Source organism: Streptomyces albipurpureus, from assembly GCF_023701525.1.
GTDB classification, from domain to species: Bacteria; Actinomycetota; Actinomycetes; order Streptomycetales; family Streptomycetaceae; genus Streptomyces; species Streptomyces albipurpureus.
The window spans coordinates 1-112,730 of record NZ_JAMQAW010000029.1 but is presented as its reverse complement, the minus strand read 5'-3'; the positions used below and the strand labels follow the sequence as shown (position 1 = coordinate 112,730).

Here is a 112,730-nt window from a genome sequence, read left to right as displayed (position 1 = left end):
CGTACGGTGCGGCCGTCGGCGTACGAGACCGCTGTCGTCGTATGCCGGCCGTCTGGTCAGCGTGAACGCTTGGCGAGCCGCTCCACGTCCAGCAGGATCACGGCGCGAGCCTCAAGCCGCAGCCAGCCGCGCTGTGCGAAGTCCGCCAGCGCCTTGTTCACGGTCTCGCGGGAAGCACCGACCAACTGGGCCAGCTCTTCCTGGGTGAGGTCATGGACCACATGGATGCCTTCCTCCGACTGCACACCGAAACGGCGCGACAGATCGAGGAGTGCGCGGGCGACCCGGCCCGGGACATCGGAGAAGACCAGGTCGGACATCTGGTCATTGGTTTTGCGCAGCCGGCGGGCGACGGCGCGCAGCAGCGCGGTGGCCACCTCCGGGCGTACGTTCAGCCAGGGCTGGAGGTCGCCGTGGCCGAGGCCGAGGAGCTTGACCTCGGTCAGCGCGGTGGCGGTCGCCGTGCGCGGTCCCGGGTCGAACAGCGACAGTTCGCCGATCAGCTCGCCGGGGCCGAGGACGGCGAGCATGTTCTCGCGGCCGTCGGGGGATGTGCGATGGAGCTTGACCTTGCCCTCAGTGACCACGTAGAGGCGGTCACCGGGGTCGCCTTCGTGGAAGAGCGCGTCACCACGGGCAAGGGTCACCTCACTCATCGAGCCGCGGAGCTCCGCGGCCTGCTCGTCATCGAGCGCCGCGAAGAGCGGGGCGCGCCGCAGAACGTCGTCCACGAGTTCTCTCCTTGTCGACCTGCTCAGGGACCGTGGCCCCCATGATGCCGGACCGCGCGGTGCCCGTCCGGGGGACACCGCGTGGGACAGCGTGGCTGCGGCAGACCCCTGGCAAGTAAATATTCGTGCGATCAATCACAACAAGTCTGACGCACTGGAGCGTCTGTTCGTGCGGCAGGGGCCCGATTGGGTCCTGATTACCCGTGGCCGGGGCGGATGTCAGCGGTGGACCGTAGGGTGGCCGAGTGTCCAATTCGCCGGTGAGAGCGCAGGCCAAGGGGGCTGGAAGAGTGGCCGAAAAGCAAGATTCCGCTGTGGGCGAACAATCGGCACCTGGTGCTCCGAAAGCCGCAAAAAGTACTAAAACGCCAGGTTCGCGAAAGGTCGAGTCCCGGCTGGCGATGGTCCGTCGAGCGCGCCGGATCAATCGCGAGCTCGCCGACGTCTATCCGTACGCCCATCCGGAGCTTGACTTCCGTAACTCCTTCGAGCTGCTCGTCGCCACGGTGCTCTCCGCTCAGACGACGGACCTCAGGGTGAACCAGACCACCCCCGCGCTGTTCGCCAAGTACCCCACGCCGCACGATATGGCCGCGGCGGCCCCCGAAGATCTGGAGGCGATCATTCGCCCCACCGGCTTCTTCCGGGCCAAGGCGAAATCCCTCCTCGGTCTCTCCGCGTCACTGCGGGACGACTTCGGTGGTGAGGTCCCCGGTCGGCTGGAGGACCTGGTAACCCTGCCCGGAGTCGGCCGGAAGACGGCGTTCGTGGTCCTCGGTAATGCGTTTGGCGTTCCGGGGATCACGGTTGACACCCATTTCGGCCGTTTGGTGCGCCGATGGAAGTGGACCGATCAGGAGGACCCGGTGAAGGTCGAGGCGGCCGTTGCCGCGATCTTCCCGAAGTCCGAGTGGACGATGCTCTCGCATCGGGTGATCTTCCATGGCCGCCGGGTCTGTCATGCCCGCAAGCCGGCCTGCGGCGCCTGTCCGATCACCCACCTGTGCCCCTCGTACGGGGAGGGGGAGACGGACCCGGAGAAGGCCAGGAAGTTGCTCAAGTACGAGTTGGGCGGGCAGCCGGGGCAGCGGTTGAACCCCCCGGCCGACTACCCGGGCAAGCCTGCCCCCGCTCTGCGGGAGGCCGGATGACGGAACGATCCCTGCGCCTTGGGGCGTTGTGAACGAGGGGGTGCCCATGCGCACAGGAGAAGACACGCACAGGGCGTCGTACGGCCGTACGGCGCCATCAGGCCCGCAGGCCGGGTACGGCGGCGAGGTACTTGTCACGGCTGACGGTCTGCCGGGCTGGCTCCATCCGGTCGTCCGTGCCGTGGACACCGTCGCGCCCGAGCAGCTGAGCCGTTTTCTGCCGCCTGAGAACGGCAGAGGACGCCAGTCCGCCGTTCTCGTTCTCTTCGGTGAGGGGGAGACCGGCCCTGAGCTGCTGCTGATGGAGCGGTCGGGCAGTCTGCGCGCCCATGCGGGACAGCCTGCGTTCCCCGGTGGGGCGCTCGACCTCGAAGACGGTGACCCGGCCACCACCGGGCCGCTCAGAGCAGCCCTTCGAGAGGCGGAGGAAGAGACCGGGCTCGATCCCGCGGGGGTTCAGCTCTTCGGCGTGCTGCCCAAGCTCTACATTCCGGTGAGCGGTTTCGTCGTCACACCCGTACTGGGATGGTGGCGTGCCCCGAGCCCGATCCAAGCGGTCGACCCTGCCGAGACGGCCCGTGTCTTCACCGTGCCCGTGGCGGATCTCACGGACCCCGCCAACCGGGCCACGACTGTTCACCCCAGTGGTCACCTCGGTCCGGCGTTCACCGTCGAAGGAGCCCTGGTCTGGGGCTTTACGGCCGGGGTGATTGACCGACTGCTGCACTTCGCCGGCTGGGAGCGCCCCTGGGACCGCGGTCGGCAGGTCCCGCTGGACTGGCACGCATGACAGGCTGACTTCCCAACCCCGCCGGCTCGAATGGCCGGCGACGACCGGACCCAGGGTCCGGCGCTGAACCGATGGATCTGCGAGGCAAATGACGGTGAACGTGCTGGACATCCTGTTGCTGGTCGCCGCCGTGTGGTTTGCGATCGTCGGCTATCGGCAGGGCTTCGTCGTCGGCATCCTCTCGGTGATCGGCTTCCTCGGCGGTGGCCTGGTCGCGGTCTATCTGCTGCCCGTGCTCTGGGCCGAAGTGACGAACGACGACTCCGAGGTGTCCACCACCGCCGCGGTCGTCGCCGTTGTCGTCGTGATCGTCTGTGCCTCGATCGGCCAGGCATTCACCACGCACCTCGGCAACAAGCTCCGTCGCTACATCACCTGGACTCCCGCCCGCGCCCTGGACGCCACCGGTGGGGCCCTCGTCAACGTCGTCGCCATGCTGCTCGTCGCCTGGCTGATCGGCTCGGCACTCGCCGGAACCGCACTGCCGACGGTCGGCAAGGAGGTCCGCAGCTCAAAGGTGCTGCTGGGAGTCTCCCGGGTGATGCCCGACCAGGCCTCCAGCTGGTTCACCGACTTCACCTCCGTCCTTGCGCAGAACGGTCTGCCGCAGGTCTTCAGCCCCTTCTCCAACGAGCCCATCACCGAGGTGGAACCCCCGGACCCGGCGCTGGTGGGCAGCCCGGTCGTGGCCCGGGCCAAGAAGTCCATCGTCAAGGTGGTGGGGACGGCACAGAGCTGCGGCAAGGTACTGGAGGGCACCGGCTTCGTCTTCGGTGAGCGCAGGGTCATGACCAACGCGCATGTGGTCGGCGGTGTCGACGAGCCGACCGTGCAGATAGGCGGCGAGGGCCGACGGTACGACGCGAAGGTCGTGCTCTACGACTGGCAGCGCGATATCGCCGTACTGGACGTGCCTGACCTCAAGGCCAAGCCGCTTCAGTTCGCGGAACCCGACGCCAAGACCGGTGACAGCGCGATCGTCGCGGGCTTCCCCGAGAACGGCGACTACGATGTGCGCTCGGCGCGGGTCCGCGGCCGCATCAACGCGAACGGCCCCGACATCTACCACCGCAGCACGGTCCGCCGCGATGTCTACTCGCTGTACACGTTGGTTCGACAGGGCAACTCCGGCGGTCCGCTGCTGACACCGGACGGCAAGGTGTCCGGCGTGATCTTTGCCCGCTCGTTGGATGACCCCAAGACCGGCTATGCCCTGACGGTCGATGAGATCGCCGAGGACATCTCCGCGGGGCTGTCGGCAAACCAGCAGGTGGACAGCCAGGGCTGTGCGTTGTAGCGCTTCGCGCGGGCGTACAGGAGCGTAACGGGAGCACATAGGGGTTCTCTCCCACCGTGCCGGTGCGCGGGGCCTGGAGAGCGGGACGTTGCGCCGTGAAGCGGCCAGCACCCACGTGATGCGCTCAGGCCCCACCCGCGCATGTGCATCCGCCATCGGTGCGCGTGCCTTCACAGGCAGTCGACGCACACGAGCCCGGACGGCTGGCGCAGGCGCCGGAACATCCGCCGGACCGCGGGCACCCCGGATCGGGCGACCGCGGGGCGTGTGGCGGCGTGCTGATGCCCTTGCCGGAGGGCAAGGGCATCAGTGAGAAGCGCTCACCGGCTGGTCTGTTGAGGCGGGTCCTTATGCCCGTGGCAACTGCGGCCGCGGATGGCTGGATTCCGCCCTACAGGCTTCAGCCGCGCGTATGCCGAAGGCGGGCAGACACCCAGCGCGCGCGTCGCCTCAGAATCCGTGGGATTCCGATGCCTTGCGCCGGGTGCTCAGGCCTCTGACCTTGAGGACCATCACTGTTGTAGGTGCTCGGACCATTGGTCGAGCGACGGTTGCGTGCGGCGTCACCGTAGTCGTACGTCCAGCCCATACCGGGACCTGTGCCCGTGGCCCAAGGTCGGTAACCGTACTGGGGGCGGCCAATTGGCCTATGCGCCGGGCAATTGGCTGTTCGTAGGACAAGTGTTCTGTGAGGCGGTCGAGACAGGGGGGCGCAGGGGCGCGGTCTGCGCCCCTCGCACTGCGAATCTGTCCGCTATCGCCGCATGTGTCGATCCGTCGCCCTGGAGTGCCGGCCCGGTCAGCGGTCGGGCTCCGGGTCCTTGAGCCAGTTGATCAGCTCCGATGAGAACGCCACCGGGTCTTCCTCATGCGGGAAGTGGCCCAGACCGTCGAACAGCCGCCAGCGATAGGGGGCTTCCACATACTCCCCGGAGCCCGCCGCACTGCGCGTGCGCATCGCAGGGTCCAGCGAACCGTGGAGATGCAGGGTCGGTACGCGTACCGGACGCTTCATCCGGCGGTTGAACTGGATGCCGTCCGGCCGGGCCATCGACCGCACCATCCAGCGGTAGGGCTCGATCGAGCAGTGTGCCGTCGAAGGGATGGACATCGCTCGTCGATAGATGTCCAGTGTCTTCTCATCCGGCGGCTTGGGACCTGACCAGTTCTGCATCAGTTCCCCCACCAGCGCCGCGTCATCCGCGACAAGTTGACGCTCCGGCAGCCAGGGGCGCTGGAAGCCCCAGATGTACGATCCAGCGCGGCTCTGGGAGAAGTCCGAGAGCATCGCCGAACGCCAGCGTCGAGGATGCGGCATGGCGGAGACCACGAGCCTGCGCACCAACTTGGGCCGCATCACGGCAGCCGTCCACGCCAGATAGCCGCCCAGGTCATGCCCGACCAACGCGGCGTCCGGCTCGCCCAGCGAGCGCACCACCCCGGTGATATCGAGCGCCAGGTTCGCCGGGTCATATCCCCTGGGCGTACGGTCGCTACCGCCCACGCCCCGCAAATCCATGGCAACCGCTCGATAACCGGCGTCGGCGAGCGCCGTCAGTTGATGCCGCCAGGTCCACCAGAACTGTGGAAAGCCGTGGAGGAGCAGCACAAGAGGCCCATCGCCCATCTCGGCGATATGGAAGCGGGCGCCATTGGCCGCCACATCGCGATGGGTCCAGGGGCCATCGATGCGTACAGGGCTTCCACTACCGATATCAGGGGCGGTCATGCTGATGAGCGTGCCATACCCGAGCATTTCGTGTTTGCCGTGCCCAGCCACCCGGGGGAAGGGCGGGGGACGCCCAGGGTAATCCCCGGAGAAGGGCAGCGGAAATCCGTGGAAATGGCCTCAAGTCAGGTGGATGGGCCGGGGTAGTAGCCGCGACAGCAGCCGGAGTTGATTCCGTCAGCGTGCTGACGTGCCGACCTCAGCGCGCGATGCCTTGACCAGGACGACTTCCTGCGGGGTACGGGTGTGCGGTTTGACGCTCTGCAAGACGGCAGCCGTCTCCTTCGCCGAAGCAATGGACTTCTCCGGCGGCTTGACCTTCTTGAACTTCCCGATGGCCAGCAGCGCGAGCAACCCCGCCAGCAGCAGAAACGCAACGCCCACAATCAGGAATGACCAGGCGAGACCGAGCCCCAGATTATGAATCCCGTACGCCGCCGCAAAACTGAGCACCGGCAGGGAGAAGAGCACGAAAACACCTGCGACGGCCAGCGCCACTCCGCCGGTGACGCCGCGTTTGACGTCCTGCCGGAGCTCTGCCTTGGCCAGGGCGATCTCATCGTGCACGAGTGCCGACAACTCGGCGGTCGCTGAGGCGACCAGCTGGCCGAGGCTGCGTTCTGCACTGGTGCCGGGGTCGCTCATCGCTGCTCCCTCTTTCCTGGCTCTGCTACTGGGTCCTGGCTCTCCTGGGGTGTCCTGGAGTCCGGGACTCTTCTGAATTGTCCGGGGTCCGATATCAGATCATGCCGGACGTTCACCGTCTCCGCGCGACGCCCCCGTTACTTCGGACGCGCCTCCGGCCGAAACTCCCGCCAATTCGGCCAATCGACGGTGCTCGGCCGCCCTCTTCTCGTAGATCTCCGCCATCCGCAGGTGGTACGCCGGGTTCTCCTGCTCGTAGATGTCGGGGATGCCGTCCTCGTCGTCGTCGCGTTCTTCGTCCGCGATCAGCGCTCGGTACTTGCGTACCCGCAATTTGAGAAGAATACCGGCGAGTACCGCGGCGATGAGGGAGCCCATCAGCACGGCGGCCTTCACCTGATCGGTGAGTGCCGGGTCCCCGGTGAAGGCGAGTTCGCCGATCAGCAGGGAGACGGTGAAGCCGATGCCGGCGAGGGCGGCGACCGCGAAGACATCGGGCCAGGCCAGATCGTCGTTCAGCTCGGCCTTGGTGAAGCGGGCGGCGAGCCAGGTGCCGCCGAAGATACCGATCGCCTTGCCGATCACCAGACCGAGGATGACCCCCAGGGTCTCCGGCTGGGTGAAGACCTTCCCGAGTACGCCGCCGGAGACGCTGACTCCTGCGGAGAAGAGCGCGAAGAGCGGGACGGCCAGCCCCGCTGAGATGGGCCGTACCAGATGCTCGATGTGCTCACCGGGGGAGTGATCCTCGCCGTCGCGCCGGGAGCAGCGCAGCATCAGACCCATGGCAACGCCGGCGATGGTGGCGTGCACACCGCTGTTGTACATCAGCCCCCAGATGCCGAGGGCGAGTGGGACGTAGACGTACCAGCCGTGGACGTCCTTGCGGAGCAGTACCCAGAACAGGACGAGACCGGCGACGGCCCCGCCGAGCGCGGCGAAGTTCAGATCGCTGGTGAAGAAGACCGCGATGATCAGGATGGCGAAGAGATCGTCGACCACGGCGAGGGTGAGGAGGAACGCCCGTAGCGCGGAGGGCAGCGAAGCGCCCAGTACGGCGAGTACGGCGAGTGCGAAGGCGATATCGGTGGCCGTGGGGACGGCCCAGCCGTCGGTGGAGCCGCCTCCGACCATGTTGACCACGAGATAGACCAGTGCCGGCACCGCCATCCCGCAGATCGCGGCGATGACCGGGAGGGCTGCGGCCTTGCGGTCGCGTAGCTCACCTGCGACGAGTTCGCGCTTGAGTTCGATACCGGCGACGAAGAAGAAGATCGCGAGCAGGCCATCGGCCGCCCAGTGCTGTATCGAGAGGTCCAGTCCGAGCGAAGCCGGGCCTATATGGAACGAGCGTACGGCTTCATAGCCATCGGCCAGAGGGGTGTTTGCCCAGATCAGAGCGGCAACGGCGGCTATGAGGAGCAGTACGCCGCCGACGGTCTCGGTGCGCAGTGCGTTCGTGATGAACGTGCGCTCCGGCAGCGACAGTCGGCCGAGGAACTTGCGGGGGCTCGGCGAAGTCATGTCGGGAGGTACCTCCGGTCGGTCGGGCATGGCAAAGCACATGCCGACCAGACTTCCCGGCGCACCTAGGTTTTCTTAGCGCGTTTTTGACGCGTTGACGCGGGCTTACCTTACCCAAGGAAACGCGATGGGGTATCCGGTGATCCTTTGCCGGTTCTTACCTTAGGTGCATAGCGGGCATTTCACCCGCGGCTTGCTAGGTCTCGGCGCATGGCCGGTCGAGGATCTGGCCCTGGAGGCGCCGCCTGCCCCGCACATGCCGCGGGCACCCGCGCGGAAGACGCGGGTGCCCGGTGAGCCTGGGTCCGTGGGGCGACATCTCGGCGGTCGCCCCACGGATTGCTGGGTGTCAGTCCTCGGAAGGCGCGCTCGGCAGCCGTGACTGGATCAGGTCCATCACGGAGGAGTCGGTGAGCGTGGTGACATCGCCCATCTGACGGTTCTCGGCGACATCGCGCAGGAGCCGTCGCATGATCTTTCCGGAGCGGGTCTTGGGTAGCTCCGCGACGGGCAGGACTCGCTTGGGCTTGGCGATCGGGCCGAGGGTCTTGCCGACGTGGTTGCGCAGGTCCGCCACCAGGCTCTCGTCCTCGGACGCGGTGCCGCGCAGGATCACGAACGCGACGATCGCCTGCCCGGTGGTCTCGTCCGCGGCACCGACGACGGCGGCTTCGGCGACCTTGGGGTGCGAGACGAGCGCGGACTCGACCTCGGTGGTGGAGATGTTGTGGCCGGAAACCAGCATCACATCGTCGACTCGGCCGAGCAGCCAGATATCGCCGTCGTCGTCCTTCTTGGCGCCGTCGCCCGCGAAGTACTTACCCTCGAAACGCGACCAGTAGGTGTCGATGAACCGCTGGTCATCGCCCCAGATGGTGCGCAGCATCGACGGCCACGGCTCGGTGAGCACCAGATAGCCGCCGCCCCCGTCGGGGACCTCGTTGGCGTCGTCGTCGACGACGGTCGCGGCGATACCCGGCAGCGCGCGCTGGGCGGAGCCGGGCTTGGTCTCGGTGACGCCCGGCAGCGGCGAGATCATCATGGCGCCGGTCTCGGTCTGCCACCAGGTGTCCACGATGGGGGTACTACCGCCGCCGATGTGCTCGCGGTACCAGATCCAGGCCTCCGGGTTGATCGGCTCACCGACCGAACCGAGGATGCGCAGACTGGAGAGGTCGAACTTCGCGGGGATGTCATCGCCCCACTTCATGAACGTACGGATCGCGGTGGGCGCGGTGTAGAGGATCGTGACCCCGTACTTCTGGATGACCTCCCAGAACCGGCCCTGGTGCGGGGTGTCGGGCGTGCCCTCGTACATGACCTGCGTAGCGCCGTTGGCCAGGGGCCCGTACACGATGTACGAGTGGCCGGTCACCCAGCCGATGTCCGCCGTACACCAGTAGACGTCCGTCTCCGGCTTGAGGTCGAAGACGGCGTGGTGGGTGTACGCGGCCTGGGTCAGATAGCCGCCCGAGGTGTGCAGGATGCCCTTCGGCTTACCCGTGGTGCCCGAGGTGTAGAGGATGAAGAGCGGGTGCTCCGCGTCGAAGGCCTCGGGGGTGTGTTCGGCGGACTGGCGCGCGACGATGTCGTGCCACCAGACGTCACGGCCCTCGGTGACGGCGGTGTCCTGGCCGGTACGGCGGACCACCAGCACCTTCTCCACCTGGGGGCACTTGGCGACGGCGTCGTCGATGGCGGGCTTGAGCGCCATCGGCTTGCCGCGGCGGTAGCCGCCATCGGCGGTGATCACCAGCTTGGCGTCGGCGTCCTGGATGCGGGAGGCGACGGCGTCGGCGGAGAAACCACCGAAGACCACGGAGTGGGCGGCGCCGATCCGGGCGCAGGCCAGCATCGCCACCGCGGCCTCGGGGATCATCGGCAGATAGACGGCGACCCGGTCGCCCTTCCGCACCCCCAGCTCGATCAGGGCGTTCGCGGCGCGCGAGACCTCGTCCTTGAGTTCCGCGTAGGTGACGGCGCGGCTGTCACCGGGCTCGCCCTCGAAGTGGATCGCCACGCGGTCGCCGTTTCCGGCCTCGACATGGCGGTCCACGCAGTTGAACGCGACGTTGAGCTTGCCGTCCGCGAACCACTTCGCGAAGGGCGGGTTGCTCCAGTCGAGCGTCTCGGTCGGCTCGGTGGCCCACGTGAGCCTCCGCGCCTGCTCGGCCCAGAAGCCAAGCCTGTCAGCCTCGGCCTGCTCGTACGCCTCCGCTGTCACGTTGGCGTTCGCGGCCAGCTCGGCCGGCGGCGCGAACCGCCGCTCTTCTTTGAGAAGATTTGCCAGGCTCTCGTTGCTCACGACATCTCCCTTTCCCAGGGCGTCCTCATATGCGTATGTGTCCGAGCCCATAGCTCACCAGGCCGGAGGGTCGGGTGACAAGAGCCTTCCAGAAATTGGTTTAGACCTTTTGAATCTCCCTTGATGCTATGAGGCGGCCCCTCCTTCCCGGGCGGCGGGAAGGAGGGGCCATACGGTTGCACGGATGGGGCTCGAAGTCGGTTCAGACAATACTCCGGTTGGCTGATTCCGCTACGAATGGCCGATCTGTCGGGTGCCCGGCCCTCGGGCCCTTGTCCCCTCCGGGACTTTTGAGCCCTCCTTGCTCCGGGGCTGGCTTCCGGATGGCCCGGCCGGACGCGGTACCGGTGCGCCGGTGCGAAGTAAGCACAGCGCGATCCCGAGCTCAGCAGCCAGGTGACCGTCAGATCTCAGGCCTGTACCTTCACCAGCGCCGATGAGGCGGGAGCAACCCGGGTGAACACCGCGTCAAAGGTGTGTTCATCGCTGCTGGCCAGTAGGTACGCCTGCGCCTCGCCCCCATGGAAGTACATCCCGTGGAGCTCCAGAGTGCCCTCGGCGAGTCGCCGAGCGACCGAGTCATGGGCTCGTAGGTGATCCAGCTGTTGCACCACATTGGTGAGACACAACTGCTCAATGGCATCGGTAGGCAGCCTTCCTGCGATCCGCGCCCAGGAACGGTGCCGGCTCCTCATCCGCTCCAGGCTCGGCCTGCCATGCCTGAGCCAACGCTTCCAGGGCGTCTGAGCCCCTCCGGGAGGGGTGGTCAACAGCGCCTCCATGGCGCTGCAACCGGAATGCCCGCAAATGGTGATCGAGCCCACTTGCAGTACGTCGACCGCGTACTCGATCGCCGCCGCCACCGAGTCGTCCCTGTTCTCGGCGCCCGGCAGGGGAACCAGATTGCCCATATTGCGCACGGTGAAGAGATCACCCGGACCGCTGGCCGTGATCATGCTGGTGACCAGCCGGGAGTCGGAGCAGGTGAGGAAGAGCTGCGACGGCCGCTGCCCCTCCCGCTCCAGCCGGGCCAGTTCATCCCGGACCAGGGGAGCCGTGTCGCGCTGGAACGAACTCAGCCCATCGGCCAGTTGATGGGTGTCGGTGCGTTGGACCCGATCCTCGCAGTGGTGGTTGCGCCAGGGAGTCCAGGGGCGGCAGCAGCCATGGGTCTCCGACGCCGGCTCGCTGATCCGGCCACCGGCCCGGCCGGTGAACTCCACGGTCCCGCCCTGCCTCACATGGGACGACTGCCAGTCGTGCAGCGCCTCATACGCCGCATGGTCCATAAAGGACCCATCCAACTCAACGACGCACTGCGCACCCGCCGGTACATGGTTCAGTGCCCTGCTCAACCGGGGGACGGCCAGAAAGGTGAGCTGACCGCGGACCCGCACCCGATGGATGCCCTCGTGTTCCTCCTCGGTGATCCGGGTCCGGGTCAGCCGATGCAGCGCAACCGCGACGGCCACGGCCACGCCGATGACCACACCCTCCAAAACCCCGGTCAGAACCACGGAGGCCAAGGTCACGGCGTACACGAGCATCTCGCGGTTCCGCCGTACGGTGCGCATGTGGGTGATGCTCACCATCTGGACGCCGACCACCATCACCAGTGCGGCAAGCGCTGCCAGCGGGATCAGATCGAGCACGGGCACCAGCAGAAGGGCCGCGAGGACGATCCACAGCCCGTGCAGCATCGTGGAGTGGCGGCTTACCGCACCCGCCGACACATTGGCCGAACTCCGCACGGCCACACCGGTGATGGGCAGACCGCCCAGCGCCCCGGAGACCACATTGGCCGCGCCCTGGCCGGCCAGCTCCCGATCGAGATCGGCGCGGGGGATGCGAATGTCGGGCTCCTTGCGCCCGGCCAGCAACTTGTCGACGGCGACCGCCGACAGCAGTGACTCGACGCTGCCCACCAGGGTGATGGTGAGGACGGCGGCGATGACCCCGAGCACCGGCCCATCGGGCAGCGCGGGGAGGGCATGGCTGCTCCATGACGGCAGGTCGACGCGCGGGAGATGGAGCGCTGCCACCACGGCCAAGGTGGTCGCGGCCCCGACCGCGGCGAGTGCGGCCGGGATCGTCCGTACGATCCGGCCCGCGGCGCCCGGGATCCTGGGCCAGGCCAGCACCACGGCGACGGTGAGAGCGCTGACGGAGATGGCGGCCGGTTGGAGCTGCGCCAGCTGGGCGGGGAGCGCCCGCACATTGTCGATCGCCGAGCTCTGCGGCGTACCGCCGAGCACGATGTGGAGCTGCGCGAGGGCGATGGTGACGCCGATGCCCGCGAGCATTCCGTGCACGATCGCCGGGCTCACCGCGAGGGCCGAGCGGGCCACGCGCAGTGCTGCCAGTCCGAGTTGTGCGAATCCCGCCAGCACGGTGATGGCGCAGGTGACCCGCCAGCCGTACTGCTGGATCAGATCAGCGGTCACGACCGTCAGCCCTGCCGCGGGCCCGCTGACCTGAAGCGGGGCGCCGCCGAATCGGCCGGCGACGATGCCGCCGACCGCGGCGGCCACCAGCCCGGCCTGGAGGGGCGCGCCGGTGGCGAGGGCGATGCCGAGGGAGAGCGGCAGCGCGATGAGGAAGACGGCGACTGACGCCGACAGGTCGGATCCCGCGATACGGAAACGGGATTGGCCTCCGCCCGATGGGGGACCGTCGCCGCGGGTCTGTCGCGGCTTATGGCCCTTTCGGGTTTTACGAGGCAGTTCATCGGTGCGGGTGGGGACGCAGGCGGACATGGTTCCCGTCTCCTCCGGGGCAGCGCGGTCGCGGAATGTGGGGACGCGGCCGTGGGTCACGGCGTAAAAGCGGCGGGAGCTCAACTTTCAGTAAATTGATCGTAATGCAGAGTAAAGACTCAGGCATGAATTTAGGCGCAAATAGGGCATTCTTTCACCCGTTTCAGTGATTAGTGCGCTTAATGCGGCCCGGCGCGAACCTCCTTACACCCCCTCGGTGCGACTTTGTCGGCCATCGATACCGGTCGGAAAAACACAAAGTCATATGAAATGAGGTGGGTGGATGAAGGCCGCCGTACAGAGGGTCGCCATGGGCGCAGCCATCACGGCGCTGATGGCAACGGTCGCGGGCTGCTCAGGAGGTGGAGAGGACGACCAGCAGGAAGGCGCGCCCGGTGCCAAGAAGGCGGCAGCCCCCAAAGTCGCGCCCCGGCTCATCGGCGACGGCTCCACCGCGTTCACCGGGGCCCAGCCGGATCAGCTCAAGCCGCAGCGTCTGAAGCCGGGTCAGCAGCCGCCGCAGTTCGTCGTGTTCTCCTGGGACGGCGCCGGTGAGGACAGCCAGAAGCTCTTCTCCCATTTCCGCAAGGTCGGCAAGAAGTACGACGCGACCATGACCTACTTCCTCAGTGGTGTGTATCTGCTGCCCGAGGAGAAGGCGAGTCTCTACCTTCCGCCACAACACTCCGCCGGCCGCTCGGACATCGGCTTCAATGACAAGGAGGGCATCCGGGACACCGTGCGCGAGCTGCGCGGCGCCTGGCAGGAGGGCAACGAGGTCGGCACCCACTTCAACGGTCACTTCTGTGGTGCGGACGGCGGTGTGGGCACTTGGTCCGTCGACGAGTGGAAGAACGAGCTCAGCCAGGCCAAGTCCTTTGTGAAGAACTGGAAGACCAACTCCGGTCTCACCCGGGAGCAGCCGCTGCCGTTCGACTACGACAAGGAACTGATCGGAGCCCGCACACCGTGTCTTGAGGGCCGTAGGAACTTTGTACGCGCCGCCAGCGAGCTCGGTCTGCGCTATGACACCAGTGGTGTCAACGACCAGATCTGGCCGGAGAAGGAACTCAACGTCTGGGACCTCTCCCTCCAACTGGTGCCGGTCCCCGGTCGGGACTTCGAGACCCTGTCCATGGACTACAACTTCATGGTCAACCAGTCCGGGACGGTCAAGGGCGACCCGGCCTCCCACACCTACTGGGGCAACCAGATGCGAGACGGTCTGGTGCAGGCGTTCGACCGTGCCTACCAGGGCAACCGGGCGCCGTTGATCATCGGCAACCACTTCGAATCCTGGAACGGCGGCACCTATATGCGTGCCATCGAGGACACGATCGCCACGGTGTGCGTGAAGAAGGACGTCAAGTGCGTCTCGTTCAAGCAGCTCGCCGACTGGCTCGACGCCCAGGACCCGAAGGCCCTGGCGAAGCTGCGCACCCTCAAGGTGGGAGAGGCGCCGAAGAGCGGCTGGGCAACATTCCTCGCCGCCCAGCCCTCGAAACCGGTCGGAAAGCCGGCCAAGCCCGTCGTTCCGGCCGGAAAGCCGGCCGGGGACGCCGCTGCGGATGACTCGCACGCCGGGAAGGCGGCGCAAGCCGTCGCCGAATCGGAAGTCAGGCAGGAAGAGGAGCGCTGACTTCAGCCGCCAGCTCTCCCAGCACAAAGGCGGGGTCGACCTGGGCCGCTAGGTCGACCCCCGTCTTGGCATTGCCCCAACTTTCCGCGTTCTTCAGATGGAAGTGGACCATCTGGCGCGTGTACCGCTCCCAGTCACGCTCCTCGTATGAGTCGTCAGCGGCGTTCTGCAGGGCCTGGAGCGACATGCGGTTGTCCGCCTCCAGGAGTTCGAAGGGCCCTGGCCGGCCCTTCTCCATCGCCCGCACCCAGTCGGAGTGGCCCACCGTGATCAGTAGGTCATCGCCCACCTCCGCACGGAGGAAGTCCACGTCATCGGGGCCCTGGACCTTGTTGCCCACGACCTTGAGGGAGATGCCGAAGTCGTGTGCGTACTCCTTGTACTGGCGGTAGACCGACACGCCCTTGCGGGTCGGTTCGGCGACCAGGAAGGTCATGTCGAAGCGCGTGAACATCCCGGAGGCAAAGGAGTCCGATCCGGCGGTCATATCCACGACCACATACTCATCCGGCCCATCGACCAGGTGGTTCAGACACAGCTCCACCGCACCGACCTTGGAGTGGTAGCAGGCCACGCCGAGGTCCGACTCGGCGAAGGGGCCGGTGGCCATCAGCCGGATATCACCGTCGTCGAGCGTGACCGTACGGGCGCAGGCGTCATAGACCGGGTTGTCCTCGTGGACCCTCAGCAGTCGCGATCCCTCTCCCGGAGGTGTGGTTTTGATCATGGTCTCGGCCGAGGCGATGCGGGGGTTGGAGCCGCGCAGATACTCCTTGATCAGCGGCAGATGGGCGCCCATGGCGGGTAGCTCGGCCGTCTGCGCCTCATCGAGGCCGAGGGCTGCCCCCAGGTGCTGGTTGATATCGGCGTCCACCGCGACGACCGGTGCTTCGTTGGCGGCCAGATGACGGATGAAGAGCGAGGACAGCGTGGTCTTACCGCTGCCGCCCTTCCCTACGAAAGCGATCTTCATGTTCACCTAGGGTAGTGGCATGATCCCGCGGTGTTGTCATGCTGGGTGAAGAAGACCACTCCAAGGTGGGGTACGGCCTGTGGGCGCGTAGCCTCGCTGGCTATGAGCATGAATGCTTCGTCTGCCTCAAACGCCTCATCTGGCGCTTCTGCCTTGCCTGACCGTCTTGCCTCACCCGATGCTTCTGCCTCGATTGGTCAGTCCGGCCCCGCTGGTGCTCCTGGTGGGCCTGGTGGGCCTGGTGCGCCGCCTTTCGTTCCCGTGCCGGGTTCGCTGGCCGGCGCTGTTCCTTCCGGCGCCAGCCAGCTCTCCGGCCGCGGTGATTCCCCTGGAGGCGGGGGCTCCACCGGCCCAGGGAGTCGCCTTGGCGATGGATCGGGGTCTGGAGCGCGAGAGCGGGCAGGAGTGGGGCCGGGGCCCTCGGCGTCGCCGTCGGGTGCTTCTGCTTCGGCGGGTGCATCAGGGGATGATCCGCTGGCTGCCCTTGTATCGCTGCCGGGCGTCGCCGAATCCGTCGACGCCATGCGCAAGGCCGTTGACCGCGCCTACGGGCACCGGGTCATGCGACGGCGGAGCCACGAGGTGACCTCGGAGGCAGCGCTGCGCGGAGCCCGTGGCTCCGCGGCGCTGGCCGGAGCGGATTGGGCACTGGAGGAGGTACGCAGGCGCACGGACTTCAGTGGTGATCCCGAGGCTCGTACGGTCGGGGCGGCCCTGAGGCTGACCGCTGAGGCGGGTCAACTTCTGTCCGTCTGGCGGCAATCACCACTGCGGGTACTGGCGAGGCTCCATTTGGTCGCTGCGGGAAGCGCCGCGGAGGGGGCGTCCGTAGGGCGACCACGGCTGGCCGGCGAGTCAGTGGACGAGCCCTTGATCGAAGCGCCGCTGCCGAGTGCTGACGAGGTCGCCGGGCGGCTGGACGGCTTGAATCGCTTGATCATTGCGGGATCCTCCGCGCCGGCGCTGGTGACCGCCGCCGTGGTGCATGGCGAACTGCTGGCGCTACGCCCCTTCGGCTCGGACAACGGGCTGGTGGCCCGTGCTGCCGAACGGATCGTTCTGATCGGCAGCGGGCTTGATCCCAAGTCCATCTGCCCCGCGGAGGTCGGTCATGCCGAGCAGGGGCGAACCGCCTACCGCGCGGCCTTCGAGGGGTATCTCGCTGGTACGTCGGAGGGCATGGCTTCCTGGATCGCGCACTGCGGGCGTGCGGTGGAGCTGGGTGTCAGGGAGTCGACCGCGGTCTGCGAGGCACTGCAGCGGGGGGCGGCCTAACGGCGGTCCCGTGGCCTGGGTGGGGCAGCGACTGCGTCGGGCGCGGTGCGTCGGTCCCGGTGGAGCGATACCTCAAACCAGTCCTATTCGGGCCATCCATTAACAACGGGGCGAGGGCGCCGAAGTTGTTGTCGTGCGCCCGCCAGGGGAATCCAGCACGATAACTCTGAGTGGGCTGTCGGGTGGGTGGGGTTGACGGCATGCGTTGTCGGCACGCCCCTAAAACGGTTCTTCCGCGGGGATACGGCTCAAGGATCCGCGGGGGATACGGCTCCAGAAGAGGAATGCGGCGGTACCGGAATTGGTACCGCCGCTGGCATGTCCACCGGGTTACCAAGCGTCCTCGAAGATGTGCCCATCAGGTCGGGAACTTCTGCCCGTCACCTGGTGCGGCTGGCCCGTATTCGACGGGTCGACGTCGCGTGGGTACCCGGTTTTCATGCTTCGGTCCGTGGGGCCTTTATGCGTTTCTAGGTGATCCTCTCGGATGTCCTTGGTCTCGCGGGCCGTTGACTCCTTTGTACTCCGAGGGGAGGGTAAGCGGAACCCCTTGCCTCAGTTCTTTACTTTTAGCTTCAAATACGGGCAAGGCGGTGGGCTATTCCCTCCATGGCCCCGGCAGCGGCCTGGGCCGCTGCGCTTCGGCGCCTACTGGCGTACCAGACGAGTCCGGCGGTGGCCGCTGCCGCGCCCACCGCTGCTGCTGCCACCAGGGCGGGGCGGGGCGGCATGGAGAACGCGGGCAGTCGCTGCTTCAGTCGGACTGGCCGGTTGAAGACCAGAATCGGCCAGTCCCGTGCGGACGCTTCACGGCGCAGCCCCCGGTCCGGGTTGACCGCATAGGGGTGGCCGACGGACTCCAGCATCGGTACATCGGTGATGGAGTCGCTGTAGGCGTAGCAGCGGGAGAGGTCATATCCCTCTGAGTCGGCGAGTTCCTTGATGGCCTCGGCTTTGGTCGGCCCGTAGGCGTAGTACTCCACTTCGCCCGTGAAGCACCCGTCCTCGCCGACCACCATCCGGGTGGCCACCACCCGATCGGCGCCGAGGAGCTCGCCGATGGGTTCCACTACCTCGGCGCCCGAGGTGGAGACGATCACCACGTCTCGACCGGCTGTGTGGTGTTCCTCAATGAGCGAGGCGGCCTCGTCGTAAATGATGGGGTCGATGAGATCGTGGAGAGTTTCGGCGACGATCTCCTTCACCTGCTGGACGTTCCAGCCTTTGCACAGGGCGGAGAGGTACTCCCGCATCCCCTCCATCTGATCGTGGTCAGCACCGCCCGCGAGAAAGACGAACTGGGCATAGGCGGTGCGTAGTACGGCCCGCCGGTTGATCAGGCCGCCTTGGTAGAAGGACTTGCTGAAGGTCAGTGTCGAGGACTTCGCAATGACCGTCTTGTCCAGGTCAAAGAACGCAGCTGCGCGAGGCAAGGAGTGGTTTTCCACGAGCAGAGCATAGGTGCCCGCCATTCGGCGTACGCCCGGGCGTGTGGGTTTGCCTGAGAAGGCTCTCGGGTACACCATGGAAGTCACGGATCGTTCGCGACCGTGCTAACCCGGTCCGGCTCCTCCCCCCCCGAGTCGGCCGGAGAGACGACCCCCGCTCTCCCCCCCGGCGGGGGTCGTCGCATGTCCGGGCGGGTTTTCCTCTCGCTGTGAGATCAACTTCGATCGCTTGCCCCTCTCCCGGGTCCGGTCGCGCGCAGCCGCCTACCACTCTGCATAGTCACTTTGTGTAGTGGAAGGGGTGCGGGCTTGGAGTCACTGGTATGGACTACGGGGTTATTCACAAGCGCCTGGTTGTCCACAGCTTTTAAGCAAGATCCACACGAATTTTCTGTGTGCCCCACCGTGATTCCAGCCGCGTAGTTCGGCGGACAACAGGAATCACCGATCCCGTTGGGAAGCGGGATCGAAGTAGGCAGGGGGTGGAGCGTGGCTGGATCTATCACATCGAAGTCGGGCCCAGTCGTCGAAGGGCGATCCGATGGGCCGCTGATCGTGACGGAAGACATGGATCTGCTGGACGATCTGCTGCGATTGTGTGCCGCGGCCGGAGTCGAGCCCGATGTACATCACTCGGTCCCGGAGCGAAGGGGAAGTTGGGAGTCCGCTCCCCTGGTGCTCGTCGGCGACGACGCGGCCGGACGCTGCCGTGGAGCCGTTCGCCGGCGAGGCGTTCTGCTCGTCGGGCGCGACCAGGACGATCCCGACGTCTGGCGACTGGCCGTGGAGATCGGGGCTGACAGCGTGCTGCGCCTACCCGGTGGCGAAGGCTGGCTCGTGGATCGCATCGCTGATGTGACCGAGGGGGGCACGGCGCCCGCGCTGACGGTCGGAGTCATCGGCGGCCGAGGCGGGGCCGGAGCGTCGACGCTCTCTTGCGCCCTCGCGGTCACGGCCGCCCGGATCGGCCAACGCACCATGCTCATCGACGGTGATCCGCTGGGTGGAGGGATCGATGTACTGCTCGGCGGCGAGCGTACAGAGGGATTGCGGTGGCCTGATTTCGCCGGTTCCAAGGGGCGGGTAGCGGGCGGCGCCTTGGAGGAATCGCTGCCCGAACTGCATCAGTTGCGTGTGCTCAGTTGGGACCGAGGCGATTCGGTCGTCGTTCCACCAGAGGCCATGCGCTCGGTGTTGGCCGCTGCGCGCAGGCGCGGCGGCGTGGTCATTGTCGATCTGCCGCGCCGGGTGGACGAAGGAGTTGCCGAGGCGCTCGCCCAGCTCGATCTCGGGCTGTTGGTCGTACCCGGCGAACTGAGGGCGATCGCCGCGGCCAATCGGGTGGCATCGGTGGTCGGCATGGTGCTTCAGGATCTACGGGTGGTTGCCCGGGGCCCGTTCACCGCGGGGTTGGACGAGCAGTGGGTGGCCGCATCGTTGGGGCTGCCTCTCGCCGGCGAACTGCCCTGCGAACCGAGCCTGCTGACCGATCAGGACCAAGGCGCCCCACCCGGAGGGTCACACGGTCCGCTGTCCCGGTTCTGCACGGCCTTCTGGGACCGGGCGCTGACGAAGGACGTCGCCTCATGAGCGCCGGTCTGCTCGACGCCGTACGCCAGCGACTGGCGGAGAGTGGCGCCGAGCCCACCCCCGCACGGGTCGCTGCGGCCCTGCGGGCCCAGGGACGGCTGCTGGGGGACGCTGAAGTGCTCGGCGGTACGGAGTCCCTGCGGTGCGAACTGGTGGGCACCGGACCGTTGGAGCCGCTGCTCGCCGATCCGGCCGTGACGGATGTGCTGGTCTCCGCGCCTGACCGGGTCTGGGTCGATCGAGGCCGCGGACTGGAACTGACCGATGTGACATTCACCGACGCGGCATCAGTGCGCAGACTGGCGCAGCGACTGGCGGCGGTAGCGGAGCGACGGCTGGACGACGCCCGGCCCTGGGTGGATGCCCGGCTGCCGGACGGGACACGGATGCACGCGGTGATCCCTCCGGTGGCGGTCGGTTCCACCTGCCTATCGCTGAGGGTGGTCCGGCCGCGGGCCTTCTCCATGGATGAGCTGATCGACGCGGGGACGCTTCCGCCCGGAGGGGACCGGGTGCTGCGGGCGCTCATCGAAGCCCGGCTGTCCTTTCTGATCAGCGGAGGCACGGGCACTGGCAAGACCACGCTCCTGTCGAGCTTGCTGGGGCTGGTGGGTGACCGCGAGCGGTTGGTGCTCGCCGAGGACTCGGGGGAGCTCCGGCCGGAGCATCCGCATGTGGTTCGACTGGAGTCGCGCACGGCGAATCAGGAAGGGGCGGGCCTGGTCACGCTGCGGGATCTGGTGCGACAGGCGCTACGGATGAGACCGGACCGTCTGGTCGTCGGGGAAGTGAGAGGGCCTGAGGTCACCGAACTGCTCGCCGCTTTGAACACGGGGCATGAGGGCGGCTGCGGGACGGTCCACGCGAATGCGGCCTCCGACGTCCCGGCCAGGCTGGAGGCGCTGGGGACATCGGCGGGTCTCGATCGGGCCGCACTTCACAGTCAGTTGGCGGCGGCGCTCTCCGTCGTGATTCATCTCGCCAGGGATCGGACCGGCCATCGGCGCCTTGCCGAGGTGCATGTGCTGGAACGCGACGCGGGGGGATTCGTCAAGACAGTGCCAGCGCTGCGCTGGCACTCCACGGGCTTCGCTCTGGAGCGAGGCTGGCCCCTGCTGCGCTCCCGTATGGGGGGTGCGACATGAGCCCCCTGACGTCGGCGACGGCGACAGCCCTATGTGCGGGAGCCATGGTGTGGCTGGTGGTCGGCCAAGACCCCAGGGTGACCCGGGCGAGAGTCCTGCTGGCCGAGGGTGGCGTACTCGACCCACCCCCACGCTGGTCTTGGGCGCGGCTGTGGCCCCAAGCGCGCGGTGACCTACGCCGTCGCCGTGAGTGGCTGTGTCTCCCGGTGGGTCTGTTGCTCGCCGTGGCGGGTGAGTCGGTCCTGCCGCTGCTCGCCGCGGCCGTGGCGACTCCTCTGGTGCGGCGGTGGTCGCGGGCTCGTGAGATGAGCCGTCAGCAGGATCTGCGCGCTGATGGAGTGATTGCCTTCTGCGCAGCTGTGGCCGGCGAGCTGCGGGCCGGGCTGCAACCGGGGCAGGCACTGCTGTCGGTGGCCCGGAGCACCGGCGCACTCGGGGCCGCGGAGGCCTCGGTGACGGCGGCGGCCAGGTTCGGCGGGGATGTGCCTGCTGAGCTGCGAGTGGCGGCACAGGAGCCAGGCGCCGGTGGACTGGCCGGAGTCGCTGCCTGCTGGCGGGTCGCCGTGGAAGGAGGCTCCGGCCTTGCCGCGGGCCTCGATCGGCTGGAGGCCGCCCTTCGAGCCGAGCGGGACCAGCGGGCCGACCTAAGAGCCCATCTGGCCGGAGTGCGCGCGACGATTGGGCTGCTTGCGCTGCTGCCCCTGGTGGGACTGGCGATGGGCTGGGCGCTGGGTGCCGATCCCCTGCGTGTGTTGCTGCATTCCCCGGCGGGTCTGCTCTGCCTGCTGATCGGGGGCGTTCTGGAAGTTGCCGGGGTCTGCTGGGCCGGGCGGATCGTGCGGAAAGGGCTGCCCGCGTTACCTGGAGACAGCACATGAGCGCCGATTCGCTTCACACCTTGGGGGCGGTGGTGTGCGCGCTGGCCGCCGCGGTGGTCTTGAGCGCCGCTGTGTCCGTACGCCACCGTCAGCGCGCGATACGACGAGCCGAGCGGTTGTTGGGGCGGGAACGAGTCCGCCCGCGGTGGAATGCGGAAGAGAAAGCGGTCCGGGCAAGGATCTGGGCGCCTCCAGCGGTGGCGGCGATCGCCGGTTGGGTTTTGGTCGAAGGATTCCTCGGTGGCACGTTCGGCTTGGCGGCGGCCTACGGCGTCCGGCGCTGGCAGCGGGCTCGTCCCCCGGCGCTGATGGGGGCCGAGGGGGAAGCTGATCACCAGCTTCCTCTTGCTGGGGACCTCCTTGCGGCCTGTGTCGCAGCCGGAGCGGGACCTCGTGAGGCGGCTGAGGCGGTCGGGGATGCCTTACGCGGCCCCGTCGGAGAGCGGTTGGCACGGGCCGCGGCCGAACTGCGGCTCGGTGGCGAGCCGGCCGTGGCCTGGGGCTGGCTCGCCCAGACACCGGGCGCCACCGAGCTGGCCCGCTGTCTGGAGCGGGCTGACGCTACGGGCGCTCCCGCGGGGGAGGCGGTGGCACGGGTGGCCGAGCGCCTGCGAGCGGACCGGGCGCGCATAGCGGCGACTCGGGGACATCGGGCGCAGGTGCTGATCACAGCCCCCGTGGGGCTGTGTTTTCTTCCGGCCTTCCTGGCGGTTGGTGTCGCCCCGGTCGTCGTCGGCCTGGCGGGCGGGCTTCTGCAAGGCAATTGAACGGAGAGATCTCAGGGGGTTGAGATGGGGAAAACGGTACGACGACGGCTGCGTTGGCTCGGGCGCGAAGCGAGGCTCAGGTTTCGGCGAAGCAAGGTCCTCAAGGACAGCGGGATGACCACATCCGAGTACGCGATGGGAACGATCGCCGCCTGCGCCTTCGCCGCCGTTCTCTACAAGATCGTCACTAGCGGAGCTGTCTCAGGGGCTTTGGAGTCGCTGATCGGAAAGGCGCTCAATGCGCAGTTCTGAGCCGTCTGGGGCGGGGCTGGAGCGGGGTTCGGTGACGGCGGAGGCCGCGGTGGCGGTGCCCGCGCTGGTGATCTTCGTGCTCTCGCTGGTGTGGGCACTCATGGCCGCGGCTGCGCAGATTCAGTGTGTGGACGCGGCCCGGGCGGGGGCTCGCGCGGCCGCCCGCTCCGAGCCAGCCGCCACGATGCTCGCCGTCGCCCGCTCGGCAGCACCGGAGGGCGCCCGGGTGACGCTGCATCGGGAGGGGGAGCTCTGGCGGGTACGGGTGGAAGCGGCCGCACCGGGCCCGGGCGGCTTGGGGTTGACCCTGAGGGCTGAGGCTGTGGCCCATGCGGAGGACGTGCTGGCCCACGCCGGATCCGAGCGAGCCGGTGCGCGGGGGGCGTCGCCATGACGGCGTATCGGCAGTGTTCTCACGAACCGGCGGAGAAGCGCGGCAACGCTCGGGATCGTGGTTCGGCGACCGTCTGGACGGCTATGGCGGCGACCACGCTGTGCGTGGTGTTCGCGGCGGTCCTGGCGATGGGGCAGGCGGTGGTGGCCCGTCACCGGGCTGCTTCCGCAGCTGACTTGGCCGTTCTCGCCGCCGCGGCGCAGGCGCTGCTCGGGCCGGAAGCCGCCTGTGCAAGGGCGTCCGAGGTGGCACGGGCACAGGGCGCGGGATTGGTTCGGTGCGCGGTGCGGGGCGAGATCGCTGAGGTGACGGCCGGCGTCCGTTTCGGGCCGTTCAGGCCTGAGGTCAGAGCTCGGGCCGGGCCGCCGGAGACCCTAGGACCCTGGGGAAACGCTGACAGGGCCGGCACCAGTGGCAGGTCGCGGTCGTCGCCGCAGAGCCTGGAGCCCGTGGGGAAGCCTGCGGACTCCCAGGGCGGGCTGGTTGCGGAGGGAAGAACGACCCGCCATCCAGGGGAAACGCCCTGCCCTCACATGGTTTGGAGATCATCCAATGCCACGGTTCCGCAACTGTTGACGGGCTTGCAGAAGCCGATTGCGCGGCCTCCTGCTGTCAGCGGCGCGGGCCACTTGGGCTGTCGAGTCGATCAGCCCTCTCCGGATTGCCCGGTTGGGGTACTCCCGCTGTCCGGAAGGCCAGGGGTGTCCAGGCCGTCTGGGTTCCCAGCGCGATCCGCGGGGATTCCGGTATCCGGATCTCTCGGATGGCCGCTGGCATCTGAGTCGGGGCTGTCGGGGCTGTCGGGGGAGTCGGGGGGTGCTGGGAGTGCTGGAGAGCGCGGGGTGCTCTGTGGGGCTTCGGATGAAGGCGAAGGCGTGGAAGCCGGGGGTGGCCCGCCGGCTCCTGGGCCTCTCCCGGCCGTAGCCGCCCGCTCTGGGCCCACGGCCGCAGTCGAGCCCCCTGGCGTCCCTGATGCCTGCTCCCGGCCCGTAGGCGCGCCTTTGAGGAGTTCGGTGAGCAGTCGGACGGCGCCCCGCTTATGGAGCGGCTCATTGCCGTTGCCGCACTTGGGCGACTGGATACACGACGGGCAGCCCGCCTCGCACTCGCAGACGGCGATCGCCTCACGGGTCGCGGTCAGCCACTCACGCGCAGTGTGGAAGGCCCGTTCGGCGAAGCCCGCCCCGCCCGGGTGGCCGTCGTACACGAAGACCGTCGGCAGCAGGGTGTCCGGGTGCAGCGGCACGGAGACCCCGCCGATGTCCCACCGGTCGCAGGTCGCGAAAAGCGGAAGCATCCCGATGGAAGCGTGCTCGGCGGCGTGCAGGGCTCCGCCCAACTGCTCCGGGTTCACCCGGGCAGCGTCCAACTGATCCTCGGTGACGGTCCACCACACCGCCCGGGTTCGCAGGGTGCGCGGCGGCAAATCCAGCTTGGTCTCGCCGAGCACCTCACCGGTGATCAGTTTGCGGCGAAGGAAGGAGACGACCTGGTTGGTCACCTCGACGGAGCCGAAGCAGAGGCTCCCGTCTCCCCAGGGGAGTTCCGTGTCCGTGGTGAGGATGGTGATGGCCGTCGTATCGCGCGCCGTGGTGGAGTACGGCGGGCTGGCTTCCTCCACCAGGGCGACAGGGCCATGCGGATCGTCCAGGTCCAGTTGCCGCACCAGATAGCTGCGCCCCTGGTGGAGGTGGACCGCTCCGTCATGGACGCTCGTGTGGGCTGCCGACTCCTCCACCGTGCCCAGCAGTCGGCCGGTGGCGGCCTCCACGATCTGGACCGGACGGCCGCCCTCGCCCCGGATGTCGGTGAGGTCAACGGCCCGCTCCCGCCGGGTCCAGTGCCAGCCCGTGGAACGGCGGCGCAGCAGTTGGGCGGCTTCGAGTTGGGGCATCAGAGCAGCGGCCCCCGGACCGAACAGCTCAAGATCGGCTTCGGTGAGCGGGAGTTCGGCGGCTGCCGCACATAGATGGGGGGCGAGGACATAGGGGTTGTCGGGGTCCAGAACCGTTGATTCCACCGGTTGTTGGAAGAGCGCTTCGGGGTGGTGGACGAGAAAGGTGTCCAGCGGGTCGTCCCGTGCCACGAGCACGGCCAGGGCTCCCTCGCCGGCCCGCCCGGCGCGGCCGGCCTGCTGCCACAGGGACGCCCGCGTCCCGGGGTAGCCGGCGATCAGGACAGCCTCAAGACCGGAGACATCCACCCCCAGCTCCAAGGCGGTGGTGGCGGCCAGACCAAGCAGTTCACCCGAGTGCAGGGCCCGCTCCAGGGCCCGGCGCTCCTCGGGAAGGTAACCACCCCGATAGGCGGCGACCCGCTGGGGCAACGACCGGTCGACTTCCGCCAAGCGCTCCTTGGTGATGACGGAGATCAGTTCGGCACCCCGGCGGGACCGAACGAACGCCACCGTGCGGACCCCCTGCACGGTCAGATCGGTGAGGAGGTCGGCGGTCTCGGCCGTGGCCGTACGTCGTACTGGAGCGCCCTTCTCGCCCTGGAGTTCGGTCAGCGGGGGCTCCCAGAGAGCGAAGACGAGCTCACCGCGAGGTGATGCGTCGTCGGAGACCTCCCGCACCGGAACTCCAGTGAGCCGTCCGGCGGCCACCGACGGCTCTGCCGCCGTCGCTGAGGCGAGCAGGAAGACGGGGTCGGCACCGTAGCGGGCGCATATCCGGCGCAGACGGCGCAGCACCTGGGCGACGTGGGAGCCGAAGACACCCCGGTAGGTGTGGCACTCGTCGATGACGACGTAGCGCAGGGCGCGCAGGAAGGAGGACCAGCGTGGATGCGAGGGCAGGATGCCGCGGTGGAGCATGTCCGGGTTGGTGAGGACATAGGTCGCGTACTGCCGAACCCATTCGCGTTCCTCTACGGGCGTATCGCCGTCGTAGACCGCTGGACGGACCCGATTGCCCAGCGGCGCCGCCAGTTCCTTCACGGCCCTGCACTGGTCCGCGGCGAGTGCTTTGGTCGGCGCGAGATAGAGCGTGGTGGCCCCACGTCCATTCGGGGCCTCAGAGCCGTCCAGGAGGGTGGTGAGGACCGGCGCCAGATAGGAAAGCGACTTGCCTGACGCCGTTCCGGTGGCGATGACCACCGACTCTCCGTCCAGGGCGTGCTCGGCGGCAATCGCCTGGTGGGCCCAGGGATGGTCGATGCCCGCCTGGTGAATGGCGTTGATCACTTCCGGCCGGATGCGGTCGGGCCAGAGGGCATGGCGTCCCGGTCGCGGGGGCAAGTGCTCCGTATGAGTGATGCGCGCAGCCCGGCCCGCCCCTGCGGTGAGCCGGTCAAGGATCGCACCGGGGGAGGGGCGGGTTTCCCCGCTCTCGGGTGGTCGACTGGGACGGAAATTCTTGGCCATCGGCACCGAGTGTGTCACTGGCGTGACGGACAATGGTCCCAAGGCGTCGTGCATGGCTGCTGGTAAGTGATTGAATGCCATCGCGGCTGGCGACCGTCCTCCGGCTCCGCCGGGGAGACCTAATTGGGGGCGGCCGCTCGATAGCAAGGTGCTGGAGGATCCGTGGACCTGTCCCTGTCGACTCGCAATGTGTCTGGGCCTGCAGGCGACCGTACGGTCGTCGAGGTCGGTGGCGAGATTGATGTGTATACCGCGCCCAAGCTGCGCGAGCAGTTGGTCGAGTTGGTGAACGATGGCAGCTACCACCTAGTTGTCGACATGGAGGGCGTTGACTTCCTCGACTCCACTGGGCTCGGTGTGCTGGTGGGCGGCCTGAAGCGCGTCCGCGCGCATGAAGGGTCGCTGCGCCTGGTCTGCAACCAGGAGCGCATTCTCAAGATTTTCCGGATTACGGGCCTGACCAAGGTGTTCCCTATTCACACCACGGTCGACGAAGCCGTCGCGGCCACCGACTGATGTCGGACGGAGGCCCCGGTCTGATACGGCCGGAGCCTCCGGGAAGCGCTGGAAGAACAGAGGGGTACCGGGCATCCAGCCCGGGCCCCTGAGATGCACGCCCGTACGTCCGAGGGGGATCGCATGGCGACCGTCGAACTTCGCTTTAGCGCCCAGCCTGAGCACGTCAGGACGGCCCGTCTGGTGGCCGCTGCCGTGGCGCGCCGGGCCGGGGTCGACGAAGCCGTACTGGACGAGGTCCGCCTCGCGGTCGGTGAAGCGTGCAGCAGGGCTGTGGGGCTGCACCGAAGCCATGGGGTGACGGCGCCCATCCGAGTCGAGCTGACCGATGAGGAGAAAACGTTCTCCATCGAGGTCGGGGACGAGGTCCCCGTTCTGGGTGACAACGGTTCCCATGCCTCCGGCGCTGCTCGCAGCGTCGAAGACGATGCGGATGGTGAGGATGAGATGGGCCTCGCGGTCATCAAGGGCCTCGTCGACGATATGGAGGTCAGCTCCACCGATGTGGGTGGTCTGATCCGAATGAGCTGGCCGACGGCTCCGGTCAGCGCCCTGCGCTGACCGCACGAGCTGGATTTCGTACGGCCTGACACGGGCCCGCTGGATCTGGAGCGACCCCTTCGGTCGCTCTGGTGAGCAGCGCGGCCCATTTGGCATGTCCCGTTTGGGTGACCCATGCTCCGCCTTCGCGCCCTCTGTGGCACCCCTTTAGGGGCTGGGGGCGCCTCTGGCACGCGGTCTCGCTGTTTGTGGCTCTCGCTGCCTGAGGGAGCTCCGCCGGCCGGGAGAGAGGCCGGGAGAGAGGCCCGGGGGGATCGGGAGGTAGGGAACGCGGGCGTCACGCAGCCTTGGGCCCGAGCAAACGGCTGGTTGCCTGGGGCCAGGCAGACGGCCGGCTACCGTCCGCTCTCCCATTCGCGGGCTTCCCTTGGTACCCGGTGATGCCTTCCGGCTCGCCCCTTTCGTGTATGCCGCTCGTCAGCTGGCACAAGATCACTGGGACGCGGGCGAAGCCTTGCCCCTCTCCCGTATGGGGCCCGCCGAACGGCCTCCCGGCTCCGTCCCCGGATCTCCCGGCGGGAGCGGTTCCCGAATGCCTCCCGGCTCTCCCGGGCGATAGCGATGACCTTGCCCAGCGTGGTGGATGAGCTTCCACACGACCGCGGCACCCCGGCCGGTATCCCGCAGACACCCCTCGCCTACGCCCCGTCATCCATCTGGCCGCAGGTAGGCCCGCCGACTTTCGTCGACCGGGGAGCGAAGGGGTGGTCAAAACCATCCATCCATGGGTGGTAGTCGACATAACCGAGTGGATGTAAACCGTGCGCACCATGCGCAACACGCCGGTACAGACGTGCACTGGCAGCCATCCTCGGTAGTTGTTTGGCCGCCAGTCTCTCGACGTCACGCGATACCGGAGGGACATCGACAGGCGTTGGGGAGATTCTTGGTTTGGCCCCTGGTCGAAGGTGTTGAGCTGCGCATTTTTCGATTTCTGTAGATCGTTTACCAGGTGTCAACACCTTTGCCCCATTACTCCATTCGAAGTATTTTTCAGAACTCGATCATTTGATGACTGGCAAGGGAAGGTCAATCGAATTTGCCGCGCCCTGTTTTGATCGGGTTCCGCTCCCTACAATCCGTCCATCTTGAGCTCTGGACGACGTCAAGGAGGACGAATGGCGGGGCTCTACACCTCAGAACTGGCCGATCACCCCACTTCTCTCGCAGCTGCGGTACTCACGGATGACAATCGCCTGATCATTTTTGTCATTGCTGCCGTGGCGCTGGCAGCGCTTGTCGTTGCCCAACTGCTGGTGCGCCAGGTGCTGGCGGCCGGCGAGGGCACCGATTCCATGAAGGAGATCGCGGCAGCGGTCCAGGAAGGCGCAAACGCCTATCTGGCCCGGCAGTTGCGCACGCTCGGCATCTTCGCCGTCGTGGTGTTCTTTCTCCTCCTGCTCCTACCGGCCGACAACTGGTCGCAGCGTGCAGGGCGTTCACTGTTCTTCCTGGTGGGCGCGCTTTTCTCGGCGGCCACCGGGTACATCGGGATGCGCCTTGCCGTAAGGGCGAATGTGCGCGTGGCGGCAGCCGCGCGTGAAGCGACACCCGCGGAGGGCGAACCCGAAAAGGATCTCACCGCCGTCGCGCACAAAGCCATGAAGATCGCTTTCCGTACGGGCGGCGTAGTCGGAATGTTCACGGTGGGCCTCGGTCTTCTCGGGGCCTCCTGTGTCGTTCTCGTCTACGCGGCCGACGCACCCAAGGTGCTGGAGGGCTTTGGCCTCGGCGCCGCGCTGATCGCGATGTTTATGCGAGTCGGTGGTGGCATCTTCACCAAGGCCGCCGACGTGGGTGCCGACCTTGTCGGCAAGGTTGAACAGGGCATCCCCGAAGATGATCCCCGTAACGCCGCCACCATCGCCGACAATGTGGGCGACAACGTCGGCGACTGCGCGGGAATGGCGGCGGACCTCTTTGAGTCGTACGCGGTCACCCTCGTCGCGGCGCTCATCCTCGGTACGGCGGCCTTCGGTGACGCCGGACTCGCTTTCCCGCTGATCGTTCCGGCGATCGGCGTCCTTACCGCGATGATCGGAATCTTCGCGGTCGCTCCGCGTCGCTCTGACCGCAGCGGGATGACCGCGATCAACCGTGGATTCTTCATCTCCGCGGTGATCTCGCTCGTTCTCGTGGCGATCGCTGCCTTCGCCTACCTCCCGTCCTCATTCGCTGATTTGGAGGGTGTCACCGAGGCCGCGGTCAAGGCCCACGACGGGGACCCGCGGATCTTCGCGCTCATCGCCGTGGCCATCGGCATCGTGCTCGCGGCCCTGATCCAGCAGTTGACGGGGTACTTCACCGAGACCAACCGAAGGCCCGTCAGGGACATCGGTAAGTCATCGCTGACCGGCCCCGCCACGGTCGTACTGGCCGGAATCTCCATCGGACTGGAATCCGCCGTATACACCGCCCTCTTGATCGGTTTGGGCGTCTACGGGGCCTTCCTGCTCGGCGGCACTTCGATCATGCTGGCGCTCTTCGCGGTCGCGCTCGCCGGTACCGGACTGCTCACCACCGTCGGTGTCATCGTCGCCATGGACACCTTCGGACCGGTCTCCGACAACGCCCAGGGCATCGCCGAGATGTCGGGCGATGTTCAGGGTGCGGGTGCTCAGGTGCTCACCGACCTGGACGCCGTCGGCAACACCACCAAGGCCATCACCAAGGGAATCGCCATCGCCACCGCCGTACTGGCGGCTGCCGCGCTCTTCGGTTCGTACCGCGACGCCATCGCGACTGCGGCCAGGGACGTCGGAGAGAAGGTCGGCGACGGCGCTCCCATGAACCTCGTCATGGACATTTCGCAGCCCAACAATCTGGTGGGCCTGATCCTCGGCGCGGCGGTCGTCTTCCTCTTCTCCGGGCTCGCCATCAACGCGGTGTCCCGGTCGGCGGGGGCGGTGGTCTACGAGGTGCGGCGGCAGTTCCGTGAGCACCCCGGGATCATGGACTACACCGAGAAGCCGGAGTACGGGCGCGTCGTCGACATCTGCACCAAGGACGCGCTGCGGGAACTCGCCACGCCCGGCCTGCTGGCCGTACTCACCCCGATCGCGGTCGGATTCTCCCTGGGCGTCGGTGCACTCGGCGCGTTCCTCGCGGGGGCGATCGGTACGGGCACGCTCATGGCCGTATTCCTCGCCAACTCGGGGGGCGCCTGGGACAACGCCAAGAAACTCGTTGAGGACGGTCACCACGGCGGTAAGGGCAGCGAGGCCCACGCCGCGACCGTGATCGGCGATACGGTCGGCGACCCGTTCAAGGACACGGCAGGGCCGGCCATCAACCCGCTGTTGAAGGTGATGAACCTGGTCGCACTGCTGATCGCCCCGGCGGTGGTGCAGTTCAGCTACGGCGATGACGCCAGTGCCGGGATCAGGGCGCTGGTGGCGGTGGTCTCCGTGTTGATCATCGTCGGAGCCGTCTATGTCTCCAAGCGGCGCGGCATCGCCGTCGGGGACGACGAACCCAGCCCGATCGAACGCAAGTCAAAGACACCCGACCCCGCGGTGGTGTCGTGACGACCGTCTGATCGGTCCCGTCTCATACCGATACAGAGCGACTCAGAAACAGAACAGAGCCGACTTCAGAGCGACTCAAAGAGTGGGCGGACGATGCGTGGTGACGCTTCGTCCGCCCACTCCTGGGCTGCGTCAGTTTTGTGCCGTGAGCCTTCTCTCCCATGATGCATATGGCCCAATGCGGTATGAACCGGATGTGTGACGCACTACTGCCGGCTACATGGCGTGTATGTTCCGGGGCCGAGAGCCTTGGAAGGGACCAATCCGGTGAACAAGAAGCTTGCGGTCGCACTGTCCGGCGGTGCGGTGCTGGTACTGGCGCTGTCGGGTTGCAGCAGCGACGAGGACAAATTTACGGTCGACGACTGGGCCAAGAAGTACTGCGATGCGGCACAACCGCAGATCAAGAAGCGGGCCGAGGCGGAACAGCTGATCCGCTCCACCGCGTCGGACGGCAAGCCAGCAGACATCCAGACCGCCGACTCCAAGGCATTCCAGGACCTCTCGGACGCGGACAAGGGACACGCTGCGGCGCTGCGGGCCGCAGGAACGCCGCCCGTCGACGGTGGCGAAAAGCTGGTGAAGGACGCCGCCGCCGAGTTCGACGCCGAGTCCACGGCGTACCTCAACCTCAAGAAGCAGGTCGACGCGCTCGACATCCAGAACCAGCAGAACTTCGCGGACGGGCTGAAGCCGATCGCCGAGGGGCTGGCGAAGATCGAACAGAACCAGACCGCCCGGCAGAAGTTGCGGTCGGGGGAGACCGGTACGGCCATGGCGAAGCAGCCGGGTTGCAAGCCCGTGAAGCCGAGCCCCGCGGCCGGCTCGGTCACCTGAGCGACGACGGCCAGTCCCACAGCCCTCGGGTCGCAGCCTTCCACGAGAGTCCGGCTCGCGACCGCCTGGGCCACGGGCCGCCCGCATTCCCCATCGCCGCCGGAGACCGTCACCGGTGATCACCGCCGGAGCGATCTCCGGAACGGCTGCTGGGTGGAGAACGGCCGCTTGGGCGGAAACGGCGTGAACCGCCCGAGCAGGGCAGGTCTTGAGCGGCAGAGGCTTTGAGCGGCAGAGGCTTTGAGCGGCAGAGGCTTTGGGCGGAGACGCTTGAGCAACGGCCGCTTGAGCGCGCCCAGCTGAACAGTGGTCACCGCGCCGCGGCGGAAGGATTGGGCTGAACGAGTAGCACGGCTGCCGACGGGGATCGCCGGTCGGCAGCTGTTCGCCGTCGGTTGGTGGTGGCGGTTGGCAGGGATTGTCAGAGGCGACCGCCACAATGGACGGGTGAGTACCGCCGACGCCTCATCCGACCTGCCTTCGCCCGTCCACGCCCTCAAGCTGAGGGAGGCGCTACTCGCCGGTGCCTTCACCGTCGATGGGCTGCTCGACCTCCTCGGCGCGTCGGCGTATGCCGCGCTCGCCCGCAGTGAGACGGTGCCCGCCCTGAGGGCCACTCGCGGGAGCAGCGCCCTGGACTCGCTGGTGCGGTTGTTCCTGCTTCAGCAGCCCGTCCCGGAGGCGCAGGTCAGTGCCGTTCTCCCGCTGGAGGAGTGCCTCACCGACGGTTGGTTGGTCCGGTCGGAAGGCGCTGTGCTGGCGACCGTGGACGTCCGGCCGTACGGCGGCCCCGAGGGGCAGGACTGGTTCATCGTCTCCGACCTGGGCTGTGCGGTGGGCGGAGCCGCCGGTGCGAGTGGCCAGAGCCATGAGGTCGTCCTCGGTGTCGGCGGGGCGTCCACGACGCTCGCCGGAATCACCGTGCGCACACCTGTGTCCGCCGCGCTCGACATCGGGACCGGCTCTGGCATTCAGGCGCTCCACGCCGCCCAGCACTCCACTCAGGTCACGGCTACCGATCTCAACCCCCGCGCACTCGCCTTCACCCGCCTCACCCTTGCGCTGTCCGCCGCTCCGGAGGCCGATCTCCGCCAGGGTTCGCTCTTTGAGCCGGTCGACCAGGACACCTACGACCTCATCGTCTCGAACCCGCCCTTTGTGATCTCCCCTGGGGCAAGCGGCCCGGACGCGCGACTGACCTACCGGGACGGTGGGATGGCCGGGGACGAGCTGTGCCGCTCCCTGGTGCAGCGGGCGGGTGATCGGCTGAACCAGGGTGGATACGCCCAATTCCTGGCCAATTGGGAGCATGTCGAGGGGGAGGAGTGGCAGGAGCGGCTCCGCTCCTGGGTTCCCCGTGGCTGCGATGCCTGGATCGTCCAGCGCGAGGTACAGGACGTGACGCAGTACGCCGAACTGTGGTTGCGGGACAGCGGGGATCACCGCGGTGATCCCGCGCGTTACGCCGAACGGTACGAACGATGGCTGGATGAGTTTGAGAGCCGTGGGACCAAGGCCGTTGGATTTGGCTGGATCACCCTGCGCAAGTCCGGATTCGAGCGACCGTCGATCGTCGTGGAGGAGTGGCCCCACCCGGTGGAACAGCCGCTGGGTGACAGCGTGCGTGACCATTTCGCCCGGCAGGACTATCTGAGTACGCATGATGATGCGGCCCTGCTGGCTGATCACTTCACCCTCGCGGCCGATGTGGTGCAGGAACAGGTCGGTCAGCCCGGCGCCGAGGACCCCGAGCATGTGGTGCTCCGACAGAACCGCGGCATGCGTCGGGCCACCAAGGTGGACACGGTCGGTGCGGGGTTCGCGGGAGCGTGCGACGGGACCCTGAGTGCCGGGCGGATTCTGGACGCGATTGCCCAGTTGATCGACGAGGACCCGGTGTTGCTGAGGGATCGCACCCCGCAGGCCCTGCGGCTGCTGGTGGAGGAGGGCTTCCTTGAGCCTGTTCCGTCGGCCTCCTGGCCCGCTGCCTAGGCGGAGGGCAACCGCCCCGTCGGGCCCGGACCGACGAGTCCTGGGGGAGCGCCGCGGTATCGCGGCTGGACGGCTGTCGGGCCTCTACCCGGCCGGGCGGGACAAATGTGGTGCTGAAGGCCTGTACTACCGGGTGGGGGCCATCAGTACCGGGTCGGGCGTCGACGAATGTGCTGGTGAAGGGCCGCAGAACATGCGGCCCTTGAGCCCCTGTTCAGGTGAGAACGGCCAGGGAAGATCACCAAGAGCAGCCCCGCGGGATCAAAGAGGAAGCCAAAGGGAAGCCAGAAAGGGATGCCGCAGAAGGGACCGATCGCCCCACCCGGGTGAACCCACGCGGCGTTCACCCGGATTTTCCGCTCCAGACGTCCGGACCTGCCAGCCTCAGCCCCGAGGTCACCCCAGGTCACCTCGGTTCTCAGCAAGGACCTGGACGAGCTGAACACGGACGGGGTACGGGCATGGAGAGCGGGCCAGCGATCTTCGCCAGCGGGGCGTTCATGCTGTTCGGAGCCGGACTGCTGCTGTGGACCGTGGTCCGGATGACCCACCGGGCACCGGTAGCCCACGGGGTGCACCCCAGTGTTGCCGCCGCCCTCACCACCATGTTCTCCCTGGCTTCGCTTGCCCTCGGGTTGTGGTGCCTCAGCCGCATCTGAGGGCGCCGCGCCACTGGGCGGAGGGTCGTGATCGGTGGCGCCGACCGGGAGGGCGCCTCAGCCAGCTCTGAGTGCGCTGATCGAGTGCGCTGATCGAGCGCGTTCGACGAAAGATGCTCGACGGAGCCAGGCACGTACCGGGATGTTCGACCAGACGACGCACCCGGGTGTCCGAGAACTTCTGGGGCATCTCCTCTCTCCATAAGTTCTTTACCTGAGTTTTCCCTGGCCTCTCCGTGCTGCGCTGAGGGCTTTCCACGGCCGTCCCGAGCGAACGCTCCAGGGCGAAGTCCCGAGCCGGCACCCTGAGCGGAGGCCTCCGGGAGACTCCGGTAGGCGCGTTCTTCAGACGACTTTTGCGCCTGTCTGAGCACGGCCGGTACCAGACCAGAGCGAAGCTCACCCTGTACTGATCACCACATTCCGAATCCCTGAGCGCTGCGCGGGTCGTGCTCACTGGCCTCGCTCATCGACCCGACCCGGTGCCGGTGCCTCCGTATCTGATCCACCACCCCGAGCACTGCGCTCCGGGTCCTCTCCCAGCTTGACCCCGAAGCACCGACGTGCCGGTCCGGGCGGCAGGAATGCCCAGACTCGGGTTACCGTTCGAGTGGCCGTTGCGAGCTTTTGCCGTTTGACACAGGGGCGGGTTGTACCGTCACACTCCGCAGCGGCAGCAGCACCACCGCAGTGTCGAGCAGTGCCCAGCAGTGCCGCAGCAGTGTTTACGACGTGCGTCACCAGCGTCGCACTGCCGTGTCTGCCCCTTTAGCATTCAACCGGAGAGAAGAGCGAAGTTGTCCCCGACCAGCGAGACCGCACAGGGCCGCCGACGCCTCGTGATCGTCGAGTCGCCTGCCAAGGCGAAGACGATCAAGGGCTATCTCGGCCCCGGCTATGTCGTCGAGGCGAGCGTCGGGCACATCCGCGACCTCCCGAACGGCGCGGCCGAGGTGCCCGAGAAGTACACCGGTGAGGTGCGCCGCCTCGGCGTCGATGTGGAGCATGACTTCCAGCCTGTCTATGTCGTCAACGCGGACAAGAAGGCCCAGGTCAGGAAGCTCAAAGAGCAGCTCGCCGATTCCGATGAGCTCTACCTCGCCACGGATGAGGACCGTGAGGGCGAGGCCATCGCCTGGCACCTCCTGGAGGTCCTCAAGCCCAAGGTTCCGGTGCACCGGATGGTCTTCCACGAGATCACCAAGGACGCCATCCGTGAGGCTGTCGCCAATCCGCGCGAGCTGAACAAGCGCATGGTCGACGCCCAGGAGACCCGCCGCATCCTGGACCGGCTCTACGGCTACGAGGTCTCGCCGGTCCTGTGGAAGAAGGTCATGCCCCGGCTGTCCGCCGGCCGTGTCCAGTCCGTCGCCACTCGACTGGTCGTCGAGCGGGAGCGTGAGCGCAGGGCGTTCCGTTCCGCCGAGTACTGGGATCTGACCGGTACGTTCTCCACCGGCCGCCCCGGTGACCCCTCCGACCCCTCCACCCTCACCGCCCGGCTGAACACGGTCGATGGCCAGCGGGTCGCCCAGGGGCGTGACTTTGGTCCCGATGGGCAGCTGAAGTCCGGCCAGGCCCAGGTCATGCAGTTGGACGAGGCCCAGGCCCGTGCGCTGGCCGCCGCGCTGGAGACCTCTACGTTTTCGGTGCGCTCGGTCGAGTCAAAGCCCTACCGTCGCTCTCCGTACGCCCCCTTCCGTACGACGACGCTGCAGCAGGAGGCGTCGCGGAAGCTGGGATTCGGGGCCAAGGCCACGATGCAGGTCGCACAGAAGCTGTACGAGAACGGCTTCATCACCTATATGCGTACCGACTCCACCACGCTCTCCGACACCGCGGTGTCGGCGGCGCGTGCTCAGGTGACGCAGCTGTACGGGGCCAGCTATCTGCCCGAGAAGCCCCGCGTCTACGCCGGGAAGGTCAAGAACGCCCAGGAAGCGCACGAGGCGATCCGACCTTCGGGCGACCGTTTCCGCACCCCGGCGGAGACGGGTCTGAAGGGTGAGCAGTTCAAGCTCTATGAGCTGATCTGGAAGCGGACCGTCGCATCCCAGATGAAGGACGCCGTCGGCAACTCGGTCACCGTGAAGATCGGTGGCACCGCCTCCGACGGCCGTAGCGTCGAGTTCAGCGCTTCGGGTAAGACGATCACCTTCCACGGCTTCATGAAGGCCTACGTCGAGGGTGCTGACGACCCGAACGCCGAGCTCGATGACCGTGAGCGTCGTCTTCCCCAGGTCAGCGAGGGTGACCCGCTCGCCGCCGAGGAGATCTCGGTCGACGGGCACGCGACCAAGCCGCCAGCCCGCTACACCGAAGCCTCACTGGTCAAGGAGTTGGAAGAGCGCGAGATCGGACGCCCTTCCACCTATGCCTCGATCATCGGCACCATCCTCGACCGCGGTTATGTCTTCAAGAAGGGGACGGCCCTGGTGCCCTCCTTCCTGAGCTTCGCCGTGGTCAACCTCCTGGAGACCCACTTCGGTCGGCTGGTCGACTATGACTTCACCGCGAAGATGGAGGACGACCTCGACTGCATCGCTCGGGGCGAGGCGCAGTCAGTGCCATGGCTGAAGCGCTTCTACTTCGGCGAGGGCGCCGCGGTCAGCAAGCGTGACGCGGCCTCCGCGGGCAACGGCGATGGCGATCACCTCGGCGGTCTGAAGGCCCTGGTCACCGACCTGGGCGCGATCGATGCCCGGGAGATCTCCAGCTTCCCGGTCGGCGATGGCATCGTGCTGCGGGTCGGCCGGTACGGGCCGTACGTCGAGCGCGGCGAGAAGGACACGGAAGGCCACCAGCGCGCGGATGTGCCAGAGGACCTCGCACCGGACGAGCTGACCGTTGAGTACGCGGAGGAACTGCTGGCCAAGCCCAGCGGGGACTTCGCCCTGGGCACCGACCCCGCGTCGGGCAATGAGATCGTCGCGAAGGACGGGCGTTATGGCCCGTATGTCACGGAGATCCTTCCGGAGGGCACCCCGAAGACCGGCAAGAACGCGGTCAAGCCGCGGACGGCCTCGCTCTTCAAGAGCATGTCCCTCGACACGGTGACCTTGGCGGACGCGCTCAAGCTGATGTCGCTCCCGCGGGTGGTCGGCACGGACGCCGAAGGTGTGGAGATCACCGCGCAGAACGGCCGGTACGGCCCGTATCTGAAGAAGGGCACCGACTCGCGCTCCTTGGAGAACGAGGATCAGCTCTTCACCATCACCTTGGACGAGGCGCTGGCGATCTACGCACAGCCCAAGCAGCGTGGCCGCGCCGCCGCCAAGCCGCCGCTGAAGGAACTGGGCACCGACCCGGTCAGCGAGCGTCCCGTGGTGGTCAAGGACGGCCGCTTCGGTCCGTATGTCACCGACGGTGAGACCAACGCGACCCTGCGGACCGACGACAGCGTGGATGACATCACTCCGGAGCGCGGCTATGAGCTGCTCGCGGAGAAGCGTGCGAAGTCACCCGCCAAGAAGACGGCGAAGAAGGCCCCTGCGAAGAAGGCCTCGACCGCCAAGAAGACGGTAGCCAAGAAGACCGTCGCGAAGACCGCGGCGAAGAAGACCGCGGCCAAGACGACGGCCAGGAAGACCACCGCGAAGAAGACCGCGGCTTCGGCCAAGGCCGCGGCGGACGAGTAATCGCGCCGGGAGTCACACCAAATGCAGGGGTCCAGCCGAGCCGCAAGGCTCACGCTGGGCCCCTGCGCCCTTCCCGGACGCCCCGACCAGCGCCCATCAGCACCCGGCTAGCCACCCCAGCCACCCATCCAGTCATCCAAGTCATCCAGCCACCGTCCACCCAGTCACCCGTCCACCCGGACGGCTACGGAGGCGTGGAATCCGGATCTGTCCGGTTGTCGATGGGGAACTCCGGCAGAACTGTCCGTCTCTTCCAGAAACGCCCATATGTTCGGGCGGGCCCCTCGGTGACTCGGGCGCTCCGGATAGGCTGGGCGGATGACGCGAGCCGAGCAGCCAGCCAAGCAGCAGACGGTCAAGGGCACCGTCTCAGAGACTGCCTCAGACTCCGACGCCCTTGCCGCGGACTCCCGTGAGCGGGCGCTGCGCTCTCTGCTGCGCGTCCCCCCCTTGCGACGGCTCTGGAACGCCCAGGCGGTCGGCGCGGTCGGGGACGCGATGGCCGTCCTCGTCCTGCTGCTGCTCACCGTTCAGGCCGCTGTGGCGGAGAGCACCTTCGGTGGCGGTTACCGGGATGCGGCCTTCGCCGTCGCCGCGGTGCTCGGCGGCCGCATCCTCGCCACCCTCCTCTTCGGCGCTGTGCTCCTCGGCCCGCTGACCTCCCTCACCTCGGCCAAGGGCCCGCTCGACCGCCGCTGGACCATGATCGCGGCAGATGGGGTACGGCTGGCCCTGCTGATCGTCGCCCCGCTGTGGCTCGACTGGACTCCGGCCAACGCGGTGCTGATGTTGCTGGTCACGGTGTTCGTACTGGGCGTCGCCGAACGGTTTTGGACCGTCGCCCGTGACGGAGCGGCCCCAGCGCTGCTGCCCGCACCGCCGCTGGAAGGCGCGGCTGTCCGTCCGCTGCCTGACCATCTGGACGCACTGCGCAGGCTCTGGCTGCGTACCGGATTCGTCGCCATCCCCATCGCGGCGGCCGTGCTCCTCGTGGCGACGCTCGCCGGCAGGCTGCTGGGGTTGGGCATCGACTGGTTCTCGCTGCACCAGGCGGCCCTGGGGTCTTATGTCGCGGCCGGTCTCTTCGGGGCGTCGGTCTCCGTGCTCGCCTTCATCGAGTTGCCGTCCTCGCAGACCCCACGGCCTCGTTCGCCGCTCGAAGGGCTACGGCGGCCGTCCGCCGTCGGCGGCGATGGCGTGGAGAAGGGGCGTACGGGCGGTATCGCGTTCTTCGTCATCGCCTGTGCCGCGGTCGCGGCCGCGATTTCGGCGGCCGTCGCCGTCTCCGTACTGCATGCCTTCGATCTGGGCGGCGGGCCACTGCTCTTCGCCCTTCTCGTCCTGGCGCTGACCGGTGGCACGACCCTCGGCATCCGCGGTGGCGAGTCCGTTCTGCCCACGCTCTCCCGCCGCCGGCTGCTGGCACTCGCACTGGCGATCACGGGCATCGCGCTGCTGGCGATGGGTCTTGTGCCGGACACGGCGACCGTGGTCCTCATCGCGGTGATCGGCGGATTCGCCGCCGGTGTCGCCGCGAAGATCGGGCACGCCCTCATCGCGCAGGAGTCCGAGGAACCCCGGCGAGCCCGGATGAACAGCCACCTCCAGGCGGTGGTGCGGGTCGCCGTCGCCCTGGGCGCCCTCGCGGCGCCGCTGGTCGCTGCGGCGATCGGGCCGCAGCGGCTGGCCGGTGGCGATCTTGCGTTCGTACGAGGTGGTGCGTCCTTCAGCCTGATGCTCGTCGGTGCGCTGCTGCTGCCCGTCGCGGCCATCGTCCTCGCCAAGACGGACGACCGCTCCGGGGTGCCCTTGCGCCGCGATCTGAGCGAGGCGCTGCGCGGTGGCGCCGACCCGGCGCAGGCCGTGGCCCCGAGCGGCTTCTTCATCGCCCTGGAAGGCGGCGACGGGGCCGGTAAGTCCACCCAGGTGGAGGCGCTTGCGCAGTGGATTCGCGCAAAGGGCCATGAGGTCGTCGTCACCCGTGAACCGGGGGCCACCCCCGTCGGCAAGCGCCTGCGATCCATCCTGCTCGATGTCGCCTCAGCGGGGCTCTCCAACCGCGCCGAGGCCCTGCTGTACGCCGCCGACCGTGCCGAGCACGTTGACGCGGTGGTGCGACCCGCCCTGGAACGCGGCGCCATCGTCATCTCCGACCGCTACATCGACTCCTCCGTCGCCTACCAGGGCGCGGGCCGCGATCTGTCGCCGACGGAGATCGCCCGTATCTCGCGTTGGGCGACGGACGGACTGGTCCCCCATCTGACCGTTCTTCTCGATGTATCGCCCGCCACCGCGCGGGAGCGGTTCACCGAGGCGCCGGACCGATTGGAGTCGGAGCCGGCGGAGTTCCACGGCAGGGTCCGATCGGGATTCCTGACGCTGGCCGCGGGCGACCCCGGGCGCTATCTGGTGGTCGACGCCGGACAGGACCCGCAGGACGTGACCACGGTCGTACGTCACCGGCTTGACCAGCTGCTTCCCCTCTCCGAGGCCGAGGTGCGGGCCCAGGAGGAGGCTCGCCGCAAGGCCGAGGAGGAAGTGCGGCGCAAGGCGGAGGAAGAGGCCGCGCGCAAGGCGGAAGAGGAGCGGTTGGAGCGGGAGCGTGAGGAGCAGCTCGCCAAGCTCCGCGCCGAGGAGGAGGCCCGCCGCAAGGCCGAGGAAGAGGCGGCGCGGCAGCGCGAGGAGGAGCGCAAGGCGGAGGAGGCCAGGCAGCGCGCGGAAGAGACGGAACGCCTGGCCGAGGAAGTGCGCCGCCGACGTGAGGCCGAGGAGAAGGTGCAGCAGGAGGAGCAGGATCGGCTGCGCCGGCTGGCTCAGGAGCAGGCCCGGCTGCGGGCGGAGGCCGAAGAGCGTCGGCTGGAGAAGCAGCGCAGGGCCGAGGAAGCGCTGTTGCTGGCCGAAGAGGCACGCCGGGCCGCGGAGGCTGCGGCTGCTGCGGCATCCGCAGCGGCGGCCGCCAAGGCTGCGGAGGAGGCCGCGGCTACGAGGGCTGCGGAGGAGGCTGAAGCCGCGAAGGCTGCGGAGGAGGCTGAAGCCGCGAAGGCCGCCGAATCTGCGAAGGTCGCGAAGGCCGCGAAGGCCGCCGAATCTGCGAAGGCCGCTAGGGCTGAGGCCGAGGGCTTGGCCGGAACCTCGGGCAATGAGGTCACCGTCCCGACGCCAGTGGTGGACACCCAGGACGTTTCGGCGAATGAGATCACCGTGCCGACGCCCGTGGTGGGGCCCAATGACGAGACCCAACAGGTTCCGAAGATCACCGGGGACACCCCACCGAGTGGGGCTCTGGATGATACGGCCGTGCTACCGCCGGTAAGGGACCGCGGTCTGGAGGAGACGGCCGTGCTGCCGCCGGTGCGCGATGAGCGCCCGGCGGACCGAGTGCCTCCGGGGATCTTCCGGGATGAGCGCGCCGCTGATTCGCCCGCTGATTCGTCTACTGGCTCAACCGGTCGGGCTGGTTCCGCCGGCTCGGCTCGTTCTGGTCGATCAGGTGACGGTGGTGCGGGTTCCCGGCCTCGTCCCCGCGCTGGATCTGGTGCCGCGTCCGGTTCGGCTTCCAGCCCGCGGGCTGCCGGCCCTCGTACGCCGGGTCCGGGTTCTGGTTCGGGTTCGGGCCTTTCCGGGCCGAATGACCGTACCCGGGAGCTCCCCCAGGTCGACCCGGAGACGGGCCGTCCGCGCCGCCGTTCGGACTGGGCGGAGGAGACCCCGCTCGACGATCTGCCGACACTCGCGGACGAACTCCTCGGCCCGCACGACGGCGATGACGACCGAGGTGACGGCCCCAACCGGCGGCGTAGGCGCTAGCTGTAGCGACCCGCGGGGTTGCTGACGCGGGTCGGGTGGCTGGCCGTCGGAGCGGGGTCGTGGCCTCTCGCGGGCTCGTCCTGCCCGCAATCTCGACGGGGACCTCCTCAGCGCACGCATCCGCTGACGAAGCAGAAGCGGAGGCCGAAGCGGGAGAGGAACCCGGGCGCTGGCCCGCGTTGTCAGTCCGCTGCCCCACAATGGGAGACCCCAGCACAAAAGGCAGGTGACGGCAGATGGCCGTATGGGATGACCTCGTCGGTCAGGAGCGGGTGCAGAAGCAGCTCAGCGCCGCTGCCCGGGATGCCGATGCCCTGGTCACTGCCGAAGCCACCGGGGAAACCATCCCCGACACCTCCAGGATGACCCACGCCTGGTTGTTCACCGGTCCTCCCGGCTCGGGGCTGGCCACCGCCGCCCGGGCCTTCGCCGCTGCGTTGCAGTGCGTCAGCCCCGACCGTGCCCTCGGTGGCGCGCCCGGCTGCGGATTCTGTGACGGCTGCCACACCGCCGTCATCGGCACCCACACCGATGTGCAGGTCGTCCGCACGGACCTGCTGTCGATCGGCGTGAAGGGGACCAGGGAGCTGGTCCGCCGCGCCCAACTCTCACCGTCGGTCGGCCGCTGGCAGGTGATCATCCTGGAGAACGCCGACCGGCTCACCGAGGGAGCGGGCAATGTCCTGCTGAAGGCGGTCGAAGAGCCCGCCCCTCGTACGGTGTGGTTGCTCTGCGCGCCCTCCCTGGAGGATGTGCTGCCCACGATCCGTTCCCGCTGCCGCCATCTGATGCTGCGTACGCCTCCGGTCGCAGCCGTCGCCGACGTACTGATCCGCAGGGATGGCATTGAGCCCGAGGCCGCCGCGGCTGCTGCCCGGGTCACCCAGGGGCACATCGGCCGTGCCCGTCGGCTGGCCACCGATGAGCGCGCCCGCTCACGACGGGCCACTGTGCTGAAGCTGCCGCTGCGGGTGGATGACATCGGAGCCGCTCTCAAAGCGGCCCAGGAGCTGGTCGATGCCGCTGCTGAGGACGCCAAACAGGTCGCGGAGGAGATCGACACCAAGGAGACGGAGGACCTCAAGGCAGCCCTCGGCGCGGCCCAGGGCGGGCGGCTCCCGCGCGGTACCGCCGGCGCGATGAAGGAACTGGAAGATCAGCAGAAGAGCCGGAGGACGCGTACCCAGCGCGATAGCTTGGACCTCGCGCTCAGTGACCTCACCAGCTTCTACCGGGATGTCCTCGCCATTCAGCTCGGCTCCGAGATCGCCATCGCCAATGACGACGTACGGGATGGTCTGGAGCGGATCGCCCGTTCGTCCAGACCTGAGAACACCCTGCGCCGGATTGAGGCGGTCTTCGCCTGCCGGAAGTCACTGCAGACCAGTGTGGCTCAGTTGCTGGCGGTGGAGTCGATGGCGATGGCGCTGCGCGCAGGCTGATGCGCGTACTGATGGCCTGCTGAAGCGCGTACCGTCCGCAGCCTGATTCCGGCGCATCGGCTCGTGCTGACCGAGGTCGGCGATCCCCCGCCCTGGCGCGGTATCCCGCTGCGTACCTTCCCCTAACGGTGGAATTCACCCGTACGAGCATGGATGGGCATCTTTCCCCGCCGTCGCCTACGCTCCGGGGATGGACCCAAGGCGTATGTTGCGCAGTTCCGTCCTCGTCGTGGCCGCGGCCGGGCTGCTGATTTCCGGGTGTACGGGGGCGAGTTCATCGAGTGGTTCCTCGGTGTCCAGCCCGGGCGGAGGTCCCGGTTCGGGGGCGAGTTCCGCTCCCGATGCCGAGCTGAAGCCGTACTACGCGCAGAAGTTGGCATGGCGTAAGTGCGGAGTTCCCGGCTTTGAATGCGCGACGCTCAAGGCGCCGCTCGACTACGAGAAGCCCGCCGGCAAGTCCATCAAGCTCGCGGTTGCCCGGAAGAAGGCGACCGGCCCGGGCTCCCGACTGGGATCACTCCAGGTTAACCCCGGTGGTCCCGGCGGTTCGGCCATCGGCTACCTCCAGGCGTACGCGGGCATCGGCTATCCGGCTGAGGTCCGGGCCCGCTACGACATGGTCGCCATTGATCCGCGCGGTGTTGCCCGTAGCGAGCCGGTGGAGTGTCTGACGGGCAAGGAGATGGACGCCTACACCCAAGTCGACCAGACCCCGGACGACGCCGCCGAGACCGCCCGTCTCGCTGCGTCCTTCCAGGCGTTCGCGGCGGGATGTGAGAAGCGTTCGGGGACGGTTCTGCCCTTTGTCTCCACCGTTGACTCCGCCCGCGACATGGATGTGCTGCGCGCTGTTCTGGGCGATCGGAAACTTGCGTATGTGGGGGCTTCGTACGGCACGTTCCTGGGCGCGACCTATGCGGAGCTCTTCCCTGACCGGGCGGGACGGCTGGTACTCGATGGTGCGCTCGACCCGGCGCTCCCCGCCCGCCAGGTGAACCGCGATCAGACCGCGGGCTTTGAGACGGCGTTCCGCTCCTTCGCCGCGGACTGTGTGGCAAGGGCTGGCTGCCCTCTGGGCAACACTTCGGTGGCGGACGCATCCGCCCGGCTCAAGAAGTTCTTCGCCGAGTTGGACGCGCACCCCGTGCCCACCGGCGAGAGCCGTGAGTTGGGCGAATCGTTGGGGACCACCGGGGTGCTGACGGCGATGTACGACGAGAACGCCTGGTCCCAGCTACGTGAGGGTCTGGCCAGCGCCATGAAGGGCGATGGCGCGGGTCTGCTCGCCCTGGCCGACAGCTACTACGAGCGCGGGAGCGACGGCTCGTACACCAATCTCATGTATGCCAACGCGGCGGTGAACTGTCTGGATCTACCAGCCGCCTTCAGTCGCCCACAGGATGTGGAGGCATCCGTTCCGGAGTTTGAGCAGGCATCCCCGGTCTTCGGCCGTAGCTTCGCCTGGGCCGCGCTGAACTGTGCGTACTGGCCGACTCCGGCCACCGGCAAGCCCCACCGCATCGAGGCGAAGGGTGCGGACCCGATCCTGGTGGTCGGAACGACCAAGGATCCTGCGACCCCGTACAAGTGGGCGCAGGCGCTGGCGGGGCAACTGTCGGCCGGGCGACTGCTGACGTATGAGGGCGATGGTCACACCGCTTACGGACGGGGCAGTGACTGCGTTGACTCGGTGATCAACGCCTATCTGGTGAAGGGCACGGTCCCGGCGGAGAACAAGCGCTGCCGCTGACTCCGCCTGCGCGCGGGAGCCTGGGCCGGGCCGGAGGCCTCAGTTCTCGCAGGTGAGGCCGCCAAGGCATCGATCGTTCAGTGCCCGGATGTGGCCTTGAACCCGCTGGGCACCAACCATGCCACCAGTACGGTGACCGCCGCGACGATCCCGGCTGAGACAAACGCGGTCGTCGTCAGCGCGCTGTCGAAGGCGACCTTCGCCATGTCCAGGATTCGTTCGCCCTCGCTCTGAGCCAGCTCAAACGCGCCGCCGATCGACTCCCGGGCCTGCTCTGGCTGCCCCGCCATGCGATCCGCGTACACGGCTCCGTGAATCGAACCCAACAGTGCCACGCCCAGCCCCACCCCCAGCTCATAGCTGGTCTCGGAGACCGCCCCGGCCTGTCCGGCCCGCGCGGCTGGCACCGCGGAGATGAGCACCGACGACGCCGTGGTGATCGCCAGCCCATCGCCGAGGCCGAGCAGTACGAAGACGACGGCGACGTAGTTGTACGTGGTCGGCTCGGGCGACAACGCGAGTACCAGGAACCCGGCGACGACCCCGCCCAGACCCAACGCCATCAGGTAGCGGATGCCGATCCGCTCCATCAGCCATGGCGCGAGCAGCGACCCGGCGAGCACGGCGAGCGCGGCGGGCAGGGTGCGAAGACCTGCCTGGGAAGGCGAGTACCCGTGGACGTACTGGAGCCAGAGCGACATCAGGAACAGTGCCGCGCCGATCGCGAGCATGGCCATGAGGATGACCAGCGCAGCCGCGGTGAAGGCTCGGTTGCGGAAGAGCCGCACGTCAAGCAGCGGATCGGGTAGCCCCAACTGGCGACGTGCGAAGACGACGAGAATCAGGATTCCCAAGGCCAGGATCGCGATGTCCACGACGCTCGGGCTGCCCTTGGCGACGTGCTTGATGCCCCAGGCAAGGCCCACGACCCCGGCCACGGACAGGAGGGCACTGGGAAGATCGAGCCGGGTGTGTCCGGCGTCCTTGAACTCGGGGAGCAGCCATACCCCGGCGATGAGGGTGAGCACGACGACGGGCACATTGACCCAGAAGGCCGCGGCCCATCCGTACTCCTCCACCAGCACCCCACCGACAAGCGGCCCAATCGCCGCGCCTGCCCCGGCGACGGCGGCCCAGATCCCGATGGCCAGAGCGCGTTCGCGCGCGTTGATGAAGATGTTCCGGATGAGGGAGAGGGTGGATGGCATCACCATGGCCCCACCGATCCCGAGCAGCACCCGCCCGCCGATGAGCTGCGAGGTACTGGTGGCGGTGGCGGCGACGATCGAGGCCAACCCGAAGATCACGATCCCGATGAGGAAGAGCCGCTTGCGGCCGTAGCGGTCGCTGACAGCACCGGTGGTGACGAGCAGACCGCCGAGGACCAGCCCGTAGATGTCGATGATCCAGAGCTGCTCGATCGCGCTGGGCTCTAGATCGTCGATAAGGGAGGGCAGCGCGACATTGAGAATGGTGGCGTCCATCGCCACCAGCAGCAGGCTGGCACACAACACAGCCAACATGGCCCACCGCCCCCGCCCTGGCTGCCCCTGGGCGACGGGTGCAGCATGCTGCGTGGCTCGGCCCATGGGTGCCTCGCTTCATCGGAGCTCAGTAGTGGGGGTGGGGCGAGAAAGGGTTGAGGTGGGGCGAATGGATCTTCGTAAAGTATGTGGCGATTTACTCCACTACGTGCAAGCGGGGCGCGCGAGGCGAGTGCCCTTGCTTCGACTGCTGGGTGGTTCGGGGCACTCAGAACAACCCTGTAGACTCATCACCGCTGCTGATGCCGATCTGTGCTCGTGAGAGCCGGTAATTCGGTGGCTTGCCGCCTTAGCTCAGTTGGCCAGAGCAACGCACTCGTAATGCGTAGGTCTCGGGTTCGAATCCCGAAGGCGGCTCTGAAGGACCCCAGGACTCACTCGCCGTGACCTGGGGTTTTTCGCTGTTTGGGGGCGATTTCCCGGTTGGTGGCGATTCCTGCTCCGTGCGCTGCCGTCCAGGGGTAGCGCAGGAGCGCAGTGGCTGTAGGCGGGAGTGAGGAAGATGCCGTAGAACGGCCCCGGACCGCTCAGCGGTGTCCGCTGACGGACAGGTCGATCGAACGCCCCACCTAAAGCGACGACCCAACACGTGAACCCGCCCAAGACCTGAGTCCAGAACTACTTCCCGGTCTGCGGACGGAGCGGGTGGCCGGTGTTCTGCGGCGCCGGGTGCGGGTGCAGGTCTCGGTGACGGCGTCGGATACCCGCGACACCGGTACCGACCCCACCGCGCCCGCGTGCAACGGGTGGAGGCGAAGAGGGCCTGGTGAGATCGGTGGCGGACACGATCGCGTCGAGGGTGTACTTGTGCCCGTGCAGGGTGGCCACCTGGTGCTGCTGCTTCTCCTCGTTGGGTTGTTGCCGTCGGGTGGTGATGCGCTGCTGGAGCTGGTCGCGCTTGCGTCGTGCCACACCCTCGGCCTGCGTGATCGCCGCTTCGTACCTTTTCTTCTGGGCAGCGAACTGCTGGCGGATCGCGGTCCGTTCCTGGATGCCCACACTGGTGGGAGCCGTCCCTTGGGCCCGCTGCTCCAGCGAGGACCGCCAGCTTTCGAGCGCGGCGGCTCGAACCGCGCCGACCCCTGACCCACCCCAAGCGTTGAGGTTCGTCCCCATTCCGCCGGTCAACTCCGTTCGCCGCGCGGCCGGTCGGATGGAAGCGCCCCCGGGCGCTGTAGCGGTGTGCCGGCTGGATTGGGGTCTGTCCGAGGGGTGTTCGATGTCGGGTCAACCGATGCGGGTGTTGATCTGGGGCATACCTTTTAGTGGGAAAGGAGATGATTTACATAATGATCAGATGAGAAAGATAGCAATGAGTTTATTTATATGACTTTAGGCTCCTGACTATTGGGGTGAACGCGGGTAGCTTGAACAGGACATTCATTGTGATCAATTGACTGCGTACCGGCGGTGGCACGGCATTTCCGGCCGCCCGGAAGTAGGAGAGTCATGAAGCTCAACGTCCATACCCGCGGTGATGGCGACAAGCTCGCCCTGCTCATCCACGGAGGCATGTCCGACCACCGCACCTGGCACGCCGTGGAAGATGCCCTGATATCCCGCGGCTACCGTGTCATCGCTCCCGATCTGCGCGGCCACGGGGTGAGCCCCCGCGGTGAGTACACGGCCGAGTTGCTGGCGGATGACCTGGTGGAGAGCCTGCCGGCCGGTGCGGACCTCGCCATTGGGCACTCGTTGGGCGGTCTGGCACTCGCGCTCGCCGCCGATCGGCTGCTCCCGGCCCGTGCTGTCTACTCCGACCCGGGCTTCCGGCTGGAGAACATGCCCCCGGGCTCGGCCACGTTCATGCTCGCCATGGTCCAGAGTGCGACCGATGCCAGTGTGCGGGCGCGGAATCCGCGCTGGTCGGATGCCGATGTTGCGGCTGAGTTGGCTGGATTCGCCCTGTTCGACGGGGAGTTCCTCTCCCTCACCGAGAAGGGTGCCGCGCTCACCTATCTGCCGGAGAGCGCAGTGGTTCCGTCGCTGGTCCAGCTGGCCGACCCGAGCCTGGTCATCAGTCCGGAGGTGGCCCAGGAACTGCGGGACAACGGTTTTGAGATCCGTACCGTCGACGGCGCCGGCCACTGTATCCACCGTGATGACTTCCAGGGCTTTATGGATTCGCTCGACGGCTGGATCTGACATCTGAACGGCACGCGGTGGGATGGGGTACGGGAGCCGGCTTCCGTACCCCATCCCACCGCGGTGTGCGTTCGGGCTCAGTTGACGCTCCGGATCCGGTAGACCGATATCGCGCCGACGACGGCGAAGATCCCGGCGAAGGCGAACAGGGTGTTGTATCCGCCGAGATGGGCGATCAGCAACGAGGCGACGAAGGGCGCGACGATCTGCGGTCCCGCGTTCGCGACGTTGAGCACTCCCATGTCCCGAGCCGCGTCGCCCTGGCTGGGGAGTACGGCGGCGACCACTGCGGTGTCCACGGCCATGAAGCAGCCGAAGGCCAGACCGTTGATCACGGTGAAGACCAGCATTCCGGGCCAGGTCGGAGTGGCGATCGGGATGATCATCGCCAGTCCGGCGACCGATCCCGCCGCCGCGATGAATATCTTGCGGCGACCCAGCTTGTCGGAGAGCGTGCCACCGAGCACGGTGGATACACCGGCCGCCACCATGCCGAGGGCGCTCAGGATGCCGGTGCCGGCGGTCGCGCCGATCCCGGACGGCATGTCCACATGGTCCTGGAGGACGTACAGCTGGTAGCCCTGCACCGAGAAGTAGCCGAGCACCAGCAGCGCACGGCCGATGAAGGCCCAGCGGAAGTCATGCGCCTTGAGGCTGCCACCGAAGGCGGCGGCCTGCTGCTTGAAGCTCGGGCCCGCGGCGGCACTGCTGAGGGGTACGTCCTTGACCCGCCAGGTGAACAGCACCGCGGTGAAGGCGATGAACACCCCGAACACCAGGTAGGCGGTGTTCAGGGACTCGGAGAGACCACCGGCGACCGTGACGCCGAGCAGACCGCCGACCGGTAGGCCAAGGCCGACCATGGCGGACGCGGTGCCCAGACGTTCCTTCGGGACCCGGTCCGGCACGATGGCCGTGATCGCTGCCTGGTAGGAGTTCATGAAGATCTGGGCGAGCGACCAGAAGAGCGCGATGAGCAGCAGGCTGTTGATGCTGCCCAGGGCGGCAATGGACACCGCCGCGAGCACCGCGCCACCGAGGATGAACGGGTTTCGGCGGCCCGCCCGGTCGGACAGCGCGCCGGCGATCGGATTGGCCAGGGTGGCGAAGACGGCGCTGACGCCGGAGACGATGCCCAGGGCCGTCACCTTGTCCGCGCTGCCGACCACATCCTCGACGAGCAGGGGGTTCAGGATGCCGCCGAGGCCGAGATAGATGGCGTACATCGCCGCGTTGGCGAACCCCAGCCAGGTGAGCAGGGAGCGCAGGCTTCGGGCGGCGGGCGGGCCCGAGGGGGAGGAGTCGGCGGGTCTGTTGAGCTGCGGGGCGTTCGACGTACTCATGAGGGATGCCTTTGGATCAAGGCGCGGGGGCGCCGAGGGTGGGCGAGGCGGGTGCGTGGGGGAGCACGCGACCGGATCGCCGGATGCGGTCGGTGGCGATCGGCCGGGCGGGACCACGGTCGCCGCGGGCGGACGCGCTGGCACGGCCATGCCATGGCCAGGGCTTGGCCGCTCGTCTCCAGGAGGGGAAGCCCCGAATCGGACGGCCCAAGGTGGGGAGACCCAGCGAGGGTCGGCCTCATTCACCATGGCGATGGCGTAGCTGGATCGCGCAGCCTGACGCACTGGCCTGACGTTGCGTCAGGGGTCGGTTCGGTCGGTCTGCGGTGAGCTCTCGGCGGGCCCTGGGAGCGGATCTGCCGCACTGGCCGTGGGGGAGTAGCGCAGCCCATGGCCAAAGGGGTAGAGCGGACTGGAACTCTCCTGGGGCAGGTCAGGATGCCCCTGCGCCACCTCGGCCATGGACCGGGGCAGTTGGAAGGGCAGCCGGCCTTCGGGTCGGGCATGCCCGAAGAGGACGTCGAGGAGGGCCGCGTCACTGGCCCCGTAGGAGGCCAACAGCGCACCCGCCCGTTCGGCGATCTCCGGGATCACCGCCGGGCGTTCCAGATGGATGGCGACCACCGTGGGGACGGACTCCAGCAGCGAAAGGATCTCCCGGAGCCGTTCGGGGGCGAAGTCCAGCCGGCCGGCGTGGAAGAAGGCCTCGAAACCACCGGTACGCGGTTCGAAGGGGGTGTCCAGGCGCAGTATCGCCAGGTCTGCGGCGGCCGGGTCGGTGACGACATCGGCGTAGCGGGCGGCGGCTTCCGGCTGTACGCCCGCTACGTAGACCCGCGGGCGTCCGCTGAGCGGTAGCAGTGCACCAGCGCTCTGTGGCGTGCTGCCTTGCGGACGGGCGGGTTCGCTCGCCTTGCCGGATGCGGGCTCGCCGTTCTTCAGCAGGGTGAGGGAGCGGCGCTGAGCGGCATCGCCCAGGGTGCGCAGTTCGGCGCTGCCGACGATCTCCTCGGCCGCGTCGGGGTCGACGTAACGACGCTCGTCAAAGAGTCCGAGGCGGAACTTCTCCGCCAGCAGCCGACGGACCGAGGTGTCGACGCGCGACTCGGGGATGCGGCCGGACTCGACCAGTTCGACGACGAGTTCCGGGGCGTGCTCACCGCCGAACTGGTCGCCCCCGGCGTCCAGGATCATCGCGGCCCGCTCCAGTGGCGAGAGGTGCTCGACTCCCCAGGCTCGGGCGGGCATGGTCTGACCGAGCACCTCGGCATCGCTGACCAGGCCCCAGTCGGTGCACACGATGCCGTCGAAGCCGAGCTCTTCGCGCAGCAGACCGGTGATGATCCCCTTGTTGAAGCCAAAGCCGACCTCGTCGTAAGGGGTGCCGACCGGCATTCCGTAGTAGGGCATCATCTGGGTGGCGCCGGCGGCGAGTGCGGCTCGGAACGGACGCAGGTGGTAGTCGAAGTGGCCGGCCGGATAGACCTGCTCGCGGCCGTAGTCGAAGTGCGGGTCCTCGCCGTCCTTCTGCGGGCCGCCGCCGGGGAAGTGCTTGACCATCGCGGACACACTGTCCGCTCCCAGGCCGTCGCCCGGCCCGCGCAGCCCCTCGATGTAGGCACCCACCAGTCGTGAGGTGAGCTCGGCGTCCTCGCCGAAGGTGCCGACGATGCGGGACCAGCGCGGCTCGGTCGCGAGGTCGATCTGCGGGTGCAGGGCGAGCCGGATGCCGACGGCCAGATACTCGCGGCGCACGGTGTCCGCGTACCGGCGCACCAGCTCGGAGTCGTTGAGGGCGGCCAGTCCAAGGGTCTCCGGCCACTGGGAGAAGGCGCCGGACATGATCGCGGTGCCGGGGTTGTCCGTGAAGGAGTGCCGGGGGTCGGACGAGAGTGTCACCGGGATGCCGAGGCGGGTCTGCGCGGCCAGTTCCTGGAGGTGGTTGTGCCACAGAGCCATCTGCCGAGGGCCACCGCCGCCGAGCAGATTGAAGTGGTTCATCCCCAGGTCGGTGATCATTCGCCGCGCGGTCGCGGTGGGAGCCTGCGCCGGATCGTCGACCAGAGTGCCGTCGGCATTCATGGTGATCATGGTCTGAAAGAGCAGACCGGCCTTCTCCGACACGGTCATGCGGGCTAGCAGGTCCTCGACGCGGTGCTCGACCGGCTGCGCCGCATCGCGGTAGACGGGTGTGTTCACGGTGGCTCCTGAGGGACTGGAAGGGCCGACGCGCCAATCGGTCGGTGATGCTCCGATTTGCGTAGCCGTGGCACATGCTAAAACTGAACGCGCATTAAATTTTCTACTTTGTGATCTAGATCACGGAAATGGTCTGGGTGTGTCCCGGAGATAGGCTCAGTCGGTGACCAGTACCGCCGGCTCCCCGCAGGCCCCCCGCCCTCCCCGTCCCGCCCGTAGGCGCCGGCCAGGGACGTACGCGGCTGCCGATGCGCGCCGCGAACAGGTCCTTGAGGCTGCCGGGGCCTGCTTCGCGCAGTCCGGCTACCTCAACTCCTCCCTCGCCCGGATCGCGGCCGACGCGGGCACCTCGGCCACCGTCGTGCTGCACCACTTCGGTTCCAAGGAGCGACTGCTCATGGCCGTACTGGAACGCCATGAAGAGCGCAGCAAGGAACGGGTCGCCAAGCTCCTCGGGCCCGCTGGCCCCAACAGCCTCCAGGTGGTGCGCGATTCGATGCTGGAGGTGACGGCGTACAACGTGGCGAATCCGGGCCGGCTCCAGCTGTTCGTCAGGCTCTCGGCGGAGGCGGGAGACCCGGACCATCCCGCACACTCCTACTTCGTCCAGCGCTACCAGGAGATCGCGGGCGTGCTGGAGGCGGCGCTGCGTGCCGCGGTGGCGACCGGAGAGATCCGTGCCGACACCGATGTCCGACAGGTGGCCCAGGAAGTGATGGCGGTCTCCGATGGACTACAGGTCCAATGGGCGCTGGCGGAAGGCCACTTCGATCTCCGCGGGGCGCTGGCGGGTTACTACGACCGACTGACCCGCGCGGTCTCCGCCGGTGGGCGCGACGGGGTGGTGGGGCCGGGCTAGCCCGTGCTGAGTCCCATCGACGTCCGAGGTCTGTTGGCTGGCTGGTCCGCTGGCCGGCTGGCCGGCAGGTGGGCAGGTGGGCGGTGGTGTTTCGCACTGCGCCTCAGCCTTCAGTCCTCCGCAGTACCGTTCTGCCGCAGTACCGTTCCTCCGCAGTGCCTTCCGTTCGCCCCGAGACCGCCCTTTGCTGCCCGTTTGCGCTCTAAGGTGTCCTCCATGACCGAGATCCCCCAAGCCTTGATCGGTGGCCGGTACCGGCTTGTGGAGCTCATAGGCCAGGGCGGTATGGGACGCGTCTGGCGGGCGTACGACGAAGTCCTCCACCGAGGCGTCGCGGTCAAGGAGCTGCTGCTCCCGCCCGGTGTCTCGGACACCGAGCGCGAGTCGTTGATGCGGCGGGCGATGCGTGAAGCCCGGGCGGCTGCTCGGCTGCGGCACCACGGCATCGTCTCCGTGTTCGATGTGGTGCAGCACCAGGGGGCCCCGACGATCGTCATGGAGTACGTCGAAGGCCGCTCGCTCGGTGCGGAGATCCGCGCCCTGGGCGCCCTTCCGCTCGACCGGGTGATCGACATCGGACTGGCCCTCCTCGACGCGCTCGGCGAGGCACACGCCAAGGGCGTGGTGCACCGGGACGTCAAACCGGACAATGTGCTGCTGACCGAACGCGGCCCTGTCCTCACGGACTTCGGTATAGCCCGACTCGCCGATGTCTCGACCGTACTGACGGTGACCGGCACACTCATCGGTACGCCCGCCTATATGGCTCCCGAGCAGTTGGAGGGAGACGAGGCCACCGCCGCCAGCGACCTCTGGTCGCTCGGCACCACTCTCTGGCACGCGGCTGAGGGAGAACCACCCTTCTCGGCAGCCACTTTGACCGCCCTCTCCGTGGCAATCCTGACGCAGTCGCCCCGACCCCACCGGCTAGCCGGATCGCTACAGCCGGTTTTCGCCGGGCTGTTGCGGAAGTCACCCACCGAACGCTCGACGGCGGCCACGGCCATCGGGAGCCTGCGGGCCCTGCGGCAGACCCACTCCGCACCAACGGCGCACCGGAGGAACCCCGCTGCGCCCGCTTCGGCCGGGGCGCCAGCCGCAGGCAGCGCCCCGGTACCCGCTCCCTCGCCAGCGCCGGTTCCGCATCCGGCGACCGTTCGTGATTCCAGGCCCAGCAACCCACGGGCGGATGTCACAACCGTCGCCGCCCCCTCTCGTACCCCTACCGCCCGGGTTGCGCCATCGGCCACCACTCCGGCGTACCGGTCGTGGCGCCATGACATGAGGCTGATGGTCAGTGGGGAGGCGCGTTCCGTCGCTTTCAGCCCGGACGGTGGGACCATCGCCGCCAGCGGCTACGACACCCTGTACTTCTGGGAGACGGACACCGGGAGGGCGCTCACCAAGTCCTGTGTCCACAAGGACCTCATCACTTCGGTGGCCTTCAGCGCTGACGGCTCCATGATTGCCACCGGCGGCTTTGACTTCGCCGCGCGGCTCTGGGACGCGGCCTCGGGCCGGCCCTTCGAGCCGGCCGAACGCGGCACGCTCGCCCGTTTCTGGGCCGCGCGCAACGGCCCGGCCGCGCTGGCCCACCCCTTCCAGGTGATGGCTCTGGCCTTCAGCCCGGATGGGGAACTGCTGGTGACGGGCAGCAATGACGAGAAGGCACGGCTGTGGGAAGTGTCCACAGGGCGAATTGTCGCCACGCTCAAGGACGTAGGAGATCTGACGCAAGCCGTGAGCTTCGCCCCGGATGGCATGACCTTCGTCACCGGTGGTGGAGGGCGGGTCCGTACGTGGGACAGGTCCGGGCGGGCCGTCGCCTCCGGGAGGCAGCAGGGCGTGGGCGGGGCGCTCGCCTTCAGTTCGGGCGGCGGTCTGCTTGCGGTCGGGTCCTGGACTGAAGGCGGACTGGTGCGTGATGCGGCCACGGGGGAGGTGACCGTGGCCTTCGAGGGCTATGCCGAAGTGCGTTCCCTCGCGTTCAGTCCGGACGAACGAGTGCTCGCCGTGGGGAGCGACCGCAGCGCCCGGATCTGGGACGTGGCAACGGGCCGTTCTCTCGCTGTTCTCGATCCTGATGCCCAGCCGGTCGGCGAGGGAACGAGTGGTGTGCGCGTGACTGATGTGCCTGCGCCGCACCACCGCAACGGCAGGGTCGCGCCGAGTTCCCGGGGGTGGACACGCTCGGTGGTCTTCTCCCCTGACGGACGCACCCTGGCGGCGGCGGGCGGGCAGGGCGGAATCGACCTCTGGCGCTGTGAGGACTGACCTTCACCCGAGGACTGACCTTCACCCGGAGCATGGGGGCGAGCGCCATCCCCGCTGCCCACCCGTGCCGATTCGCTGTGCCACCGCGCCAAGAGGTCCCGGGGCCGCCGGGTCGGCCAGGACCGGATGTCGAAGCGGAAGCGGTGTGGGCGGTGCGGCTCGCACGGGCCTCAGCCACACCGCCATGGGTCAATCCATCAGGGTGTGCTCTGCTTACTGAGCTCCTCTGTCACTTGATTGTGTAGCTCGGGGCAGTGCGTGTCCACGGCGATCAGCAGCAGCTTGTTCGCATCGGACTTGATCGTGGCCCAGTCGGAGCCCGAGGGGTACAGATCGGCACCCTTCTTGTCGAACAAGGACTCTATGCTGCGTCCCTCGCTCAGCCCCTTGCACCATGCTGTGGGGAAGGGCGCGAGGTCCTTTTCATTGGGCGCGTAGTCGGTCCAGCCTTCGAAGTTCGCACTGAAGGCGTCGACGAGGAAGCGCTGTTTGGCGGTACGGGTATCTCCGGGGGAAGGTGCCGTAGTGCCGGGTGTGGAGCGTCCGTCAACCGTGCCGCAGGCGGTGAGCGACACGAGGAGTAGGGCGGCGAGGGTGGTTGTGGTCGTGGTGCGCATGGTCCCCCTGGGCTTTCGTGTTGTTGGGGACATCGTGCGCTGGATCGGGGGTGAATGGCGGGCGGTGCGTCCGAATTGTGACATAGGAGATACTCACTCTGTTGGGGTCTTCCGTACACAGAGCGATACGTAGGGCAACGCTCGCCGGTTTGTCGCGTTGGGCCCCGGCCGCTGGTCGCCCGCTGCGTCCCCGCCGGAGGGGACCGCGTCCGAGCCCGTAGGGGCCTGGTCCACTCCGGCGGGGACGGTCTTCGAGCGCTCCGCCCGACCTCCTGCGTGGGGTAGTTCGGTCAGCGCGGCCGCCGAACCACCCCGTGGCGGTGGTGGCTGTCGTGGGGGCGGAACCCTTGGCGACGAAGTTCCGGCCGGCTCAAGCCGTTTTGGGCTCGGCCATGGGCTGGGGGACGCGGGCCGCTGGGGCGAGCCGACCCGTTCGGTGCAGGGTGTGGAGTGCGATGGCGCACAGCAGACCGAGGGTGATCAACGCGATCCAAGGCAGCGCGGACATCCCCGCCGCGCGGGCGGTGTCCAGTGCGACTCCGGTGAGCAGATTGCCCAGGGTGATGCCGATGCCGCAGATGGTGTTGTAGAGCCCGTAGTGGGTGGCGACGAGCCGATCACCGGCGAGTTGGACGATCGTGTCCATCTCGAACGGGTACGCGATCATCGTCCCGAACGCGAGCAGCAGGGCGGCCAGCGCCGGTGGGACGGCCGCGAACAGCCACCGGCCGACCCCGTCGCCCGGGACGGGGAAGGCGGTGGCCGCCAGCAGCGGTACGAACGCGACCGCCATGGCGAGAAGCCCGTATGCCAGTGCGCGGCCCGGTGCCATGCGAGCCCTGCACCAGGCGGTCACCCGAGTCTGATAGGCGATGGTCGACAGCCCCGACACGGCGAAGAGCACCGCCACCGCCGCCGTACCGAAGTCGCCGTCCCCACCGACGCGACGCACTTCGAGCGGCAGCGCCAGATAGACCTGGAAGGTCAGGACGTACGAGCCGATCATTGCCAGGGAGAACAGCAGGAAGGGCCGGTTGCGGAGGATGCCGCGCCACTGGGCCAGCACGCCCTCTCGTGGCCCACCACTCGGTTCGGACTCTGTGTTGCCCGCCCGACGGGCCGGCAGGCTACGGATCTGCACGACGCTCAGCACGGCGAAGACGGCCGCCGCCACCAGACAGGTGACACGGAAATCGACTCCGGTGAGCACCATCCCGATCAGTGGCCCCAGCAGAATGCCGGCCTGGTAGAAGACATTGAAGAGGGCGAACGCCTCCACCCTTCGCTCACCCGCATCGGCCGCCAGATAGGCGCGTACCGCCGGGTTGAACAGCGCTCCGGCCAGGCCGGTCGCCGCCGACGCCGCGATCAGCGCGGGCAGTGATTGAACGAGCCCGAGAGTGGCGAATCCGACGGTACGGAGTACGCATCCGGCGACGATCAGCGGCTTGTACCCCAGCCGGTCGGCGAGAGTCCCACCGACCAGGAACATGCCCTGCTGGCTGAAGTTCCGTACTCCGAGGATCAACCCGACGGTCCAGCCGGCCATCCCCAGGGTGCCGGACAGATGGCTGGCCAGATAGGGCATCAGCATGTAGAAGCCCAGATTGATGGTGAACTGATTGACCATCAGAAGTTGAACGCTTTTGTCATACGAACGCATCTGCCCGATGGTCGTCCTCATCGGTCCGCGCCCGCTGCGGTGCTGGGCGCGCCCGAGTTGCTCGCGGTCCATGCTGCGTCCGCTGCGTCCGCTGTCTTCGCTGGACCTGCCCTACCCGCCGTACTCGTTGGGTTCGCTGTGTTCGCCGCTGTGGTCGCCGCTGTGTCCGCCGCGCCCGCTGTGCTGTGACGACCCTGCCTCGGCTCCTTGGTGTTCTTGGCAGCCCTCGGCGCTCGGGCGTTCTCGCTCTTTGCGGGGTCGGGCCCTTGGAGGGTCAGGGGGTCGACCACGGACAGGCAGCGGGTCCAGCGGGTGACCTCCTTCTCGTCCAGTTGTCCTACGACCTCGGGTTCAACGGCGGGTCGTCCGTCGAGTAGCCCATGCGCAGCGCAGTAGTCGTCGTCATACACCGTGCCGAGATAGCGCTCCGGGCCGTCGGGGAAGATCGCGGCGATACGGGAGTCGGCGGGCAGGGTCCGCGCCAGCCAGCCGGCGACCAGGGCGACCGCGCCCACACTCCAGCCGCCGGTGGCGTAGTGGGACGCGGCGAGCTGTCGACAGGCCCACACCGCCTCGCCGGGAGCGACCCAGTGGACCTCGCTGAAGGAGTCGTAGGCGACATTGCGGGGGTAGATGCTGGAGCCGAGGCCACGCATCAGTCGGGGCCGTGCCGGCTGGCCGAAGATGGTGGAACCGATGGTGTCCACACCGATGAGCCGTACTTCCGGGTAGAGCTGGCGCAGCACCCGGGAGACACCCGCGGAGTGGCCACCCGTGCCCACACTGCACACGAGGACGTCGATATGGCCCAGCTCTGCTGCGAGTTCCAGGGCCAGGGGGGTGTAGGCGGTGGTGTTGTCGGGGTTGTTGTACTGATCGGGGCACCAGGACCCCGGGTGCCGAGCCATGAGCTGGGTCACGCGTTCACGGCGCGCCTGCTGCCAACCACCGGTCGGGTGGGGCTCGGAGACGACATTGACCTGGGAGCCGTAGGCGGTGAGCAATCGGGTCATGGAGCGTTCCAGGCCGGGGTCGGTCACCAGCGTCACCGGATGGCCGTAGACCATTCCGGCGAGTGCGAGCCCCAACCCCAGCGTTCCACTGGTGGATTCGATGATTCGGGCGCCGGGCTTGAGCTCTCCGCGGGCTCGCGCCCGTTCCACCATGTGGAGCCCGGGCCGGTCCTTGATACCACCCGGGTTGAAGCCCTCCAGCTTCGCGAAGAAGCCCCGATCAGCCGGGGTGAAGGGGGCGGAAACCCGCAGGACCGGAGTGTTGCCGACCAGTCCGGACAGTGCTGTGCGGACAGGGTGAGCAACTGCGGAAGGCATATCGCCGCTCAGGGGATCGACGATCGCGCCTGGGGCACTGCTGATGCCGGCGTGCGGCGGGTTGGGATGCTCAGCGGTCGGAACCTTGATCGCGGTGGCATCGCTGGGCGTCGTACCTGCGGACAGAGAGGACATTTCCTCGGCTTCCTTTGAACGGTGGCGTCATCTGCGGCTGTGGTCGAGCGAGCCTCTAGATGCGCCACCGGCCTACGCGAAGCAGTGTGAGGCGCCCGGTTCTGCTGGTACGAGCAGTCGGCGGAGACCCCAGGGTGTCTCGGGGCTCGACCGTGTCCGTCCTGGTCAGGCCCTTGGCCGAGGTGATGGGCGCGGTCACCGGATGGGCTGCCGAGGTGCCGGCCGGCTTGGCCCTGAGAGCGCGGCTGTCCGGAGCACAGGGAGAACCGGACGCGGGGGATGTGTGCCCCGAAGCGACTTCGGCGGCGGCGACTAAGTGCTGGGCCGACGGTACTGGTGTCTCGGCATGGGAGTGCCCAGCTGCCCGAGAATGAACAGTGCAGCTCACGGCGGCAATGGCCAGAGCGGCCAGAACACCCACGATGAACGCTCTGCGCATTCTCGTCCGGATGCTGCCCAAAATCGTAAGAAAGGGGAACGACACAGTTCCTCCGTGCGGCCGATTCTCCTGTTGAAGAAACTCACAAGGAAGGGCGGCGAAGGGGATGGGAATCGGTCAGAGGAAGAGATGTCGAGGGCATTTGGGCAGCACCGAATAACCCCATGGCTTTAAGGGGTGAAAATGGTGGTGCGATTGCTTGATGCGATCTCGACCGCTACGGGAGCGACTACCGTCGGCTCCCGTGAGTCTCTGGCCTCTAGGTCCGTAGAACGTCTGTCGTTCTCAGCGCGGCACGGGAGGGCGGGTTTCCTGGAATGCCCGCCAAGGTCTGCTTCGATACGGCCGGGCTGTCGAGCGCGCTCTGTGTTGGGCCCTGTGAGCAGGGCGTTTGTGAGGCGGATGTCAGCTGCGGCTGAGTCGGCATGCACTGCTCGACATGGTGCGCAGAACCGCTCTCGTGCACTCTGGTGCTCGGCGGGGCGGCTTCTGGTGTGGACCTGAGCGCAGCCACCGGGCTGGCCTCAAGCGAACCCGCTGGGCTGGCCTCAAGCGCACCCGCTGGGCTGAGTGCCACAGCATGGAGGGCTGGGGTTCCGCTACTCGAACGCGCGGAGATTGCGGGTGGCACCTGGCCGGAATGTGCTGTCAGGAAAGTGGTGTTCGCGGGATGGTGGATGACACCTTCCGCGTTGGTGCCATGTGTGGACACCAATCCCAATACCAGCAGGGCCAACCAGAGGATGCGCAACGGCCCCCGAAATGCCGGAGGCCGCAGAACACCGATGGGTGACCGTGCCGTAATCATGCCGTGATGATAGCCGGTTGGGTGAGTTCAATTGCAACTCCGGTCCGGCGTTGCGGAATTCATCGCGCTGGACATTTGGCGCACGTAGGTACGGAGGGGGAACAGCAGCCCTCATGCGCGGTGATGAGTTTCGGACGGGTTGACCAGTGAGTCGGGTGATACGGATGAGGCTACTGGGGGGCGAGTTGCGAACGGTCGATGAGTGTGGAAATGAGTGGTGCCCTACCGGCCTGATGGCGAAATCCCGTGGTCGGGGGCTGTTGCGCGGGGCCGACTCGGTCCCCGGGGCAGTGGGAGCGCAGTCCCCTGGCCACTCTCGCATGGCGTGGAGCGCCCTGTGCTCTGGCGCGATCCAGCCGTACCGCGCGACTGTGACCACCGCGCCGGGCCACCGGACTGGTTGAGGTCCCCACCCCGGACACATCCGAAGCCCCCGTATACCTCCGCAGCCCCCCTACACCTCCGCAGTCCCGGACACCTCTGTAGAACCGCATAGCTCCGCAGTCCCGGACACCTCCGAAGTCTCCACGTCACTCACGAGGACTTGGAGACCTCCGAAGCTCCTACGTACCGTCGAAGTCCTGGACACATCCGAAGGGGCCGAGCCGGGACGAGGCCGATCGATGGCGCTGGGGCACCGGACTGGGGTCGTGCCTCCCTCGGGCGGCGAAGAAGTCCAAGAAGCCCCGGCTGCCGCCGCTGCCGCCCGACTGATCTACGACAAGCCCGGCCGGGCCCGGCTTCTGCAACCGGGTGGTCCGTCCATCAGCGGGCTCCCTGTTCTGCCTGCTCAGGCTGGCCAGGCAGAGAGACGGACTCTTCACCCTCGAAGTGGTATTGGCGCGACTGGGTCAGATACATCCGACGGAATGCGCCCTCCTGAGGCCGCATCAGCTCGTCAAAGGTGCCGCGCTCGATGATCCGGCCCTGTTCCATCACATAGATCTCATCCGTGTGCCGGACGCTATGCAGCCGGTGAGTGATCAGCACCACCGTCTGCCCCTCGGCCGCCAGCCTGCGGATCTGATCGAAGACCCGCTGTTCCGCCTCGGCGTCCAGTGCGCTCGTGGGCTCGTCCACGACCAGGACGCGGGCGTTGCGGTGACGGGCGCGGGCGATGCCGATGCGCTGCCACTGGCCGCCGGAGATCTGATGGCCGCCCTTGTAGCCACGGGCGAGAAGGGTGTCCCAGCCTCGTGGCAACGAGGAGATCGTCTCGTCCGCTCCCGCGTACTCCGCTGCCGCATCCAGCAGCGGTTCATCGTGGGGAGCGTCGGGGCGACCGATGGCCACATTGATCCGCGCGGTGAAGGGCCAGCGGTAGAAGTCCTGTGCGACCACCGCCACTCGGTCGAACAACTGGGCGCGATCGGCCTCGGCCGCATCCACGTCATCCCATGTGATCCGTCCTGAATCGGGAACATAGAGACCACAGAGCAGCTTGGCCAGGGTGGACTTCCCGCTGCCGTTGTTACCGACGATGGCGATGATCCGACCACTGGGGATCGTCACGTTCACCGAGTCGAGCGCTGGTCTCTCAGCGACACCGGGATAGGTGAAGGAGACGTTCTCAAAGCGGATCGCAGACGGGTTGGCCGGCAGGGGCTTCCCGGTCTCAGGGATCAGGCGGGCATCCGCCTCCTTGCACAGCCGTTCCAGATCAGCGACGAACAGGCTCTCCTCGTAGAGGTAGTTGAGCTGCACCACCAGTGATTCCAAGTTGGCCGAGCCGGTGCGGATGGCAATGACCGCGGTGCCCGCGACGGCCAGATCCATGGTGCCGCTCCACAACAACAGGCCGAGCGTTGCGTAGGTAGCTGACGAGGCCAGCCCCGTCCAACCAGAGGCGATCAGACCGGTACGTGCCGCGAGTCGCGCGAGTCGTGTCTGCTCCTGTTCTCCAGTCTCGGCCATCGTCCGGAAGTGCCTGAGCAGAAAGGCGCCGATGTTGTGGACCCGTACTTCGGGCGCCGCTTGTGCGTCGATGAGCAGGGTGCTCAGCAGCCGCCCGGCACGTGCGTGCTGGACCCAGGTGTGGAACGAGAGATAGCGACGACGGGCGATCGTCAGCGAACTCCACGCGCTGGGCAGTGTCATCAGCGCGAGCAGCGGAAGGAGCGCCGGGTGCAGCACCGTCAGCACTCCGGCCGCCGCGATCAGGGAGATCGCGGATGCGGTGACCGATGTGCAGAACTTGATCATCCGGCGGGCGGACTCCGCTCCCCACTGGGCGGAATCCAGCAGTTTGTGGAACTCCTCGTCCTCGACGGCCGCGAGCTCGACCCGGGCCACCCGCTGGAGGTACTGCTCCGTGGCCACCCGGAAGACCTTGGGTTCGAGTTGGCCCGTGCCCGCGGTGGAGGCCGACTTCATCAGTGCCACGATCAGTGCGGCGAAGGCCACCGCGGCGAAAGCCGGAAGGGCCGCTGCCAGCTTCTCGCTGGTGCCGCCCGACCCCAGGAGGTGGACGAGCACCTGGTTGACCGCCACCAAGCCCACGGCCTGTGCGATACCGCCGGCTAACTCGGCGACCGCGACCTGGCGCAGGGCTGTGGGGTCCGCGCGATGTGCCAGGCGAACCGCCGCGGCGATGAGCCGTGGGGTCCGAGTGATCATCGAGCGGAGGTTGAGTTCGAGGAACGATCCGTCGTGGTGGTTCCACCCCGTCTCACGGCGCAGTGGGCCACCGAAGAGCAGCTGCTCGGACTCCGAGGTCTCCCCGGGCTCCGAGCACTGCTTCGTCGACTGGGGGGCTTCGGTCTTCGGGAGCCCTTGCGCTTTCGGGTCCTGCTTGGCACCCGCGGCCCTCTTGACCTGCTCGTTGGCGCTCTGGTCCCGCTCGGCCCCCTGGGCATTCTCGGTCTCTGGGATCGCCTGGGCCTCTTGGGCTCCCAGAGGCTGATGAGCTGATTCCGCCGGCTGTTCGCTCTGCTCTGGGCGCTCGGCCTGGTCAGGCGACCCGGGCCGGTGGTTGGGCTCGGTCGGGTCATGTGAGCCAGCGGGGTCGTTGGGCTCGGTCGGGTCAGGCGACCCGGGCCGGTGGTTGGGCTCGGTCGGCTTCATCGGCGTGAGCTGATGACCCGGGAGCTGGCTTGCGGGCTGCTGATGCGGGAGGTGGCCTGCGGGCTGTGCTGTTCTTTTCGTAGTGCCCGTCTGCTCTGGTTGTTCGGTCGGTTCCGGATGTGCCATACGAGCCCCCATCTCGATGTGCCTGTTCTCTGTCATCGGTGTCTGGCCAACGCGCCCGGACAGCGATGCGTCACGGTGCTTGCACAGCCCGCTTCGCCGCTCCCGTTGCGGCACACGGGTTCCTTTCGCGGTGGCTGTCACACGGACGCGGGCGCACGGGGCATACCTGTGCCGACAAGCCGCGAACCGTACGAGGAGAGAACGCCATGTCCGAGGGCATCCAGACGGTGATCTATCCCGTGAGAGACCTGGCGAAGGCGAAGGCCCTGTTCAGGGCCTTGCTGGAGGCCGAGCCCACCATGGATGAGCCGCACTACGTGGGATTTCGCGTCGCCGGTCAGGACATTGGTCTCGATCCCCACGGCCATGACCGTGGCCTGACAGGACCGCTGCCCTACTGGCATGTCGATGACATCCAAGGCACTGTGCAGACGCTGATCATCGCCGGCGCGGTGGAAGTCGAAGGCGTACGGGATGTGGGAGGTGGCAAGCTCCTGGCCACGCTGAAAGACGCCGACGGCAATCTGCTCGGGCTGATCCAGCCCGCCGCCTAGGATTCCGGTGCGGGCGCCGCTGTCGAGAGCGGCCGAATCCCGTCGCGTCCGGCCGGGCGGTCGGCTGCCCACGGCCAGTGCCGTCGCCGCCTGCACCTGTCTGCGCACGGCCAGGCGGCGAGCCGCGGACGACAGCCTTGGGAGGGCTTCTGCCCGGCCGTTGAGCACAGGACGCGGTCGGGGCCTGGCAGCCGGTGGTGGGGCACTGATCCGGCGCGGGCCATACGCCGATCGGTCTGGTGTCGTATCAACCGACGCCGGCCGGTCTGGTGTCGTACTGACCGCCGTCGGCCGGTCTGGTGTCCTATCCACCGGCACCGATCGGTCTGGTGTCGTACTGACCGACCGTGCACCTGAGCCGGTTCCTTGTCGCCGTCTGCCATGGCCGGGCGCCGGTCTGCGGGCGATCCGTCCCTGGCCCGCCCGCGCTGGTGCGCTGCGCGCGGGCCCTACTTCGCGTCGGCGTAACACTCCACCACCGCCGTGGTGAAAGGGAACCGCACCGGTGTCTGTCCAAATGCGGTCAGGCCGGCCAACTCCCCGGCTTCTCGGATCGCCTTCACCACTGCCTCGGCTTCGTCCTGTGGGCAGTGCACGACCACCTCGTCGTGCTGGAAGAACACCAGCTCGGCGCGCATCCCAGCGGTGGCCTGCCGAAGCGCGGCAAGCATCAGCAGCGCCCAGTCCGCCGCGCTGCCCTGCACCACGAAATTGCGAGTGAAGCGACCTCGTGCCCGAGCGTTCGCCGAGGCGTAGCCGGGTGTGAACTCCCCGCCTGACCCGGCCCCCGATCCACCTCTAGCCCCTGCCCCGAAGCTTGATTCCACCTCGGACATCGATGACCTCGACGCATACGCCGATCCCGACATCAGCTCCGCCGAGGTCAACGGCTCCTCCTGGGGAATGCCCGCCTCATCGTCATCCTCCGCACCGGCCGCCTGCGGACTCGTCCGCCCCAGCCACGTCCGTACCAAACGACCCTCCTCGCCCGCCCGCGCCGCGTCGTCCACATAGGCCACTGCCGCCGGGAACCTTCGCCGCAGCGCCGCCAGATTCTTCAGACCGTCCCCGGAGGTCTGGCCGTAGATCGCGCCCAGCAGCGCCAACTTCGCCTGGTCCCGGTCGCCCGAGAAGGCCCGATCGGATAGCAGCGCGTAGAGGTCGCCCGCATGGCCCGCTATCTCCATCAGCCCCGGGTCCCGGGAGATCGCCGCCAGCACCCGCGGCTCCATCTGATCCGCGTCAGCGACCACCAGCCGCCAGCCCCGGTCGGCCACTACCGCCCGCCTGATCACCTTGGGGATCTGCAGCGCGCCGCCCCCATTGGTCGTCCAACGCCCGGAGACCGTGCCACCGGGGAGGTACCCAGGCCGAAAGCGTCCATCCCGTACCCAGTCCTGGAGCCAGCTCCAACCATGTGCCACCCAGATGCGATAGAGCTTCTTGTACTGGATCAGCGGTTGGACCGCCGGATGGTCGACCTCCTCCAGCTCCCACCGTCGTGTCGAGCGCACCCGCACTCCGGCCTGGGCGAAAGCCTTCACCACATCCGCCGGTAGATCGGGCCGCACCCTGCGCCCGAACGCTTTTGACACCTCGTCCGCCAGCTCCGCGAGCCGCCGAGGCTCCCCGCCTCCCGCATACCGCTCACCCAGCAGTTCGTTCAGCACCTGGCGGTGGACATCCGCCCGCCAGGGCAGCCCCGTGCGGTTCATCTCGGCCGCCACCAGCATTCCCGCCGATTCCGCTGCCGTCAGCAGCCGCATCCGGCCGGGGTGCTCCGCGGCATCGTGCCGTCGCAACTGGTCCCTGTACACCTCAAGGAGCGACTCCAGGGGCACGGGCACCGCCTGTGGTTCGAACAGCGAGGATTGCGACCCCGGCTCGGCAGCCCGCTGGGGAGGATCGGCCGGAACGGCGCGGTTCTGCAGCCGGGCCAACGCAGCGGCGGCCGACCGTGGCTCCCCGAGCCGTCCCTCATGGCCGAGCAGCAGCTGCTCCGCGTCCTCGATGTCGTAGCACCGCTCCACCCGGACCCCGGCCGACAGCAGCCGTGGGTAGAGCTCGGCCGTCGAACGCCATACCCACCGGCCGACTTCCGGTCGTGAGCGCACCGCCCTGACCAGGTCGGGTTCCTGTACGACTGGCCCTGCGGGCAGCCCGTCGGGGCGTAGCGGGACCAGCTGGGCCCCGTCCCCCTGCGTTGCCCCCAGAGCCCATCGTTCGTTCATGGGTTCGAGTGTGGCAGCCGGGTCTGACATTGATGCGGGTGCGACGCACCCAGCCGCCGGTCCGTTCCCCTGCTCAGCCCTGTTCTGCCTAGGGCGTCGGGTGACCAGCCGCGCGTTGGGGCCGGGTGTGAGCCGGACCAGGTGCGCGTCTGGACGAGTCGATCATCGCCACCCCACTTCCCGTCTGGTTGCCAGACCAGGTATCTTGCATTGCATGGAACCAGGTGATTCGACCAAGCAGGCCCGGGCAGCCGCCCAGCTGCGCAAGGGCGTCTTGGAGTACTGCGTACTTGCCCTGATGCGGGATCGCCCCCGCTACGGCGTGGAACTCCTGCAGGCCCTGGAGGACTCCGGCGCCCTGGCCACCAGCCAGGGCACGGTCTACCCGCTGCTCTCCCGGCTCCGCCGGGACGACCTGGTCACCACCACCTGGCAGGAGTCCGTCTCCGGCCCACCCCGTCGCTACTACGCGCTCACCGACAGCGGCCGGGCCGCGCTCGACGAGTTCACCCGCGTCTGGCCCGGCTTCCGCAACGCCGTCGACGCCTTCCTGACCACCCCGCACCCCTCCACCGGAGACCTCGTATGAAGACTTCTGCCGACCTCGTTCGCGACTACCTCTCCGCCGTCGAGCGCGAAGCCTCCGCGCTCCCGGCCGACCGCCGCCAGGAACTCCTCGCCGACCTCTCCGAACACATCGAGGTGACACTCGCCGAACGTCCCAAAGCCTCGATCGCCGAGGTCCTGGCGGAGCTGGGAGACCCTCGCACGATCGCGGCCACGGCACTGGTCGAGGCCGGGGGAGAGGCCGCCGGGGCCCCCGTCCGGAGCGATGCCGGCGCACCCGCCCGGCGGGGCAAGGTGCACCCCCTGGTCCCGCTCCTGATGCTCACCCTCCCGTTCCTCGTCGCGGCGATCCTTCCCGACGACATCTCCGCCGCGGAGTTCTTCAGCACCGTGCTCCGAGTGATCGGCGCGATACTGCTCTGCACCTCGGTGCACTGGACGGCAGTCCAGAAGACCACCGGCGTTCTGCTCGCCGCCGTCCTGCCGACCGTCGCCATCAGCATCTGGCTACTGCCCGGTGTCGCCCCGTCCGGTGCCGGTCCGGCCCACCTGGCCAACCTGCTGACGGTCGCCCTCCTGGCCGGTACGGCAGCATGGCTCTGGCGGGTCCGCCGCGCCTGAGCGTGGCCACCGCCCTCAGGTTCGGCGATCACTTCAAGGAGTGATCGCTCGGCCGAAACCCTTGTTGGTGGGGCACGTTGAGGTCTGCTGCGAAGTGCGGCGATCTGGGAGCATGGTGCGATGGATCATGTTCGGCAGACAGTCAGTTCCGGCTCACCACTCGAACCCCGCATCGGCTTTTCCCGGGCAGTCCGCAAAGGGGCGCACACGGCAGTCGCCGGGACCGCTCCCATCGGGGACGACGGGACGACTGTGGGGCGAGGTGACGTCTACGCCCAGACCGTCAGATGTCTGGATATCGCAGACGCCGCGTTGAAGGCGGCGGGGGCATCGCTGGCGGACGTCGTGCGGACCCGAGTCATGCTCACCGACGTGACTCGTTGGGAAGAAGCCGCGCGAGCGCACGGGGAGCGGTTCGCGTCAGTCCGTCCGGCCTGCACCTTCGTTGAGGTCTCACGCTTTATCGATCCTGAATGGCTCGTTGAACTGGAGCTTGACGCCGTCCTCGACTGATCCCTGAAAGCGCTGGGCACAGCCTTTCGTCGACGGCCGTGATCAGCACTGTGGCTTCGTGGGGGACGGTGAGCCCGTCGCACCTGGTGGCCACTGAACGGTGGCGCTTGAGGCGACTGATCCCGCACCCCACCGAGTGGCGCCCCCTGCAGTCGTCCTTGTCGAGCACCGAGCACCAAGCACCAAGCACCGCGCACCAAGCACCAATCGTCGAGCACCGAGGGCCGATCGTCGAGGGGCCGCGGTTCTCGCGGTTGGCCGGTCTGGTCGCGACTTCTGCCGGATGGTGCAACAGGCCCTGTGTCAGCGCGGGTTGGAGCGGTTGACGCGGAGGCCGTACGCCTTGTCGGCGCGGACCGCTGTTGGAGCGGGTCCGTGCTCTTCCCAGGTCGAATCGGAGAACTAGCCGAGCGTACGGATCACGCGTGCCGGATTGCCCACCGCGAGGACTCCGGCCGGCAGATCCTTGGTCACGACCGATCCCGCCCCCACCACCGTGTTCTCGCCGATCGACACGCCGGGGCAGACGATCACCCCGCCGCCCAACCAGACATTGTCGCCGATCGTGATCGGCTCCCCCTTCTCCCAGCCCTCCTTGCGGCGCTGCGCATCCAGCTCATGCGTCGGGGTCAGCAGTTGGACGTTCGGACCGATTTGGGCATGGGAGCCGATCGTGATCGGTGCGGAGTCCAGAAAGACCGCATTGAAATTCACGAAGACGTGGTCACCGATGGAGATATAGCTGCCGTAGTCACACTGGAACGGTGGCCGGATCGTTACCCCTGTCCCCATCGACCCCAGCAGTTCCGCAAGGATCGCCGTTCGCTCTTCGGTCTTCGCCCCGCCATCGCTGTTGTAGGCGGCACACAACTCGATGCGGCGTTGATTGTCCGCGGCCAACTCCGCGTCCCGTGGCAGATACCAGTCCCCGGCGAGCATCCGCTGCTTGTTCTCTCCCACCTTGAGCCTCCCGGCCTCGAAAACGAACCCAATAGTTGAACTGTCCGCACCACGCGCCCCGTTGGGCCATCAGAACCGTAAATCCCGTCCCCGGTGGCTACTGGGGATCCCTAGGATTGAACACGACTGTCTGACGTGACCAGGGGTGGGGAATCATGGTGCGCGGTATGCGCAGAGCCGTACGGGGTGCGGGCGTCGCGATTTCTGCGGTAGGGCTGTTGGCCGGCTGCTCTCTCAAGACAGAGGCGAAGCCCGACGAGCCCGTGGGCAATCCGCAGAACGAAGTGAAGGAGAGTGTCGAACCCTCGCCGACGGTTGCCGTTGGAGGCAGGGTAGGCGGTCCGGGGTCACCCTGTGAGCTGCCCGTGTCCTTTGATCTGGCGGCTGACTGGGCCCCGAAGCCGGTGGTGGAGGACACCCAGTTCGGCTTGACCTCCATGGGGGCGGTCACGCTCAAGTGTGAGATCGACGCCAAGCCTGCGGGAATCATCGGCTTCCTGCGCATTTGGGTTGGGGCGAAGGTGGGAGAAGATTCGAACGCAGTTCTGAAGGAGTTTGTCGCCGAGAACGCGAAGAGTCGAAAGAGCGAGGTGTTTACGCAGGGCCAGGCAGGGGGGTTCAAGATGGCCGAGGTGACGTATCTGAACACCAATGAGTTCATCAAAATCCCCAAGAAGGAGCGGGCGTTCGCCCTTGCCACGCCCAAGGGTGTGGTGGTGTTCGACCTCGGGGGACTCGACTCGGCCGAGCACGAAGAGATGCTCCCGGCGTATGAACTGGCGAAGAAGTCGCTCAAGGCCAACTGATACGTGATGGCGAGGGGTTCTCCGCCCCTCGCCGTTGTCCGTGCCCTCCTCATTGTCCGTACCCTCGCCTTCGCCCGCTTCCCCCGGCTCCGCTTCTCCCGGATCCGTGTCCTTGGTGTCCGAGTCTTCGCGTCTGTGTCCCTTGCGTCTGTGTCCTTTGGGTGGGTGTCCGGCCCGTGGTCGGGCGCGCTCGGTGAATTTCCCCGCGCTTCCAAGATTTCCCCGATCTCCGGCGTGCTGAGCGGAGGGCTCCGAGCGGTTGTCACTGGGCCATTCACCCTCGCTCCCGGTCCCCCAGCGCTGGCTCGCTCGTTCCTCTTTCTGAAGGACGCGATGGATTAATCCCGATTTGCCCGGCGGGTGGCTATCCCCAAAAGATATCCACAGCCTGTGGATGAAATCGCCGACCTCTGACTTCTCCGTCTACGGTGGATAGCGCAGGCCAGGGCCGCCCCCAACCCCGGGCGGACCTTTTGGCATGGGTCCGGCCGCCCGCCTGCGATGATCGCCAAAGACGGAGGTGACCGCCATGACCACGCTCGATGACGCGTTGGCCGCTGCGTTGTATGAGGCGGGTGACGCCTCTTTGGACACGGGTGCCTCTCTGCTGGCGGCCGATCCGGGCTTGGATGCGGCGCTGCGCCAGCGCGGTGAGGAATTGATCCGGGGGGCGTGGGAGCGTGGCTGGCAGCCCGCCGATCTTCTCCGCTGCGTACGGCGTGACCTGACCGAGCCGCATCTGCGGCTGCTGACCTCCCTGATCCGCTCCGAGACCGCGAAGTACGGGGAGCTGCCACCCCGCTGGTCCGCCCAGCTCGGAGAGTTGGACGGCGAGGACTGGCGCGCCGACCGGTTCTCCTACGCGACTGCCGTGCTGGAGCTCTATCGGCTCCTGGTCCGTCTTCCGTCGATCGAACCGGTGGGCCCGGTGCCGGGGCAGCCGTTCCTGGCGCCGACGGGATACGAGCCCCGGATGCTGACCCGGATACGCGCCCTGCTGGCCAAGGCGGAGGCGACGACCTACCCGGAGGAAGCCGAGGCGCTGACGGCCAAGGCCCAGGAGCTGATGTCCCGTCACAGTGTGGACGAAGCGTCCTTGGCCCCCAAGTCGACTACGCCCGCTGCCTTCCGGATAGGGGTGGATGCGCCGTACGAGACGGCGAAGGCCATCCTGCTCGACGCGGTGGCCTCGGCGAACCGCTGCCGTGCGGTGTGGAACAGCTCACTCGGCTTCTCCACCGTGGTCGGCTTCGAGGGTGACTTGGAATCGGTCGAGCTGCTGTACACCTCGCTGCTGGTGCAGGGCACGGCTGCGATGACTCGCGCGGAAGGCGCCCAGCGAGCAGGCGGTCGTCGGCGGACGAAGACGTTCCGTCAGTCCTTTCTGATGTCGTACGCGGGCCGCCTCGGCGAGCGCCTGGCCTCGGCCGCGCAGAGCGTGCCCGCCCCCGATGACCTGCTTCCGGTCCTGGCCACCCGTGAGATAGCGGTCGCGGCCCATGCGGAGGAGCTGTTCCCGCGCACGACGACCACACGTGTGCGGGGCGTCACCGACGAAGCGGGCTGGCGCCACGGTCGAGCAGCCGCAGACAATGCCCAAGTTGCCGCGAGCCGAGGCCTGTTGGGGCGTTCTTCTTAGCGTCAGTCCGGCAAGCCCCACCGTCCGTCGGATACTCCCGTTCCGGTACGGCCATCGCATGCGGTTCTCGGCCTTCCGAGTCCAACCGGCAGCCTGAACCTCCGCAGCAGGACGAGAGCCAGGCCCAGGACCTCGGCGCCGAGGCCACCGCTGCCCCGAGGATCCAGGGACCGGCGGCGCGTCAGACGGTCATACCGTCAGCGGTGGCCGTCGCAATGATCGCACCGGCACCCGGTCGGCGGATGCCCCGCCGATGACCCGTAGCAATGCCCCCGCCACCATGGTCGCGATCCGGTTCGCTCGGACCCGAGTGGCCCGTAGCAATGCCCCCGCCGCCGTGGCGCGATCCGGTCTGCTCGGACCCGAGGGGCGTCCCCTGGTCGTCGCCGTCGAGACGGTGTTGCCCGGGGCCTGAGAAGGGCCGGATTTCCACGGCATGAAATAGGTGGATATAGAGCAAAGCTCGCTAATCTCACATCATGACCTGGCTTCGGGCCCTCAAGGACACCACCCGCTCCGGGCTTACGCTCGAACGGCGGCGGCTTGAACCCCTCGTCGCCCTGCGTGGGGCGGCCGGGCTGGCGCTCGTCGTGGGAACCGCGCTTGCCCTCTTCGGGCCCGTCGTCGCGGTGAGCTCCGCCTTTGGGGCGTTCCAAGCGGCCATTGCCACCCTCCAGCGCAGCTGGCGTCCCCGTCCCGTCCTTGCGCTCATCTCCGGGGGCAGCCTCGCCATCTCCACCTTCGTCGGTTATCTGACCGGTTTCCAACTCGCTCTCTTCGTCGCGCTCCTCTTCCTCTGGACCTTCGCCGCCGGGCTCGCCTGGGCCATCGGCCCCACCACCGGGATCATCGCCGCGTCCAATGTGGCGATCATGTTGGTGACCGTCACCCTCCCCACCTCCGTCGCGACGGCCGCAGGGCATGCCGCCGTGATCGCGATGGGTGGAATCGTGCAGGCCGCGCTGATCGTCCTGTTCCCCCTGAGGCGCTGGGGCGCCCAACGCGACGCGCTCGCCGACGCCCTCGCGGCCGAAGCCGACTATGCGCGGCGGCTACGTCACGACCCAACCGCTTCCTTTGACCCCGGCCCGCTGATGGTCGCCCGCAGCGCCGCCGCCGTCACACCCCGCCAGGCCCGTCGTAGACCAGCAGAGCTTCATGGCACCCGAGCGGTTGCCGAGCGCATCAGGCCCGTACTCGCCTCCCTCGCCGATCCCGCTGTCGGTGCCTCCGCCGAAGGCCCGGAGCGTGATCGGGTACGGGAAGTGCTCGCCGCCGCCGCGTCCCTCCTCGACGCGGCAGCCCGTGCCGTCCGCCGTGGTGTTCCCGTACGCATGCCCCCCGGAGCGATGGACGCGCTCAAGACCCCGGACACCGTCACCGTCCTCAGCGGCCCAGCGCGCCGGGCCGCCCTACGGCTCGTTGCCCTCCTCGACGATGTGCTGGAGGAGGCCGAGGGCGACGGCACCACCGAAGTACCGATCCGTGACCGGCCGTCCCTCCTGAGGCTGCTGCCCGGAGCCCTGCGTTCCGTACGGCGGGAGCTGCGTCGGGGTTCTCCGGTCCTACGCCACGCGATCAGGGTCGCCACGGTGGTCTGCGCGGGTTACGTTCTCGGCGCGGTGCTCTCCCTCGGGCATGGCTACTGGGTGCCCATGACCTCCGTGATGGTGATGCGTCCGGACTTCTCACAGACGTACTCCCGATCCGTCGCCCGCTTCGGGGGCACGCTCATCGGCGTCGGCCTCGCCACCGCCATCGTGCAGACCACCCACCCGGGTGTGGTGATCTCCTGTGCGCTCGCCGTCCTCTGCGCCTTCGGCATATACCTCGTCATGCGCACCGGATATGTCGCTGCCAATATCTGTACATCCGCCTATGTCGTCTTTCTCCTGGGCATGGGTGGCGAGGACGCCGGCCAGACCGTTCCTGACCGGGTTCTGCTCACCCTGCTCGGTGGACTGCTCGCGATGTCGGCCTACGCCATCTACCCCGCTTGGGAGACTCCGCGGCTCCGCAACCGGCTCGCCGAATGGCTGGTCGCGGACTCTCGCTACGCCGCGGCTGTCGTCGATCACTACGCCAACCCCGTCGACCGCCCGGGGCAGGACCTACGACAGGCACTGCTGACTGCCCGGGATGCCCGGATCGCTTGGCAGGACGCACTGGCCAGGGCGATCCATGAGCCGGTACGCAGTAGAGGGCTGACCCGTGCCGCCGCGGAGTCCGCTGACCACGCGCTGAGCCAGTTCGGCCGCAGCGCCATGCTGATGGAGGCGCATCTTCCCGAGCGTGGCGCCGTCCCCGTGCCGGTCGCGGCCGCACTCGCCGATGCGCTGCGGCAGGACGGCGAGCAGGCGGCCAGAGCGGTCAAGGAGCGCCGAAGTCTGAACTGGGATCGGGTACGCGCGGAGCTGGCGGTGTGGGACGACGATCACCCCGTGCTGAGAAGTGGCACGACACTCCTGGCCGAGGCGTTGGACGAGTTGACTGAGGCACTTGACGAAGGAGTCAGGCGATGAGGAGAAGTGGAAGGGCGGGCGGTGCGGAGGAGCCGGCAGGTCAGGCAGTGAGAAGGAGCCGGAAGATCAGGTGGTGACGCGAGACTCGTCACGCCCCTGAGGCCGTCGAACGGTCCCGGCTACCGCGGGGGCTCGAACTTCGGCAGGTCCTTCAGCATCTCCGACGGGATGCCCTCGGGCTGAACCCCGGGCGCCGCCTTCACCAGGGTGTCCTTGGTACCGGCACCCCAACTGATCACCAGGGTCTTGCCGTCACCGGACTCCACGGTGCCCATGGTCCGCCCGGTGCTGCCGTCCACACACTTCAGCGACAGCATCAACTTGCCGTGGTCGGCCACCTCGCCGGTACAGGCCTGGCCACCGGAGATCAACGCGGCCTTCTTGCCGGTGATCGCCAGGTCGACCTTCTTGCCATCGGTCGTACCCGACCAGGCGCCTTCCAGCTTCGCAGCGTCCACGCCGCCGGTGCCGGCATCCTCGCTCGGGTCCTTTCCACCGCTATCGCTATCGCCGTGGCCATCACCGGTCCCCGCATGTGGGGACCCTGAGGACCGAGCCTTGGCATCGTTGCCCGAATCGCCGCTGTCCCCGCTGTCGCCACCGCCGCAACCGGTCAGTACGACAATGGCTGCCGCGACAACTCCTGCCGCGGTCATGGAAGTACGAATACGCACGTCAATGCCCCCTCGGTCACTTCACAGACCGCGTCAAACTATCAGGACGTGTTTTGTGCACCCAGGAGAAATCGGACGTGTGCTTTCTCACCCGAGGGTGGCCAACTCGGCTGTTGTGGGCCGGAAAACGACCTGGATTGACTCAGCAGCCGCCGCCCGGTGCATATTCCGTCAAGCCGGGACGAGTACGCTGCTGGGCCAAAGGCCCGAACAAGGCAACCGCCGTCGTCTGGCCCATCTCTCGGCCCATCCGGCTCGTGGAGACCCATCGCGGAGACCACTGCATCCGGACGGGCACCGTAGGCGTCTCTCCTTCTGTAACGGGCTAAAGCTGTAACCGGGGGAACACCCCGCGTGCACGTGCATCTGCTCGTGCCAACGCTTATGCATTCGCACGTGAAACACAGCTATGATCCGGGACAGTTGACACATGCACCTTGTACCCCGGGAGCGACTCGTGCACCACGCGTACAACGGCATGGCGGCCACAGAGCTCCACGGGGTCGTCTGGCAGAAGAGCCGACACAGCAACTCCCAAGGATCGTGTGTGGAGTTCGCCAGGCTTCCTGGGGGGAGTGTCGCCATGCGAAACTCCCGCCACCCCGACGGTCCCGCGCTCGTCTATACGCCTGCCGAGATAGAAGCGATGTTGTTGGGTGCGAAGGACGGGGAGTTCGACCATCTGATCGCCGGGAACTGAACCGACGCATCCGCTGTGCGGAGCTCAACTGGGCTCCGCACAGCAGCGGTTGGTGAGCAAGGCGAATCGGCGGCACCCTGCCGGGCGAGGCGCCGCCGACTCAGCGAGCCCCATTCCCGACGCCTGCTCGGCGGTGTTTCCCTCCGCCCGGCAGGGTTGGCCATGAGTCGATGGCGCGGCGTTGTGTCCGGCCCCGCCAAGCACCGGGCCCGACCAGGCGCCCGGCCTCCGACAAGCGCCGGCCCCCGACCAAGCGCCCAACGCCTTCCAGGATTCTTACCCGCCAAGGCACCCGCCCCATAAGCCAGATAGGCCAGGCGCGATCGGGTAGTACCGCTCATGGCCCAACGCGCCAGTCGGCAGAGCGGCCGGCCGGAATGGCGGCCGGAATGGGCCGGTCGGCACCCGGCAACGAGCCGGTGCCAGACGGGCCCAGTGACCCACGCGGCTTTCGCTTGCGGCGCACCTCTACGGGAAAGGAGAAGCGGGCCCGCCCCCCGATAGCCGGGCCCGCTCCCCGGCTCATCGGCCTGGACTGCGCGATGGATCAGCTCAGTTGGAAGAGCGCCCACACGACCTTGCCGTGCATGGCCCCCGCGAGCGGGTGCCAGCCCCAGCTGTCGCTGAAGGAGTCCACCAGAAACAGACCCCGCCCGGATTCGGCGGTGCCGCGCGGATCGGGGAAGGGCACATCGTCATCGAACGGCGTGCCGGGGGTCTCCGGGCTGGGGTCGCGTACCGCGCACACCAGCCGGCCCGGCCAGCGCAGCAAGTGCAGCCGCACGGGCGGGTGTTGGGTGTCATCGAGCGGCTCATCGGGTAGGCCGTGCCGTAGGGCGTTGGTGACCAGTTCGGATACGACGAGGGAGACATCGTCGAAGCGGTCGCTCAGCTCCCATTGGTGGAGCGTCGATTTGGTGAAGTGGCGCGCTCCGCGTACGGCTTCGAAGCGAGCGGTCAGGGAGCACGAGGCCGAACTCGACACCCGCGAGGGGCCTGCTGGAGGAAGGCCCTGCCTTAACGGCTTGAGCATGGTCGATCCATTCGTTCCCATGCGAGGCACTCCCTGGGGCAATCGCGGCTGTGGCGCTACAACACGAACGAGCACGCAGGTGCGGTGTAGACCATGGTTCCGAATGCGGTGGGCAGATGCAAGGGCAGATGCACGTGCACGTGCCCGGCCTGTCCCTTCCGTGGGGGTTCTTGGTCATATCTTTCCCGCGACTCTTTCATGGTCTTCCCAAGTGCTTTCCATTTCCGTAACCGAATGAGTACGCCCTGAAGTGTTTTGGTGGCAGAATCCCGCACTTGGGGTCTCGGGGGTGGCCCACTCTGTAGGTGGTCCGCAGTGGACTGAGATGGATGGCGAAGGATGGGGAGGGTTGGAGTCGTGACCACTGACGAGTCGTGGGCCGCAGGGCCAGGTGGCGGTTCCGTGGTGCGGCGCATCCTGTTGGGCTCCCAGCTGAGGAGACTGCGCGAGTCGCGCGGGATCACCCGTGAGGCAGCTGGTTACTCGATCCGCGCATCGGAATCAAAGATCAGCCGTATGGAGTTGGGCCGGGTGAGCTTCAAGGCGAGGGATGTCGAAGACCTACTGACGCTCTACGGAGTCGCCGACGAAGTGGAGCGGGAGTCTCTACTCGGCCTCGCCAAAGAGGCCAACGTGGCGGGCTGGTGGCACAGTTACGGCGATGTGTTGCCAGGCTGGTTCCAGACATATGTGGGACTGGAGGCAGCGGCGTCGCATATTCGCCTCTACGAGGTGCAGTTCGTCCACGGTCTGCTCCAGACCGAGGCGTACGCGCATGCGGTGGTCACCCGTGGCCAGCCCAACGCCCGCCAGGCGGACGTCGATCGCCGGGTCGCTCTCCGGCTGGAGCGGCAGAAGCTGCTGGTCTCCGAACGGGCGCCGGAGGTCCATGCGGTCCTCGACGAGGCCGCGCTCCGTCGACCCTATGGTGATCGCTCGGTGATGCAGGGGCAGTTGAGGCATTTGATCGAGATCTCCGAGCAGCCGAACGTCACTCTTCAGGTGATGCCCTTCAACTTCGGCGGCCATGCGGGCGAGAGCGGCGCCTTCGCCATGTTGCGATTCCCCGAGTCGGACCTGTCCGACATCGTCTATCTGGAGCAGTTGACCAGTGCGCTCTATTTGGACAAGCGGGAGGAAGTCGCTCAGTACGACCGGGTAATGAGGCGCCTCCAGGAAGACAGCCCCGACCCCGCTGGAAGCCGCGATGTTCTGCGTGGTCTACTCCAACTGACGTAAAGCGCACGTATAGTGACGTGACATCAGGCACGTTCTTTGTGAGGTTCCGACGACGGGTGAGGAATCGAGTCCTATGTCCTTGTTCACCGATCTGGCCTACCAGTACATCGATGGCGAGTGGAGGCCCGGCAGCGGCTCCTGGGACATCATCGATTTCAATCCGTACGACGGAGAGAAGCTGGCTTCCATTACCGTTGCCACGGCCGCGGAGGTGGACCAGGCCTACCGGGCAGCCGAGCGGGCGCAGGTGGCCTGGGGTGAGACCAGCCCGTACAGTCGGCGGGCCGTCTTCGAGAATGCCCTGCGCATCATCGAGGAGCGGGAACAGGAGATCACCGAAGCGATCATCGCTGAGCTCGGTGGTACACACCTCAAGGCCGGCTTTGAGCTGCATCTCGCCAAGGAGTTCCTGCGCGAGGCCATCCAGTTGGCGCTACGGCCCGAGGGCCGGATTCTCCCCTCGCCCGTTGACGGCAAGGAGAACCGCGTCTACCGCCTGCCCGTCGGGGTCGTCGGTGTGATCAGCCCCTTCAATTTCCCCTTTCTCCTGTCGATCAAATCGGTCGCACCTTCGCTCGCACTCGGTAATGCCGTCGTTCTCAAACCGCACCAGAACACCCCGATCTGCGGTGGCTCGCTGGTGGGTAAGGTCTTTGAAGACGCGGGTCTGCCGCCCGGACTTCTCAATGTCGTCATCACCGACATAGCGGAGATCGGCGATGCGCTGATCGAGCATCCGGTGCCCAAAGCGATCTCCTTCACCGGCTCCGACCGGGTGGGACAGCATGTCGCCATGGTCTGCGCGGCCAATTTCAAGCGCGCGATCCTGGAACTCGGCGGAAACAGTGCGCTGATCGTTCTTGATGACGCGGATATCGACTATGCCGTGGATGCGGCGGTCTTCAGCCGCTTTGTGCATCAGGGGCAGGTCTGCATGGCCGCCAATCGGGTCCTGGTGGACCGGAGTGTCGAGAAGGAGTTCACCGAGAAGTTCGTCGCCAAGGTGCGAACACTCAAGGTGGGGGACCCCTCCGACCCGGCGACGCATATCGGCCCTCTGATCAATTCGCGGCAGGCCGACGCGGTCACCTCGCTGGTCAAGCAGACGGTGGAAGCGGGTGCGACCGCCCTGCTGCACGGTGGTTCCGACGGCAATCTGGTCGAGCCGTCGGTGCTGACCGGCATCGCCACCGACTCCCCGGTGCTGGGGCAGGAGATCTTCGGACCGGTGGCGCTGATCGTGCCCTTCGACGGCGAGGACGAGGCGGTGCGGATCGCCAATGACACTCCGTACGGGCTGAGCGGCGCGGTCCACACCGCCAACATCGAGCGCGGCGTACGGGTCGCCAAGCGGATCAACACCGGCATGATCCACATCAATGACAGCACGGTGCACGATGAGCCGATCGTCCCCTTCGGCGGGGAGAAGCACTCCGGTAGCGGACGGCTGAACGGTGAGTCGATGATCGAGGCGTTCACCACCCAGAAGTGGATCTCTGTCCAGCACGGGCGTTCCCACTTCCCGTTCTGAGCACAGAGCCAGCACAGAGCAAGCACAGCCCAGAGGCCATTGAGGACAGGATCTGTCCTCAATGGCCTCTACGTTTGCGGTGTCGGAAGGGAGGCGGGAGCCTCACCTTGAAACGGCCGAGACCCCACCAGGGATCGGAAGGGCGGACACCATGGTCACTCACGTACCCGCGGAGACTCCGGGAGACGAGCGCGGAGCTCTGCTGCTGTTCACCGAGGCGCAGCGCGGTGCGCTCAGGCGCTCGATCCTGGGGATCAGCGAGGAACAGGCCGCGAGCCGTCCCAGTGCCAGCGAGCTATCGCTCTCCGGGCTGCTCAAGCATGTCGCCGAGACCGAGCTGAACTGGCTGCGGATGGCCCAGCAGCGGCCGAACGAGAAGGAGCGTACGCGGGAGACCTGGCCGGACAGCTTCCGTCTGGTCGAGGGGGAGTCCATTCCGCAGGTGCTGGCCTTCTGGGACTCGGTCGCCCGGGAGACCGAGGAGTTCATTCGTGCCGTACCCAGCCTCGATGACACCTTCCCGCTGCCCGAGGCACCCTGGTTCCCCAAGGAGGGGCGGGTGTCGATGCGCTGGCTGATGCTGCATCTCGTGGAGGAGATCGGGCGCCACGCCGGCCACGCCGACATCATCCGTGAGTCCCTGGACGGCAAGTCGTCCTTTGACTTGGTCGCCTTGGAGCGGCAGTCGGCCGGTTGATGAGCGTCCCGGCCGCTGATGCCCGCGGCTGACGCGCCCCCTCAGGCCGCGGGCAGTGCGAGAAGGCCTGGGTGGGGCCTGGCAGGTGCGGGGCATGAGAGGGGTCGCCCGGCCGGTTGGCCGCGTTGCGGTGCTGGACCTTCAGGACTCCGAGTAGGCGCTTGAGGCTCGCAGGGTCTCCAGACGGGCGAGATCGTCTGCTGCCGACAGCCGTTCCTCGTCCGTCAGCGGGACCCCGGCGGCCCGTTCCAGCAGCTCTCGCGCCAGTTCCCCGTCGTCGAGCCGCTGGGCGATATCGCCGCGCAGTACCAACAGCCGCAGCAGTTGGCTGGGGGTCGGCCGCTCGTTCTCCAGCCCCAGTGCCCGATCGATGATCTTCGCGGCTCCCGGAAGGTCCTCCTTGGAGTCGGCGAAGAGGTCGGCGGTGTGCAGGGCCCGTCCAAAGGTGTCCTTGGGGGCGGGCCGGTGGTGCTGGTTCTCGCTGATCATCTGCCCGATCCGGAGGGTGTTGCCCGTCGGATCGGTGAGCAGGAACTGCCGAACGCCGTACGACATGTTCTTGAGGGGCCCCATGCGCGGTAGGCCGCGAGTGGGGATCCTTCCGTATGCCGTCTTGAGGCCGGCACGGAACTCCCCGTGCAGTTCGTCGACGTCGTCGGTGAGGATGTAGCAGCCGGAGTAGGACGCGGTCGGGTCGTACTCCTTCATTCCGTGGAACTGGAGTTCGACTGGACCGCGCTCGACGACGACGTATGCGTAAGGGCTCTTCTGTTGGAAAGTCGTCTCGAACCCCAGGGCGGTGTAGAAATCGACGACCGGCTGGATCAACTCTGTCCGGCAGGGGAGGAGCGGGATGGTCTTCTCGGTCATGCTTGCAGCGTAGTCAAAGTTGAGTAATCTAGTCAAAGTTGAAGAGAAGGGTTTTCGGTCGATGTCAGCGATCCGTCTGCTGGTACTCGGGGCCGTGCGCCAGCACGGGCGGGCGCACGGTTACCAGGTCCGCAACGATCTGGAGTTCTGGGGCGCGCACGAGTGGTCCCACGCCAAGCCCGGCTCGATCTATCACGCGCTCAAGCAGATGGCGAAGCAGGATCTGCTGCGTGCCCATGAGGTCGCGCCCTCGACGGTCGGCGGCCCGCCGCGCACCGAGTACGAGCTGACCGAGCAGGGTTCAAAGGAGTTCTTCCGGCTGCTGCGGGAGTCCCTGACAGCCCATGACCAGCAACTCGACGTCCTCTCCGCAGCGGTCGGCTTCATCGTCTATCTGCCGCGCGCGGAGGCCGTGGAGCTGCTGAAGCAGCGGGTGCTGGGGATCGAGGAGTGGCGGTCGGCGGTGACCGAGTACTACACGCCCGAAGCGGGCCCTGAATCGCTCGGTCACATTGGCGAGATCATGAACCTCTGGGTGGGCTCGGCCGACTTCGGTGCCGAGTGGACCCGCGGTCTGATCGAGCGGATCGAGCGGGGCGCGTACACCTTCGAGGGGGAGGGGGAGCCCTTCCGCGCCGTACTGGGGGAGGGGGAGGAGAACCCCTATGCGACGGGCGAGGTCCATGTCGAGGACGGGCGCTAGTTGTACTGGTCGGGAGCGTCGACCAAGCGCGTGAACGGCGGCTGGTTGGCGCGGGCGGTGCGGGGCGGCGGTGGTTGTTGTACGACCCGGCCCCGGGAGACGGCTCCCCGCGGGCCGGACGTTCCTGGATCCGGGCCGTTCGATCAGTGGTGGAAGGCCGTGGCCGAGGCCTCGCTCTTGTTCAGCGGACCCGACTGACGGCGTAGCTCCGGCAGCAGCTTGTCCAGATCCTCCATCAGAAGATCCGCGAGATCCGTCGAGAAGCCGTTGCGGCAGACCACCCGGAGCACGGAGAGGTCCTCCCGGTTCTTGGGGAAGGTGTACGCCGGGACCAGCCAGCCCTGCTCGCGCAGCCGCCGGGAGACATCGAAGACATCGAAGCTCCTCACTCCGGGCGCGGTGGTCAGGGCGAACACCGGTAGTTCATCGCCGCGCGTCAGCAGCTGGAAGTCATCGAGGGCCGCGAACCGGTCGGAGAGCCCGCAGGCGACATCCCGGGAGGCCTGCTGGACGGCCCGGTAGCCGTCCCAGCCCAGCCTGAGGAAGGTGTAGTACTGGGCGACCACCTGTGCGCCCGGACGGGAGAAGTTCAGGGCGAAGGTGGGCATGTCGCCACCGAGGTAGTTGACTCGGAAGACCAGCTCCTCCGGGAGTTCGGCGGATGAGCGCCAGAGCGCCCAGCCCACGCCGGGGTAGACCAGGCCGTACTTGTGCCCGGAGGTGTTGATCGAGGCGACCCGTGGCAACCGGAAGTCCCAGATCAGTTCCTCGTCGAGGAAGGGCGCGACCATGGCACCCGAAGCCCCGTCCACATGGACGGGAACGTCGAGTCCGGTGCGCTCCTGGAGGGAGTCCAGGATGGTGCAGAGCTCCTGGACCGGCTCGTATGAGCCGTCGAAGGTCGAGCCCAGCACGGCGACGACACCGATGGTGTTCTCGTCGCAGAGGTCGGCCGCGGCCTGGGGATCGAGATGGAAGCGGTCGCCCTCCATGGGAACCAGTCGAGGCTCGATCTCCCAGAAGTTGCAGAACTTGTCCCAGCAGACCTGGACATTGACGCCCATGACCAGATTGGGCCGGGCGGTCGCCGGATAGCGGTCCGCGTTGCGGGCCATCCACCGCCGTTTGAGTGCCATTCCGGCCAGCATGGCCGCCTCGCTGGAGCCGGTGGTGGAGCAGCCGACGACGGCGCCGGGGTCCGGCGCGTTCCAGAGGTCCGCGAGCATGGCCACACAGCGGCGCTCCAGCTCCGCGGTCCGAGGGTACTCATCCTTGTCGATCATGTTCTTGTCCCGGCACTCGCCCATCAGAACGCCGGCCTGGGGTTCCATCCAGGTGGTGACGAAGGTGGCGAGATTGAGCCGGGCGTTGCCATCCAGCATCAGTTCGTCATGGACGAGGCGGTACGCGGTCATGGGCGGCAGAGGGCCATCGGGCAGCCGGTGCTTGGGCGGCGGGGAGGTCATTCCGCTGACCGGGTCCGCCTCTCCGAAGAACGGGTTCAGCGCGAGTTTGCGCGGTTCGCCATCGGGGCCAGGCCGAGCGGCGGCTGACCCTCCCGCACCCTTGTGGAGTGGCATTGCCTCGCCGCCTTCCGCTACGCGCCCCGCTGGTGTTCTCGTTTGCAAGGCTCATACGGGCCGTTCCCACCTGCAACGCGGGACGGCCACCCGGGGAAGGCGGCTGGTGTCAGCCCGCGGTGACCTTCGCCAGGAAGGCGGTCAGATTCGCAAGCGCCCGCGAGGCCTTCTCCTCGACGCTCAGATGCTCGTCGTGCTTGGTGGTGCGGAGCTTTGGCTGCCGGATGCCCCGGAGGTAGAGCGAGCAGGCCAGGTCGGCGCAGACATAGAGCCCGACGGTGTTGCCGTCGCGTCCACGGGCCCCGGCGAGTGGGGCGACGAGGAGATTCACCCCGGACGAGGCATGGGTGGTGAGACAGATGTTGCAGAGGCTGGACTTCACCGCGCTGGTCCTACTGGCGGTAGGGACGCGGAGGGTGATGCCGAGCGGGCCGGAATCGCCCGGGACGACGACGTACGCCCGGAGGGGCGCGGCCGGGTCGATCCACCCCAGGAAGTCGAGGTCCGGCCAGGGCAGCGCGTCGAATTCGGCAGGGAGTTTGAGCCGGCTCGCCTCGCCCTTCGAGCAGTTCACCAGGGACGTACGTATCTGCTTCTCGGTGAGTGGGTCCACGGCTGGACCGTACACAGGCCATCGGGCACGGTCATCCGAATTTGATCCGCCGCTTCTTCCGCGCCGGCCGTGAAGAGGGCGGTCCCGGTGGAAGAACGGCCAGCCGGGAGGCACCTGCTGATGGCCGTAAGGCCTCGGCGCGGTCCCGGGTCAGACCAGCCGCGTGACGCCATCCGGTCTGGCCGGGACGGTCAACGTGCTCAGCTCAGCCGCGTGGTGCGATCACCGCCGCCGTGCCGTAGGCGCAGACCTCCGTACCCACGTCGGCAGCCTCCGTCACATCGAACCTGAACATCAGCACCGCATTGGCTCCCCGCGCCCTGGCCTGCTCGATCAGCCGATCCATCGCCTGATTGCGGGTCTCGACCAGGGTCTTGGTCAGCCCCTTCAGCTCGCCGCCGATCATGGACTTGAGTCCGGCTCCGATCTGGCTGCCGAGGTGGCGGGAGCGGACGGTGAGCCCGAAGACCTCACCGATGATCTGCTGCACCTGGTATCCCGGAACATCGTTGGTGGTGACGACCAGGACATCCGGGTGCGGGCCCTGTCCGCCGCCGTAGTCTTCGATCCCCATCTCATCCGCCTTCCTCGCCCTTGCACGAGCCCTGTCTGCTCTTTTCCTGTCCTTCTGGGCCGTCTCATGTCTTTCTATCGTTTTACTGACTTTCTGGTATTTTTCCGAGCTTTCTTCAGAGACGTCTGCCGCACAGCTTTGTACCGGTGCTGGCACAGTGCATCCTGAGGGGGCCGTTAGAACGCCTAGCAGGGCTGATGCATTGATAGCGTTGGTCGACGGCCGACTTCGCCGATTCCCCGATCATCGATCTATGGCAGATCTCTGACTCTTGGAGCCAGGACCTCGTGACTACCCTCGCGCTCGGACCGAGCTGGCTGGACCCGGACTATCTGATCAACACTTTTGGCCTTATCGGCGTCCTGGTCATCGTCTTCGCCGAGTCAGGTCTCCTTATCGGCTTCTTCCTGCCCGGCGACTCGCTGCTGTTCACCACCGGCCTGCTGGTGACCACGGGCACGCTCGACACCCTGCCGCTCTGGGCCATCTGCGCCTTGATCGTGGTCGCGGCAGTGGTGGGAGACCAGGTCGGCTATCTCTTCGGCCGCAAGGTCGGTCCCGCTCTCTTCAAGCGCCCCGATTCCCGTCTCTTCAAGCAGGAGAACGTGGAGAAGGCGCATGAGTTCTTCGAGAAGTACGGCCCCAAGTCGCTGGTCCTGGCTCGCTTTGTGCCCATCGTGCGAACGTTCACGCCGATCATCGCCGGTGTGAGTCGGATGAACTACCGGCTGTTCCTCATCTACAACGTCGTCGGCGGTGTTCTCTGGGGTGCCGGTGTCACCCTGCTCGGAGCCGTGCTCGGCAAGATCGACTTTGTGCATCAGCACATCGAGAAGATCCTCATCCTGATCGTCCTGATCTCGGTACTGCCCATCGTGATCGAGGTGCTGCGCGCCCGCTCCCAGAACAAGAAGGCCGCCGCCGCGACCGACGACGGCCCGGCCGCCCCGGTGCAGCGCGGCCGACACGCCAAGCGCTGAGCCCCTTCCGTACCGCTCTGCCAACGAACGACTCGTACCGCCGCCCGACTGGAGTGTGCTCTCCACCGTTGCGGAACGAGTCGTTCTGTCGTACCCGCCCTCGGCGTGGGCGAGAACGGATACGCCCTAGAAACCGCGTGTCCGCTTCGCTGCCCGGCGCGGCTCGGACGGGTCCGTACCGCCGCGCACCCGCAGGAACAGCCGGGAGATCTCGCCTCCGAGGTTCACCCCGATCGCGATGGCCAGTGCCAGCGCGGCGGCCTTGGACAGTGAGGCGAGCCCGGTGTTGAGCTCTCCCTGGGCGATGGCCAGCAGCCCGAAGTAGGTTGCGCTGCCGGGCAGGAGCGGACCGATCGCGGCCGTGACATAGGGCAGCGCGGAAGCGAACCGGAAACGCGAGAGCATCTGCCCGAACAGGCCCACCAGCCCGGCCGCGGCGGCCGTCGCAGCGACCGGCGGCACCCCCGCGGTGTCCGCCAGCGCCCCGTAGACCGCCCAGGCGACCCCGCCGTTCAGGGTCACCAGCAGCACGGTGTCCCGTTCCTGCTGCAACAGGACGGCGAAACAGAGCGACAGGGCCATCGCCGCCAGCAACTGCACCTCGGGGCGCTTCACCGCGTGCACGGCGGTCTCGGGGGTGAGGCTGGCGTCGAGGGTCAGCCCCAGATAGAGCACACACAGCACCCCGATGACGATCCCGACGATCAGATACCCGACCTCCAGCAGCCGGGCCGCGGCGGTGATGTAGAAACCGGTCAGGCCGTCCTGTACGCCCGCGACCAGGGCTCGCCCCGGGATCAGCGCGAACAGCCCACCGGTGATGACGGCTGAGGCCCGGACATCCAGTGACGACAGGGTGAGGGCGACGCCCATGGCGGCGGGCGGCATGGCCGCCGCCACGAACTGGTAGAACTCCGGCAGGCCGCGCCCGGCGAACAGCCAGGCCAACCGGTCCCCGAGCATGGCGCTGATCGCCGCTGCCAGGAACACCAGCACATCGCCGCCGACCAGGACGGATGCTGCTCCGGCGAGCAGCCCGCCCGCCACGGTCAGCGCCCAACCGGGATAGGGGTGCCGGTTCCGCCGAATCTCCGCGAGACGGCGGTAGGCCTCCTCCAACGTGATCTCGGGGTCGGCTGAGCTGATGTCATGGACCAGCCGGTAGACGGCGGCCAGCCGGGTGTAGTCGGTGCCTCGTCGACGTACGGTCCGATTGGCCGTCACCGGGTCGTCCACCAGCGACGGCTGATAGGTGATCGACAGCAGGGTGAAGGTGACGGTGGGCTCGCAGCGGTCGAGTCCGTACGAGTGGGTGATCGCGAACATCGCCGCCTCGACGTCCTCCGCACCCTCACCGCCCGCGAGCAGCAGTTCGCCGATGCGCAGGGTCAGGTCGAGCACCCGGGGCACGGCCGGGCCACCCTCTTCTTGTCGCTGCGCGCCCTCGGGCATCGGGCGTTCGCCCACCGGCATCCGCAACATCGTGCGCATCCGGTCCTGCCAGGGCACGTCCTTGGTCAGCCGAATCGGGGGAATACCGTGTGCGGGTGTGAAGGCGGGCGGTGAGTGGCGGGCACTGTACGTACGGGGCGGGGCGAAGGCGGAGCCCTCCGGTTCCGTGGGCGACTCATGAGCCGTACCCGCCGGAGCGGAGAATTCCGACGTGGGCTGGTCCTCCTCGGGCGCCTCGGGGATGCCGATGCCCGCAGGGGGCGTGAAGGCGGAGTGCGCCTCGTCGGAGAGGGGCTTCTCGGCGCCGTACCTCTCGGAGCCCGGACGGTCGGGCGGAAGCTTGTCGTAGAGGTACCCACCGGGGCCCTGATCCCTGGGGGGCTGCTCGTCGGCGGCTGATGCGCCGGACGGTGGTTCCTCGGCCGGCGGGCCGTCGGTGTCCGTGCTCGGCGGCTGATCGCGCCGGCCTGACCCGCGGCCGTCGCGATCTCGACCGGCAGCGTCTTTCGGACCCCTCGGCCCAGGGCCCTGCGGGCCTCGGCCTTCCGGCTCCGCCACCACGTGCCGCCCTCGCTCCCTCGTTGATCGCCGGTGTCGCTTCAGTATGTGCGCGAACCCGCGGCCGCGCTGATGCGGGTCTTCCCCGCCGCTGGCCCGTACGCAGATGATCTGCTGCCCACACACCACGGGCGGGACACCCGCATGGGTGCCCCGCCCGTAGTGGCGTTGGTTACGACGGCGTCAGTGCGCGCCGCCCTGCGCCTCAAGACGCTTGTAGGAGGCCTCGATCTCGGCCTCGGCCTCGGTACGGCCCACCCAGTTGGCGCCCTCGACGGACTTGCCGGGCTCCAGGTCCTTGTAGACCTCGAAGAAGTGCTGGATCTCCAGCCGGTCGAACTCCGAGACGTGGTGGATGTCCCGCAGGTGCTCGACCCGCGGGTCGGAGGCCGGTACGCAGAGCAGCTTGTCGTCGCCGCCCGCCTCGTCGGTCATGCGGAACATGCCGATGGCACGGCACTTGATCAGACAGCCGGGGAAGGTCGGCTCGTCCAGGATGACCAGGGCATCCAGCGGGTCGCCGTCCTCGCCGAGGGTGTTCTCGACGAATCCGTAGTCGGCCGGGTAACTGGTCGAGGTGAAGAGTCGACGGTCCAGGCGGATTCGACCCGACTCATGGTCCACCTCGTACTTGTTCCGCGAACCCTTCGGGATCTCGATGGTGACGTCGAACTCCACGGGTGGCTCCTCCATGATCAACACATACGTCCGGTGATGCTGTGCCCTTCCGGGGACATCCCCGGACCCCCAGACGAGTGGCCGATGGCCCTTACCGGGGGTGCCGTACTCGCGGCAAGACGCAGTTCTGGTGATTAAGTGTCCCTCACGCAGGTGTGTGATCGCGAAAGGGGCTGGTCGAGGTGCCGGTGGTCAAGACGTGGCAGCTCGCCGCGGGCGCCGCCGTGATGGGGTTGGCGGTCGCTGCCGGGGCGGTGGCCGTGGCCGGTCCCTGGGACTCCGGCCAGCGTAAGGCCGAAAAGGAGTGGGCGGCTGCACGGAGTACGGCAGGTGGTGAAGATCACCGCCGTTCGGATGCCCGGGGTCCCGCCCCCGCCCCCAGCGCGGCCGGTGTGCTCGCCGCGATCGGCGCGGACCGGTCCTCGGCGGCACCGGTCGACGGAAAAGCCGTCGCCGGCCTCGGGAAGGAACTGGGCGCCCTCCTCCGCGACCCGGGCCTCGGTCCCCTGCGGACGGCCTCCGTCGTCGATGTGTCCACGGGCCGTCAGCTGTACGGACAGGGTGCGGCGAACCCCATGACACCCGCGTCCACCATCAAGATCGCCACCGCGGTCGCCGCACTGACCGCGTTGGGGCCCGACCACCGCATCCCCACCACCGCCGTACTCTCCGCGGACGCACGGGAGTTGACCCTGGTCGGAGGCGGCGACGCCAGCCTCGACCGGACCGCGCTGGGCACCCTCGCGGATCGCACGGCAGACGTCTTGCGGGAGCGGTCGGCAACGGCCGTACGACTGACCTACGACACCTCGCTCTACCGGGGAAAGGTCAGGCACCGGATCGGTGAGAACGGCAATCTGGCACCGGTGACCGCGCTCATGGTCGACCAGGGCCGGAAGGACCCCACCGCCACCGGTGACTCCGATCGGGTCGCCGACCCGGCGGGGGCCGCCGCCCGTTCCTTCGAGCAACTGCTGGAGGCCCGCGGGATCAGTGTCATCACCAAGCCCGCCGCTACCCGAGCCCCCCGAAGCGCCAAACCCATCGCCCGGGTGGTGTCCGTCCCGCTCTCCGCGCTGGTCGAGCGGATGCTGACCGAGAGCGACAACGACCTGGCGGAGGCGCTCGCCCGCCAGACCGCCATCGCCTCCCGCCAGGAGGCCAGTTTCGCCGGCGCCGGCCGGGCCGTGCAGCAGCGACTCGTCGGCCTCGGGCTTCCGCTGAAAGGGGCCCGGTTCACCGATGGCAGCGGCCTCGACCGTGGGGCCAGGCTCTCGGCCCGACTCCTCACGTCGTTGCTCACCCGAGCGGCGGATCCGACCAAGCCCGAGCTGCGACCGGTCCTCACCGGTCTACCGGTCGCCGGTTTCAGCGGAACGCTCGAATCCCGCTACTCGGACGCCTCTCCCGCGACTGGGCTGGTTCGCGCCAAAACGGGGACGCTGACAGGAGTGAGTTCCCTGTCCGGAACCGTGGTGTCGCCAGACGGCCGGCTGTTGGCCTTCGCCTTCCTCGCCGGGAAGACCCCCTCCCGCGACGAGGCCCAACCGGCACTGGACCGACTGGCGGCGGCCCTGGTGGCCTAGCCGCCTGGCGCCCGCCGGGCGCATCAGGTGAGGGCACGGCAGGGACGCGTCGAAGCAGCGCCCGGATCGACGCCGGCCCGGTAGGAGCGGACGGGACCGATCGCCGCTTCGAACCCTCGGGCAGAGCTTCCGCCGGCACTCCGGCCCCGATAATCGCCGCCCATCCGCGCTCATCACCGGTTACCTCTGCCACCAGGCGGCTTTCAACACCTCACCGCCGCCCGGGCCCACCACGTACGGTTGACGCATGACGAGCATCGGTGGTGCCGAGATGGTCGACTGGAATCTCGCGGTGGCGACCGCGACCCGCCTTGTGCGGCCAGGGCCCGAGGTGAGCAAGGACGAGGCGCGCGCGATCGTTGCCGAACTACGACGCCATGCCAAGGCTTCCGAGGAGCATGTACGGGGCTTCACCCGGATGATCCCCGAGAGCCATCAGCCCGAGGACACCCCGGTCCTGGTGGTCGATCGGGCCGGATGGATCAAGGCGAATGTGGCAGGCTTCCGCGAGCTGCTCAAACCCCTGTTGGAGAAGATGCAGGACCGCCGCTCAAGCGGCCCCGGCGGGGCGATGCTGGGCGCGGTCGGTGGCAAGGTCACCGGCGTCGAATTGGGGATGCTGCTGTCCTTCCTGGCCTCAAGAGTGCTCGGGCAGTACGAGACCTTCGCGCCGGCCAGCCGCGAACTGCCCGCCGGCTCGAACGGCGGTGGACGCCTCCTCCTGGTCGCGCCCAACATCGTCCATGTCGAGCGCGAGCTGGAGGTCGATCCGCACGACTTCAGGCTCTGGGTCTGCCTCCACGAAGAGACCCACCGCACCCAGTTCACCGGAGTGCCCTGGCTGCGCGACCACCTGCAGGCCGAGATCCAGGCCTTCCTCGGTGAGACCGAAATGGACCCGATGACGGTCCTGGAGCGCCTACGGGAGGCAGCCCAGTCGCTCGCGGGGGCCCGTCCGGAGGGCGAGCGGGACGACAGCGGACGTTCCATCGTCGAGTTGGTCCAGACGCCCGCACAACGCGAGATCCTCGGCCGGCTCACCGCGGTGATGTCGTTGCTGGAAGGCCACGCGGACTATGTGATGGACGGTGTGGGCCCGGCGGTGGTGCCCTCGGTCGCCGAGATCCGGGAGAAGTTCCAGCAGCGCAGGGCGCGCGGTGCCAGCAGGCTGGACCAGGCGCTGCGCAAGCTCCTGGGCCTCGATGCGAAGTTGCGGCAGTACCGCGACGGAGAACGTTTCGTCCGGGCCGTCGTGGACGAGGTGGGTATGGACGGATTCAATCGGGTCTGGACCTCTCCCAACACGCTCCCGACCAAGGCGGAGATCGCCAAACCCGCTGACTGGGTTGCACGGGTGCATCGGAAAGCAGACTCCTGAGCAGACGATGGGAGTGCGCCCTCAGGGGACCGGGGGACGCCCCCCGGAGGGCGCAGCATCACCCATCCGAGGGACCGTAGCCCGTAGTTAGGCGTGCGATGCTCGGGGAACGGCTCAGTTCTGTCACCATCGACGCACTCTGAGTGACTTTCCCTTGCTCGGAAGCGTTCGAGTCTCAGAACTGCACAACACAACCAGACCTCCGAAGCTCCGAAGCTCTGCTCCGACTCGACCGAGGCACCCCCCATCCTCTCCATGAAGGGCACCGGACATGGGTCCCCATCCAGCGGTCGCGGCGATACGCCTGGCGGTCCGCCGCGTACTCCACGACCTACTGAACGAATACTCCTCCCACCTTCCGCAGGGGTCGCACGCCCCGTCTGCGGAGCGTGGCACCCGCCTGAGCCATGCGACGGCCGCTGCCTGTGCCACCGCCTCCGTGCCCGCCGGCGCGGACGGCTCGGCCGCGCGCGCCGGCTCCGGCACCTTTGGCGCCGCCCCCCCTGGCCCGGGTTCCCTGGCCGGAGCTCTGCCCCACCCGGCCTGTGCCACCCGGGCCGAGGAGCCCCCCCTGGTCCTCGTCGCCTGCTCCGGCGGGGCCGACTCGATGGCCCTCGCCTCCGCCCTCGCCTTCGAGGCCCGCAAACTCTCCGTCCGCGCCGGCGGCATCACCGTCGACCACGGTCTGCAAGAGGGTTCCGACCTGCGCGCCGCCGAGGTCGCCATCCGCCTCTCGTCGATGGGGCTCGACCCCGTTGAAGCGATCACCGTTCAGGTGGGACGCGCGGGCGGCCCCGAAGCCGCCGCCAGAGACGCCCGTTACGGCGCCCTCGATGAGGCCGCTGAGCGTCACGGAGCCGTGGCCGTGCTTCTCGGCCACACCCGCGACGACCAAGCGGAAACCGTCCTGCTGGGACTCGCCCGCGGCTCCGGCATCCGCTCGCTGTCCGGGATGGCCGCCGTCTCGGGCGTCCTGGGCCGCTACCGCCGCCCCTTCCTCCACATCGACCGGCAGACGGCCCGCAAGGCGTGCATGGTCCAGTCGCTGCCCGTCTGGGACGACCCCCACAACGCCGATCCCGCCTACACCCGCTCCCGACTGCGCCACGAGGGCCTGCCCGCCCTGGAGAAGGCGCTCGGCAAGGGTGTCGTCGAGGCCCTGGCGCGTACCGCGCAACTCTCTCGCGACGACGCGGACGCCCTGGACACCTGGGCCGCCGACGCGGACGCCTCGGTCCGGGACGAGACCGGACAGTTGGAGTGCGCCAAGCTGTACGCGCTACCGCCCGCCGTACGACGCAGGGTGCTGCGCCGGGCCGCGATCGAAGCAGGCGCACCAGCCGGTTCGCTCTTCGCCCGTCACCTTGAGGAAGTCGACCGGCTGATCACCGGCTGGCGGGGGCAGGGGGCCATCAATCTGCCCGGCCGCGTCGAGGCGCGTCGGCAGAGTGGCAGACTTGTCATCCGGCAAGGCTGACGCAGTCGCGGCGCAAGCACAGCGGCTGAGGTCACCCGGGACGGCTTCCCAGGCCCAGGCAGGCACCGCGCTGGGCCCGGGGGTGCGCCCGGCCCCCCGGCTCGCCAGGCTGTGCTGACTCGGGGAATCCCCGGAACCCGCTCGAAAGAAAGCGACCGCGTGAACGAGAAGGACATGGGCACCGACCTTCAGTCGGTGCTCATCACCAAGGAAGAGATCGACGCGAAGCTGGCAGAGCTCGCCGCGAAGATCGACGCTGAGTACGCGGGCAAGGATCTGCTTCTCGTCGGTGTCCTCAAGGGCGCGGTGATGGTCATGGCGGACCTCGCACGTGCTCTTTCCAGCACCGTCACCATGGACTGGATGGCCGTGTCGTCCTATGGCGCCGGCACCCAGTCCTCCGGCGTGGTCCGCATCCTCAAAGACCTCGACACCGACATCAAGGGGAAGCACGTTCTGATCGTCGAGGACATCATCGACTCGGGACTCACACTCTCCTGGCTGCTTTCCAACCTCGGCTCGCGCGAGCCCGCCTCCATCGAGGTGTGCACTCTGCTGCGCAAGCCGGATGCGGCGAAGGTCGCGATCGATGTGAAGTGGATCGGGTTCGACATCCCGAATGAATTCGTTGTTGGCTATGGGCTGGATTACTCGGAGAAGTACCGCAATCTTCCCTTCGTCGGTACCCTCGCGCCCCACGTTTACGGCGGCTGAGCCGAGCGGCGAGTGCCAACGGGAACCATGGCCCATCTCGCGCCGTTGAAGCATGGGAGGGCGGGTTTGTCAGCCGTACCGTGCGGTCACGGTGACGATGCTGGGGTACCGTCCGAAGAACAGTCTTTTCTCACAGCAGCATTTACCTACGGGCAGGAGGGACGGGGCGAATCCGCTCCGTATGGATGGACGTGAAGCGATACTTCCGTGGGCCGGTCATGTGGATCGTGCTGGCCGTCCTCGCCGTGGTCGTGTTGATGAATGTCGTCGGCTCGTCGGGCGGCTACAAGACAGTGGACACCGGCCAGGTCGTCCAGGCGATCGACAAGAACCAGGTCGACCAGGTCAAGCTGACCACCGGCGACGAACAGATCATCAAGGTCGACCTGAAGGACGACGTCAAGGTCAAGGGCAGCAACAAGATTCAGGCGAGCTACATCGGCACCCAGGGTGCCGACCTCGCCGACAAGCTTCAGGCGAAGTACGAGGCCGGTGACATCGAGAAGGGTTACACCGTCTCGCCGTCGAAGCAGAGCCCGTTTATCTCGGTGCTGCTCTCACTGCTGCCCTTCGTGCTGATCGTCGTGGTCTTCCTGTTCCTGATGAACCAGATGCAGGGCGGCGGCTCCCGAGTCATGAACTTCGGGAAGTCCAAGGCCAAGCTGATCACCAAGGACACCCCGAAGACGACCTTCGCCGATGTGGCGGGGTCCGACGAGGCAGTCGAGGAACTCCACGAGATCAAGGAGTTCCTCCAGGAGCCGGCAAAGTTCCAGGCAGTCGGCGCCAAGATCCCCAAGGGCGTGCTGCTGTACGGCCCGCCCGGCACGGGTAAGACCCTGCTCGCCCGCGCCGTCGCAGGCGAGGCGGGTGTCCCGTTCTACTCGATCTCCGGTTCCGACTTCGTCGAGATGTTCGTCGGTGTCGGTGCCTCCCGAGTGCGTGACCTCTTCGAGCAGGCCAAGGCGAACGCTCCGGCGATCGTCTTCGTCGACGAGATCGACGCCGTCGGCCGGCACCGCGGTGCGGGTCTCGGCGGTGGCCACGATGAGCGCGAGCAGACTCTCAACCAGCTTCTGGTCGAGATGGACGGCTTCGACGTGAAGGGCGGCGTCATCCTGATCGCCGCCACCAACCGGCCTGACATCCTTGACCCGGCGCTGCTGCGTCCCGGCCGTTTCGACCGCCAGATCGCTGTCGACCGTCCGGATATGCAGGGCCGTCTGGAGATCCTCAAGGTTCACCAGAAGGGCAAGCCGGTCGCTCCGGACGTGGATCTGGGCGCGGTTGCCCGGCGTACGCCCGGCTTCACCGGCGCCGATCTGTCCAATGTGCTGAACGAAGCCGCGCTCCTCACCGCGCGCGGTAACAAGAAGCTCATCGACAACATGGCGCTGGACGAGGCGATCGACCGCGTGGTTGCGGGCCCGCAGAAGCGGACCCGGATCATGTCGGACAAGGAAAAGAAGATCACCGCGTATCACGAGGGCGGTCACGCCCTGGTCGCGGCGGCTTCCCCGAACTCCGACCCGGTGCACAAGATCACGATCCTCTCCCGCGGCCGGGCCCTGGGTTACACCATGGTCCTGCCCGAAGAGGACAAGTACTCCACCACGCGCAATGAGATGCTCGACCAGCTGGCCTACATGCTGGGCGGGCGCGCGGCCGAGGAACTTGTGTTCCACGACCCGACGACGGGCGCGGCGAACGACATCGAGAAGGCGACCACCACCGCTCGTGCCATGGTCACGCAGTACGGCATGACCGAGCGGCTCGGTGCGATCAAGTTCGGCGGCGACAACACCGAACCCTTCCTGGGTCGGGAAATGGGCCACCAGCGGGATTACTCCGAAGAGGTCGCGGCGCTGGTCGACGAAGAGGTCAAGAAGCTCATCGAGACCGCGCACAACGAGGCGTGGGAAATTCTCGTGGAGAACCGTGACGTCCTCGACAACCTCGTTCTCGAACTGTTGGAGAAGGAGACGTTGGGCAAGGAGCAGATCGCGGAGGTCTTCGCCACGATCGTGAAGCGCCCGGCCCGCCCGGCGTGGACCGGCTCCTCCCGTCGTACGCCTTCCACCCGGCCTCCGGTGCTCTCGCCGAAGGAACTGGCGCTGACCAACGGTGCCACCGCAGCGAACGGCTCAACGCCGACCGATCCCGCCCCGAGTGTCGAGGCGGTACCGGAGGAGCGTCCGGAAAGCTGATGTAGCCGGCGGATGTGTCGCTCTGATCACACCGCCTCCAGGATGGCTGCCGCGTCCCCCCAGGTTTTAGCCTGGGGGGACGCGGCATTTGTATGACCGCAGGCCAGAGCAAGAGGAACGAGGCACAGATGACCGACCCGGTGACGCTGGACGGCGACGGCACGACTGGCGAGTTCGACGAGAAGCGGGCCGAGAACGCCGTGCGCGAACTACTCATCGCGGTCGGGGAGGACCCGGACCGCGAGGGCCTAAGGGAGACCCCTGCGCGGGTGGCACGGGCGTACAGGGAGATTTTCGCCGGGCTGTGGCAGGAGCCGCGCGATGTGCTGACCACCACCTTTGATCTCGGCCATGACGAAATGGTCCTGGTGAAGGACATCGAGGTGATGAGCAGCTGCGAGCACCACCTGGTCCCCTTCGTGGGGGTAGCGCACGTCGGCTACATCCCCTCGACTGACGGGAAGATCACGGGGCTGTCGAAGTTGGCCCGACTCGTGGATGTCTTCGCCCGTCGCCCACAGGTGCAGGAACGACTCACCACACAGATCGCGGACTCCTTGATGGAGATCCTGGAGCCGCGAGGAGTGATCGTGGTGGTGGAGTGCGAGCACATGTGCATGACCATGCGAGGAGTACGCAAGCCAGGCGCAAAAACGATCACCTCCGCAGTCCGGGGCCAGCTCCGGGACCCGGCGACCCGCAACGAGGCCATGAGCCTGATCATGGCCAGATCCCGCTGAGTCTGCCCGTGCGGGGGCCTGAGCTGAGGGTTCCCTTGGCGGGGGCCCTTCGGCAGGTGGGTGCATGGGCCTAGCGCCCCCGTTCCTGTTGTCCCCACCTGGGGTGGAGGGTTCCGTCCTCAATCGCCGGACGGGCTGGGGTGGGACCTTGCGCGGGGGCTTGTCTTGGGGTGGGCTGCTCGGGGTGTGGTCTTGGTTCCCGGTCTCAGGGGTCTTGTCCTGTGGTGGTTGGGGGGTGCTATCGGGGGTGACTCCTCAGCGTCGACGGCCTGAAGCTTCTTTGATCCGGCGTGCGGGTCTTGCCGTCGATCGCTTCCGGGGACACCCCCTGCGCGCCCCCAAGCCCAAGCCCGGTCACCTTGCTCCAAGGCGTGTCATGTGGAGAAACCAGGCGAGAGTGCCTCCGTGTCGGTGGCCCGCGAGGAACTGGGGCAGGTTGCTTGTACTCACGTCTCACACAGGCGAAAGACGTCGCGCTGTGGTTGCGTCCCCTCGGCCGGACACGGGGGATCCGTTTCTGTGTGGACACTCATGACGAGGGGCGGAGGGGACGCCTTCGCGCACCGTGGGGGCTCTTTTCACTGAGGTATCCCTCTTGGCAACAGGTGCAGGCGGGCTTCAGGATGAACCTCGGCCGCGATCAGCCGGGCGATAGGCGGTGTGGGTCCCGCAATCACCCGCCAGGTGTTCGACGATCCAGTCCCGGCGCGTGGGCGGCAACAAGGCCAAGGGCGACGGCTCGAGACCCCGACCCACCCAGGGGAAGCAGCCACCGCAGGGGGACGCGCCCCCTTCAGCTGACTAGATCGTCAGGACCAGGGAACCAAGCGTCGGATGGGGGCGCGCAGGGGGTGTCCCCGGAAGCGATCGACGGCAAGGCAGCCTTGGTGGCTCGGAGTCGCTTCAGGCCGTCGACGCTGAGGAGTCACCCCCGATAGCACCCCCCAACCCCAACCAAGACAAGACCCCACAGCCCGAAAACCCAAGTCCTCGGCGCACCAGCAGCCCGCCAATAGACAGACCCCGCCAGGGGGCACCCCAGCCCGTCCGGCGTTTGAGGACGGAACCCTTCACCTCGGGTGAGCACCACAGGAACGGGGTCGCTAGGCCCATGCACCCAAGCCCACGACACACGCTCACCCCACCGAGACAGGCCCCCCGCCAAGGGGAACACGGGGGCGCCCTGCCCAAGCACCCAAGCCTTGGGCACCGGCAGCCGTCCTCACCGTAGGCACCCCGCCAAGGGGAGACCGCTTAGGCGTGGGCTGGTCCAGGTCCGGTGGGGTTGGTGGGGTCGCTGTCGTCTGGGAGGCGGCAGACGCGCTCAAGGAAGAAGGCTGCGGCGATCACCGCCACCCCCGCCACCACCGAGAAGCCTGCGTAGATCGCCTGGTCCCGACGCGACGGAATGTCGAGCGAGCCCAGCAGGAACACCCCTGTCCCTCCGTACATCCCGCTGACGAGCGCTGCCACCAATGCGCTCGCCTGCCCGAAGACCACAGCCCGCGCCGCCATCAGCGGCTCCACTCTCTTGGCCCCTGGTCGTCGCTCGCGCTGGGCCTTCAACCGGGTTCGTAGCGATAGCGCCGTCGCCGTGAGGATGGCCGCGATGGCCGCGAGCACGATGGGTGCGGCGAGTGGCACGCTGGGCAGACTGCCAAAGGCCTCCCACAGCCGGGCAGCCGCCCAGGAGAGCACCCCGGCCCCGGCGAAGAGACCGGCCAGTACACCGAGCCGTAGTTGCTTCACCGAGAGAGCACGCCCTTCCTCACCTTGCCGACTACCGAAATGATCTACCGCTGGATCCGCGGAGGGACCTGACCTGGGCCTGTCGAAGACCATGCCGAGCAGCACCGCGGAACACCCGCGGTGTACACCCAACGCAAGAGCCTAACGACTACTCCGGCAGCCGAAGTTCCAGATCGGCGCGGGCGAGCACACCTTCCTGGCTGACATCCTCCAGCAGCCCCGCGACCGGCCCATGTCCCAGCAGTTCGGCCTCCGGGTCCACATCCAGCCAAGGCGCCAGCACGAAGGCCCGCTGGTGTGCGCGGGGGTGGGGCAGGGTGAGCGCGGGGTCGTCCGATTCGATGTCCGCGTACGTCACGATGTCGACATCGATGGTCCGCGGCCCCCAACGCTCCTCGCGCACCCGCTCATAGGCTTCCTCGATGGCCTGACCCCGCTCCAGCAGCGATATCGGGGGCAGGGTGGTTTTGAGCAGCACCACGGCGTTGAAGTACGAGGGCTGGGAGCCGGGGTCCACGCCCCATGGCTCGGTCTCGTACACCGGTGACACCGCCTTGATCCGCACCCCGGGCGTGTCCTCCAGCGCGTCGATCGCGCCCTGAAGGGTCTCCAGGCGATTGCCCAGATTGGAACCGAGGGAGACCACGGCACGCTTGGGATTGGAGAGGGTGGCGTCTGCCGCGTCCACCTGCTCGACGACGGACGCGGGTACCGGCTGCACCGTGGGGTCGCTCATACTCGGCTCCGGGTGATGGTGATCGATACGTCGTCGAAGGGCACGGTGATGGGTGCGTCCGGTTTGTGGACCACCACCTCGACCTGCTCGACTCCGTCGTGTTTGAGGCAGGTCCGGGCGATCCGCTCGGCGAGGGTTTCGATGAGATCGACGGGTTCTCCTTCGACGACCGCCACGACTTCCTCCGCCACGACGCCGTAGTGCACGGTCTTCGCAAGGTCGTCATCTGCCGCCGCAGGGCGGGTGTCGAGGCCGAGCACCAGGTCGACGATGAAGGTCTGGCCCTCTTCGCGCTCCCGGGGGAAGACGCCATGGTGCCCGCGGGCCTTGAGGCCGCGCAGCGCGACACGATCCACGCGAATCACTCCTGCTGTCGTAGGTCTGACGGGCACCGGACCGCCTCCGAGCAGCCTGTGTCCCCCATCGAATCTACCTGCGACCACTGACACCCTTCGCGCATGGGTGCGGTGGCCGGGTACCCGGGCGATTGATTCGGGCACCTGCCCGGGGCATGATCGGCCAAACCTCAGGCCGTGCCCCCCGCCGGGCTCGGGGCCGCTGCTGGCCGGGGAGCGCCCTAGGCGGCGGTGTCGGCGTCATCGGCGTTTCCGCCGTTCTCCTCCTCGTCGCTCTCCGTCAGAACCGGTGAGCCGTGGTGCGACCAGATGCGCCAGCCTTCTGGGGTGCGGCGGAACACGTTGGTGGCCACGACAAGCTGTCCCACCAGTGGACCCAGCTCACCGCTCTCCTCGGCGGGACCGCCGCTGAGGATGTTCTCCGTGCAGGTCACCAGGGCGGTGTCCCCGGCGACATTCACCTTCACATCGGTGAGGAAGAACTGGATGTACTCGGTGTTCGCCATGATCAGGGCGTAGGAACGCAGCACTTCACCGCGCCCGGAGAGGACCGGCCAGCCGGGGTGGATGCAGGAGATCTCATCCTCCAGCCACAGCTCTGAGAGGGCTTGGAAGTCGCCCCGCTCCATCGTCTCGTAGAACGTGGTGTTGGCCTCTTCGACCAACTCGATGTCGGTACGGCTCACCGGGCGGCCTCGACGGCGCGAGCGACCCGGACGGCATCCGCGGTGGCCTGCACTTCATGCACCCGCACGGCCCAGGCGCCCTCGTGTGCCGCGATGGCGGAGATGGCCGCGGTGGCGGCGTCTCGCTCCCTGGCTCGCGGGGGAGTGCCGTCCTTGGCCAGTACATGGCCGAGGAATCGCTTCCGGGAGGCTGCCACCAGCAGCGGGCGGCCCAGGCTCCGCAGGTCACTGAGGTGGGCGACCAGTGCCAGGTCGTGCACCGCCTCCTTGGCGAAGCCGAGCCCCGGGTCGATGATGATCCGGTCGGGGTCGATACCGCCGTCGACGACGGCCTCCATCCGGCCGCGTAGCTCTGCGGTGACCTCGGCGACGACGTCCTCGTACACGGCTCGACTGTTCATGTCGTGGCTGAAGCCCCGCCAGTGCATGACGACGAAGGGGACCTCGGCGGAAGCGACGGCGGGGACCATGGCGGGGTCCGCGAGCCCGCCGCTGACGTCATTGACGAGTACGGCCCCGGCCGCGACGGCCTGATCGGCCACCCGAGCGCGCATGGTGTCCACGGACACGGTGATCCCTTCGGCGACCAGCCCGCGGACGACGGGAACGACCCGGCGCAGCTCTTCCTCCTCGTCCACCCGGCTGGCGCCGGGGCGGGTGGATTCACCACCGACGTCGACGAGGTCCGCTCCATCGGCGACGAGATCGAGGCCGCGTTTGACCGCGGTGGTGGTGTCGAACCAGCGACCGCCGTCAGAGAAGGAGTCGGGTGTCACATTGACGACCCCCATGACCGCACAGCGATCCCACTCCGGCAACCCGCGCAACGTACTCATACGTCCAGCCTAGGCCCGCTCGCCGACAGCCGCGGCCTCCGGTCCTGTGCTTTCCCGCGGCTGGGCCGCCCCGACCCCACTATTCGGGCGTTGTGCATGCCGGGGAGCGGTGCGCAGCACCCGAGCTCAGGCGGTCCGGGCCCGGGGCTCGGTCGCTCGCGGACCGCTGTGGTGGGCGCGACGCCACAACCAGGCGGTGGAGACTTCGCCCGCGCTCATGCGGCTGAGCGACGGTGTCATCCCCGGCGTCGACACACCGACCGAGGCCGTCGCCGCCGTCACCGCCGGCGCGGACGCCGTCAAGCTCTTCCCGGCAACCCGCTGGACACCCGCGCTCATGCGGCTGAGCGACGGCCGGCTCGACCGCACCCCACGGCGCGACTCAGCGCTTGATTCCCCGCCCGTCGCTCGATGCCGGCCCCGCAGCCGAGGGGACCGTGCTGATGGAGTCCAACTCGACCGCGGTACGTGGGACATCCTGGGCGTCCGCGTCGATGGAACGCCGCAGCGCTTCATGCAGCTTCGCCGGGGTGAGCACACCCAGGAAGCGTCCCGGCCCCTCGTCGATGACCGCGATCCAACCGGCATCATGCTGGAGCATCGTGGCGAAGGCCTGTTTGAGCGACGCGCCGAGCGGTAGCCAAGCGTCCATACGGCGGGCGTGCTCTCGGACCGTTGAGCCTGCGGACCCCGCCGCGCGGGCGTGCTCGGCGGAGAGCCAGCCGTGCAGATTGCCGGCGCTGTCCAGCACCACGGCCCAGCGCGCCCCGAGCTCCCGAGGCAGCGGGTCATCGAGGTGTACGACCGGCGGCTGTTCGAGGTCGCTCTCTTCGATGGGGGTCACCGACAGCCGCTTGAGTCCGCGGTCGGCACCGACGAAATCGGCTACGTACGGGGTGGCTGGAGTGCCCAGGACGGCGGCCGGCGCATCGAACTGCTCGATCCGCCCCTGGCCGTAGACTGCGATGCGGTCACCGAGCCGGACCGCTTCCTCGATGTCGTGGGTCACAAAGAGGACGGTCTTGCGGACCTGCGACTGGAGCTTGAGGAACTCGTTCTGCAAGTGCTCGCGTACGACGGGGTCCACGGCGCCGAAGGGTTCGTCCATCAGCAGGACGGGCGGGTCAGCGGCGAGGGCGCGTGCCACTCCGACTCGCTGACGCTGTCCTCCGGAGAGCTGCTCGGGGTAGCGGTCGCCGTACACCGAGGGGTCCAGACCCACCAGATCCAGCAGCTCCGCGGCACGGGTCCGGGCCTTGGCGCGCTGCCAGCCGAGGAGATGGGGGACGGTGGCGGTGTTCTCCAGGACCGTCTTGTGGGGGAAGAGACCGACCTGCTGAATGACATAGCCGATACGGCGCCGGAGTTCGACCGGGTTCACGGATGAGACGTCCTCGCCGTCCATGAGTATGCGCCCGCTGCTCGGTTCAATGAGGCGGTTGACCATCTTCATCGTGGTCGTCTTGCCGCAGCCGGACGGCCCGACGAGTGTGACCAGTTCGCCCTCGGCCACCTCGAACGACAGATCGTCGACCGCCGTCGTCCCATCCGGATAGCGCTTGGTTACCTGCTCGAAACGGATCATGATTCCCCATTGTGACGGGTGCAGTGTGAAGGGCATGTTGCCGCTGTATGGCGCTCTCAAGCGATTGTCAGTGGCCAAGGTTATGGTCGGCAGACATACGTTCGGCAGTGGTGGGGAGGAGGGGGAGCATGAGTATGCGGCTGGCCGCACAGGGCTGTCTGGCGGCCAATGACTGGATATGCGGGGAGTATCTCCGCAGCCGTGGTCAGGAGTTGACCGACGCGACGGTCGAGCACATCTGGATCACCGTGGCATCGGTGCTGATCGGTCTCGCGGTGGCCTTTCCGTTGGCTCTCTTCGCCCGTGCGAAGCCGGCCTTCGCCGGCGCGGTGCTGGGCCTGACGACGCTGCTCTACACGATCCCCTCGCTGGCGATGTTCTCACTGCTGTTGCCCGTCTTCGGGTTGTCATCCGCACTTGTGGTGACCGGGCTGGTGCTCTATTCGCTGACCATTCTGGTGCGGAACATCCTCGCTGGCCTGGAGGCCGTGCCGGCAGAAGCACGGGAGGCCGCTCGGGGCATGGGTTACGGGCCCGGGCGGTTGCTCTGGGAGGTCGAATTGCCGCTGGCGCTGCCCGCGGTCATGGCGGGTCTGCGCATCGCCACGGTGTCGACGGTCGCCCTGACGACGGTCGGTGCGCTGGTCGGCAAGGGCGGGCTGGGCAATCTGATCGACGACGGAGTGCAGACGACCTTCAAGGCACAGGTGTTGACCGCGTCCGTTCTCTGCGTGGTGCTGGCGGTGGTGGCGGATCTGCTGCTGCTGGCGGTACAGCGACTGCTCACGCCATGGGCACGCCCTCCGAGAAGGCAGAGCTCGGGGAAGGCGCGGCGCGGTGACCGAATACGGACGGCCAGGGGCGGCCCGGTGGAGGACGCCACACGGCGGGCGGACGCCGAGATGGCGGAGGGGGTGGCCTGATGGGAGTGCTGGCAGATGCCTGGACCTGGCTGACCACCGGCTCCAACTGGGACGGTGAGAGCGGTGCCTGGCACCGACTGGGCGAGCATGTGTATGTGAGCGGGGTCGCGCTTCTGCTCGCCTGCGCCATCGCCCTGCCCATCGCCCTGTGGCTCGGGCATCTGGGCAAGGGAGGTGCGCTCGCGGTCAATGTGTCCAATGCGGGCCGGGCGATACCCGTGTTCGCGGTGCTCGCCCTCTTTATGCTCACTCCGCTACGGACCGCGGGTTATGCCCCGACGATCATCGCTCTGGTGTTGTTCGCGGTACCGCCGCTGCTGACGAACGCCTATGTCGGGATGCGGGAGGTGGACCGTGCGGTGCTGGAGGCGGCGCGGGGGATGGGGATGTCCGGCTGGCAGCTCTTCTTCCGAGTGGAGCTCCCTCTGGCGTATCCACTGCTGATGACCGGACTGCGCTCCGCCGCGGTGCAAGTGGTGGCCACCGCCACCATCGCATCAATGGTCGGCCAGGGCGGTCTCGGGCGCATCATCACGGCGGGCTTCAACACCTACAACACCCCGCAGGTGGTGGCTGGCGCCCTGCTCGCGGCCGGACTGGCGCTCCTGGTGGAAGGGGCGCTCGTGGTAGCTGATCGGCTGTGCAACCCCCTCCGCAAGCCGGTGGCGAGCCGACGGAAGGAGTCGGGGAGGGTGACGGCGGCTGCCTGAGCCTCGTGGGCGGTCTCCAGGGCTTACGGGCCGGTCCCCGTTGTTCCTCCGCTCACCAAGCCATCACCCGTGACCCACTCCGTTTCGCTGCCTCGGTCAACCATCGGACCGTGGTGGCCCGTCGGCCCGAGCAGGGCCTGACGACGCCTCCGCCGAACCAACCCTCTGATAGATCTCTTGGACGGAGAACCTGATGCGCAAGACCTCTCGAAGCGCGGGAGTAGTACTGGCCGCGGCTGCCCTGACGGGTTCTCTCGTCGCCTGTGGCGGAGACACCCTGGAGAAGTCGAAGGACGACGACGGGAAGGCCGATGGCTCGGGCAAGAAGGGCTCCCTCGTCGTGGGAGCGGCATCCTTCACCGAGTCCAGGGTCCTGGCCGAGTTGTATGCCCAGATCCTGGCCCACAGCGGTTACCAGACGTCCATCACCACGGTGAAGAACCGCGAACTGTACGAACCTTCGCTGGAGAAGGGCGAGATCGACATCGTGCCGGAATATGCGGCCACGATTGCGGAATTCCTCAACGCAAAGGCGAACGGGCCCAAGGCGCCCGAGGAGAAGCCCGTTGCCTCCAGCGATGTGAACGCGACCGTCGCCGCACTCACCAAGCTCGCCGAACCGCGCGGTCTGAAGGTGCTTCCGCCCGGTGAGGCCGTCGATCAGAACGCCTTTGCGGTGAGCAGGCAATTCGCCGAGAAGAACAACCTGAAGACGCTTTCTGATCTTGGCAGATCCCGACTGAAGGTCAAGATCGCAGCAGGTGATGAGTGTGAAGTGCGGCCGTTCTGTGCGCCTGGGCTGAAGGCCAAGTACGGCATCGACGTCACCGGAGTCGACCCCAAGGGCGTGGGCACCCCGCAGTCCAAGCAGGCACTCAGGGACGGGGCCGTACAGCTTGCGCTCACGACGACCACCGACGCCGTGCTCGATGGATTGGTGCTTCTGGAAGACGACAAGAAACTTCAGAACGCGGACAATGTCCTGCCGGTGGTCAATGCCAAGGACGCGGGAAGCGCGGAGATAGCCGAGGTGCTCGGCAGGCTCACCAAGGCACTGACGACCGCCGATCTGGCGGAGTTGAACCGCAAGGTGGACGCCGAGAGGGCGAAGCCCAAGGACGCGGCCAAGGAGTATCTGGAGTCCAAGGGCCTGCTCAACAAGTAGGAATGTGCGTCCCGGAGCGGTCCGCCGAGTTGTGCTGGAAAGCTCCGGGGCCGGTTTGATGCGTGCGTGCGCTGTGGTTTGAGCGGCGCTCAGCGATCCTTGACAAGATAAGACGAGCGAATTGAGGACCCACCATCCCATTTGACGTCTACTCACGGTAAATTTCTGGCCATGCCACGTGGACGTCACCGCCATTCCCCACCCCTGCACAAGCTGCTGCCGCCGTCCGCGGTCGCCGGAGCTTCGGCGCTCTGTGTCGTCGGCTCGTGGACACTGATAGATCCCGTCATGCTTCGGACCCTGGTCGCCGCCGCTGCGGCAGCCGCCGTCACCGGCGCCGTGATGATGCGTATGTGGGACCGTGAGGCGGGCCGTCAGGTCGCCGATCTCACCCGCGGTCGCCTCAACGACGCCTGGCAAACCGAGGAACGAATAGCCGAGTTGGAGGCGGACGCGGAGGCATCGCGCGATCTGCGGGTCAAACTTGACGCGAAGCTGCGCGCCAAGAGGGTGGAGCTGGCGGCGCTCCGCGGCGAACACGCCTTTCTTCTACGGCGGTACGCCACCGCGGAGACCGAGCGCGCTGGAGCGTTGGAAGAGCGTCGGCAACTCACGATTGAGGCGACCACTCCCAAGGCACTGCTCTCGGTCGGGCAGACGCCCACGGCAGCCGTCTACCTCCGTGCCACCAAGGCTCTGGACGAACTGACCGCCAATGCCGCGGCGCAACAGCAGAAGCGCCTGGCCGACGAAGCCCAGGAGCGGGACTCCGAGTCCGCGGAGTCCCCAGTGTCCGCAGAGTCCGCAGTGTCCTCAGAGTCCCCAGAGGACTCGGAACCGAAGTCAGCCACCAAGCCGGCCAGCACATCGATCGTCAAGTCCACGGGCGAGTCGGTCAACAGGACGGCGAGTGGGCCGGTGAGTGGGGCCGCTGATGAATCGAGCACGGCCGACAAGGCGAGCACGGCCAGTGAATCAAGCAGTGAGCCAAGCCCAGAGGTGGTCAGCCCAGAAGTAGTCAGCGAGGTGGCTGAGCCGCCGGGGAAGCCCGAGGCGGGCGCCGAGGAGGAGCACACCCGTCCGGCGGCCGCCGTCCCCGCCCTCCGTGCCGCCCCAAGGCCCGGAGGGATCGCCCCCTACGGTCCGCGCCATCGCCCTGGCGACTCCCGAACCGAAGGCGGGTTCAACTTCTTCGGCGCACAGCGTGCAGCCGGGACGATCCCCCCGCAGGACCCGTCCGAGACGGTTCCCTCGCAGCGGGAGGAGTCACAGCCGCCCGAGGCCGGTCGGACGGAGGATGCGCAGACCGCTGCCGTGGCGAACCCGAACGCCCCCCGCCCTCTGGCGCCCGTTCGCCCCTCGACCGGACCTCGCCCCTCGGCCGGTCGGCACGCCGCGCCTGCCCCGACCGCTAGCGCGAATGGTGCTCAGAGCGCCAAGGGCCGGGCCATCGCGACCGTGCCGAGTGTGCAGGAGGAAGACCTCGCCGATGTGGTGGGTGAGGAGGCCATGGCCGCGCAGCGCGATGGCTCCACGCGTGCGGTCGGCGATGTCATCGATCTGACGGGCCATGAGGAGCCGGAGCCTGAGGGAGTGCCGGCGGGCAAACTGCGCAGGGCCGTCAGCTCCTAGACCTGCTCTTGGCGCCCGATTCCCGCACCGGGTCCCCGGGGCGGGCCCGCCAGGAGCCCTGATCTGACGTGGATCACGGTCTGAGGACGGCCTCAGCGGGCGATCGGGCACTCCCCAAGCAACCCCGGACCCCGGCCACATGCCCGGAAGCCGCGCAGTCGATGGAGCTCCGCGTCCGAGGGCCCGTGGCCAGGCCTTGCCCCCAAAGCCATGGCGACACCCTGGAGCGGCGCCCGATACAGCGCTGCCTCGCCTCTGCCACCGGCAGGAGGCGAGCCTGTTTGAGTGCCCGCTCAGCTGTGACCCATCGGCTGGACGACGCTACTTGTCGATATCGCCGACGACAAAGAACAGCGAGCCGAGGATCGCCACCATGTCCGCGACCTGGGTCCCCGGAAGCAGTTCCGCAAGGACCTGGATGTTGTTGTACGAGGCTGAGCGCAGCTTCAACCGATAGGGCGTCTTCTCGCCCTTGGAGACCAGGTAGTAGCCGTTGATGCCGAGGGGGTTCTCGGTCCAGGCGTAGGTGTGGCCCTCGGGGGCCTTGAGTACCTTGGGCAACCGCTGGTTGATGGGCCCGGGCGGCAGCTGGGCGATCCGGTCGAGGCAGGCGTCAGCCAGTTCCAGTGCGTTGTGTGTCTGGTCCAGCAGCACTTCGAAGCGGGCCAGGCAGTCGCCCTCCGCGCGAGTGACCACCTTGAGCGTGTCCCGCAGCTCCCCGTAGGCGAGATAGGGCTCGTCCCGACGGAGGTCGAAGTCCACACCGGAAGCCCGGGCGATCGGTCCGCTGACGCCATAGCCATGCACCGCTGCGGCGGAGAGGACGCCCACATCGCGGGTGCGGCCGCGGAAGATCTCATTACCGAGCACCAACCGGTCGTACACATCCATACGGGAGCGGACCTCGGCCACGACCTGCCGTACGCGCCCTGTCCAGCCGGCGGGTAGGTCCTCCTTCAGTCCACCGACCCGATTGAACATGTAGTGCATTCGGCCGCCGGAGATCTCCTCCATGACGCTCTGGAGTTCTTCGCGTTCCCGGAAGGCGTGGAAGACGGGGGTGATGCCGCCGAGTTCGAGGGGGTACGAGCCCAGGAACATCAGATGGTTGAGCACCCGGTTCAACTCGGCGAGGAGTGTGCGGGTCCAGACCGCCCGCTCGGGGACCTCCATGCCCAGCATCCGCTCGACGGCCATCACCACACCCAGCTCGTTGGAGAACGCCGAAAGCCAGTCATGGCGGTTGGCGAGCATCACGATCTGCCGGTAGTCGCGGGCCTCGAAGAGTTTCTCGGCGCCCCGGTGCATATAGCCGATGACGGGTTCGGCGTGCTGGATCACCTCGCCGTCCAGGACCAGACGGAGCCGGAGGACGCCGTGCGTGGAAGGGTGCTGGGGGCCGATGTTCAGCACCATGTCGGTGCTTTCTGCGGCTCCGCCGATACCGAGGGTGGTCTCCGTCATGGGGATCAGTATCCCCCGCTCCGAGGGCGCCCCCGGAGGCCGGTCCCCGGGGGGAGCCCGCCCCGCCCCCTTACACCAGCCCGCTCATCAGTGCCAGAACCTCATCTGGGGCCACCTCAGCCCATCCCCGTACCCACTCAACCCGCGCCTGGCAGGCGCTCACCCGCCCAAAGCATCCGGCGTACGCCATCGACGTCCCCAGCCGCACTCTCATCTACTGCCCGAGCCGCGTTCCCGGTACGACACCGTAGGCCCGCGCCCAGCCCTCCCTCGGTCACCCGATTTCGCGCTGATTCGCGCTGATTCGCGGTGAGGAAGAGGCCGGCCCGGGCCTCTCAGGCGCCCGCGGCCCCGGTGGGAACCCGCTGGTGGAGCCAGCTGAAGTCACCTAGCCCGCCGGGGAGCAGTAGTTCGGCCGCCTCCGTCGCCGCGGACAGCGCACGAAGGTAGCCGGACGGGTCCGTGGTCGCCTGGGAGAGCGGGGGGCGCTGCGGGGCGACTCCCAGGGCCCGTAGCGACTCGCGCTGGGAGGTGAGCACCGCCCCCGGCAGCGCACACGCGTCCAGCGCCACATGAGTGGTGAGGTCGCAGCTCCCATCCGGCACCGGTCGTACCTCCCGGCCCTCGCGAAAACCGGTCAAGGTGCCGAACAGCGGGCGAGCCTGTGCCGTGTGCGCGTAGTCGACCGCCACCGCCAGCCCCGCGCTCAGCGTCGACACCGCCCCCGCCCATGCCTCGTCCCGTGGCCATCCGATCTCCGCCCGCGCGCCCGGCTCCTCCAGCGGCCACCAGCGCGCCAGCCACCGCGCGTCGTTGCCGGTCACCGGCTGACCGAGGCGTTCGCTGCCGTCAGGGTGGACCAGGACCTGGCGCACCACCCCGTCATCGTCGACCTCCGCGATGTCCACCGGGACGTTGTCGAGCCACTCATTGGCGAAGAGCAGCCCGCTGACCCCGTGCGGGGCCTGGTGCGTCCACTCGATCCGCGCGTCCAGGCCCTCGGGGCGGGCGGCGCGTTCCACGGCGTAGGCCCGTACCGGGAAGCCGGGTGGCAGAGCCGCCAGCACCCCGCTCAACAGCTCTCCGCGCCCCGCGCCCATGTCCACGATCACCGGATCATCCGCGAGTGTCCCGAGTTCCTCCACCGTCGTGCGCAGCAGTCGGGCGATTGCCGCGGCGAAGAGGGGCGAGGCATGTACAGAGGTACGGAAATGCCCTGCGGGACCCTCGGGGCGAAGGTAGAAACCGTCAGGCCCGTAAAGAGCGGCCTCCGTAGCTTCCCGCCAGCCCCGCCATTCACACTTCTCGTCCGTCACATGCGTAAGTCTCCACCTTGCGGAGTACGCCTCCGCTGTATGGATCGATCTGGCGGTTGACCCCGGTACCTTGCAAGGTTCCCTACTCTGGGTTACGTGCAGCGCGTCTATGACTTCATCCGCAGACACCCAACGGGCGTCGACACCTTCTGGGGCGTCGTCCTCTTTGGGTTCACCATGCTGTGGGTAGCCACCGGTACGGGCGGCACCGGACCCGCCTGGGCCGCCCTGCTCCTCGGGGCGGCGCTCAGCCTGGTCGTCGCGATGCGCCGCCGTAGGCCGGAGCAGATGCTGGTGCTCGGTGCCGTCGCCGGTATCGGGCAGCTCGTCCTGGACGTGCCGATCAACACGGCCGACTTCGCGATGCTCGTGATCATCTACACCGTCGCCGCGCACGACCGCTCCCGCTGGGCGTCCCGGCTCGCGCTCGCCGGCGGTCTCGTCGCCTCCCCGCTGGCGCAGCTGCGCTGGCCGCCGCCCGAGGCCACGACGACGCAGAACGTATTCCTCGTGATCTTCCTGGCCGTGCCGTTCGCCCTCGCCTGGGTGCTGGGCGACTCGATACGCACCCGCCGGGCCTACTTCGCCCAGCTGGAGGAGCGCGCCACCCGGCTGGAGCGGGAACGTGAGGCACAGGCAAAGGTCGCGGTGGCGGCCGAGCGGGCAAGGATCGCCCGTGAGCTGCACGATGTGGTCGCGCACAATGTGTCGGTCATGGTCGTCCAGGCCGATGGTGCCGCCTATGTGCTCGACGCCGCGCCCGACCAGGCCAAACAGGCACTGGACACCATCTCCACCACGGGCCGCCAGGCGCTTGCCGAGATGCGCCGACTCCTCGGTGTGCTGCGGACCGGCGATGACCCGGAGAGCGGGGAGTATGTGCCGCAGCCGGATGTGCAGCAGATCGAGGATCTGGTCGAGCAGGTCCGCCGAGCGGGTCTGACCGTGGACTTCAAGATCGAGGGGACTCCGAGGCCGCTGCCGAGCGGCGTCGAGCTCACTGCGTACCGCATCGTCCAGGAAGCACTGACCAATACCCGCAAGCACGCCGGCCCGGAGGTCGGCGCCAGCGTACGGCTGGTCTACTTCGACGACGGCCTCGGTCTGCTGGTGGAGGACGACGGCCGTGGTTCCTCGCATGAGCTGTACGAGGACGGGGGCGTGGACGGGCAGGGGCATGGGCTCATCGGGATGCGTGAGCGCATCGGTATGGTCGGCGGAACGCTGGACGCCGGGCCACGGCCGGGTGGAGGCTTTCGCATCAGCGCCCTGCTGCCGATGAAGGCCTCCTGACAGCCTCCGAAGCCCGGGGCAGGGCCCTTTGGGCGCCCCTGGTCCTCACCCGCTAAGTCGGGTCCACCCGGACCCGGTTGGCCGTTCCCGTACCGGCGGAGCAATGTCTGCGCCCTGAAGGCCCTGCTCCGCGTACCCCGCCCTGCGCCCTGAGACCCCGCCCTGAGACCCCGCCCTCGCATCGCATCCCCTCGCCAGAGGGCTGGGGTCCGGTGGGGTTGGCGCGCTGGTGGCGGCCGGTTCCTCGGCTGCGACACCTCTCGACGGCTCGTTCCGACGCCGCTGCTTCCTGACCTACGTACCCTGACGGTATGACTGACGCCACGGCCGGAACGCCCGCAACAAACGTAAGAGTCATGCTCGTCGATGATCAGGTGCTGCTGCGCACCGGCTTTCGGATGGTGCTCGCCGCCCAGCCGGACATGGAGGTCGTCGCCGAGGCCGGCGATGGCGCAGAGGCGATCGAGGTGCTGCGCTCGACGGCCGTGGACGTGGTGCTGATGGATGTACGCATGCCGAGGCTGGACGGGGTCGAGGCGACCCGACGGATCTGTGCGGCGCCCAATCCGCCCAAGGTGCTGATCCTGACCACCTTCGATCTGGACGAATACGCCTTCTCCGGACTGAAGGCCGGCGCCAGCGGCTTTATGCTCAAGGATGTGCCGCCCGGCGAGCTGCTGGCTGCGATCCGCTCGGTGCACAGCGGAGACGCGGTGGTCGCCCCCTCCACCACCCGTAGGCTGCTGGACCGCTTCTCGCCCATGCTCCCCAGCGGTGTCGGCGAGCCGAAGAACAAGGATGTGGACCGGCTCACGGAGCGCGAGCGCGAGGTGATGCTGTTGGTCGCGCAGGGGTTGTCGAACGGCGAGATCGCGGCCCGGCTGGTGCTGTCGGAGGCCACGGTGAAGACGCACGTCGGGCGTATCCTCACCAAACTGAACCTCCGCGACCGGGTGCAGGTCGTGGTGCTGGCCTATGAGACGGGGCTGGTGCGGGCCGGCGGCGGCGCCCACTGAGCCGCTTCACCTTCCGGTTGCTGTGCTGCCGGCCGCCTTGGTGTATTCCGCCCGAGGTTTTGGGGTGCCTGGGGTGGGCGCTCCTGTCTGTGTCCTCACCGGGGTCCCCTTGGCGGGGTGCCTGCGGTGGGGTGGGCTGCCTGTGCCCGAGGCTCTGGGCACAGGGCTGTGCGGCTTCGTGTTGGGTGTCCTCACCGGGGGTGGGGCCTTTTCTGTTGCTCGGGCTGCTGGTGGTCGAAGCCCTGGGTACATGGGCCGACCGTCCCCGTCTCAGTCGTCCCCGCCTAGGGCCAAGGGTTCCGTCCTCAAACGCCGGACGGGCTGAGGTGGGTTCCTGGCAGGGGCCTGTGTTGGTGGGGGTTGCCCGGGGTGAGGCCTTGGTTCTTGGGGCTGGGGAGCCTGTGTTGGCGTGGGTTGGGGGGTGCTATCGGGGGTGACTCCTCAGCGTCGACGGCCTGGAGCTTCTTTGATCCGGTGTGCGGGTCTTGCCGTCGATCGCTTCCGGGGACACCCCCTGCGCGCCCCCACGCCCAAGCCCGGTTCCTCTTGCCCCGGGTACCCGTCCTCTGGAGGAAGCAAGGGGACGGTCTCTGCGTCTCCGTATGAGCCTTGCCTCTCTTTGCCCTGGTCCCTGTCTCTCGGGAAACCTCTTGTGCGCCCCCCATCCGAAGTCCGATGTCCCTTGTCCTGGGTTGCGTGTCCCCTGGAGGAGATGCCGGAACGGGCGTGTTGGCGCCCCGCTTCCCAGTTCTCGGTGGTACGTGTCACCCGGAGCCGGGTGAAGGGGGCGATCGTGTTGCCCCCACCCAAGCCAGAGATCCCAGGCCAGAGATCCCAAGCCCAGCCCAAGCCCGGCCCCCTGACCCGGGTGAGGTTCCCCCGTTGTGTGGGGGTGGTTGGTTAGCTGGTCAGGGTGGGTTGGTGTGGTGTGGGTTTCG

The 112,730-nt window shown here is 67.7% G+C and carries 87 protein-coding genes, 1 tRNA gene and 1 pseudogene; 53 read left to right on the top strand and 36 right to left on the bottom strand.

Features of this window, described 5'->3' with window-relative positions; genetic code table 11:
- Nucleotides 1-56: 56 nt before the first annotated feature.
- On the bottom strand, nt 57-731 hold the full coding sequence (locus NBG84_RS23305) for a Crp/Fnr family transcriptional regulator (protein WP_250921514.1): 675 nt from the start codon (nt 729-731) through the stop codon (nt 57-59).
- A gap of 290 nt (nt 732-1,021) precedes the next feature.
- On the opposite strand from NBG84_RS23305, the gene nth reads away from it, so the two are divergent.
- The 3 genes from nth (at nt 1,022) to NBG84_RS23290 (ending at nt 3,969) form a co-directional block, all read left to right on the top strand.
- Nucleotides 1,022-1,882 carry an endonuclease III gene (gene nth / locus NBG84_RS23300; RefSeq protein ID WP_250921513.1) on the top strand — a complete coding sequence of 287 codons (861 nt, stop codon included), beginning with the start codon at nt 1,022-1,024 and terminating at the stop codon, nt 1,880-1,882.
- 46 nt (nt 1,883-1,928) lie between these two features.
- Nucleotides 1,929-2,672 carry an NUDIX hydrolase gene (locus NBG84_RS23295; protein WP_250921512.1) on the top strand — a complete coding sequence of 248 codons (744 nt, stop codon included), beginning with the start codon at nt 1,929-1,931 and terminating at the stop codon, nt 2,670-2,672.
- Nucleotides 2,673-2,766: 94 nt separating this feature from the next.
- On the top strand, nt 2,767-3,969 hold the full coding sequence (locus tag NBG84_RS23290) for a MarP family serine protease (RefSeq protein WP_250921651.1): 1,203 nt from the start codon (nt 2,767-2,769) through the stop codon (nt 3,967-3,969).
- 400 nt (nt 3,970-4,369) lie between these two features.
- Here NBG84_RS23290 and NBG84_RS23285 read toward each other — a convergent pair whose 3' ends face one another.
- The 6 genes from NBG84_RS23285 to NBG84_RS23260 form a co-directional block, all read right to left on the bottom strand.
- Nucleotides 4,370-4,558, bottom strand: coding sequence for a hypothetical protein (locus tag NBG84_RS23285; RefSeq protein WP_250921511.1), 189 nt, complete (start codon nt 4,556-4,558; stop codon nt 4,370-4,372).
- Between the two features lie 210 nt (nt 4,559-4,768).
- The gene (locus NBG84_RS23280) at nt 4,769-5,698 is read right to left on the bottom strand and encodes an alpha/beta fold hydrolase (RefSeq protein ID WP_250921510.1); all 930 of its coding nucleotides are present in this window, start codon (nt 5,696-5,698) and stop codon (nt 4,769-4,771) included.
- 177 nt (nt 5,699-5,875) lie between these two features.
- On the bottom strand, nt 5,876-6,343 hold the full coding sequence (locus NBG84_RS23275; protein WP_250921509.1) for a phage holin family protein: 468 nt from the start codon (nt 6,341-6,343) through the stop codon (nt 5,876-5,878).
- Between the two features lie 99 nt (nt 6,344-6,442).
- Nucleotides 6,443-7,867: a Na+/H+ antiporter NhaA gene (nhaA, locus tag NBG84_RS23270; protein ID WP_250921508.1), complete on the bottom strand. Its 1,425-nt coding sequence runs from the start codon at nt 7,865-7,867 to the stop codon at nt 6,443-6,445.
- Nucleotides 7,868-8,216: 349 nt separating this feature from the next.
- The gene (gene acs / locus NBG84_RS23265) at nt 8,217-10,172 is read right to left on the bottom strand and encodes an acetate--CoA ligase (protein WP_250921507.1); all 1,956 of its coding nucleotides are present in this window, start codon (nt 10,170-10,172) and stop codon (nt 8,217-8,219) included.
- 410 nt (nt 10,173-10,582) lie between these two features.
- Nucleotides 10,583-12,928 carry a bifunctional SulP family inorganic anion transporter/carbonic anhydrase gene (locus NBG84_RS23260; RefSeq protein ID WP_250921506.1) on the bottom strand — a complete coding sequence of 782 codons (2,346 nt, stop codon included), beginning with the start codon at nt 12,926-12,928 and terminating at the stop codon, nt 10,583-10,585.
- A 283-nt stretch (nt 12,929-13,211) separates the two neighbouring features.
- Here NBG84_RS23260 and NBG84_RS23255 point away from each other — a divergent pair, with 283 nt between their 5' ends.
- Nucleotides 13,212-14,567 (top strand): polysaccharide deacetylase family protein, encoded by a 1,356-nt coding sequence (locus NBG84_RS23255; protein WP_250921505.1) that lies wholly within the window; start codon nt 13,212-13,214, stop codon nt 14,565-14,567.
- Here the strand turns inward: NBG84_RS23255 and NBG84_RS23250 are convergent.
- Nucleotides 14,545-15,540: an ATP-binding protein gene (locus tag NBG84_RS23250; protein WP_250921504.1), complete on the bottom strand. Its 996-nt coding sequence runs from the start codon at nt 15,538-15,540 to the stop codon at nt 14,545-14,547. The two genes, NBG84_RS23255 and NBG84_RS23250, sit on opposite strands and share 23 nt — an antisense overlap.
- Before the next feature lie 38 nt (nt 15,541-15,578).
- Here NBG84_RS23250 and NBG84_RS40750 point away from each other — a divergent pair, with 38 nt between their 5' ends.
- Together NBG84_RS40750 and NBG84_RS23245 are read left to right on the top strand one after the other, a co-directional pair.
- Nucleotides 15,579-15,701: a hypothetical protein gene (locus NBG84_RS40750; RefSeq protein WP_285367458.1), complete on the top strand. Its 123-nt coding sequence runs from the start codon at nt 15,579-15,581 to the stop codon at nt 15,699-15,701.
- Between the two features lie 244 nt (nt 15,702-15,945).
- The gene (locus tag NBG84_RS23245; RefSeq protein ID WP_425608684.1) at nt 15,946-16,815 is read left to right on the top strand and encodes a Fic family protein; all 870 of its coding nucleotides are present in this window, start codon (nt 15,946-15,948) and stop codon (nt 16,813-16,815) included.
- Nucleotides 16,816-17,390: 575 nt separating this feature from the next.
- On the opposite strand, the gene NBG84_RS23240 is transcribed toward NBG84_RS23245, so the two are convergent.
- On the bottom strand, nt 17,391-18,287 hold the full coding sequence (locus NBG84_RS23240; protein ID WP_250921503.1) for an HAD family hydrolase: 897 nt from the start codon (nt 18,285-18,287) through the stop codon (nt 17,391-17,393).
- Between the two features lie 465 nt (nt 18,288-18,752).
- Here NBG84_RS23240 and ssd point away from each other — a divergent pair, with 465 nt between their 5' ends.
- The 7 genes and pseudogenes from ssd to NBG84_RS23205 all read left to right on the top strand — a co-directional run.
- Nucleotides 18,753-19,853, top strand: a complete 1,101-nt coding sequence (gene ssd, locus NBG84_RS23235; protein ID WP_250921502.1) for a septum site-determining protein Ssd — start codon at nt 18,753-18,755, stop codon at nt 19,851-19,853.
- Nucleotides 19,850-20,998: a TadA family conjugal transfer-associated ATPase gene (locus tag NBG84_RS23230; RefSeq protein ID WP_250921501.1), complete on the top strand. Its 1,149-nt coding sequence runs from the start codon at nt 19,850-19,852 to the stop codon at nt 20,996-20,998. Before ssd ends, NBG84_RS23230 begins: the two co-directional genes overlap by 4 nt.
- Nucleotides 20,995-21,876 carry a type II secretion system F family protein gene (locus tag NBG84_RS23225; protein WP_250921500.1) on the top strand — a complete coding sequence of 294 codons (882 nt, stop codon included), beginning with the start codon at nt 20,995-20,997 and terminating at the stop codon, nt 21,874-21,876. The genes NBG84_RS23230 and NBG84_RS23225 overlap by 4 nt, the downstream gene beginning before the upstream one ends.
- Nucleotides 21,873-22,643 (top strand): type II secretion system F family protein, encoded by a 771-nt coding sequence (locus tag NBG84_RS23220; RefSeq protein WP_250921499.1) that lies wholly within the window; start codon nt 21,873-21,875, stop codon nt 22,641-22,643. The genes NBG84_RS23225 and NBG84_RS23220 overlap by 4 nt, the downstream gene beginning before the upstream one ends.
- Nucleotides 22,644-22,667: 24 nt before the next feature.
- Complete coding sequence (locus NBG84_RS23215; RefSeq protein WP_250921498.1) at nt 22,668-22,895, top strand: DUF4244 domain-containing protein; 228 nt, start codon at nt 22,668-22,670, stop codon at nt 22,893-22,895.
- Nucleotides 22,882-23,289, top strand: coding sequence for a TadE family type IV pilus minor pilin (locus NBG84_RS23210; RefSeq protein WP_250921497.1), 408 nt, complete (start codon nt 22,882-22,884; stop codon nt 23,287-23,289). The genes NBG84_RS23215 and NBG84_RS23210 overlap by 14 nt, the downstream gene beginning before the upstream one ends.
- Nucleotides 23,286-23,594, top strand: a pseudogene (locus tag NBG84_RS23205) (Rv3654c family TadE-like protein); the annotation flags it as partial. The gene NBG84_RS23210 and the pseudogene NBG84_RS23205, both read left to right, overlap by 4 nt.
- Nucleotides 23,595-23,935: 341 nt before the next feature.
- Here NBG84_RS23205 and NBG84_RS23200 read toward each other — a convergent pair.
- Nucleotides 23,936-26,734 carry a DEAD/DEAH box helicase gene (locus tag NBG84_RS23200; RefSeq protein WP_250921496.1) on the bottom strand — a complete coding sequence of 933 codons (2,799 nt, stop codon included), beginning with the start codon at nt 26,732-26,734 and terminating at the stop codon, nt 23,936-23,938.
- Between the two features lie 81 nt (nt 26,735-26,815).
- Between NBG84_RS23200 and NBG84_RS23195 the strand changes: the two genes are divergently transcribed.
- The 10 genes from NBG84_RS23195 to NBG84_RS23150 all read left to right on the top strand — a co-directional run bounded on the left by NBG84_RS23195 (nt 26,816) and on the right by NBG84_RS23150 (nt 45,382).
- Nucleotides 26,816-27,169 (top strand): STAS domain-containing protein, encoded by a 354-nt coding sequence (locus NBG84_RS23195; RefSeq protein ID WP_250921495.1) that lies wholly within the window; start codon nt 26,816-26,818, stop codon nt 27,167-27,169.
- A 123-nt stretch (nt 27,170-27,292) separates the two neighbouring features.
- Nucleotides 27,293-27,730 carry an ATP-binding protein gene (locus NBG84_RS23190; protein WP_250921494.1) on the top strand — a complete coding sequence of 146 codons (438 nt, stop codon included), beginning with the start codon at nt 27,293-27,295 and terminating at the stop codon, nt 27,728-27,730.
- Between the two features lie 1,118 nt (nt 27,731-28,848).
- On the top strand, nt 28,849-31,257 hold the full coding sequence (locus NBG84_RS23185) for a sodium-translocating pyrophosphatase (protein ID WP_250921493.1): 2,409 nt from the start codon (nt 28,849-28,851) through the stop codon (nt 31,255-31,257).
- Between the two features lie 267 nt (nt 31,258-31,524).
- Entirely contained in the window at nt 31,525-32,094 is a 570-nt protein-coding gene (locus tag NBG84_RS23180; protein WP_250921492.1) for a small secreted protein, read from the top strand.
- 447 nt (nt 32,095-32,541) lie between these two features.
- Entirely contained in the window at nt 32,542-34,086 is a 1,545-nt protein-coding gene (locus tag NBG84_RS23175) for a DUF7059 domain-containing protein (RefSeq protein ID WP_250921491.1), read from the top strand.
- 461 nt (nt 34,087-34,547) lie between these two features.
- Complete coding sequence (locus NBG84_RS23170; RefSeq protein WP_250921490.1) at nt 34,548-34,745, top strand: hypothetical protein; 198 nt, start codon at nt 34,548-34,550, stop codon at nt 34,743-34,745.
- Nucleotides 34,746-35,542: 797 nt separating this feature from the next.
- Entirely contained in the window at nt 35,543-38,383 is a 2,841-nt protein-coding gene (topA, locus tag NBG84_RS23165) for a type I DNA topoisomerase (RefSeq protein ID WP_250921489.1), read from the top strand.
- A gap of 318 nt (nt 38,384-38,701) precedes the next feature.
- Nucleotides 38,702-42,190: a dTMP kinase gene (gene tmk, locus NBG84_RS23160; protein ID WP_250921488.1), complete on the top strand. Its 3,489-nt coding sequence runs from the start codon at nt 38,702-38,704 to the stop codon at nt 42,188-42,190.
- 236 nt (nt 42,191-42,426) lie between these two features.
- Nucleotides 42,427-43,632 (top strand): DNA polymerase III subunit delta', encoded by a 1,206-nt coding sequence (locus NBG84_RS23155; RefSeq protein ID WP_250921487.1) that lies wholly within the window; start codon nt 42,427-42,429, stop codon nt 43,630-43,632.
- Nucleotides 43,633-43,822: 190 nt separating this feature from the next.
- A complete protein-coding gene (locus NBG84_RS23150; protein WP_250921486.1) occupies nt 43,823-45,382 on the top strand; it encodes an alpha/beta hydrolase in 1,560 nt (519 codons plus the stop codon).
- Nucleotides 45,383-45,459: 77 nt separating this feature from the next.
- Here the strand turns inward: NBG84_RS23150 and NBG84_RS23145 are convergent, their stop codons facing one another.
- Nucleotides 45,460-46,905, bottom strand: a complete 1,446-nt coding sequence (locus NBG84_RS23145; protein ID WP_250921485.1) for an MFS transporter — start codon at nt 46,903-46,905, stop codon at nt 45,460-45,462.
- 304 nt (nt 46,906-47,209) lie between these two features.
- On the opposite strand from NBG84_RS23145, the gene NBG84_RS23140 reads away from it, so the two are divergent.
- A tRNA-Thr gene (locus tag NBG84_RS23140) sits at nt 47,210-47,283 on the top strand.
- A gap of 261 nt (nt 47,284-47,544) precedes the next feature.
- On the opposite strand, the gene NBG84_RS23135 is transcribed toward NBG84_RS23140, so the two are convergent.
- A complete protein-coding gene (locus NBG84_RS23135; protein WP_250921484.1) occupies nt 47,545-48,042 on the bottom strand; it encodes a hypothetical protein in 498 nt (165 codons plus the stop codon).
- 333 nt (nt 48,043-48,375) lie between these two features.
- On the opposite strand from NBG84_RS23135, the gene NBG84_RS23130 reads away from it, so the two are divergent.
- Entirely contained in the window at nt 48,376-49,071 is a 696-nt protein-coding gene (locus NBG84_RS23130) for an alpha/beta fold hydrolase (protein ID WP_250921483.1), read from the top strand.
- Nucleotides 49,072-49,148: 77 nt separating this feature from the next.
- Here the strand turns inward: NBG84_RS23130 and NBG84_RS23125 are convergent, their stop codons facing one another.
- Together NBG84_RS23125 and NBG84_RS23120 are read right to left on the bottom strand one after the other, a co-directional pair.
- Entirely contained in the window at nt 49,149-50,414 is a 1,266-nt protein-coding gene (locus tag NBG84_RS23125; protein ID WP_250921482.1) for an MFS transporter, read from the bottom strand.
- A 300-nt stretch (nt 50,415-50,714) separates the two neighbouring features.
- Nucleotides 50,715-52,613 (bottom strand): glycoside hydrolase family 3 protein, encoded by a 1,899-nt coding sequence (locus tag NBG84_RS23120; protein ID WP_250921481.1) that lies wholly within the window; start codon nt 52,611-52,613, stop codon nt 50,715-50,717.
- A gap of 163 nt (nt 52,614-52,776) precedes the next feature.
- Between NBG84_RS23120 and NBG84_RS41180 the strand changes: the two genes are divergently transcribed.
- Entirely contained in the window at nt 52,777-53,472 is a 696-nt protein-coding gene (locus NBG84_RS41180; protein ID WP_250921480.1) for a TetR/AcrR family transcriptional regulator, read from the top strand.
- A 216-nt stretch (nt 53,473-53,688) separates the two neighbouring features.
- Nucleotides 53,689-55,746 (top strand): WD40 repeat domain-containing serine/threonine protein kinase, encoded by a 2,058-nt coding sequence (locus NBG84_RS23110; protein WP_250921479.1) that lies wholly within the window; start codon nt 53,689-53,691, stop codon nt 55,744-55,746.
- 197 nt (nt 55,747-55,943) lie between these two features.
- Here the strand turns inward: NBG84_RS23110 and NBG84_RS23105 are convergent, their stop codons facing one another.
- The 4 genes from NBG84_RS23105 to NBG84_RS23090 form a co-directional block, all read right to left on the bottom strand.
- On the bottom strand, nt 55,944-56,363 hold the full coding sequence (locus NBG84_RS23105) for a hypothetical protein (RefSeq protein WP_250921478.1): 420 nt from the start codon (nt 56,361-56,363) through the stop codon (nt 55,944-55,946).
- Between the two features lie 370 nt (nt 56,364-56,733).
- Nucleotides 56,734-58,047 (bottom strand): MDR family MFS transporter, encoded by a 1,314-nt coding sequence (locus NBG84_RS23100; RefSeq protein ID WP_250921477.1) that lies wholly within the window; start codon nt 58,045-58,047, stop codon nt 56,734-56,736.
- On the bottom strand, nt 58,044-59,357 hold the full coding sequence (locus NBG84_RS23095) for a PLP-dependent cysteine synthase family protein (protein WP_250921649.1): 1,314 nt from the start codon (nt 59,355-59,357) through the stop codon (nt 58,044-58,046). The genes NBG84_RS23100 and NBG84_RS23095 overlap by 4 nt, the downstream gene beginning before the upstream one ends.
- A 2,147-nt stretch (nt 59,358-61,504) precedes the next feature.
- A complete protein-coding gene (locus NBG84_RS23090) occupies nt 61,505-63,802 on the bottom strand; it encodes an ATP-binding cassette domain-containing protein (protein WP_425608683.1) in 2,298 nt (765 codons plus the stop codon).
- A gap of 332 nt (nt 63,803-64,134) precedes the next feature.
- Here NBG84_RS23090 and NBG84_RS23085 point away from each other — a divergent pair, with 332 nt between their 5' ends.
- The gene (locus NBG84_RS23085; protein ID WP_250921476.1) at nt 64,135-64,482 is read left to right on the top strand and encodes a VOC family protein; all 348 of its coding nucleotides are present in this window, start codon (nt 64,135-64,137) and stop codon (nt 64,480-64,482) included.
- A 449-nt stretch (nt 64,483-64,931) separates the two neighbouring features.
- On the opposite strand, the gene NBG84_RS23080 is transcribed toward NBG84_RS23085, so the two are convergent.
- Complete coding sequence (locus NBG84_RS23080; protein ID WP_250921475.1) at nt 64,932-66,713, bottom strand: bifunctional 3'-5' exonuclease/DNA polymerase; 1,782 nt, start codon at nt 66,711-66,713, stop codon at nt 64,932-64,934.
- Between the two features lie 214 nt (nt 66,714-66,927).
- Here NBG84_RS23080 and NBG84_RS23075 point away from each other — a divergent pair, with 214 nt between their 5' ends.
- The 3 genes from NBG84_RS23075 (at nt 66,928) to NBG84_RS23065 (ending at nt 68,414) form a co-directional block, all read left to right on the top strand.
- Nucleotides 66,928-67,302 carry a PadR family transcriptional regulator gene (locus NBG84_RS23075; RefSeq protein ID WP_250921474.1) on the top strand — a complete coding sequence of 125 codons (375 nt, stop codon included), beginning with the start codon at nt 66,928-66,930 and terminating at the stop codon, nt 67,300-67,302.
- Entirely contained in the window at nt 67,299-67,901 is a 603-nt protein-coding gene (locus tag NBG84_RS23070) for an HAAS signaling domain-containing protein (RefSeq protein WP_250921473.1), read from the top strand. Before NBG84_RS23075 ends, NBG84_RS23070 begins: the two co-directional genes overlap by 4 nt.
- A gap of 120 nt (nt 67,902-68,021) precedes the next feature.
- Complete coding sequence (locus tag NBG84_RS23065) at nt 68,022-68,414, top strand: RidA family protein (RefSeq protein WP_250921472.1); 393 nt, start codon at nt 68,022-68,024, stop codon at nt 68,412-68,414.
- A gap of 402 nt (nt 68,415-68,816) precedes the next feature.
- On the opposite strand, the gene NBG84_RS23060 is transcribed toward NBG84_RS23065, so the two are convergent.
- Complete coding sequence (locus NBG84_RS23060) at nt 68,817-69,374, bottom strand: sugar O-acetyltransferase (RefSeq protein WP_250921471.1); 558 nt, start codon at nt 69,372-69,374, stop codon at nt 68,817-68,819.
- A gap of 167 nt (nt 69,375-69,541) precedes the next feature.
- Here NBG84_RS23060 and NBG84_RS23055 point away from each other — a divergent pair, with 167 nt between their 5' ends.
- From NBG84_RS23055 to NBG84_RS23040, 4 genes are all read left to right on the top strand, one after another.
- Nucleotides 69,542-70,180 (top strand): lipoprotein, encoded by a 639-nt coding sequence (locus tag NBG84_RS23055; RefSeq protein WP_250921470.1) that lies wholly within the window; start codon nt 69,542-69,544, stop codon nt 70,178-70,180.
- Nucleotides 70,181-70,709: 529 nt separating this feature from the next.
- Nucleotides 70,710-71,819, top strand: coding sequence for a DUF2786 domain-containing protein (locus tag NBG84_RS23050; RefSeq protein ID WP_250921469.1), 1,110 nt, complete (start codon nt 70,710-70,712; stop codon nt 71,817-71,819).
- Nucleotides 71,820-72,072: 253 nt separating this feature from the next.
- Nucleotides 72,073-72,234, top strand: coding sequence for a hypothetical protein (locus NBG84_RS23045; protein ID WP_250921468.1), 162 nt, complete (start codon nt 72,073-72,075; stop codon nt 72,232-72,234).
- A gap of 64 nt (nt 72,235-72,298) precedes the next feature.
- Complete coding sequence (locus NBG84_RS23040) at nt 72,299-74,341, top strand: FUSC family protein (RefSeq protein ID WP_250921467.1); 2,043 nt, start codon at nt 72,299-72,301, stop codon at nt 74,339-74,341.
- 119 nt (nt 74,342-74,460) lie between these two features.
- Here NBG84_RS23040 and NBG84_RS23035 read toward each other — a convergent pair whose 3' ends face one another.
- Entirely contained in the window at nt 74,461-75,015 is a 555-nt protein-coding gene (locus NBG84_RS23035) for a hypothetical protein (RefSeq protein WP_308312106.1), read from the bottom strand.
- 457 nt (nt 75,016-75,472) lie between these two features.
- On the opposite strand from NBG84_RS23035, the gene NBG84_RS23030 reads away from it, so the two are divergent.
- Nucleotides 75,473-75,715, top strand: coding sequence for a DUF397 domain-containing protein (locus NBG84_RS23030; RefSeq protein ID WP_250921646.1), 243 nt, complete (start codon nt 75,473-75,475; stop codon nt 75,713-75,715).
- Between the two features lie 547 nt (nt 75,716-76,262).
- On the opposite strand, the gene NBG84_RS23025 is transcribed toward NBG84_RS23030, so the two are convergent.
- Nucleotides 76,263-76,769: an ATP-binding protein gene (locus tag NBG84_RS23025; RefSeq protein ID WP_250921466.1), complete on the bottom strand. Its 507-nt coding sequence runs from the start codon at nt 76,767-76,769 to the stop codon at nt 76,263-76,265.
- A gap of 318 nt (nt 76,770-77,087) precedes the next feature.
- Between NBG84_RS23025 and NBG84_RS23020 the strand changes: the two genes are divergently transcribed.
- The 3 genes from NBG84_RS23020 (at nt 77,088) to NBG84_RS23010 (ending at nt 80,215) form a co-directional block, all read left to right on the top strand.
- On the top strand, nt 77,088-77,987 hold the full coding sequence (locus tag NBG84_RS23020) for a helix-turn-helix domain-containing protein (RefSeq protein WP_250921465.1): 900 nt from the start codon (nt 77,088-77,090) through the stop codon (nt 77,985-77,987).
- Between the two features lie 73 nt (nt 77,988-78,060).
- Entirely contained in the window at nt 78,061-79,518 is a 1,458-nt protein-coding gene (locus NBG84_RS23015) for an aldehyde dehydrogenase family protein (protein ID WP_250921464.1), read from the top strand.
- Between the two features lie 151 nt (nt 79,519-79,669).
- Complete coding sequence (locus NBG84_RS23010) at nt 79,670-80,215, top strand: DinB family protein (RefSeq protein ID WP_250921463.1); 546 nt, start codon at nt 79,670-79,672, stop codon at nt 80,213-80,215.
- Nucleotides 80,216-80,356: 141 nt separating this feature from the next.
- Here the strand turns inward: NBG84_RS23010 and NBG84_RS23005 are convergent, their stop codons facing one another.
- Nucleotides 80,357-81,085 (bottom strand): bleomycin resistance protein, encoded by a 729-nt coding sequence (locus NBG84_RS23005; protein WP_250921462.1) that lies wholly within the window; start codon nt 81,083-81,085, stop codon nt 80,357-80,359.
- A gap of 61 nt (nt 81,086-81,146) precedes the next feature.
- Between NBG84_RS23005 and NBG84_RS23000 the strand changes: the two genes are divergently transcribed.
- Nucleotides 81,147-81,788: a PadR family transcriptional regulator gene (locus tag NBG84_RS23000; RefSeq protein ID WP_250921461.1), complete on the top strand. Its 642-nt coding sequence runs from the start codon at nt 81,147-81,149 to the stop codon at nt 81,786-81,788.
- Nucleotides 81,789-81,931: 143 nt separating this feature from the next.
- On the opposite strand, the gene gad is transcribed toward NBG84_RS23000, so the two are convergent.
- From gad to NBG84_RS22985, 3 genes are all read right to left on the bottom strand, one after another.
- On the bottom strand, nt 81,932-83,368 hold the full coding sequence (gene gad / locus NBG84_RS22995) for a glutamate decarboxylase (protein WP_250921460.1): 1,437 nt from the start codon (nt 83,366-83,368) through the stop codon (nt 81,932-81,934).
- A 109-nt stretch (nt 83,369-83,477) separates the two neighbouring features.
- Nucleotides 83,478-83,981 (bottom strand): FBP domain-containing protein, encoded by a 504-nt coding sequence (locus NBG84_RS22990; protein WP_250921459.1) that lies wholly within the window; start codon nt 83,979-83,981, stop codon nt 83,478-83,480.
- Between the two features lie 205 nt (nt 83,982-84,186).
- Nucleotides 84,187-84,555 (bottom strand): YbjQ family protein, encoded by a 369-nt coding sequence (locus NBG84_RS22985; RefSeq protein ID WP_250921458.1) that lies wholly within the window; start codon nt 84,553-84,555, stop codon nt 84,187-84,189.
- A gap of 287 nt (nt 84,556-84,842) precedes the next feature.
- Here NBG84_RS22985 and NBG84_RS22980 point away from each other — a divergent pair, with 287 nt between their 5' ends.
- Entirely contained in the window at nt 84,843-85,535 is a 693-nt protein-coding gene (locus NBG84_RS22980) for a DedA family protein (protein ID WP_250921457.1), read from the top strand.
- 126 nt (nt 85,536-85,661) lie between these two features.
- On the opposite strand, the gene NBG84_RS22975 is transcribed toward NBG84_RS22980, so the two are convergent.
- The gene (locus NBG84_RS22975) at nt 85,662-87,545 is read right to left on the bottom strand and encodes a threonine/serine exporter family protein (protein WP_250921456.1); all 1,884 of its coding nucleotides are present in this window, start codon (nt 87,543-87,545) and stop codon (nt 85,662-85,664) included.
- A 183-nt stretch (nt 87,546-87,728) separates the two neighbouring features.
- A complete protein-coding gene (locus NBG84_RS22970; protein ID WP_250921645.1) occupies nt 87,729-88,223 on the bottom strand; it encodes an inorganic diphosphatase in 495 nt (164 codons plus the stop codon).
- A 182-nt stretch (nt 88,224-88,405) separates the two neighbouring features.
- Between NBG84_RS22970 and dacB the strand changes: the two genes are divergently transcribed.
- From dacB to folE, 6 genes are all read left to right on the top strand, one after another.
- Nucleotides 88,406-89,809, top strand: a complete 1,404-nt coding sequence (gene dacB, locus NBG84_RS22965) for a D-alanyl-D-alanine carboxypeptidase/D-alanyl-D-alanine endopeptidase (protein ID WP_250921455.1) — start codon at nt 88,406-88,408, stop codon at nt 89,807-89,809.
- 247 nt (nt 89,810-90,056) lie between these two features.
- Nucleotides 90,057-91,187 carry a zinc-dependent metalloprotease gene (locus NBG84_RS22960; RefSeq protein ID WP_250921454.1) on the top strand — a complete coding sequence of 377 codons (1,131 nt, stop codon included), beginning with the start codon at nt 90,057-90,059 and terminating at the stop codon, nt 91,185-91,187.
- Nucleotides 91,188-91,458: 271 nt separating this feature from the next.
- On the top strand, nt 91,459-92,664 hold the full coding sequence (gene tilS, locus NBG84_RS22955; RefSeq protein ID WP_250921453.1) for a tRNA lysidine(34) synthetase TilS: 1,206 nt from the start codon (nt 91,459-91,461) through the stop codon (nt 92,662-92,664).
- Between the two features lie 174 nt (nt 92,665-92,838).
- A complete protein-coding gene (hpt, locus tag NBG84_RS22950; RefSeq protein ID WP_250921644.1) occupies nt 92,839-93,378 on the top strand; it encodes a hypoxanthine phosphoribosyltransferase in 540 nt (179 codons plus the stop codon).
- Between the two features lie 185 nt (nt 93,379-93,563).
- Complete coding sequence (ftsH, locus tag NBG84_RS22945; RefSeq protein ID WP_250921452.1) at nt 93,564-95,585, top strand: ATP-dependent zinc metalloprotease FtsH; 2,022 nt, start codon at nt 93,564-93,566, stop codon at nt 95,583-95,585.
- A 128-nt stretch (nt 95,586-95,713) separates the two neighbouring features.
- The gene (gene folE / locus NBG84_RS22940) at nt 95,714-96,325 is read left to right on the top strand and encodes a GTP cyclohydrolase I FolE (RefSeq protein ID WP_250921643.1); all 612 of its coding nucleotides are present in this window, start codon (nt 95,714-95,716) and stop codon (nt 96,323-96,325) included.
- Between the two features lie 1,254 nt (nt 96,326-97,579).
- On the opposite strand, the gene NBG84_RS22935 is transcribed toward folE, so the two are convergent.
- The 6 genes from NBG84_RS22935 to NBG84_RS22910 form a co-directional block, all read right to left on the bottom strand.
- Nucleotides 97,580-98,074, bottom strand: a complete 495-nt coding sequence (locus NBG84_RS22935; protein WP_250921451.1) for a DUF3180 domain-containing protein — start codon at nt 98,072-98,074, stop codon at nt 97,580-97,582.
- Between the two features lie 148 nt (nt 98,075-98,222).
- On the bottom strand, nt 98,223-98,810 hold the full coding sequence (folK, locus tag NBG84_RS22930) for a 2-amino-4-hydroxy-6-hydroxymethyldihydropteridine diphosphokinase (RefSeq protein ID WP_250921450.1): 588 nt from the start codon (nt 98,808-98,810) through the stop codon (nt 98,223-98,225).
- On the bottom strand, nt 98,807-99,166 hold the full coding sequence (folB, locus tag NBG84_RS22925) for a dihydroneopterin aldolase (protein WP_250921449.1): 360 nt from the start codon (nt 99,164-99,166) through the stop codon (nt 98,807-98,809). Before folB ends, folK begins: the two co-directional genes overlap by 4 nt.
- 221 nt (nt 99,167-99,387) lie before the next feature.
- Nucleotides 99,388-99,852: a nuclear transport factor 2 family protein gene (locus NBG84_RS22920; RefSeq protein ID WP_308312105.1), complete on the bottom strand. Its 465-nt coding sequence runs from the start codon at nt 99,850-99,852 to the stop codon at nt 99,388-99,390.
- Entirely contained in the window at nt 99,849-100,688 is an 840-nt protein-coding gene (folP, locus tag NBG84_RS22915) for a dihydropteroate synthase (RefSeq protein WP_250921448.1), read from the bottom strand. The genes NBG84_RS22920 and folP overlap by 4 nt, the downstream gene beginning before the upstream one ends.
- A gap of 382 nt (nt 100,689-101,070) precedes the next feature.
- Nucleotides 101,071-102,273, bottom strand: a complete 1,203-nt coding sequence (locus NBG84_RS22910) for an ABC transporter ATP-binding protein (protein WP_250921447.1) — start codon at nt 102,271-102,273, stop codon at nt 101,071-101,073.
- Nucleotides 102,274-102,413: 140 nt separating this feature from the next.
- Here NBG84_RS22910 and NBG84_RS22905 point away from each other — a divergent pair, with 140 nt between their 5' ends.
- From NBG84_RS22905 to NBG84_RS22890, 4 genes are all read left to right on the top strand, one after another.
- Nucleotides 102,414-103,196 (top strand): ABC transporter permease, encoded by a 783-nt coding sequence (locus NBG84_RS22905; protein ID WP_250921641.1) that lies wholly within the window; start codon nt 102,414-102,416, stop codon nt 103,194-103,196.
- The gene (locus NBG84_RS22900; protein WP_250921446.1) at nt 103,196-103,906 is read left to right on the top strand and encodes an ABC transporter permease; all 711 of its coding nucleotides are present in this window, start codon (nt 103,196-103,198) and stop codon (nt 103,904-103,906) included. The genes NBG84_RS22905 and NBG84_RS22900 overlap by 1 nt, the downstream gene beginning before the upstream one ends.
- A gap of 193 nt (nt 103,907-104,099) precedes the next feature.
- Complete coding sequence (locus NBG84_RS22895; RefSeq protein WP_250921445.1) at nt 104,100-105,071, top strand: ABC transporter substrate-binding protein; 972 nt, start codon at nt 104,100-104,102, stop codon at nt 105,069-105,071.
- A gap of 171 nt (nt 105,072-105,242) precedes the next feature.
- A complete protein-coding gene (locus NBG84_RS22890; RefSeq protein ID WP_250921444.1) occupies nt 105,243-106,703 on the top strand; it encodes a hypothetical protein in 1,461 nt (486 codons plus the stop codon).
- Between the two features lie 321 nt (nt 106,704-107,024).
- Here NBG84_RS22890 and NBG84_RS22885 read toward each other — a convergent pair whose 3' ends face one another.
- A complete protein-coding gene (locus NBG84_RS22885) occupies nt 107,025-108,167 on the bottom strand; it encodes an NADH-quinone oxidoreductase subunit D (protein WP_250921443.1) in 1,143 nt (380 codons plus the stop codon).
- A 335-nt stretch (nt 108,168-108,502) separates the two neighbouring features.
- Nucleotides 108,503-109,483: an SAM-dependent methyltransferase gene (locus NBG84_RS22880; RefSeq protein WP_250921442.1), complete on the bottom strand. Its 981-nt coding sequence runs from the start codon at nt 109,481-109,483 to the stop codon at nt 108,503-108,505.
- Nucleotides 109,484-109,579: 96 nt separating this feature from the next.
- On the opposite strand from NBG84_RS22880, the gene NBG84_RS22875 reads away from it, so the two are divergent.
- Nucleotides 109,580-110,776, top strand: a complete 1,197-nt coding sequence (locus NBG84_RS22875; protein ID WP_250921441.1) for a sensor histidine kinase — start codon at nt 109,580-109,582, stop codon at nt 110,774-110,776.
- Between the two features lie 311 nt (nt 110,777-111,087).
- Complete coding sequence (locus NBG84_RS22870; protein ID WP_250921440.1) at nt 111,088-111,792, top strand: response regulator; 705 nt, start codon at nt 111,088-111,090, stop codon at nt 111,790-111,792.
- Nucleotides 111,793-112,730: the final 938 nt, after the last annotated feature.

Coding starts and splice junctions, on each gene's coding strand:
- NBG84_RS23295 (WP_250921512.1), top strand. CDS start 1,929: ATGCGCACAGGAGAAGACACGCACAGGGCGTCGTACGGCCGTACGGCG.
- NBG84_RS23285 (WP_250921511.1), bottom strand. CDS start 4,558: ATGGGCTGGACGTACGACTACGGTGACGCCGCACGCAACCGTCGCTCG.
- NBG84_RS23280 (WP_250921510.1), bottom strand. CDS start 5,698: ATGACCGCCCCTGATATCGGTAGTGGAAGCCCTGTACGCATCGATGGC.
- NBG84_RS23275 (WP_250921509.1), bottom strand. CDS start 6,343: ATGAGCGACCCCGGCACCAGTGCAGAACGCAGCCTCGGCCAGCTGGTC.
- nhaA (WP_250921508.1), bottom strand. CDS start 7,867: ATGACTTCGCCGAGCCCCCGCAAGTTCCTCGGCCGACTGTCGCTGCCG.
- NBG84_RS23260 (WP_250921506.1), bottom strand. CDS start 12,928: ATGTCCGCCTGCGTCCCCACCCGCACCGATGAACTGCCTCGTAAAACC.
- NBG84_RS23255 (WP_250921505.1), top strand. CDS start 13,212: ATGAAGGCCGCCGTACAGAGGGTCGCCATGGGCGCAGCCATCACGGCG.
- NBG84_RS23250 (WP_250921504.1), bottom strand. CDS start 15,540: ATGAAGATCGCTTTCGTAGGGAAGGGCGGCAGCGGTAAGACCACGCTG.
- NBG84_RS40750 (WP_285367458.1), top strand. CDS start 15,579: ATGCTGGGTGAAGAAGACCACTCCAAGGTGGGGTACGGCCTGTGGGCG.
- NBG84_RS23240 (WP_250921503.1), bottom strand. CDS start 18,287: ATGGCGGGCACCTATGCTCTGCTCGTGGAAAACCACTCCTTGCCTCGC.
- NBG84_RS23230 (WP_250921501.1), top strand. CDS start 19,850: ATGAGCGCCGGTCTGCTCGACGCCGTACGCCAGCGACTGGCGGAGAGT.
- NBG84_RS23225 (WP_250921500.1), top strand. CDS start 20,995: ATGAGCCCCCTGACGTCGGCGACGGCGACAGCCCTATGTGCGGGAGCC.
- NBG84_RS23220 (WP_250921499.1), top strand. CDS start 21,873: ATGAGCGCCGATTCGCTTCACACCTTGGGGGCGGTGGTGTGCGCGCTG.
- NBG84_RS23215 (WP_250921498.1), top strand. CDS start 22,668: ATGGGGAAAACGGTACGACGACGGCTGCGTTGGCTCGGGCGCGAAGCG.
- NBG84_RS23210 (WP_250921497.1), top strand. CDS start 22,882: ATGCGCAGTTCTGAGCCGTCTGGGGCGGGGCTGGAGCGGGGTTCGGTG.
- NBG84_RS23200 (WP_250921496.1), bottom strand. CDS start 26,734: ATGGCATTCAATCACTTACCAGCAGCCATGCACGACGCCTTGGGACCA.
- NBG84_RS23190 (WP_250921494.1), top strand. CDS start 27,293: ATGGCGACCGTCGAACTTCGCTTTAGCGCCCAGCCTGAGCACGTCAGG.
- NBG84_RS23185 (WP_250921493.1), top strand. CDS start 28,849: ATGGCGGGGCTCTACACCTCAGAACTGGCCGATCACCCCACTTCTCTC.
- NBG84_RS23170 (WP_250921490.1), top strand. CDS start 34,548: ATGGAGAGCGGGCCAGCGATCTTCGCCAGCGGGGCGTTCATGCTGTTC.
- tmk (WP_250921488.1), top strand. CDS start 38,702: ATGACGCGAGCCGAGCAGCCAGCCAAGCAGCAGACGGTCAAGGGCACC.
- NBG84_RS23155 (WP_250921487.1), top strand. CDS start 42,427: ATGGCCGTATGGGATGACCTCGTCGGTCAGGAGCGGGTGCAGAAGCAG.
- NBG84_RS23150 (WP_250921486.1), top strand. CDS start 43,823: ATGGACCCAAGGCGTATGTTGCGCAGTTCCGTCCTCGTCGTGGCCGCG.
- NBG84_RS23145 (WP_250921485.1), bottom strand. CDS start 46,905: ATGTTGGCTGTGTTGTGTGCCAGCCTGCTGCTGGTGGCGATGGACGCC.
- NBG84_RS23135 (WP_250921484.1), bottom strand. CDS start 48,042: ATGGGGACGAACCTCAACGCTTGGGGTGGGTCAGGGGTCGGCGCGGTT.
- NBG84_RS23130 (WP_250921483.1), top strand. CDS start 48,376: ATGAAGCTCAACGTCCATACCCGCGGTGATGGCGACAAGCTCGCCCTG.
- NBG84_RS23125 (WP_250921482.1), bottom strand. CDS start 50,414: ATGAGTACGTCGAACGCCCCGCAGCTCAACAGACCCGCCGACTCCTCC.
- NBG84_RS23110 (WP_250921479.1), top strand. CDS start 53,689: ATGACCGAGATCCCCCAAGCCTTGATCGGTGGCCGGTACCGGCTTGTG.
- NBG84_RS23105 (WP_250921478.1), bottom strand. CDS start 56,363: ATGCGCACCACGACCACAACCACCCTCGCCGCCCTACTCCTCGTGTCG.
- NBG84_RS23100 (WP_250921477.1), bottom strand. CDS start 58,047: ATGAGGACGACCATCGGGCAGATGCGTTCGTATGACAAAAGCGTTCAA.
- NBG84_RS23095 (WP_250921649.1), bottom strand. CDS start 59,357: ATGCCTTCCGCAGTTGCTCACCCTGTCCGCACAGCACTGTCCGGACTG.
- NBG84_RS23090 (WP_425608683.1), bottom strand. CDS start 63,802: ATGAAGCCGACCGAGCCCAACCACCGGCCCGGGTCGCCTGACCCGACC.
- NBG84_RS23085 (WP_250921476.1), top strand. CDS start 64,135: ATGTCCGAGGGCATCCAGACGGTGATCTATCCCGTGAGAGACCTGGCG.
- NBG84_RS23080 (WP_250921475.1), bottom strand. CDS start 66,713: ATGAACGAACGATGGGCTCTGGGGGCAACGCAGGGGGACGGGGCCCAG.
- NBG84_RS23075 (WP_250921474.1), top strand. CDS start 66,928: ATGGAACCAGGTGATTCGACCAAGCAGGCCCGGGCAGCCGCCCAGCTG.
- NBG84_RS23070 (WP_250921473.1), top strand. CDS start 67,299: ATGAAGACTTCTGCCGACCTCGTTCGCGACTACCTCTCCGCCGTCGAG.
- NBG84_RS23065 (WP_250921472.1), top strand. CDS start 68,022: ATGGATCATGTTCGGCAGACAGTCAGTTCCGGCTCACCACTCGAACCC.
- NBG84_RS23055 (WP_250921470.1), top strand. CDS start 69,542: ATGCGCAGAGCCGTACGGGGTGCGGGCGTCGCGATTTCTGCGGTAGGG.
- NBG84_RS23050 (WP_250921469.1), top strand. CDS start 70,710: ATGACCACGCTCGATGACGCGTTGGCCGCTGCGTTGTATGAGGCGGGT.
- NBG84_RS23045 (WP_250921468.1), top strand. CDS start 72,073: ATGACCCGTAGCAATGCCCCCGCCACCATGGTCGCGATCCGGTTCGCT.
- NBG84_RS23040 (WP_250921467.1), top strand. CDS start 72,299: ATGACCTGGCTTCGGGCCCTCAAGGACACCACCCGCTCCGGGCTTACG.
- NBG84_RS23025 (WP_250921466.1), bottom strand. CDS start 76,769: ATGGGAACGAATGGATCGACCATGCTCAAGCCGTTAAGGCAGGGCCTT.
- NBG84_RS23020 (WP_250921465.1), top strand. CDS start 77,088: ATGGGGAGGGTTGGAGTCGTGACCACTGACGAGTCGTGGGCCGCAGGG.
- NBG84_RS23015 (WP_250921464.1), top strand. CDS start 78,061: ATGTCCTTGTTCACCGATCTGGCCTACCAGTACATCGATGGCGAGTGG.
- NBG84_RS23010 (WP_250921463.1), top strand. CDS start 79,670: ATGGTCACTCACGTACCCGCGGAGACTCCGGGAGACGAGCGCGGAGCT.
- NBG84_RS23005 (WP_250921462.1), bottom strand. CDS start 81,085: ATGACCGAGAAGACCATCCCGCTCCTCCCCTGCCGGACAGAGTTGATC.
- NBG84_RS23000 (WP_250921461.1), top strand. CDS start 81,147: ATGTCAGCGATCCGTCTGCTGGTACTCGGGGCCGTGCGCCAGCACGGG.
- gad (WP_250921460.1), bottom strand. CDS start 83,368: ATGCCACTCCACAAGGGTGCGGGAGGGTCAGCCGCCGCTCGGCCTGGC.
- NBG84_RS22985 (WP_250921458.1), bottom strand. CDS start 84,555: ATGGGGATCGAAGACTACGGCGGCGGACAGGGCCCGCACCCGGATGTC.
- NBG84_RS22960 (WP_250921454.1), top strand. CDS start 90,057: ATGACGAGCATCGGTGGTGCCGAGATGGTCGACTGGAATCTCGCGGTG.
- tilS (WP_250921453.1), top strand. CDS start 91,459: ATGGGTCCCCATCCAGCGGTCGCGGCGATACGCCTGGCGGTCCGCCGC.
- hpt (WP_250921644.1), top strand. CDS start 92,839: ATGGGCACCGACCTTCAGTCGGTGCTCATCACCAAGGAAGAGATCGAC.
- ftsH (WP_250921452.1), top strand. CDS start 93,564: ATGGACGTGAAGCGATACTTCCGTGGGCCGGTCATGTGGATCGTGCTG.
- folE (WP_250921643.1), top strand. CDS start 95,714: ATGACCGACCCGGTGACGCTGGACGGCGACGGCACGACTGGCGAGTTC.
- folK (WP_250921450.1), bottom strand. CDS start 98,810: ATGAGCGACCCCACGGTGCAGCCGGTACCCGCGTCCGTCGTCGAGCAG.
- folP (WP_250921448.1), bottom strand. CDS start 100,688: ATGAGTACGTTGCGCGGGTTGCCGGAGTGGGATCGCTGTGCGGTCATG.
- NBG84_RS22910 (WP_250921447.1), bottom strand. CDS start 102,273: ATGATCCGTTTCGAGCAGGTAACCAAGCGCTATCCGGATGGGACGACG.
- NBG84_RS22900 (WP_250921446.1), top strand. CDS start 103,196: ATGGGAGTGCTGGCAGATGCCTGGACCTGGCTGACCACCGGCTCCAAC.
- NBG84_RS22895 (WP_250921445.1), top strand. CDS start 104,100: ATGCGCAAGACCTCTCGAAGCGCGGGAGTAGTACTGGCCGCGGCTGCC.
- NBG84_RS22890 (WP_250921444.1), top strand. CDS start 105,243: ATGCCACGTGGACGTCACCGCCATTCCCCACCCCTGCACAAGCTGCTG.
- NBG84_RS22885 (WP_250921443.1), bottom strand. CDS start 108,167: ATGACGGAGACCACCCTCGGTATCGGCGGAGCCGCAGAAAGCACCGAC.
- NBG84_RS22870 (WP_250921440.1), top strand. CDS start 111,088: ATGACTGACGCCACGGCCGGAACGCCCGCAACAAACGTAAGAGTCATG.